We start from the raw sequence: 81454 nt of genomic DNA, 5'->3' as shown, positions 1-81454 counted from the left end.
CCCATCACAGTCCATGGCCACCAGCCGCTCCATCACCACCTGGCGCAGCACGCGCATCGCGGCACCGGCTTCCAGGCCCCGGGCCAGCAAGGCGTCGAGCATGGCCTGCATGGAGGCGCGCACGGGTGCGCCGTCTGCCAGCAGCGGCGTTTCGGCGGTGTAGCGGCGGCGGATGCGCTGGATGAAGCGGGAGTAGTCGGAGGCCAGCGCTGCGGGTGCCATGGCAGCGGGGGCCACAGAGGAGCCTGCGGTGTCAGGCGCGGGCGGGTTCAGAAGGCTGTCGGCGGAAGCGGCGGTCATCACAATGATTCACAAAACTTCATCGGGGCATGCAGGGCGCGATTGAGGCCGGCAGTCATAATTCCAGTGTCAATGCAGTCCGCACCCACCCGTCCGTCCGCCGTGTCCGCGAGCCGTCTCCGATGGCTGGGCGGACTCATGCGCCTGGCGCTGTGGCTGGTGGTTGCTGCCTGGGTGCTGTTCGGCATCGGCTTGGGGGTGCTGCATGGCTGGATTGTGCCGCGAATCGAGGAATTCCGTCCGAGGCTGGAACTCGAGGCCAGCAAGGCGGTGGGTGTGCCGGTGCGTATCGGCGCCATCCGCGCCGAATCGGTGGGCATGATCCCCACCTTTGAGCTGAGCGATGTGACCTTTCTGGATGCACAGGGCCGCGAGGCTCTGCGGCTGCCGCGCCTGCTGGGGGCGGTGTCACCCGCCTCATTGCTGGGTCTGGGGTTTGAGCAGATTCATCTGGACCGGCCGGAGCTGGACATCCGCCGCGGTGCGGACGGGAAAATCCATGTCGGCGGGTTGGACGTGTCCGAGGATGCAGACAGCGGCCGCAGCGCCGCAGCCGACTGGCTGCTGTCCCAGAACGAGCTGGTCATTCGCGGCGGCACCGTGCGCTGGACCGACGAGCTCAAGAAGGCGCCGACGCTGGCGTTGACCGGCGTGGACGGCGTCGCACGCAATGGCCGCAAGCGCCATTTGCTGCGCCTTGATGCCACGCCACCGGCCGAATGGGGTGACCGGTTTTCGGTGCGCGGCATCTTCCGGCAGTCCCTGCTCAATACCCGTGCCAGCGACTTCTCCGGCTGGAGCGGCCAGATCTTCGGTGACTTTCAGCGGCTGGATTTCTCACAGGCCCGGCCCTACGCCAACATGGAAACGCTGGGCGTGGACCTGTCCCGCGGCACCGGCGCCCTGCGTGCGTGGATCGATGTGGCGCACGGCCAATGGGTGGGCGGCACCGCCGACGTGGCCCTGCGCGATGTGGACGCCCTGATGGGTGTGCGCCTGCAGCCACTGGCTTTTGATTTCGTGGCCGGGCGCGTGGGCGGGGGCCAGCGCGCGGACGGCTTTGACTTCAACACCGAGGCGCTCAGTTTCCGCACCCGGGACGGCCTGCAGTGGCCCGGCGGCAATGTGCAGCTCAGCCACACCGAGGCACAGGGCAGTGTGGCGGCGCGCACCGAGCTGAAAGCCGACCGACTGGACTTGGCCGCACTGGCGCAGATCGCCGACCGCCTGCCGCTGGACGCGCAGACGCGTACCTGGATTGCCTCGTTCGCACCGGCCGGGCTGGTGGAGAGCATTGATGCCCGCTGGCAGGGCGCGCTTCAGGCGCCCATTTCCTATACCGCCAAGGGGCGCGTTTCCGGCCTGAGCCTCGCGGCCCTGCCGGCGCCGGCCGGACCAGCGACAGTCGCAAGCCCGGTGACGGGCCGGCCCGGCCTCAGCGGTGCCAGCATGGATTTTGATGTGACGCAGCAAGGCGGCCAGGCGCGCATCAGCATGGCCAGCGGCAAGCTGGAGCTTCCGGGCATTTTTGAAGACCCGGTGATTGCCATGGAGCGTCTCTCGGTGAATGCGCAATGGAAGCGCGCCAACGGAAAAACCGAAGTGCAATTGCGCGACCTGAAGTTCGCCAACGCCGATGCGCAAGGCGAGGCGCAGGTGAGCTGGTCGTCGAGCGGCGCGGCAGCCGGACCGGACGCGATGGGCGTGCTGGACCTGCAGGGCTCGCTCAGCCGCGGCGCGGGTGACCGGGTGCACCGCTACCTGCCGCTGGTGATGGCCGACACGGTGCGCCACTATGTGCGCGACGCGGTCAGCCAGGGCGACCTCAGCGATGTGAAGTTCCGGGTCAAGGGGCCGGTGGACCAGATTCCCTTCAGTAACCCGCAGCAGGGCGAATTCAAGGTCAGCGCAAAAATCCGCAATGGCCAGCTGGCGTATGTGCCTCGCGCCATCCAGCCGGCTGGCGCCGCACCGTGGCCCGCGCTGAGCGACCTGCAGGGGGAACTGGTGTTCCAGCGCGCGGCGCTCAACATCAATGGCGTGACGGGCAAGGTGGTGGGCTTGCCGGGCCTGCAGCTGGTCAAGGCCGATGCGCGCATTCCCGACCTGATGCGCAACGCCACGGTCGAGGTGAATGCCGACATCAAGGGCCCGCTCGCGGAAGCCTTCGGGTTCGTCAACACCTCCCCGCTGGCGGGACTGACCGGCGAGGTGCTGGCCCAGGCTACCGGCACCGGCACCGGGGACTACCGCTTCAAGCTCACGCTGCCCATCAACAACATCGACAGCACGCAGGTGGAAGGCACCGTCAAACTGCCTGGCAACGATGTGCAGTTCTCCGACGCTTTCCCGCCGCTGCAGCGGCTCAAAGCCAGCATCGCGATCACCGAAAAAGGGTTCTCGGTGGCTGGCGCTCAGGCCCGGCTGCTGGGCGGTGATGTGCGCATCGACGGTGGCATGCGGGCGCCGCCGCTGCCGCTCAGGCCGGGTGTGGCGGCCACGCCGACCCTGAGCTTCAGGGCGCAGGGCACTGCCACCGCCGACGGCCTGCGGCAGGCGCCCGATCTGGGCGCGCTGTCACGCATGGCCCGCAGTGCGACGGGCAGCACCCCGTACACGGCCACGCTGGCCTTCCGCCGCGGGCGGCCGGAGGTGATGGTGTCGTCCACCTTGCAGGGCCTGGCGCTGGACCTGCCCGCGCCGCTGGGCAAGACGGCGGAGGCCGCGCTGCCGCTGCGGTTTGAAAGCGCGCTGGTGCCGGCCTCGATGGCTGCGGGACAAGCCTTGCAGGATCAAGTGTCCGTCACGCTCGGGCGTGTGGCGGCCGTCAACTACATCCGTACGCTGGGCACCGACGAGCCACGGGTGGCGCGCGGCAGCATTGGCGTGGGCCTGGAGGCGGGCGAATCAGTGCCGATGCCCGAGGCGGGCGTGGCGGCCAGCGTCAATCTGGCGCGGGTTGATCTGGATGTGTGGCAGAAGCTGCTGGCAGAGCCCGTTGCCGCGACCCCGACAACAGGCACTACAACGGGCTCCACAGCAGCCACCACGGCGGCGGTGAACCGTGTCGCTGCCGGTCCTGCGCTGGGTTATCTGCCCACCACCATGGCCATCCGCGCGAAGGAGCTGGTCGTCGAGGGCCGCACACTGAACAACGTGGTGGTCGGCGGTTCGCGCGAGGGTCTGACCTGGCGCGCCAACGTCGATGCCAGCGAGCTCAACGGCTACCTCGAATACCGCCAGCCTGGCGGCATCGGGGCTGGTCGGCTTTATGCGCGCCTGTCGCGCCTCAGCCTCGCGCCGACCACGGCGAGCGACGTGGAGGCCCTGCTCAACGAGCAACCCACCAGCATCCCGGCACTGGACATCGTGGTGGAAGACCTGGAACTGCGTGGCAAGAAACTCGGCCGCGTGGAGATCGATGCGGTCAACCGTGGCGCCTCGTCTGCTGCGCGCGACGGTGTGCGTGAATGGCGGCTCAACAAGTTCAACATCATCCTGCCGGAAGCGGTGCTCACGGCCACCGGCAACTGGGTGGCGATCAATGCACAGATACCGACGACTGCCGTGCGCGGTGCCCGGTCGCCGGCAGATCGCCGCCGCACGGTGATGAGTTTCCGGCTCGAAGTCGCTGACTCGGGCGAACTGCTCAAGCGCTTCGGCATGGCCGACGTGATTCGCCGGGGCAAGGGGCAGCTTGAAGGCCAGATCGCGTGGATTGGCTCGCCGCTGAACCTCGACTACCCCACGCTGAACGGGCAGTTCAATGTGAACATGGAGTCCGGCCAGTTCGTCAAGGCCGAACCGGGCATCGCCAAGCTGTTGGGCGTGCTCAGCCTGCAATCGCTGCCCAGGCGGCTGACGCTTGATTTCCGTGATGTGTTCTCCGAAGGCTTCGCCTTTGACTTCGTCCGCGGCGATGTCTCCATCCAGCAGGGACTCGCCTACACCAACAACCTGCAGATGCGCGGCGTGAACGCCGCCGTGCTGATGGAGGGCAGCGCCGACATCGCCAAGGAAACGCAGAGCCTCAAGGTGGTGGTGGTGCCCGAGATCAACGCCGGCACCGCCTCGCTGATTGCCACCGCCATCAACCCGGCGATCGGCCTGGGCAGCTTTCTGGCGCAGATGTTCCTGCGCCGCCCGTTGATGCAGGCGGCAACGCAGGAGTTCCAGGTCGATGGCACCTGGTCGGACCCGCGGGTGACCAAGGTGGAGCGCACCGCGGCCAGCGACAAGACCGACTCGCCTTCCGGGGAGACACGCTGACCATGAAAGTCGCCGCCATCCAGATGGTTTCCGGCACCGACGTTGCGCGCAATCTGGCCGCAGCCCAGGGGCTGCTTGAGCAGGCCGTTGCAGCCGGCGCCGAACTGGCGGTGCTGCCCGAGTACTTCTGCATCATGGGCATGAAAGACACCGACAAGCTCCAGTGGCAGGAGGGTCGCGAGGCGGGGGCGGGCAAGCGGCCGATCCAGGAGTTCCTCAGCGAATCGGCGCGGCGTCTGGGCCTGTGGATTGTGGGCGGTACCTTGCCCACGGCCACTGCCGACCCGCAGCGCGCACGCAACACCTCGCTGGCCTTCAATCCGGCTGGCGAGTGCGTCGCACACTACGACAAGATTCACCTGTTCCGTTTTGCGCAGGGCCGCGAAGACTACGACGAGACGCGCGTGCTGGACGCAGGCGCCAGCCCGGTTTGCTTCAATCTGCCCTCGCGTGACGGCCATGTGTACCGGGTCGGCATGAGCATCTGCTACGACCTGCGTTTTCCGGAGCTCTACCGTGCGCTGGCCAGCGACCTGCTGCTGGTGCCCAGCGCTTTCACCCACACCACCGGCCAGGCGCACTGGGAGGTGCTGCTGCGGGCCCGCGCCATCGAGAACATGGCCTATGTGTTGGCCGCCGCGCAGGGTGGTACCCACGAGAACGGCCGCACCACCTGGGGCCACAGCATGGTGGTCGACCCATGGGGCGAGGTGCTGGCGCAGCAGCCGACAGGCGCTGGCGTGGTGCTGGCCGAGGTGTCACCGGCTCGCCTGCAGGACACGCGCCGGCGCCTGCCGGCGCTGAGCCACCGGGTGCTCTGAGGCCTGGCATGGGATTGGCCTGGATTCGCGGCATCAACTGGACCAGCCGGCGCTGGACGCTGTGGGCCTTGCTGGTCGCGCTGGTGGTGGCCCTGCTGGGGATTCTGGTGTGGCTGTCGGGCCGTTACGAGTCGAGCATGGTGCAGACCCGGCTGGAGCGCGATGCGGCCGACACGGTGACCGACATCCGGTCAGGCCTGACCCGCAACATCCAGTCGCTGCAGGCGCTGCAGGCGATCGAGCGCACACCGGAGACCTGGCGCATGGCCGCTGCAGAGCTGCTGCGGGAGCGCCGCGAGATCATGCGCGTGGAATGGCGCGACGAGCTGCTGCAGGAAGTTGCCGCCGCCGGCACCCCCTACCGCGCGCCGGTGTTCGAGCGGCTGGGTCGCCGGAGTGTGCTGGCCGACATCGGCCTGACCTGCACCACGGCGCGCCGGCTCAGCGGCGCGGCCTACTCCAGCAGTTACTTTCTGCCGCAGGCCGATGGTCTGGGTCTGGAGGTGCTGGACATGTGCCTACCGGTCATGGCGGCCGGGCGGCTGGCTGGCTTCACGGTGGCGACCTATTCGCTGCAGGACATGCTGAGCGAGCTGGTCGGGCGGCAGCTGGCGCGCGGTGTCGCGCTGTCGTTCACCGAGGCTGACGGCACACGCCTGGCGCTGCACGGTGTCCCGCTGCGCGGCAGCGAAATCTATCTGGCCCAGCAACTGCTGGACCTGCCTGGCAACACGCTGATCCTGCGCATGGAAAGCCGGCGCACGCGGCCGGCGCTGTTTCCCAATGTGCTGACGGCGCTGGTCATGGCCATGTCGCTGGCGCTGCTGGCCGTGCTGTTCCTGCTGGCCCGCGACATGCGGCGGCGCCAAAAGGTGGAGCACGACCTTGGTGAGGCGCTGGCCTTCCGCAAGGCGATGGAGGATTCTGTGCTTACCGGCTTGCGGGCGCGCGACCTGCAGGGGCGCATCACCTATGTCAACCCGGCCTTCTGCAAGATGGTCGGCGTGGAAGCTAGGGAACTGCTCAACCAGCGCTTTCCGGCCCCCTACTGGCCCCCCGAGCTGGCGGCGGTGTACCAGCAGCGGCAGGAGATTCGTCTGTCGGGTATTGGTCCGCCGAACCCGACGCCCATGCAGGGCCATGAGTCGGTGTTCATGCGGCGCGACGGCACACGCTTTCCGGTGCTCATCATGGAAGCGCCACTGATCAACGCGGTGGGCAAGCACACCGGCTGGATGAGCGCCATCCTCGATGTGAGTGAGCAGCGGCGCATTGAGGAGTTGTCGCGTGCCAGTCAGGACCGGCTGCAGGCCACGGCGCGTCTGGCCATGGTCGGCGAGATGGCCTCGCTGCTCAGCCATGAACTCAACCAGCCCCTGGCCGCGATTTCAAGCTATGCCACCGGCTCGCTCAATCTGCTGAAGGGCGAGATGGAAGAGGGTAAGGAAGGCAAAGAGGGCAGCGGGTTCGCAAACAGCGCCAACCACGGACAGGGCGGCACGGCGGCGGGCACCCAGTTGTCGCCGCTGTCCGAGGACCTGCAGCTCGCCATGCGGCGCATTGCCGAGCAGGCCGAGCGTGCCGGCAAGGTCATCAAGAGCGTGCATGACTTTGTACGCCGCCGCGAGCAGGTGCGCGAGGCGGTGGAGCCAGCGGCGCTGATCGACGCCATCATGCCGCTGGTGACGCTGCAGGCGCGCAAGCTCGGCGTGCGCGTGGTCACCGAGATCGACAATGCCTGCGAGCCGGTGCTGTGTGATCGCACCATGGTCGAGCAGGTGCTGCTCAACCTGTCACGCAACGGCATGCAGGCGATGCAGGGCATGGACGACTTTGCCGACACCGGCCCGGGCGTGGGCAGCGGGTGCGAGAAAATCCTGACGCTGCGCATCCGGCCTGCGGCGTCCAATGCACAGAGCCGCTGGGTTGATTTTGCGGTGATCGACAGCGGTCAGGGCATTCCGGAGGCGGTGGCTGACCAGTTGTTCACGCCCTTCTTCACCACCAAGGAAGAGGGCATGGGCCTGGGCCTGAGCCTCTGCCGCACGGTCATTGAGCAGCATGGCGGCTTCCTCGGTTTCGAGCCGGCGCAGCCGCAGGGCACGGTGTTCAGTTTCACGCTGCCGGTGGCCATCCACGCCGAGGCGGAGCAGATCGAGCATCACTGAGACACCATCGCGATTGGGAAAGCAGGACAGCACCATGGAACCGATCCACAACGCCACGGTTTATATCGTTGATGACGACGCCAGCGTGCGCGACGCCCTCGCATGGCTGTTGCGCTCACGGCGGCTGCTGAGCGAGAGCTTTGACAGCGCCGAGGCCTTCGATGCGGTGGTCTCGCGGCAATTCCAGGTGCGGGCGCCGTCCTGCGTGTTGCTCGACGTCCGCATGGCAGGGCTGAGTGGTTTGGCCATGTTTGAAAAGCTCATCGGCTATGGCCTGCTGCCGACGCTGCCGGTGATCTTCCTGACCGGCCACGCCGATGTGCCGACGGCGGTCGATGCAGTCAAACGCGGCGCATTTGATTTTTGTGAGAAGCCGTTCTCTGACAACGCGCTGGTGGACCGCATCGAGCAGGCACTGGCCCAATCGGCATCCGCGCTGGCGCAGCACACCGAATCAACCAGCCTACAGACGCGGCTGGCCGGGCTGACTGACCGGGAGCGCGACGTGATGCGGCTGGTGGTCGAAGGCCTGCCCAACAAGCTGGTGGCCGACCAGCTCGACATCAGCGTGCGGACGGTGGAAGTCCACCGCGCCCGGGTGTTTGAGAAAATGGGTGTGCGGTCTGCCGTCGAGCTGGCCAACCTGTTACGCAATCTTTGAAGCGCTGGCGCCGTGCTGCGGCCGCGCGATGTCTCACGGCTTGCGGTCGGTCCCTTCATCCCGCGAGTTGCTGGCGGCAGGGTCGTTCGGCGCATCAATGTTTTTCAGCTCGCCATTTTTTCGACCGGAGAACATGGTCCACCAGACAATGAACACCAGCAGCAGCAACGCCCCCAGGGCTTCGAGCAAAAGCAAGACCATGACATTGTTCCCGATAGCAAACCACAACAGACAGCCGGTGATGCGCGCAGCATCGCTCCGGACTGCCTTGATTATCGCCACCGGCGTGCTGCTGGCCTCGTGTGCGATGCCGCCCGCCCCGCCGACCAGCGCCCCCACGTCCGATCCGGGCCTCAGCACCGTCCGGCCCGACGATGGCGCAGCGCTGCCGGCGCCGCTGGTGCGCAGCAAAAGCCGCTGGGTGCCAGTGCGCTGGGCCGAGTTGCCGGGCTTCGAGGAAGACGCGCTGTTTGAAGCGTGGAACGCGTGGCTGAAAAGCTGCGAGCGACCGGGCGTCACCTTCGCCTCGCTGTGTGCCGAAGTGCGGCGCCTGAGCATTGCGAGCGGCGAGGAACAGCGCCGCTGGATGCTGTCGCGCCTGCAGCCCTACCGCGTTGAAGCGCTGGCGGGTGGGGCCGACGGCCTGCTCACCAGCTATTACGAACCGCTGCTCAAGGCCAGCCGCCAGCAGGCACCCGGCTTTGAGGTGCCGCTGTACCAGCCCCCCGCGTCGCTGGGCAGCCGCAAGCCCTGGTACACGCGCCAGGAGATCGACACCTCGGCCGAAGCGCGCGCTGCGTTGAAGGGTCGCGAGATCGCCTGGCTGGCCGACCCGGTGGAGGTCATGTCGCTGCACATCCAGGGCTCAGGGCGCTTGTCGGTGACCGAGCCGGATGGCTCGCAGCGGCTGATCCGCGTGGCCTACGCTGGCACCAACGACCAGCCGTTTCGCAGCGTCGTGCAGTGGCTGCAGGAGCAGGGTGAGGGGCGCATGGCCACCCCGTGGGTCGAGTCGACCCGCGCGTGGGCGGCACGAAACCCGCAGCGCGTGCAGCAGATGCTGTGGAGCAATCCGCGCTACACCTTCTTTCAGGAGCAGCCGCTCAGCGACCTGGACGCGACGTTTGGCCCCCGGGGCGCGCAGGGTGTGGCGCTGACCCCGGGTCGCTCGATTGCCGTGGACCCGGGCAGCATTCCCTACGGCACGCCGGTGTGGCTGGCCTCGCGTGGCCCGGCGGGCACTCTGCAGAAACTGGTGTTTGCGCAGGACACTGGCAGCGCCATCGTTGGTGCGGTGCGTGCCGATTATTTTGCCGGCACTGGTGCCGAGGCAGGGCTGTTTGCGTCACGCATGAACCAGCCGCTGCGCCTCTGGGTGCTGTGGCCCAAATAGGCCCCGCCTGCCTTTACCCGAGGAGCCCGTGATGACGACACTGCGCATCTGCCACTCAAATCCCTCGCGAACCCGGCCTTGGGTGGCGGCGGCCATGGTGGCGGGTGTGGCTGCTGTGGCTGGATGTGCGGGTACCAGCCAGTCTTCGGCCGGGCCGCTCTACCGCTGTGAGCATGGCATTGAATTCACGGCGCGTTTCATCGACGACTCGGCGGTGCTCGAAGGCACACGCGGCTACGACGTGCTGTACCGCGATGCTGGTGGTCAGGGGCCGCAGCAATCGGTCTACAGCAATCCACGCATGCGTGCCGAATTCGGTCTTGGTGCGAGCGGCCGTGAGGCGGTGCTCAGGTACCCGTCGCTGCCGCTGGTGGCGCGCTGTGTTCGTGAGTGACAGCAGTTGGAGGAAGTCCGTTAGCGGACCGACAACCGCACTTCCACCCGCAGGGCCTCGCGTGCGCTGCTTTGCGCCGAGCCGCCCAGCTGGTTGCTGCTGCCACTGAGCGCATCGTCAGACTGGGCCACCGTCACCCATTCGCCCAGCGGCAACGAGAGCACGGTGTCGGTCGATGAGGAACTGATTGCGCCCGGTGGGTAAGCGCCGGGGCCGCCCCGCGCGCTTTGCCCGGCCGCGAGTTCCAGCTCGGCACTGTTGCCACCACGCCAGACTGGGCGTGCCGAAAAGCCGCTGTTTGCATCGACCAGCACACTGCCGGAAATGACGCGCAGCACCCCGCCCTGCACAATTGTTTGCACCAGCCGCAGCGGGACGGAATTGCCCAGGCGAATCGCCGCCTGGCGGCCGTTGAGCACCAGCACCCGTTGGACGAGGTCGCGGTTGGTGTCGCGCTGGCTGTCCTGCGCGTTGATCTGCACATTGGCGCCAGACTGGCCGGGGCTCAGGGTGACACCGCCCTGCGCCTGCAACTGACTGCCGCTCTGGCTGCTTCCCCGCACCTGCCGCACCTCGATCTGCAGGTTGCGCAGCGGCAGTGACTCGGCGCCAGGCGGGGCGGTGGCGTAGCCCTGTGCACTGGCTGCACTGGCCATCAGCATCAGGGTGGCTAGCGCGGCGAGAGCCACCGAAGGCAGGGCCAGCGGGCGGTGTGTCATGGCGTGTTCTCCAGTGGTCAGAGGATGGTGCGGGCCAGATGCCCCAGCGGCAAGGCGCTGCTGGCCTTGACCTCGCCCAGCGAAAAGCTGGTGTGCAGGTCTTTCACATTCGGCAGGTTGATCAGGTTCTGCAGCGCAAACTTGCTGAAGGCCTCGAGGTCCTGCGCGACCACCTGCAGCTCAAAGGTGCCGGTGCCGCTGATGTAGTGACAGGAGACGATTTCCGGCAGTTTCTTGATGGCCTCTTCCAGCTGGCGCGTGGCGTCGCCGCTGTTGCGGTCGGCGTCCAGCCGCACAAAGGCCAGCACGCCCAGGCCGATCTTGTGGCGGTTGATTTCCGCGCGGTAGCCGGTGATGAAGCCGGCCTCCTCCAGCGCCCGCACGCGGCGCCAGCACGGCGCGGCCGACAGCCCCACACGCGAGGCCAGCTCGGTGTTGGTGAGCCGGGCTTCGGTTTGCAGCTCATTCAGGATGGCGATGTCAAACTTGTCTAATGTTTCCATTAAGTCAATTTTCCAGCAAGATTCTTTCTTTGTACAGCTGGAAACGGGCATGGAAAGCAAAGACATATCTGGCGCGGCGGCATACACTTTGCATAGTTCTAGAGGCTGTCCCCTACCCGGCGACAGTCTCGATTTGCGCTGCCCACAAGGCAGCTTTACCCACGCAGGAGACACAGACCATGAACGCGCCACTTCCCGAGCACATTCGCAAGGCACTCGAAACCGTCACGCTTGATGACAAATACAGCCTTGAGCATGGCCGTGCTTTCATGAGCGGTGTGCAGGCCCTCGTGCGCTTGCCGATGCTGCAGCGCACGCGCGATGCGATGGCCGGGTTGAACACCGGCGGCTTCATCAGCGGCTACCGCGGTTCGCCCCTCGGTGGGTATGACCAGGCGTTGTGGGCCGCCAAAAAACACCTTGCTGCGCAGAACATCGTGTTCCAGCCCGGCGTCAATGAAGAACTTGGCGCCACAGCCGTGTGGGGTACGCAGCAGCTCGATTTGTACCCACAGACCAAGAAGTTCGATGGTGTCTTCGGCATCTGGTACGGCAAGGGCCCAGGCGTGGACCGCTGTTCCGATGTGTTCAAGCACGCCAACATGGCGGGCACGGCCAAACATGGCGGCGTGATCGCGATTGCCGGTGATGACCATGTCTCCAAAAGCTCGACGGCGGCGCACCAGAGTGACCACATCTTCAAGGCCTGCGGCCTGCCGGTGTTCTTTCCGTCGAATGTGCAGGACATCCTCGACATGGGGCTGCACGCCTTTGCGATGAGCCGCTTTTCCGGCGTCTGGTCGGGCATGAAAACGATTCAGGAGGTGGTGGAGTCGTCCAGCTCGGTGCTGGTGGACCCGGACCGCGTGAAGATCGTCATCCCCGAAGATTTCCAGATGCCGCCCGGCGGTCTGCACATCCGCTGGCCCGACCCGCCACTGGAGCAGGAGGCGCGCCTGATGGATTTCAAGTGGTACGCGGCTCTGGCCTACATCCGCGCCAACAAGCTCAACTACAACGTCATCGCCGGGCCGAAAGACCGCTTTGGTCTGATCGCCAGCGGCAAGGCCTTCAACGACACGCGCCAGGCGCTGGCCGATCTCGGGCTCGACGAAGACACCTGCCATCAGCTCGGCATCCGCCTGCACAAGGTCAATGTGGTGTGGCCGCTGGAGGCCACCATCACCCGCGAATTCGCCGAAGGCCTGCAGGAAATTCTGGTGGTCGAGGAAAAGCGCCAGGTCATTGAATACCAGATCAAGGAAGAGCTCTACAACTGGCGCGCCGATGTGCGGCCCAATGTGCTGGGCAAGTTCGACGAGCCCGAGGGCGATCAGTCCGGCGGTGAGTGGGGCCGCTCCAACCCGAGCGACCACTGGCTGCTGCGCGCCAAGGCCGACCTCACGCCGGCCATCATCGCCAAAGCGATTGCCAAGCGGCTGAAAAAACTGGGCGTGCCGGCCGATGTGGTGGCGCGCATGGACGAGCGCCTGGCCATCATTGAAGGCCGCGAACGCGCGCTGGCTGAAGCCAAGGCCGACACCGGCGAGCGCGCGCCGTGGTTCTGCAGTGGCTGCCCGCACAACACCAGCACCCGCGTGCCCGAAGGCTCGCGCGCCGTGGCCGGCATCGGCTGCCACTACATGGCCACCTGGATGGACCGCAGCACCTCGACCTTCAGCCAGATGGGCGGCGAGGGCGTGAGCTGGGTCGGGCAGGCGCCGTTTACCACCGACTTCCATGTGTTTGCCAATCTGGGTGATGGCACCTACTTCCACAGCGGCCTGCTGGCGATCCGCCAGGCGATTGCCTCCGGCGTGAACATCACCTACAAGATTCTCTACAACGACGCGGTGGCCATGACGGGTGGCCAGCAGGTGGGCGAGCGGCCTGAAGGCCATTCGGTGCTGCAGATCATGCAAAGCGTGCTGGCCGAAGGCGCGGTCAGGTTGGTGATCGTGACCGACGAGCCGGGCAAGTACGACGGGGTGGCGCTGCTCCCAGGCGTGACGGTGCACCACCGCGACGAATTGGACCGCATCCAGCGCGAGTTCCGCGAGATCAAGGGCACCAGCGCCATCATTTACGACCAGACGTGCGCGACCGAAAAGCGCCGGCGCCGCAAGCGCGGCACGATGGTGGACCCGGAAAAGCGGGTCGTCATCAATGAGCTGGTGTGCGAGGGCTGCGGGGATTGCTCCGTGCAGTCCAACTGCCTGTCGGTGGAGCCCCTGGAAACTGAATTCGGCCGCAAGCGCCGCATCAACCAGAACAGCTGCAACAAGGACTATTCCTGCGTCAAAGGCTTCTGCCCCAGCTTCGTCACCGTCGAGGGTGGCCAGCTGAAGAAACCGAAGAAAGAAGCCAAAGGCGGCGCGCTGATGCCGCCGGTGCCCGAGCCGGCGCTGCCAGTAGCCGAAAGCGCCTGGGGCATCGTCGTCGGTGGTGTCGGTGGCACCGGCGTCATCACCATCGGCCAGTTGCTGGGCATGGCGGCGCACATTGAAGGCAAGGGTGTGGTCACGCAGGATGCTGGTGGGCTGGCCCAGAAAGGCGGCGCGACCTGGAGCCATATCCAGATCGCCAACCGCCCCGAGGCGATTTACACCACCAAGGTCGACACCGCCAAGGCCGATCTGGTGATCGGCTGCGACCCCATCGTCACCGCCAGCAAGTACACACTGACTGTGATGCAGCCGGGCCGCACCTATGTGGCAATGAATTCGCATGGCACGCCGACGGCCGCTTTTGTGACCAACCCGGGCTGGCAGTTTCCGGGCGGCAACTGCGATACGGCAGTCTCTGCAACAGTGGGCGCTGACTTGCTGGGCAGCTTCGATGCCGAGCAGGTGGCGGTGCAGCTGATCGGTGACTCGATTTACACCAACCCGCTGATGCTGGGCTACGCCTGGCAGAAGGGCCGGGTGCCGCTGTCGCACGCGGCGTTGATGCGCGCCATCGAGCTCAATGCGGTACAGGTCGAGAACAACAAGGCCGCGTTCGAGTGGGGCCGGCGTTGCGCCCATGACCTCGCTGCGGTGCAGGCGCTCTTCAAGGCGGCCCAGGTGATCGAGTTCGTCAAACGCCCGGCGCTCGCCGACATGCTGGCCAAGCGAGTGGAGTTCCTCACGGCCTACCAGAATGCCGCATACGCCCAGATCTATCAGGTCTTCGTCGAGAAGGTGCGGCTGGCCGAAGCCCCGCTGGGCAAAACCGCGCTGACCGAGGCGGTGGCCCGCTACCTCTTCAAACTGATGGCCTACAAGGACGAGTACGAAGTCGCCCGCCTGCACACCGATGCCAGCTTCCTGAACAAAGTGGGCGCCCTGTTTGAGGGCGACTTCAAGCTCAACTACCACCTCGCGCCGCCGCTGATCGCCGCCAAAAACGACAGGGGCGAGCTGCAGAAACAGCAATTCGGTCCGTGGATGCTGACCGCATTCCGCGCGTTGGCCCGCCTCAAGGGCTTGCGCGGCACGGCGCTGGACGTCTTCGGCCGCACCGAAGAGCGCCGCATGGAGCGCGCGTTGATTGACGAGTACCGGGCCAGCGTGGAGGAAGTGATGGCGGGCCTGAACGCCGACAACCACGCGGTGGCGCTGGACATTGCCCGGATTCCGGAGATCATCAAGGGCTATGGTCATGTCAAGGCACGGCATCTGGCGCTGGCGCGCCCGCAATGGGCGGCGCTGATGGACGGCTGGCGCCAGGGCGCCGCTGTGACCCCGCGGTGAGCCATCGGCGCGCGGCTTGCCATTACCGCGCAGCCTGACCCGGCCCGGGAGGCCCCGCAGTCCGGCACCGGCCGATGGCCCGCGAAGCCTCGGGGTTACAAGTTCTTGCAAGTAACCCGACGCTTACAATCGCGGGTTGCCCTGCCCCTGCATCCGCCGGGGCGCTTGTGACCGTTTCCAATTGTTGTGGAGCTTTGCCGTGTTCATTTCTTCTGCTTTTGCCCAAACCGCCCCTGCTGCAGCCGGTGGCGGCGACATGATGTCCTCGCTGACAGGCATGCTGCCCCTGGTGCTGATGTTTGTGGTGCTGTACTTCGTGATGATTCGTCCCCAGATGAAGAAACAGAAAGAGCACCGCGCCATGATCGATGCACTCGCCAAGGGCGATGAAGTCGCCACGGCCGGCGGCCTGCTCGGCAAGGTCACCAAGCTCAGCGACGCCTACCTGTCAATCGAGCTGTCCCCCGGCGTGGAAGTCCAGCTGCAGCGCAGCGCCGTCATCCAGGTGCTGCCCAAAGGCGCCATCGGCTCCATCAAGTAATCAGGACGCCCGCCCGATGCGGATACCGCCGGTGCGCGGTGTCCGCGTCGGTCCTTCCCCGCCACCTGCCACCAGGAACTGTCCCCCATGAATCGCTATCCGGTCTGGAAGTACATCGTCATCGTGGTGGCGCTGCTTGTCGCCGCGCTCTACACCTTGCCCAACTTTTTCGGTGAAGCGCCTGCGGTGCAGGTCTCCAGCGGCAAATCCACGGTCAAGATTGACACCACCACCATGGCGCGGGTGGAGCAGGCGCTCAAGGAGGCGGGTCTGACGGCCGAGGCCATCACTTTGGACGGCGCCTCGGTCAAGGCCCGCTTTGACAACACCGATACGCAGCTCAAGGCCAAAGACGCGGTTCAAAAGGCGCTGTCTCCAGACCCGGCGGACCCCAACTACGTGGTGGCGCTCAACCTGCTGTCGCGTTCACCGGCGTGGCTGACCTCGCTCAATGCCTTCCCGATGTACCTGGGGCTGGATCTGCGTGGCGGTGTGCACTTCATGCTGCAGGTGGACATGCAGGCCGCGCTGACCAAGCGGGCCGAGTCCCAAGCGGGCGATCTGCGGCTGGCGCTGCGCGAGAAAAATGTCCGCCACGGCGGCATCACCCGCAACGGTCAGGCGATTGAAATCCGGGTGCGCGATTCCGAAACACTGGCCGCCGCCAAGGCGGTGATCCAGGACCAGTTTGCCGACCTGCAGGCGGCCGAAGCCGCCGAAGGCACCGAGTACAAACTGACCGCCACCATCAAGCCCGAAGCGGCACGCCGCGTGCAGGACCAGGCGCTCAAGCAGAACATGGTGACGCTGAACAACCGGATCAACGAGCTCGGCGTGGCCGAGCCGGTGATCCAGCAGCAGGGCCTGGACCGCATCGTGGTGCAGTTGCCCGGCGTGCAGGACACCGCCAAGGCCAAGGACATCCTGGGGCGCACCGCCACGCTGGAGATGCGTCTGGTGGACGACGGCGCCGAAGCGCGTGCCGCCATCACCAACACCGGCCCGGTGCCCTTTGGTACCGAGCGCTACTTTGAGCGCAATGGCCAGGCCGTCATCGTCAAGAAACAGGTGATCCTGACCGGTGAAAACCTGACCGATGCGCAGCCCGGCTTTGACTCCCAGAACCAGCAGCCCAAGGTTGACCTGACGGTGGACGCCAAGGGCGGGCGCATCATGCGCGACACCAGCCGCGAGAACATCAAAAAGCGCATGGCCATCCTGCTCTTTGAAAAGGGCAAGGGTGAGGTGCTGACCGCGCCGGTGATCCAGAGCGAGCTCGGCAACCGCTTCCAGATTTCCGGCTCGATGAGCGTGGTGGAGGCCAATGACCTCGCCCTGCTGCTGCGCGCCGGCTCGCTCGCCGCACCCATGGAAATCATTGAAGAGCGCACCATTGGCCCGACGCTCGGCGCCGAGAACATTGCCAAAGGCTTTAACAGCGTGACCTGGGGCTTTCTCGTGATCGTCGCATTCATGGCTGCCTATTACATGCTGTTCGGTTTGTTCTCCGGTCTGGCGCTCGGGGTGAACCTGCTGCTGCTGGTGGCTGCGCTGTCGATGTTGCAGGCCACGCTGACGCTGCCCGGCATGGCCGCCATGGCGCTGGCGCTGGGCATGGCGATTGATTCCAACGTGCTGATCAACGAGCGCGTGCGCGAGGAGTTGCGCAACGGGGCCTCGCCGCAGGCGGCCATCAACGCTGGCTACGACCGTGCCTGGGCGACCATCCTGGACTCGAATATTTCCACCCTGATTGCCGGTCTGGCCTTGCTGGCCTTCGGTTCTGGTCCGGTGCGCGGCTTTGCCGTGGTGCATTGCATCGGCATCCTGACCAGCATGTTCTCGGCCGTGTTTTTCTCGCGCGGCCTGGTCAACCTCTGGTATGGCCGACAGAAAAAACTCAAGAGCGTGTCCATCGGGACCATCTGGCGGCCCGCCACTTCTGGCGCTGTCAGCAAGTAGGCGCGCAGGCGCCTGACCGGTTTATTTCGAGTTTCCCGAGCCTCCTCAAGGACTTCACATGGAATTTTTCAAGATCCGCCGCGACATCCCGTTCATGCGGCATGCGCTGATCTTCAACGTGGTCAGCTTTGCGACCTTCGCCCTGGCGGTGTTCTTCCTGTTCTCGCGCGGCCTGCACCTGTCGGTGGAGTTCACCGGCGGCACGCTGATGGAGGTCAACTACACGCAGGCCGCCGACGTCGAAAAAATCCGTACCACGGTGGCCGGACTGGGGCTGACCGATGTGCAGGTGCAGAACTTCGGAACGTCCCGCGATGTCATGATCCGCCTGCCTGTGCAGAAAGGGGTCACCACAGCACAGCAGAGCGACCGGGTGCTGGCCGCGCTGAAAGCGGTGGATCCGGCGGTCACGTTGCGACGCACCGAGTTTGTCGGGCCGCAGGTGGGTGAGGAACTGGCGCAGGACGGCCTGAAGGCATTGGCGATGGTGGTCGTGGGCATCATGGTGTATCTCGCGTTCCGCTTCGAATGGAAATATGCGGTGGCCGCCATCATCGCCAACTTGCATGACGTGGTGATCATTCTGGGCTTCTTCGCCTTCTTCCAGTGGGAGTTCTCGCTGGCCGTGCTTGCCGCGGTGCTGGCGGTACTGGGTTACTCGGTGAACGAGTCGGTCGTGATTTTTGACCGGATACGTGAAAATTTCCGCCGCTACCGGAAGATGGACACCACGGAGATCATCGACAACGCGATCACGTCCACCATCAGCCGCACCATCATCACCCATGGCTCGACCCAGATCATGGTGCTGTCGATGCTGCTGTTCGGTGGTCCCACGCTGTTCTACTTCGCCCTGGCGCTGACGATTGGCATTTTGTTCGGCATTTATTCCTCGGTTTTCGTGGCTGCCGCTATCGCCATGTGGCTGGGCATCCGCCGCGAAGACCTGATCAAGAGCCCTGCCAAAAAAGACGAAGACCCCAACGACCCGAACGCAGGGGCAACGGTGTAAGCTTGAGGCAAACCAATCCTCACGGTCGTGGCGCCCAGAACAAACAATAACCGTCGTCTTGCCGATCAAGCCCGTGCGCTGTTTGTCGAGCGGGCGGTCCGGCTGCTCCCCGAGATGTCGGGCGAGATCCAGGAGCTCCTGCGGACGCTGGGGGACCAGTTGGGCAGCGCTCGCGAGATGCAGGAGCGCCGCGACGCGTGGATGGCCTTCGAGAGTCTGGGCGAGGGGTGGATACGCGGCACCATGACCGCGTGGACACAGGCGCAGACCCTGCCAGTGGCCACCGCCACACCGAAATTCCTCGACAGCGGCAAGTTCGAGTTGATGGGCGACGAGGTCATGGAGGGCAAGATCCTCGCCTCGCGACTAGCCCTTCGCCTGCTCGACGTCATCAGCTGGGAGCTCAACGACCTGCGTCTGCGCATCCAGAACATCGAGGGCGTCTCCGACCTGCACAAGCAGGATATCCTGCGGCCCGAAACCCTGGCCCACCACCTGATTGAGCAGTGGAACAAGGCCGGACTGTCGCGCGAGGTCTGGCTCTCGGTGCAGGACCTGATCCAGAAGCGGCTGAGCGAGCATCTGCTGGAAACCTATCACGCGGCCAACGAGTTTCTCATTCAGCAGGGCGTGATGGCCGACATCGACCTGCGGCCGCTGGTCAAGCGCACGCCCTCGGGCGCAGAGGCGCCGCGAAAAGCCGTGCCCCCCGTGTCATCCAAGCCCTCTGTGTCGGGCGGTGATACGGCCAGCCAGGGGTATTCCGGAGGCAACAATGTTGGCGGCGGCGGTGGCGGCCGAACCGGCGGCGGCAGCGCCGGGGGCCCAGCCAGCGACTACGGTCAAGGCGCTGGGCAGGGCTCGTCTTTTGCCGGGTCCGATACCGGCCAGATCGCGCGCAGTGGCCGCAGCCCTTCCGGCGGCAATGCGGTTTTTGATGAAACCCGCATGCAGACTGCGACCACGCCGCTGTCCCGCGCGCGGATGCGGGCGCAGGGCGTCATGGGGCATCTCAAGCGCCTCCTGACCCAGCAGGTGGCTGGTTTTGACGACACCCGTCCGAACCGGGCATCACCCCAGCTGGCCGAGGCCATGGCCAGCATGATGCAGGTGGAAGACACCCGCACTGACAAGACAGTGGCGGCCGAGTCGTCAGGTGGTCTGGACGATGTGGTGTACGGCCAGAACCATGTCGAGCAGGCGGTCGGTGCATTGCGCGAGCGTACCAGCACACTCAAGAAGGCGGCATCGACCTCTGCCGAGAAAGCCACTATCGAGATCGTGGCGCTGATGTTCCAGAGCATTCTGGCCGAGGAGCGGATTCCGGCCGTGGTGCGCGTCTGGTTCGCTCGACTGCAGATGCCGGTGCTGCGCGTGGCGATTGCCGAGCCGGAGTTTTTCGGCTCGCTCCAGCACCCGGCCCGGCGGCTGATTGACCGCATGGGGTCCTGTGTGCTCGGCTTTGATGTGACGGTCTCGGGCGGCGCGATGGAAGCCGAGATCAAGCGGGTCGTGCAGGTCATCGAGCAGTACCCTGAGACCGGGCGCCGGGTGTTCCAGCTGGTCTACGACGAATTCGAGAAATTCCTCTCCAAGTTCCTCTCCCAGAGCGGCAGCGCAGCGCGGGTCGTCAGTGTGGCCCAGCAGGTCGAGCAGAAAGAGACCATGGCCATCCAGTACACCATTGAGATGCGCAAGATGCTCAATGACATGCCGGTCCGCGAGGAGATCCGCGAGTTTCTCTTCAAGGTGTGGGCTGAGGCACTGGCCATCGCCTCAATGAAAAACGGGGCGCAGCATGAGGAAACCCTGCAGCTCAAGCGCGCCGCCACCGATCTGGTCTGGGCTGCGAGCGCCAAGCCCAACCGCAACGACCGCGCCCGCGTGATCGCCGACCTGCCCAAGCTGCTGCAATTGCTGCGGCTGGGCATGTCATTGCTGGGTCTGGACATTCCTGCGCAGGACGCGCATTTGCGCATCATCAGTGACACGCTGGCCGATGCCTTCATGTCCAAGACCGATGCCATCCCGCCCGAGCGGGTGGATGCCATGGCCAAGCGCCTGAGCAATCTGGAAGACTACCTGTCCGACGAAGACCTGGGCGATTTGCCGCTGGACACCGACACCCTGGTCACGATGATCGGCATCGATGCCGCAGAGATCGAGATCATCACCGACGGTGGCAGCCAGCCGACAGAAGCCATGCGCGCCTGGGCCAAGGAGCTCCAGCTCGGCTCATGGTTCAGTTTGGACCACAACGCCAAGGTCAGCGAAGTCCAGTTCGCCTGGTGCAGCGAGCGCAAGCAGTTGCATTTGTTCGCGTCGGCCAACGGACGCAATTTCCTGATCCAGGGGCGCCGCCTGGCGGCTTACCTGCAGGCGGGCCTTTTGGTGCCGATCGAGGAAGAAACGCTCACCGTGCGTGCCACTCGCGACGCACTGGCCAAGCTGGACGCCAATCCCGAGCGTCTGCTCGGCTGAACATCCTCGGCATCTGCAGACAAGGTTTGGTGACCACGGATCTGGGCGCGCGCCACTGCCTTCATCGCAGCAGATTCAGGGTGGCTAAATAACGAATTAATGCGCGAGCCGAAATTCGGTGTCGTCACACAGCTCGTCGAGCACCAGCGCATCGGGCTCCTCCCCGAAGCTCCAGTACACCATCAGCACGATGATTTTCAGGTCGTCGAGTGTGACCGGGTCACCCGGTGCGGCCATGGCACGGTCAATCACGATCTCGCGCATGTGAGGGGGCAATACGCCGGAAGATTCAAGAAAGCTGACGAAGCCCAGGCTTTGCGCACCCAGATGGGTTTGTTCGGCCACCGAGTAAATGCGCAGGCTGTCAGGGGCCTGCGCACGGATGCTGGCCGATGGGTTGATCGTGTCGGTGGTGGTGCCGGAAGCGGGCAGACTGATCTGCGTGCCCTGGGCGGCAACGTTCAGGCCTTCCAGCCAGATGAGTGCGGCCTGTATCTCTTCGGGTTCGAAGCCCGCCGCAGTGAGCTTGCGGCTGAGCTGGCTGGCGGCGGGGCAAGCGTCACCTTGCCAGTAGTTTTCGTAGACGTACACCAGTACTTCGAACATGTACCCAATATATCGCAGATGGACGCCCTGTCAACCGGCGGCGAGACGCTGGAAAAGACCGCCGGGCAATCGCGCCACCAGCCCTTCGAGTTCCAGTTCAAGAAGCCGCGCCTGCAACTGCGGCGTGTCCATGCCGGTGCGGGCCTGCAGTGCGTCGAGACTGGTGACGTCAAAGCCAAGCGCCTGAATCAGCGGATCGCCTGAGGTCTCTGCTTCTTCAAAGCCATCTTCACGGCCAGCGGGCACAGCCCCTGTGGCGGGCGCCAACTGCAACTCTTCGAGCACATCCTGCGCCAGCTCGACCAGCTTGGCGCCCTGCTTGATCAGCGCATGGCAGCCCCGCGACTGGGGCGAGTGGATGGAGCCCGGAATCGCGAAAACGTCCTTGCCCTGCTCTGCGGCAAGCCGCGCCGTGATCAGCGAGCCCGACTGCAGCGCCGCCTCAACCACCAGCGTGCCGCGTGAGAGCCCGGAGATGATGCGGTTACGCCTCGGAAAATTCGCGGCCAGTGGGGGTGTACCAAGGTGGAATTCGCTGACGATCATGCCCTGCTCCACGATGCGGTGGGCCAGTGCGAGGTGCTTTTTCGGATACACCCGGTCCAGACCCGTGCCGACGACTGCAATGGTGTCGCCACCACCCAGCATCGCGCCGTCGTGTGCGGCACCATCAATGCCGCGCGCCAGGCCAGACACCACGCACAGGCCGGCGCGTCCGAAGGCGCGTGCAAACTCGCGGGCGTTGCCCTCGCCCTGCGGTGTCGGGTTGCGGCTGCCCACCATGGCGATGCGCGCCGCTTCGGCGCGGGCCGGGTCCACTATGGCGGCGGCCAAGCTGCCCGTCATGTACAGCATCAGCGGCGGGTCTTCGATCTGCAGCAGGCTGGGCGGGTAAGCGCTGTCGCCCAGCGTGACCACGCGGCGATGGGTGCCGCTTTCCAGCCATTGCAGTGTGGTGTCCAGCTGGGCTGCCAGCGTTGTGGGTTCACGCAGCAGGGCGCGTGCAAGCTTCTCGTTGCCGAGCTGGCTTAACGCCGCCATCTCCTGGTGAAAAATCGCCTGGGGTGAGCCAAACGCCGCCAGCAGGCGACGTGCGGCTTCGTTGCCGATGCCCGGTGTCAGGCCAAGGCGCAGCCATGCGGAAAGTTCCAGCGCTTCCATGGAGTGGTCAGCCACCGATGGTCCGGCGGCACACGGCGAGCGTCACGCTCAGTTGGGGTTGATGACGCGGTCGCCGACCTTCACGCCGTCGGTGATGCTGAGCACCAGTGCGTAGGACAGGTGGTCGTAGGTGCGGAACACCATCAGCAGGCCGTTGCGTTCGTTCGGCAGCTTGATCGCGGTACGACCGCTGTCGGTCTTGTCAATGAGGCGCGCGCCGTCTTTGATGATGGCCAGCACGTGACCGCGCTCCATGCCGTCGAGCGCGCCGCGATTGATCACCACCACCTGGTTCTCCGACGCCATGGCCACTGCGTTGCCATGCACCGACACCACCTGGCCCGTGACCGGGGTGGACGGTGCGCGCGGCGTGTACGTCAGCAGCTCGCGGGGCGGCTCTGCTACCAGCCGGTCGCCAGCGCGCATTTCTTCCTTGCCGGAAACAATATCGATGGTTGCCGGAATGATTTCAGGCTGGATTTTCCCGTCCTTGCCTTCCACCTGCGCGACAGACTCCCCGCGCACCAGCTCTGCTTTGCCGAGGTAACGGGCCTCGTAGCCCAGGATTTTCTGGGTGGTCGGGTCTTTCAGGGGGGTTGCGTTGCGGAACACGCGGAAATCACGCGGCTGACCCTTGGCATCGCTGAGCGCCACGCCGGTGCCTGCGCCGCTGCCGTTCAGTCCCCGTGCATAAGCGCGGTCACCGCGGCTGAGCAGGACGCGACCTTCCTGTGCGGCGACGATGCGCGGCGCACTGGCCAAGGTGGTTTCATCCACGATCAGTGTTTCGGTCAGAAACGGCTCGATCACATTCGGTGGCAGGGTTGGAATCGCCACATCGGCCAGACCTTCATAGCGAGTGCGTGGCGATACCCGCACGGTGTCAGTCGGTGGGCCCTCGGTGCTGGCCCGGCGCGTGCGCAGCGTTGCGCGACCGTTGGATTTCTCCAGATACAGCTGCTGGCCCGGGTAAATCCGGTGCGGGTTGCGGACGTCCTGCAGGTTCATGCCCCACAGTTCCGGCCAGCGCCAGGGGCTCTTGAGGAACATGCCGGAGATGGCCCACAGCGTATCGCCACGCCTGACGGTGTAGTTGTCCGGTGCATTGGGCGCGAGATCCGACAGCGGAACGCCGGTTTCCGCCACCTGCGTGGCCGTGGCCTTCTGGTCCGCGGTGATCGGAAAGTTCTGGGCGTGCAGGCCGGGCACTGCTGCCGCGAGTGCAAGGCCCAGCAGCGATGCCGCTATTGAAATGTGACTCAGACGACCAGAAATAGTGTGCATAGAAAAAGCCTTGGGCGCGACAGCGGGGCTGGCGCGGTCAGGAAAAAGGACAGAAGAAGGCGAAGAGAACCCCGCAAGGCTGGGGAAAAGACCGCGCTTCTTCTTCATAATTTACTGGCAATTCTGTACCTAAGCCCTTGATTAGGCAACGATTAGTGGGTTTCGTGAGAACCCGGGCACACAAAAAGTCATGAAAAGTGGCGAAAATAGCGACAACCTCCGAACTTGCAGCATGACCACCCTGACCATCCTCCGATACCCCGACCCCCGCCTGCATACTGTCGCCAAGCCTGTGGTGGCGGTTGATGCACGCCTGCGCCAGCTGGTGGGCGACATGCTTGACACCATGTACGCAGCCGAGGGCATCGGTCTGGCCGCCACGCAGGTGGACGTGCATGAGCGAGTGATCGTCATCGACGTCAGTGAAGGGCATGACCAGCCACTGGTGCTGATCAACCCTGAGATCACCTGGGCGAGCGACGAAAAGCGCGTGGGCGATGAGGGCTGCCTCTCGGTGCCCGGCATTTATGACGGTGTGGAGCGCTCCACCTCGATCCGCGTGCGCGCCCTCGACCGCGACGGCAAGCTGCAGGAGCATGCAGCCGAAGGCTTGTTGGCGGTGTGCATCCAGCACGAGATGGACCACCTGATGGGCAAGGTGTTTGTCGAGTACCTGTCGCCACTCAAGCGCAACCGCATCAAGACCAAGATGATCAAGCAGAAAAAGGAAGACGAGCGCGACGCCGTGCGTTGAGCATTTACCGGGTCGGCCGCAGACCTTGCCGCACGCGTCCTTACAATCCCGTGAATGCGCGTTGTCTTTGCCGGAACCCCTGAATTTGCCCGAGTCGCGCTGGAAAAACTCCATGCAGCCGGCTTTGAAATCCCCCTTGTTCTGACCCAGCCCGACCGGCCCGCTGGCCGCGGCATGCACCTGCAGGCTTCCCCAGTCAAACAGTGGGCCATCGCGCATGGTGTGCCGGTGGCCCAGCCGCGCAGCCTGCGGCTGGACGGCAAATACCCCGACGATGCGGCCGCCGCGCGAGCGGCGATCGAGGCGGCGTGCGCCGATGTCATGGTGGTCGCAGCCTACGGCCTGATCCTTCCGCAATGGGTGCTGGATGCGCCCGCGAAGGGGTGTGTCAACATTCATGCGTCCCTGCTGCCGCGCTGGCGCGGCGCGGCACCGATTCACCGGGCCATCGAGGCCGGCGATCCAGAGACTGGCGTCACCATCATGCAGATGGATGCAGGGCTGGACACCGGCGACATGCTGCTGGTGGAAAAAATCGCGATCAGCTCGCAAGACACCACCGCCTCGCTGCACGACAGGCTGGCGGTGCTCGGCGGGCGGCTGGTCGTCGAGGCGCTGGAACTGGCGGCCTGCGGCGGGTTTCATCCCGTGCCTCAACCGCCCGAGGGGCCTGCCAGCGGCATCACCTACGCCCACAAGATCGAGAAGGCCGAGTCGGTGCTCGACTGGTCCCTGCCCGCGGCAGTGCTGGAGCGGCGCATCCGCGCGTTCAACCCCTTCCCCGGTGCGTCGTCTGAATTGAACGGGGTCGTCATCAAATGCTGGCGCGCCGAGGTGTTGCCCGGACGGCCACCAACTGCAAAGGCCGGCGAGGTGCTGGCCGTGGGCGATGCCGGTGTGGATGTCTGCGCGGCAGATGCCGTGCTGCGCCTCGGCCGTCTACAAAAGCCCGGCGGAAAGCCGCTGGAGGTGGCCGAATTCCTGCGCGGATTTGCCATCGCGCCGGGCATGGTGTTTGGCCATGCGGTGTCTGAAAGGTGAGCGATCTGTGACGGCATTGCACAAGCACCCCGAGTTTCGCATCGGTATCCAGGACATGATTCCGGTGGCGCCGGGCATTGCCGCCTGGGGCCTGATGACCGGCGTGGCCATGGTCAAGTCGGGCATGAGCCTGTTCGAGGCCATCCTGATGGGCGTCATTGTTTTTGCCGGCAGCTCGCAGCTGGCGGCCGTGCCGCTGATTGCGGCGGGTGCGCCGATGTGGGTGATTCTGGCCACCTCGTTTTGCGTGAACCTGCGCTTTGTGGTGTTCAGCGCGCACCTGAGGCCTTATGTGATGCACCAGAGCTTCTGGCGCCGCATGCTCAGTGGCTACCTGACGGCGGACCTCAGCTATGTGCTGTTCACGCGGCGCTTTCCACACCCATCTGAGGACCCTGAGGTGCGGCGCGCGCAGGAGGCCTATCTGGCTGGCAATTGCGCGCTGAACTGGCTCAGTTGGGTTGGCGCCGGCCTGCTGGGCATTGCGCTGTCCAATGCCATTCCGCTGTCGTGGGGGCTTGGTTTTGCAGGCATTCTGGCGTTGCTGGGCATCATGTGCTCGCTGGCCACCACCCGCTTGCGCGTGGTGTCTGCGGGCGTGGCGGGGGCCGCCGCCGTGGCGGCCTTTGCCTTGCCGCTCAAGCTGAACATCCTGGTGGCGATTGCGGCGGCGGTGGCCGTCTGCCTGCTGCTCGAAAAGCCGCCCGCCCCGCCGCCTGCGGCTGCCGCGCCGAAAGGAGACGCCGCATGAGCAGCACGGATCTCTGGACTGTGGGCACCATCGTCGGGATGGCGGTGGTGACGGTGATCACGCGTTCCTTCTTTTTTCTCTCCAGCAAGCCCTGGTCGCTGCCGGACTGGGCCCAGCGCGGGCTGCACTACGCGCCGATTGCCGCGCTGGCGGCGGTGATCATTCCGGAGATGGTGATGACGCAGGGCCACCTGATCGACACCTGGAAAGACGCGCGCCTGTTTGCTGTTGCCGCGGGCGTAGCGTGGCACCAATGGCGCCAGGGGGTACTGGGCACCATCGTGGCGGGCATGGCGGTGTATTTGCCGCTGCATGTGGGGCTGGGGTGGTGAACGTGGCCCCCACGGTCCCTCACTGCGTGTAGCTCCTTGGACATGCCCACGCCTGCGGCCCAGCGCTTCAACAAGCTCAGGACCGGCTAAACCGGTTCTACCGCTAATGTTCGGTTGAAGAAGTCCTCACTTGAGCCATCGCCCGATCACGCGCCAGCGGGGGCCGCGGGACTGGCTTTGCCAGACCGCAGGCGCCGCCCCCTGAGGGGGGAACAGGCTACACGAAGTGAGGCTGGACGGGGGCGGGTCTATGCACCCACCTACAATTTAAGGCTTTGGGCGCGTTGCCCCGAGCCATTCATCTTCTTGTGAGCCCTCCATGAACTTCATCCGTTTTTCCGACCTGTGTGCCAGTGGCCAAGTTGCTGGCAAGCGGGTGTTCATCCGTGCCGACCTGAATGTGCCGCAGGACGACCAGGGCCATATCACGGAAGACACGCGCATCCGCGCGTCGATTCCTTGCCTGCAGATGGCCCTGGATGCGGGCGCGGCGGTGATGGTCACTTCGCACCTTGGCCGGCCGGTGGAAGGCGAATTCAAGCCCGAAGATTCGCTGGCACCGGTGGCCGCGCGCATGGGTGAATTGATGAAACGTGAGGTGCCGGTGATCGCTGACTGGGTCGGTGGCGTGGATGTGAAGCCCGGCCAGCTCGTCATGCTGGAAAACTGCCGCCTGAACAAGGGTGAGAAGAAGAACAACGAAGCGCTGGCGCGGCAGATGGCTGCCCTCTGCGACATCTTTGTGCACGACGCTTTCGGTACCGCGCACCGGGCGGAAGCCTCGACCTACGGCATCGCGCAATACGCACCCACGGCCAGCGCCGGCCCTTTGCTGGCCGCCGAGATGGATGCGATCTCCAAGGCGCTTTCCAACCCGCGCCGTCCGCTGGTGGCGATTGTCGCGGGCAGCAAGGTGTCGACCAAGCTCACCATCCTGAAGGCGCTGGCCGGCAAGGTGGACCAGTTGATCGTCGGCGGCGGCATCGCCAACACCTTCATGCTGGCCATGGGCCTGAAGATTGGCAAGAGCCTGGCCGAGCCGGATTTGCTGGCCGAAGCCAAGGCCGTGATTGACGCCATGAAGGCGCGCGGCGCCGAAGTGCCGATCCCGACCGATGTGGTCACCGCCAAAACCTTTGCCGCTGACGCGCCGGCCACCATCAAGGCGGCCGACCAGGTGGCAGACGATGACCTGATCCTGGACATCGGCCCCGAGACCACGGCGCGCCTGGCCGCACAACTCAAGGCGGCTGGCACCATCGTCTGGAACGGGCCGGTCGGCGTGTTTGAGTTTGACGCGTTCTCCAAAGGCACCGAAGGCATCGCCCATGCGATTGCTGACAGCAGTGCTTTCTCGCTCGCAGGCGGCGGCGACACGCTGGCCGCGATTGCCAAGTACGGCATCGAGAAACAGGTGGACTACATCTCCACCGGCGGCGGCGCTTTCCTGGAAGTGCTTGAAGGCAAGACGCTGCCGGCTTTTGAAATTTTGCAGAAGAGGGCGGCCGGCTGATCCCTGTCGCACCGGCAACAGACACCATGAGGCACCACGCGGAAATTCGTAACGGGTTGGTAACTGGTTCCGTGTGAAAATGGAAACTAAATTACACGGAGACTGATTCATGGCTAGTCGCGCTACCAAAATTGTTGCCACCCTCGGACCCGCGTCCAGCGACCCCGTTCTGCTGGAGAAAATGATCCGCGCAGGCGTCAACGTGGTGCGTCTGAATTTCAGCCACGGTACGGCGCAGGACCATGTGGACCGCGCCCAGCTGGTGCGTGAAGCGGCCCAGCGCGCCGGTCGCGAAGTGGCGATCATGGCCGACCTGCAGGGCCCGAAAATCCGCGTCGGCAAGTTCGCCGAAGGCAAGATCCAGCTGGAGCCGGGCCAGAAGTTTGTACTGGATGCGTCCCGCACTGAGCCGGGTGACATCAAGGGCGTGGGGCTGGACTACAAGGAACTACCGCGCGACGTGAAGTCGGGCGACCTGCTGCTGCTCAACGACGGTCTGATCGTGCTCACGGTGGATTCGGTGCGCGGCGAGGAGGTGCACACCACCGTCAAGCTCGGCGGTGAGCTGTCCAACAACAAGGGCATCAACAAGCAGGGTGGGGGTCTGACTGCTCCGGCCCTGACCGCCAAGGACATGGAAGACATCAAGACCGCGATGAGCTTTCAGGCCGACTATGTGGCGGTGAGCTTTCCCAAGAACGCGACCGACATGGAAATGGCGCGCCAGCTCTGCAACGTGGCTGCGGCCCCTTACAAGCACAAACCCGGCCTGATCGCCAAAATCGAGCGCGCGGAAGCCATCCCCAAGCTGGAGGAAATCCTGCGCGTGAGCGACGGCATCATGGTCGCGCGTGGGGACCTCGCCGTCGAGGTGGGCAACGCGGCCGTGCCCGCCCTGCAAAAACGCATGATCAAGCTGGCCCGGGCCCACGACAAGGTGGTGATCACCGCCACACAGATGATGGAGAGCATGATCCTCGCGCCGGTGCCCACCCGCGCCGAAGTGAGCGACGTGGCCAATGCGGTGCTGGACGGCACCGACGCAGTGATGCTCAGCGCCGAAACCGCTGCCGGCAAGTACCCGCTGGAGACGGTCGAGGAAATGGCCAAGATCTGCGAGGAAGCCGAGAAAGCCGAATACAAGGAACTGGACGCCGACTTCACCGGCAAGACCTTCGCCCGCATTGACCAATCCATTGCCATGGGTGCCTTGTTCACGGCCAACCACCTGGGCGCCAAGGCCATCGTGGCGCTGACGGACAGCGGCTCCACCCCCTTGTGGATGAGCCGCCATGACATCCGTGTGCCGATTTACGCGCTGACGCCCCGCCTGGCCACGCAGCGCAAGATGGCGATTTACCGCAACGTGCGTCCGTTGCTGATGGACACCAGCGCCGACCGTGACACCGCACTGGAACAGGCCGAGGGCCACCTGCTGCGCCGGAATATCGTGCAAAGCGGGGATGTTTATGCCATCACCTGCGGTGAGCCGATGGGGGCGCCGGGGGGGACCAACATGCTCAAGATCTGTAGAGTCGCTTGAACACCCCTATCGGGGCTCACTTCGTGTAGCCCCTTTTCCCCTTGCAGGGGACGGGTGCGTCGGGCCGGCAAAGCCGGACCCTTGCGCCCACTGGCTTGGGAAGACGTGGGGTCCGATAGGATGTCACGCCCCTCGCTGAATCCGGTTGGTCATGGATTGCGTATACAAACAAGTGCCATGAACATCTCGACCCAATTGCCAAGACGCTCCCTCTTCGCCATGCTGCCCGCGCTGCTGACGGCCTGCTCGGCGGTGGACCTGCTCAACGCGACCGTGCCGAAAGACACCTACCGGCTGGTGGACGGGGTGCCCTACGGACCCCATGGCCGGCAGCGGCTGGATGTGTACCAGCCGCCCGGTGACACCAAGGGCGCCCCCTTGGTGGTGTTTTTCTATGGTGGCACCTGGTCCTCCGGCAACCGAGCCGATTACCGTTTTGTGGGGGAGGCGCTGGCCTCGGAAGGCATCGTCACGGTGGTGGCTGATTACCGCCTGAGCCCCGAATTCCGCTACCCGGCGTTCGTGGAAGACAGTGCCCGCGCGGTGCGCTGGGCACTGGAGAAAGCGCCGGCGTATGGGGCTGACCCCGGCCGGGTGTTTGTGATGGGCCACAGCGCGGGTGCCTACAACGCCGCCATGGTCGCGCTGGATCCGCGCTGGTTGCGGGCCGAGGGCCTGGCGCCGTCGCGGCTGGCGGGCTGGATCGGGCTGGCCGGCCCCTACGACTTCTTGCCGATTGGCGACCGCCAGACGCGCGTGGCCTTCAACTGGCCCGACACGCCCACCGACAGCCAGCCCATGGTGCACGTCTCACCGGGCGCGCCCGACACCTTGCTGCTGGCCCCCGCGGTGGATCACCTGGTCAACACCCAGCGCAGCACGGTGACGCTGGCGCAACGCCTCAAAAGTGCGGGCGTCAAGGTCGAGTCAGACCTGTTCTCCACCGTCAACCATGTCACCCTGGTCGCTTCCATGGCGGCCGTGATGCGGGAGAAAGCTCCGGTGCTGGAACGGGTAACGGCTTTCGTCAAATCGAAAACCTGATTCCCTGCAGGCCCGACCCGCTACCGCACAGAGTCTCTAGGTGCAGCCGGTAGAATCCGGGGGTCGGTTACCCGGCAGTTACAGGCAACCATCCGGAACCCGTGTCCGGGCGCTGCCAGCCCCTCGCAATGTCGGGGCGCAAGGCTGCTGGCACACCTTTCAGCGGCGATTCACGTTTCAACTTTCTGGGGACTTTCACCATGGCACTCGTATCCATGCGCGAACTGCTGGACCATGCAGCAGTCAACGGCTACGGCATTCCGGCGTTCAACGTCAACAACCTCGAGCAGGTGCAGGCCGTCATGGAAGCCGCCAAAGAAACCGGTGCGCCGGTCATCCTGCAGGCCAGCGCCGGTGCGCGCAAGTACGCCGGTGAGCCCTTCATCAAGCACCTGATCCAGGCCGCCATCGAGATGTACCCGCAGATCCCGTTGGTGATGCACCAGGACCATGGCCAGAACCCGGACGTGTGCCAGGGCGCCATCGACCTCGGCTTTTCCTCGGTGATGATGGATGGCTCCCTTGAAGCCGACGGCAAGACCATTGCCAGCTACGAATACAACGTCGAGGTGACCAAAAAGGTCTCCCAGCTGGCGCACAAATACGGCGTCACGGTTGAAGGCGAGCTCGGCTGCCTGGGTTCGCTCGAAACCATGAAGGGCGACAAGGAAGACGGCCACGGCACCGATGCCACGATGACGCGCGAGCAGCTGTTGACCGACCCCGAGCAGGCCGCCGACTTCGTCAAGCAGACCCAGATCGACGCGCTGGCGATTGCCATTGGCACCAGCCACGGCGCCTACAAGTTCACGCGCAAGCCCACCGGCGACATCCTGGCGATTGACCGCATCAAGGAAATCCACAAACGCATTCCCAGCACCCACCTGGTGATGCACGGCTCCTCGTCGGTGCCGCAGGACCTGCTGGCCATCATCCGCCAGTACGGCGGCAACATGAAGGAAACCTACGGCGTGCCGGTCGAGGAAATCCAGGAAGCCATCAAGCACGGCGTGCGCAAGATCAACATCGACACCGACATCCGCCTCGCCATGACGGCCGCGGTGCGCAAGTTCCTGGCCGAGAACCCCGAGAAGTTCGATGCCCGCGAATGGCTCAAGCCCGCACGCGAGGCGGCCAAGCAGATCTGCAAGCAGCGCTACATCCAGTTCGGTTGCGAGGGCCAGGGCGCCAAGATCAAGGGCGACACCCTGCAGGTGGTTGCCGCCAAATACGCCAAGGGCGAGCTGGCGCAGGTCGTTCACTGACAGGCTCCCGGGAGCCTGCCGCCGCCCGGCTGGCAAGGAACCTTGCGATAATTGAAAGCCCGTGGACTCCCACCGAGTCCCACGGGCTTTTTACTTTGATGACCTCACCATGACCCAAGCGCTTCACACCTCCGCCCTCACTTCCCTGCCCCTGCTGGCCCGCGGCAAGGTTCGCGACAACTACGCGGTGGGCAAAGACCGCTTGCTGATGGTGGCCAGTGACCGGCTGAGTGCGTTCGATGTGATTCTGGGTGAGCCGATTCCCGGCAAGGGCGCGCTGCTGACGCAGATGGCGCTGTTCTGGTTCGACAAGCTCGGCCACCTCTGTCCCAACCACCTCACTGGCGAATCGCCCGAGAGCGCGGTGACGCCTGCAGAGCTGCCGCAGGTGGTGGGCCGCTCCATGCTGGTCAAGCGGCTCAAGCCGATTCCGGTCGAGGCAGTGGTGCGGGGTTATCTGGCCGGCAGCGGCTGGAAGGAATACCAAGAGAGCCAGGCAGTGTGCGGCGTCCCGCTGCCACCCGGCCTGAAGAATGCCGGCAGGCTGCCCGAGCCGATCTTCACGCCGGCCGCCAAGGCGGAAGTGGGCGAGCACGACGAGAACATCAGCTACGAACAGGTGGTCAAGGTGGTCGGCCCCGAAATGGCCGCGAAGATCCGGGACATCAGCATCGCCATCTACAAGGCGGCAGCCGCCTTTGCGCTGACCAAGGGCATCATCATTGCCGACACCAAGTTCGAGTTCGGCCTGGATGAGAACGGCACGCTCACGCTGATGGACGAGGTGCTGACGCCCGACTCGTCACGCTACTGGCCAGTCGAGGGCTACGAAGCCGCCTACGCTGCAGGCGAAAACCCGCCCAGCTACGACAAGCAGTTTGTGCGCGACTGGCTGGAGTCGGTTCGCATCAACGGCAAGCCCTGGGACAAGACACCACCGGCGCCGCATCTGCCGAGCGACGTGGTCACCAAGACGGCTGCCAAGTACCAGGAAGCCTTGACCCGATTGATTAGTTGAATACCCCTGTCTCGGCTCACTTCGTGTAGCCGGAACCCCCTCAAGGGGGCAACATCTGCGGCCCGGCTGAGCCGGTTCCGCGATGTTTTGGCACGGGAACTTCTTCTCTTAGCTCAGGATGACGCTACTGAGGCGCCGGCGGTAGGTCGCTACCGTCGGGTCTTCCGGCGGAATCTGGCCGTCGGCGACTTTGGGTTTCGGGGCTTCCATGACGTCGAGCACGGCGATGTAGGTTTTCCGGGCCAGGTCTTCGGACCAGGTCTTGTCGCGCATCAGGATGTCGAGCAACTCGTCCAGCGCGTCGGTCCATCGTCCTGCGGCGGTCAGGTATTTCGCCTTGTCAAAGCGGGCCTCAAAGTCGCGCTTGTTGCCGGCAATCCGCGCGTCTAGTGCGGCAACGGCCGCTGCCGCGTCGGGGCTGGCGGCCGCGAAGTCGATGGCGTTCATCCAGCGCTGCAGTGAATCAAAGCGACGCACCACGCCGGTCTGCGCAATCACTGGCGCAAATGCCACCTTGGCATCGTCCAGCCTGCCCAGCTGGATCAACAGCTTGATGTAATCGAAACGGGCGTTGTCGTCGGCCGGGTTGGTGGCGACGGTGTGCTGCAGTTTTTCCAGCGCGGCTTCCGGGTCGGCGGCAGGGTCGGGCAGCGCTTCTTCGGCTTCGGGTGGTGCCTCTGGCGCGGGGGGCAGGTGCTTGTCGAGAAACTCCTTGACCTTGCCTTCGGGCAGCGCGCCAGCAAAGCCGTCGACCGGCTGGCCGTTCATCATCAGGATGCAGGTCGGAATGCTGCGGATGCCGAAGGCCGCGCCCAGCTGCTGCTCCTGGTCGGAGTCGATCTTCACCAGCTTGAAGCGACCGCCATACGCCACCTCGACCTTCTCCAGAATCGGCCCGAGCGACTTGCAGGGCCCGCACCAGGGCGCCCAGAAGTCGATCAGCACGGGGGTGGTCATGGAAGCGGCAACCACTTCCTGTTCAAAATTGGCGAGGGTAACGTCGATCATGGTGGGTCAGAGCTGAGGCTGTTCAGGGTATTTTCAAGCGCGGCGCGGTGCCGCAGCCTGCGGGGCAGACGATAGCATGGGCCCAGCCCTTAAAATCAGGCGTCTCGCCGCATGGCGCGCCACCCCGGCCTTATCGGCCTTATCGACCTTATCTCTGGTTCGGGCTTCATCGGGCACAAGGCATTTATGACCACAAACAACAATCCGGCTGCACCTCTCGTGGGTGTGGTGATGGGCTCCAGCAGCGACTGGGACACCATGCAGCACGCGGTTCAGATCCTCACCCACTTCGGTGTGGCGCACGAGGCCCGCGTGGTCTCGGCGCACCGCATGCCCGACGCGCTGTTCGCCTATGCCGAGGAAGCCTCTGGCCGTGGTCTGCAGGTCATCATTGCCGGTGCGGGCGGCGCAGCTCATCTGCCCGGCATGCTGGCCGCCAAAACCGCCGTGCCGGTGCTGGGTGTGCCGGTGGCCAGCAAGCATCTGCAGGGCGTCGATTCACTGCACAGCATTGTCCAGATGCCCAAAGGCATTCCGGTGGCCACCTTCGCCATCGGCAATGCCGGTGCGGCCAACGCGGCGCTGTTCGCGGTGGCCCAGCTGGCCCTGCACGACAAGGCGCTGGCCGCCAAGCTCGACGCCTATCGCGCCGAACAGACCGCCGCAGCCAGCGCCATGACGCTGCCGCCGGCATGAGTCTTCCCGAGGGCTTGCCGATGTTCCCCGGCACCGCGTCGGCCACAGGCCAGGGCGCCACCTTGGGTGTCATGGGCGGCGGCCAGCTCGGCCGCATGTTTGTGCATGCGGCGCAGCGGCTCGGCTACTTCACGGCGGTGCTGGACCCGGACCCGCAAAGCCCGGCCGGCCAGGTCAGCCACCACCACATCCAGACCGGCTACAGCGACGCGGCAGGGCTGGCGCAGCTGGCCACGCTGTGCGGGGCAGTGACCACTGAATTTGAGAACGTGCCTGCCGATGCGCTGAAGGCCCTGGCCGCACGCATTCCGGTGGCGCCGGGTGCGGCTGCCGTGGCGATTGCGCAGGACCGCGTGCAGGAGAAATCGCATTTCACCGCTACTGCCGATGAAGCGGGCAGCCAGCCCGGCGCGCTGGCCGGTGTGACCTGTGCGCCCTATGCGGTGATTGAAACCACGGCCCAGTTGCAGGCCGTGCCAGCGCAGTTGTTGCCCGGCATCCTGAAAACCGCCCGCATGGGTTACGACGGCAAGGGCCAGGTGCGGGTGAAAGACGCCGCCGCGCTGGCAGCGGCCTGGGCCGACCTGAAGCAGGTGCCCTGCGTGCTCGAAAAAATGCTGCCACTCAAAGCCGAGTGCTCGGTGATCGTGGCGCGCGGCTGGGACGGGCAGATGGTGAGCTTCGCGCCGCAGTTCAATGTGCATGTCGATGGCATCCTGGCGGTGACGGCCGCGTACGCCGGCAACATGCCGCCAGCCCTGGCCGAGCGCGCAAGCGCCGCGACCCGGGCGATTGCCGAGCATGTCGGCTATGTCGGCGTGCTGTGCGTGGAGTTCTTCCTCATCGACGACGGCAGCGCCGACGGTGCGCTGGTCGTCAACGAAATGGCGCCGCGCCCGCACAACAGTGGCCACTACACCATCGACGCCTGCGATGTGTCGCAGTTCGATCTGCAGGTGCATGCGATGGCCGGTCTGCCTCTGCCCCAGCCGCGCCAGCATTCACCGGCCATCATGCTCAACCTGCTGGGCGATGTCTGGTTCGACGCGCAGGGTCGTGCCCGCACGCCAGACTGGCAGGCCGTCCTGGCCTTGCCCGGCGCCCATCTGCACCTCTACGGCAAGACCGAGGCGCGGCGTGGCCGCAAGATGGGCCACCTCAACATCACGGCGGCGGACGTGGCCACGGTGAAAGCCACCGCCCGTCGCGCGGCGCAGATTCTGGGCCTGCCCGGACTCGAGGCGCTGTAGGCCCACCATGGTTCTCCCCGGCAGCGACCCGAGCGCCATTGCAGAGGCCGCGCGCTGCATCCAGTCCGGCGGCCTGGTCGGCTTTCCGACCGAAACCGTCTACGGCCTGGGCGCAGACGCCGCCAGCGATGCGGCGGTGGCCGGCATCTTTGCCGCCAAGGGGCGGCCGGCCGATCACCCGCTGATCGTGCATGTCGCCAGCGCAGAGCAGGTGGCGGCTTACGCCAGTGCCATTCCGCCCTTTGCGGCGCGCCTGATGCAGGCTTTCTGGCCCGGCCCGCTCACCGTGATCCTGCCGCGTCGCGCTGGCGTCGCGACAGCCACCGCCGGCGGGCAGGACTCGATTGGCCTGCGTTGCCCGAACCATCCGGTGGCGCTGGCGTTTCTGTGGGCCTGCCTCGAACGCGGCGTGACGGGTGTGGCCGGCCCCAGCGCCAACCGATTTGGCCGCGTCAGCCCGACCACCGCGCAGCATGTGCAGCAGGAGTTCGGTGACGGCCTGCTGGTGCTGGACGGTGGCCCGTGCGATGTCGGCATCGAATCGAGTATTGTTGATTGCACCCGTGGCCGACCAGTACTGCTACGCCCCGGTGTATTGACCCGCAACCAACTCGCGGCGGCCTGCGGCGAGGCGGTGCTGGACAAGGACGAACTGGTGGCAGAGGCGGGCGCCACACCGCGTGCTGCACCGAGGGCATCGGGCACCCTGGAGGCGCACTACGCACCGGACGCCAAGGTGCGTCTGATGAATGCCGCCGGCATCCAGACCGCGCTGGATTTGCTGGGCCCCGATGCAGCGCACCTGGCCGTGTATGCCCGCAGCGTGGTGCGCATCCAATCCGACAAGGTGCTGTACCGCCGCATGCCCGACGACGCGCTGGCCACCGCGCAGCAATTGTTTGCGGTGCTGCGCGAGTTCGATGCCAAAGGCGTCAAGCTGATCTGGATCGAGCCGCCACCGCCTGATGTGGCATGGGACGGCGTCCGTGACCGGCTCGCCCGGGCGGCCGCGAGCTGATTTTTCCCGCAAAGGAGGGCGTCCATGTCAACAACCGTCTGCCGTACAGCCGCCACTGCAGCGCTGTCCCTGCTTCTGGGCTGGCCTGTGGTCTCGTGGTCCCAGGCGCTCGCCGCTGCGGGCTTCAACTCATCGTCAGTCAGTTACCTTTGTGCCGGCGGCAAGCGCCTGCAGGTGGTCTATCTCAACATCAACGACGGACCCTCGTTTGCGACCTTGCAGTACCGCGGGCGCATGGTGCTGATGAAGACCCTGCCCACCGGTTCCGGTGCCACCTATGGCTCGGTTGACGAGGCGCTGGGTTACCTGTGGCGTACCAAGAGCGCGGAGGGCCACCTGTATCAGCGCATGTCTGGTGGCTCGGGTGAAGAGAAAGTGCTGCTGCGGGATTGCCGCGAACGCTGAACCGGTTGCGGCTCAGCGCCGGCTGCCGTACACCAGCTTCATGCCGAGGATTGCCATCGCCAGCAGCAGCGTGATGCCGTTGGCCACCACGATGGGCCAGGCGCCCACCATCCAGCCATAGGCCAGCCACAGGGCCACACCCAGCGTGAAGGCGCTGTACATGCCCAGCGAGATACCGCTCACATCGCGGGTGCGAAAGGTCAGCCAGGCCTGCGGGGCAAAGCTCAGCGTGGTCAGCGTGGCGGCGATGTAGCCAACCGTGTCGGTCCAGTTCATGGGTTGCCTTCTTTCACGGCCCAGTCGACCAGGGCTTCCAGCGCCGGGCGCGCCGCCGGTGCGTTCGGGTGGTTGATGATGGCCACCACCACCAGGCGCCTGCCGCTGGGGGTGTGCACATAACCGGCCAGCGCGGTGCTGTCGCGCAGCGTGCCGCTTTTCAGGTGGGCCCAGCCCTGCGCGGTGCGTGATCTGCTGCGCCTCAAGGTGCCGTCCACGCCGACGATGGGCAGAGAAGCCATCAACTCCGGCATGGCGCCGGACAGATAGGCCGTCTGCAGCATGCGCGCCAGGCTTTGCGGCGTGGCCCGCTCGCTGCGCGACAGGCCCGATCCGTTGTCGAGCAGCGGCGGCTCCGCGTCACCAAAACGCTCGCGCCACCAGACGCGAACCACCTCGCGCGAGGCGGCGTAACTTGCGGCCGTGTCCGGGCTGCCGTTACGCGGGCGCAGGCTGAGCGTGAGGAACAGCTGCTGCGCCATCACGTTGTTGCTGAACTTGTTGATGTCGCGGATCACCTCGGTCAGCGTGGGCGAGACGACTTCAAACGCCGGCTTCAGGCCAGGCGCAGCGCGTCCTTCGCGGGCACGGCCGCCGAGTTTGCCGCCCATTTCGGCCCACATGCCGGCGATGGCGCGCTCGGCGTAGCTGGCCGGATCGGCATAGGCCAAGGGCCAGACTTTCTCGCCACAGCCGACCGGGTAGCTGCCGTTAAAGACGATGCGGAACGGGTCCGAAAAATCGGCCTTGAGCATTCCCCGGTAGTCGCCGCAGTCGCTGGCAGCGCCGTTCTGACTGGCAGTCAATGGCACGCTGGAGGGCGTTTGCACATTGGCCAGTGGCGGCTCGAAGTTCACGCTGGCGGTGCCGTTGCCGGGGTTGGGCACAAAGGTCATCACCACCGACTTGTAGTTCAGCAGCAGCGCGTCGGGCGAGGCGTTGTAGGGCCGCAGCGGTTCGCCGTCAAAGTCACCCGGATTCGGCGCGCTGACGGCAAAGGCACTGCGGTCCAGCAGGATGTCGCCAGTGATGGTCTTGATGCCCAGCCCCTGCACCCGGCGCAGCAGCAGCCACAGGCGCTCCTGCACCAGCTTCGGGTCGCCCCGGCCCTGGATGATGAGGTTGCCCTGCAGCACGCCGTTGCTGATCGGCCCGTCCACATACACCGGGGTGTTCCAGGTGTAGGCCGGGCCCAGCAGCTCCAGCCCGGCGTAAGTGGTCACCAGCTTCATCACCGATGCGGGATTCACCGCAACGCTGGCGCGGTGGCTCAGCAGGGGAGTTGATTTGCCGGCCAGTGCGGGCGCGGCGTCGACCACGATGGCGGCGAGCGCCTCACGCGGCACCTTGGCGCGGGCCAGTTGGGCCTCGACTTCCGGCGGCAGGGCCTGCGCTGTCGCCCAACCGCTCGCCAGCCACAGGGCCAGCGGGATGAACAGGCCAGCAGAGGGCCGTGTGCGGCTCAGGGGAATCGTCATGGGCGGATTATCCGTGCAGCGCCAGCCGGGAAGTTCCGACACGGGATAATCGTGCGAATGCCCGCCGCTCCGAAACTGCTCGCCTTTGACACCAGCACCGACCGCCTGTCGATTGCCGTGAGCGATGGCGTGCGCACGTGGTCGCACAGCGGCCCGGGCGGAGCTCAGGCCTCGACCTCGCTGATTCCGGCCATCCTGTCGCTGCTGGCCGAGGCGGGGCTGTCCATCGACGGGCTTGATGCCATTGTGTTCGGCCGCGGGCCGGGTTCCTTCACCGGGTTGCGCACGGCGTGTGCGGTGGCGCAGGGCCTGGCCTTTGGTGCCCGGCAAGGGGCCGGTGTGCCAGTGCTGCCGGTCGACACGCTGATGGCGGTGGCCGAAGAAGCCCGCTGGCTTGAAAGCGCTTCTGATGCCAATTCCTTGAAGCTGCCGTGGCGCGTGACCGCCCTGCTCGACGCCCGCATGGACGAGATGTATATGCAAGGCTTTGAATTTGTGGGTGACGTGTGCCGCTCGCTGGGCAATGGCGAACTGGTCTGCCCGGAATCGCTGCAGCCTGACCCCGCCAGCGACTGCTGGGCCGGCAATGTGTTCACGGTATATGCAGACCGCCTGCCCTCTGCATTGGCGGCCGCGCGGCAGCGCGAGGCACTGCCGACGGCCACTGCGCTGCTGCGCCTGGCGCCGGCGCTGATGGCGGCGGGCCAGTGCGTCGATGCAGCGCTTGCCCTGCCGTTGTATGTTCGGGATAAAGTGGCCCAGACGACCGAAGAGCGCGAGCAGCTCAAAGCTGCGAAGCTTGCCAGCGTTTCCTGACCTCACCATGCCCATGAACGCCGTCCTCCAACCGCTTGAAGCGCAGTTCGAACCCATGACGCCCGCGTCGCTGGAGGCGGTGCTGCGGGTGGAGAACAGCGCCTACGCGCATCCATGGTCGCACGGCAATTTCACCGACTCGCTGAATGCGGGCTACCACGCGCAGCTGCTGTGCGGCGGCGCCATGCCCGAAGGCGAACTGCTCGGTTACTTTGTCGCCATGAAGGGCGTGGACGAGGTGCATTTGCTCAACATCACCGTGGCGCCGGCACACCAGCGCCAGGGCTGGGCCCGCGTGATGCTGGACGCGCTGGCCCTGTGGTCGCGCGGGCAGGGCGCGCAGTGGCTGTGGCTGGAAGTGCGCGTGAGCAACGCCCGCGCCAAGGCCGTGTATGAGCAGTACGGTTTTCGCCATGTTGGCACGCGCCGCCATTACTACCCTGCCCAGGGCGGGCAGCGCGAAGACGCCATCGTCATGAGCTTGGCGCTGTGAACGACACCAGCCCTCCATCGAAAAGCACCACTCCATGAGCCTGCAACTCGACAAACGCCACCGCGCCATGCTGCGCGAGATGGGCGTGCGCGTGTGGTTGCCCATGGCACCCCCGGCGGCTGACTTGCCAGCGGAGCCCTCCATTGCGACGGCGCCCGAGACAGTGGCCACGCCGGTTCGTTCTGCGCCGACAGCACCGGTGCGACCCGTGGTGGCCGCACCGGCAGCCGTGCCCGCATCGGCAAGCGCGCCGCTCCCCAGTTCAAGCACCGACACCGCCAGCGCTACCGCAGCGTGGGCCCTGGGCGCGCCCACCGCGCTGTATGCCGCAGCCGCACCCTCCACCGGCCCGCGCTGGCTGGTGCTGGTGGAGGCGCCGCAGGCGGTGCTGGCGCGCAAACCCTTCCAGCCCTTTGAGGGCGATGCCGGCAAGCTGCTCGACAACATGCTGCGCGCCGCGCGTCTGCATCAGGGTGCCACGGTGCATCTGGCGCCGCTGGCGCGTCTTGGTTCGGCGGCTGAACCGTCAGCTGCATTGGGCTCCGCCTTGCCGGAATTGATGGCGTCATTTCAGCCCGATGTGCTGCTCGTGATGGGCCGGCTGGCCGGTCAGGCGGTGGTCGGTTCGGGCGAGCCCTTTGGCAGGCTGCGTGGGCAGGTGCACACGGTGCAGGGCGTGCGTACCGTGCTCACCTACGACGCCACCTACCTGCTGCGCAGTCCGGCTGACAAGGCCCGTGCGTGGGACGATTTGTGTCTGGTGCTCACCGTCGCCGCGGGGCGTTGACGGGCTTTACGGGTTTGATGGTCAATTCTTTCCGCTGCGGCTGGGCGCCAGCACCGAGGCGATAGCCACCACCATCAGCGCCACGGCTGCCCAGTCCTGCCAGTGCAGCACTTCGCCGAGCCAGAGCGCGCCCGAAAACACACCGAGTACCGGAATCATCATCACGCTCAACGTCGAAGCCACCGGTGGCAGGTCACGCGCCAGCGAGAACCATGCAGCGTGGGCAAAGCCGAAGATCAGCACGGCGTTGTAGACGATGGCGCCCCAGGTGGCGGCAGACGGCGCTTTCCATTGCGACGATTCAAATACGGCGCCGAGCACCGTGAGCATCACCGCCGTCATGGCGGTCATCCAGAACGACAGCGTGAGGGTGGCCGCTGGAATGGTGGTGCGCCGCAGCAGCTGGGTGCCCAGCGCCCAGGTCGCTGCAGCCACCAGCGCCAGCAGTACGGCAACCGGCTTGCCCGACAGGTCGGTCAACTCGAACCACAGCAGCAGCGTCACGCCGACTGCAGCTGCCAGCACGCCGAGCCAGCTGCGGCGCTGCAGCTGCGTACCGAACACCCACGCGCCCAGCAGCGCCGAGAAAATCGGCATGGTGTAACCGAGGATGGCCGCGCGTCCGCTGCTGAGCTGCTTGATGGCAATGATGATCAGCGCATGCCACACCAGCATATTGGCCGCCGCCAGCCAGAACAGCTCGCGGTAGCGTTCACGCGGAACAGTAAACGGCACCTTCATCAGCACCAGCGCCACACCGAGCACCGGCAAGCCGATCCAGATCGAGATGGCGCGGAAGGTCAGTGGCGGGTAGTCGGTGATGCCGAGCTTCATCACCGGCCAGTTGAAACCCCACACCAGCGTGAGAAGAATCAGCAGGGTCAGTTGGCGGCGTGTGAGTTGCATGAAGTTATTGTGCCCCCACGCTCCCCCACTTCGTGTGGGTCGCTGCCCCGCCGAGGGGGCCGTCCGCCTGTGTCCCGGCTAAGCCGGTTCCACGGCTCCGCTGGGTTAAGGGGGAGCCCTGACTTACTACAATGAGGAATGACTTTTCTTGACATGCTGGCAGCGGCGGAGCGCCAGAACCAATCGATGCTGTGCGTGGGCCTGGACCCGGAGCCCACGAAGTTTCCCGGTGCGTTCAAGGGCGACGCCAACAAGATTTACGACTTCTGCGCGGCCATTGTCGATGCCACGGCTGACCTCGTGATTGCGTTCAAGCCGCAGATTGCCTACTTCGCCGCCCACCGCGCCGAAGGCCAGCTGGAGCGCCTGATGGAACACATGCGCCGCGTGGCGCCACAGGTGCCCATCATTCTTGACGCCAAGCGCGGCGACATCGGCAGCACGGCCGAGCAGTACGCGAAGGAAGCGTTTGAGCGCTATGGCGCTGACGCGGTCACGCTGTCGCCCTTCATGGGCTTTGATTCGGTGGCGCCATATTTGAAGTACGAAGGCAAAGGCGCGTTCCTGCTGTGCCGCACCTCCAACCCCGGCGGTGACGACCTGCAGAACCAGCGCTTCGCTTCGGTGGAAGGTCAGCCCCTGTTGTATGAGCATGTGGCCCGCCTCGCGCAGGGGCCGTGGAACCTCAATGGCCAGCTCGGTCTGGTGGTGGGCGCCACCTACCCCGCCGAAATCGAGCGGGTGCGCGCAGTGGCGCCCACGCTGCCGCTGCTGATTCCCGGCGTGGGTGCGCAAGGCGGCGACGCGGTGGCGACGGTGCGCGCGGGCTGGAAGCCTGGCGCGCCCATCATCGTCAATTCCTCGCGTGCCGTGTTGTATGCATCGTCTGGCGACGATTTTGCGGCGGCAGCGCGGCGCGAAGCGGTCAAGACGCGCGACATGCTGCAGGCGGCTCGCCCCACCGCGTAACTTTCCGCCGCATCAGCGCGCGTAGGCTGAAAAGCGTGCGCGGTGGGTGTTGCCTGCACGAATGATCCAGTGGTCGCCGCCGTCGGCGATGGTGACGCTGCCATCGTCGGTGCGGGGCAAGTCCGCATAGCGCGCCTTCGGGAGTCGCCAGACCATCTCGCTGAGGCTGCCCGGGTGGCTGGCCTCAAACTGCGACAAACCACCGGCCACACGCTGCTCCCGCCACTGCACCGCCATGCGCGTGGTCATGAAGTCGGCCAGTCGCGGCATGGTGTACCACTGGAAGCGGCTCGGTCCCTGCGCCCTGGCATGTGTCAGCAGATCCTGCAGAACCGTGGGCCACACATTGGCGCCGTTGGGGTGCACGTACACCATGCGCGTGGTGTGGTGGCTCACGGCGAAATCCACCAGATCGCGGTACCAGTCTTCCACCGCCTGCTGGGGCACCTTGTTGACCTGGAACTCCTCAAAGGTCGCGTAGTAGCCGGCCGGCGTGACCGGGAACACCCACAGCGCTGGATTGCGCAGCCGGCCGTCGCGGTATTGCCGGGTGGGGCCGAGGCCGGTGTGCCCGGCGAAGTAGGCCGCCACCACGCCTTGCTGCTCCAGCCAGTCCATGGCCCAGGTCGGGTTGTTGCCGACCGGTGGCGAGTACTGGCGAACCAGCGGGCCCAGCAGCTTGTCGGCGGCGGTTTTGAGTGAGCGCACCACCGGCAGGAAGAAAGCCGGCGTGCCGTCGGGGGTCGGGCTTCTGAGGCCCAGCCATTCGCGCAGCGGGTTGCCCACAGTCTGCTGGATGACCTGCATATTGGCCTGCAGATAGGGCAGATACAGCGCGCTGTTGGCTTCGGTGGCGTTCAGTCCGTAGTCGTCGTGGTTCCAGCCGCCGTGGCTGCCGATGGCATGACCACGCGCAGAAAAGCGCCGCAGCATGTTCTGTGCAATCGGGTTCTGCGGCAGGTTCCAGCCTTTGCCGTCGCCAGTGGTCACCGCGTCGGGGCCGGCGGTCATGTCGATGGAGAAAGGGCCATCGTCGAAGATGCCCAGCTTCTCCAGCTGCAGCGAGGGCTGCTGCGCGGCGAAAGAGTCGAGGTGCCAGTTCAGCGTCAGGCCAGCCACGCCATTGGGCACCGCCGAAAGCTGGGCCATGTTCAGCACCCGGGTGGCGAAATAGTGCAGAAAGCCGTGCATCGGCAGCGCATCGGTGCGTGCCACTTTCAGGTAAGTCAGCGGCAGGTTCACGAACAGCACCTTGCCGCGCCCCAGCGTGTGAAGGCCAGCCACCAGCCCGGCTTCACGCGAGGCCGCCAGCGTGGTGCCATTGAATGCGCCCTGCGTGACAAAGCTGGAGTACACCAGCCCGCCAGTCAGGTAGCCGCTGTAGACCTCCAGGGCATCAGACGCACTCTGCGGTGCGCTGCTGCGGGGCGGGTAGGTTGCGAGCAAGCCCATGCTGTCAGTGCCCGCGTTCACTGCTGATGCCGGTGATGTATCCGCCGGGTTGACGTCGGCCATGGATTTGCCAGGCGGCACCTGCAGGGCGCGCAGCGTGCTGCGCATGGCCACCACCTTGCCGATGGCGGTGCTTTTTTCGCGCAGGGCATCGTAGAGGCCGTAATCGACGCCGGCTAGGTCGCTCAGGCGTGACCGGGGGATCGAGTAGGTGGGTTTCTGGTTGCCATCGAGTTTGAAAATGCCGAAGTCATAGGTGAGCAGCGTGTGGCCGCCTGCCTGGGTGTAGCGGCGCACGGCTTGCAGCAGCGCGTCGGTCGCCACGGTGTGCATCTGGTCGGGCAGCACCAGCCCGGCGTACTGGAGTGCGGCGGGGCCGAGTGCGAGGAAGTCGGCATCGGTCACGGGCAGCATGCGCACACCGGTTTCCGAGGCGGCATCCAGCCATGCGGTGACACTGGGCGCATCGAGCAGCTGGCCGTCCGGCACGAGCAGCAGCAGCACGCCGGGGTCGTGCGGCGCCGAGGCGATACCCGACGGCTTGGGCGCTGCCGCGGTGTCGGCCACTCTTGCGGGCGGGTCCTGGCAAGCGCTCAGACCGATCACCAGAAACAGGCTGCAGCAGGCCGTGCGCCAGGTCGCTGGAATCATCATGCCGGAGGCTTTGGAGGGATGGAAAAAAAGAGCATCCCGCAATGTAGGTGCCTGCAGTGCCTGCGCGCGCCAGCGCGGCGAGGGTACGGCTGTAGTCCGATGCGCCTAGAGCAGATCGTGTGCGTTTGTGGGTGCAGTTACTGTGCGCCAGCGTACGGTGCTGCCGCTTGGCATGCGGCAAGTTTCTGGCAAATCCTCGGCAGACAGACTGTTCAGGTGCGTCCGAGTCGCCCGCCCAGCATCACACACACCAGCGCCGCGACCACCAGCGCGATGCCGGCCCATTGCCAGGGGGTGATCACCTCGCCCAGCACCAGCATGCCGGTGGCCAGCCCCACCACCGGCACGCCGAGGCTGAACGGGGCCACGCGATTGGCCGGATGCCGCTTGAGCAGGCCGGTCCACAGGCTGTAGCCGATGATGGTGGCGACCCAGCCGAGGTAAGCCACGGCCAGCCAGCTGGAGGTGCGCGCCTCCAGCCATTGCCAGCGTGTGGCCTCTGGATCAAACGCGTACGACAGCGCCACAAAAGGCAGCACCGCAACCGAGCTGCTCCACACCACAAATGAGATCGGCGAGTAGGTCACCGCCTCCTGCTGTGCGCGACGCGCGACGATGTTGGACATTGCCCACATGGCAGCAGCGCCCAGCGTCAGCACAAAACCCAGCGCAGTGGTGCCCCCCGCGTGGCCAGCGCCGAGGTAGTTGGCGGCAAAGCAGGCGAGCCCCAGCGCAGCCAGCACCAGTCCGGCCTGCAGCGGGCGACTGGCGCGCTCACGCAGCAGCACAAAGCCGAACAGTGCCGTGAAAAACACCTGGGTTTGCAGGAGCACCGAGGCCAGCGCCGCCGTCATGCCGACCTGCAGTGCGATGAACAGGATGCCGAATTGCCCCACACCCTGCAACAGGCCATAAAGCAGCAGCCACTTCACCGGAACCTTGGGCGGCCGGATGATCAGCACCAGCGGCAGCACCGCAAACACATAGCGCGCGGCGCCGAGCTGGAAGGGCGTGAAGTCGCGCAGGGCGTACTTCATCACGACGAAATTCACGCCCCACAGCACCACCACAGTCAGGGCGGCCGCGAAGTCGCGCCCGGTCAAGGCGGCAGGTGGCATGGACAAGCGATCGGGTGGCAGGGGGAACTGCGGAAATGGGGCTGGGTCAGGCTGCGGGCTGCTGGGCCCGGGCCAGGTCCAGATGCGCCTTGACCTGCTGGGCCAGCGCCATGTCGCCCGGTGTTTCAGGCAGCCACGGCTCGACAGCAATGGTGTTGCCGGCCGGGTCCACCGCGACAAACACCACCACGCATTCGGTGATGACCTGCATCTGGCCGGTCTTCATGTCGCCGGCGCGCACTTCCACTGCGATGTTCATGCTGGTGCGGCCGGTGTAGGCGAGCCGTGCCTCGACCTCGACCAGGTCGCCGATCATGATGGGGCGCTGAAAGCGGATGGTGCCCACCGAGACGGTGACGCAATAGCGCTTGGCCCAGCGGGTGGCGCAGGCATAGCCGGCCTCATCAATCCACTTCATCACGGTGCCGCCGTGCACCTTGCCACCAAAGTTGACGGTGTTGGGTTCGGCCAGAAAGCGCAGGGTGATGGAGGACATGGCAGGAGGGGGTGAATCAGTCAGGGAGGGCTATTTTCACCCAGATGGCGCGCTGCCGGTCACTGGGACGACGGCGGCACGCTCTGCAAATCGAGCGTGAAGATGTTTTTGCGGTAGTCGGGTGCCGCTTCCATCAGCAGCCGGTTGAGCTGCGCCATCGCGTCTTCCGGGGTCTGGGCCTGCAGTGGCACCACGATCACGGCGATCTTGGGTTTGAGCACCAGACCAACCGGCATGCCGGGAAAAGGCGCAATGCAGCGGGCCAGAATCTTGGTGGCCATGCCGGTGATGCGGTCTGCAGGCACCGGCCCCTCCACCAGCAGGCCAAAGCGGGCGTCGCCCAGCCGCGCGACGGTGTCCACGTCACGCATGATGTTGGTCAGGCGGCCGGCCAGACGCAGGATCACTTTCAGTGTGTTGCGCCGGCCGAAGTCGTCGAAGATTTCGGCGCGGTTAGCCACATCCATCACCACCACGGCGCTTTGCTGGTTGAGGCGGATCGAGCGCTCGATCATGCTGCGCATGCGGTGCATGAACACCAGATCGTTGATCAGGCCGGTGGCCGGGTCGACCCGGTCAATCTGCGAAATGCGCCGCTGGTAGTCGCGCCGTTCCTGGCCCCGCAGCATCAGCACAAAGAAGACGAAAGGAATCGCGATGCCAGCCGAGAGCGGCGCGGCGTACTCGGTCACCAGGCTGGCGCCCACCCAGCCGGCGGCGTGGACCATGCTCACCGTCAGTGCGGCCAGCAGCGGCGCAAAGCCGACCAGCAGCCAGCCGGCAAACCGGTCGCCGCTGGCCAGCGCCCACACCGTGGCCGCGGTGCACAGCAGGGCCGCCACCACACAGGCCGACGCGGCAATCAGCATGCGGGCCGGATTGTCTGCGGCATACACGCTGGCGCCAATGCCCAGCGCCACCAGCGCCAGCGACCAGAAGGCAGCGTACAGCCACGGCTTGCGGGCCCGCAGCGAGATCGACTGCGCGGTGAAGACCAGCAGCGGCGCCAGACTGAGTACCGGCATCACGTAGCGCGATGCATCGTTCCACTGCGCCAGCTGCGGCCACAGATGCATGCCGCCCACCCCCTGGTCACTGGCAATCGCCACGGTCAGCATCACCGTCCAGAGGCCAAAGGCCGCATGGGCCAGATCGCGCAGCGCCAGCGAGGTGAACAGCGCGAAGCCGGCCACCATCATCAGCAGGCCGAAATAGAAGCCATACACCATCGAGCGGCCCTGCAGGCTGGTGCTCAGGCCGCTTTCGTTTTCAAAGGCAATTGGTACATAAAAGCGCTGCCGGTTCTCGATGCGCAGCGCATACACCGACAGGTCTTCTGCCGACACACTGAGTGGAAACACCGGGTAGATGTTGGGCAGCGGCCAGTCGGCCACCGGCATCAGGTCGCCGGCCTTCTGCACGCCCCAGTTGTCGTCGTTTCCACGCGTGTAGAGCGTCACGCTGTCGAGCCCGGGGGTGGTGAGCTTGAGGTACCAGCGCTCTGCATCTGGCGCGGCTGGAATGCTGAACCGCACCCACAGCACCGCGCCCGGCGGCAGGTCGTACTGGCGCCAGGGCCCGGTCGGGGTGAACTGGGTCAGCGGCATGCCAACGATGTCAGCGATGGTTTTTTTACCCGTTTCGTCGATCAGCGCGTCGCCCCAGTCGAGCATGGTCACAGGCTGGCGAAGCTCGTCGAGGTCAAGAATCTGGCGTGCCTGGGCCGTCTGAAAGAACAGCCCCAGCGCGAGCGCGAGCAGCCAGTGCCACAGCACTCCGGCGCGGCGTGACCGCGCTGAGCTTGCTCGGGCCTTTTCGGCCCCCTGGGTGTTGGATTGGTTTACGTTTGTCACGATTGGTTACTACATTACCGCCGGACAACAAAACTATCAACTGATATGCATCAAACCAACGCGAAACCAACCTAATCCGCATAGGTGACCGGTAAAGGTGCACAGGCATCGGTCACGGCCTGCCCCGGCGCCTGCCTTGTGCAGGGACCTGGATGGAAGGGGATTGAATGACCGCCGGGCCGGACGACGACTGCGACGCAATTCGCGTGCCCGGTCGCGAGCCGGGTCGGCGGATCAGAGGTCGAGCATCCGGCGCAGGTAGCGCCCGGTGTGGCTGGCCGGGTTGGCGGCGATGTCTTCGGGCGTTCCCACGCCGACCACGGTGCCGCCGCCAGCGCCGCCTTCCGGACCCATGTCGATCAGCCAGTCGGCGGTCTTGATGACGTCCAGGTTGTGCTCGATGACGACGATGGTGTTGCCCGCATCGCGCAGCTGGTGCAGCACCTTGAGCAGCAGGTCGATGTCGGCAAAGTGCAGCCCGGTGGTGGGCTCATCGAGGATGTAGAGCGTGCGGCCGGTGTCGCGCTTGCTCAGTTCCAGCGCCAACTTGACGCGCTGCGCCTCGCCGCCCGAGAGCGTCGTCGCGGCCTGGCCCAGCTTGATGTAAGACAGGCCCACATCCAGCAGCGTGTGCAGCTTGCGCGCAATCGTCGGCACCGCCTTGAAGAACTCGGCCGCCGCTTCCACCGTGAGGTCGAGAATCTGCGCGATGTTCTTGCCCTTGTACTGCACTTCCAGCGTTTCGCGGTTGTAGCGCATGCCCTTGCAGACGTCGCAGGGCACGTACACGTCAGGCAGGAAGTGCATTTCGACCTTCACCACGCCATCGCCCTGGCAGGCCTCGCAGCGGCCACCGGCGACGTTGAAGGAAAAGCGCCCGGCGCCGTAACCGCGTTCGCGTGCGGTGTTCATCTCGGCCATCAGCTCGCGGATCGGCGTGAAGAGGCCGGTGTAGGTGGCCGGGTTGCTGCGCGGCGTGCGGCCAATCGGGCTCTGGTCGACGTTGATGACCTTGTCGAAGTGCTCGATGCCCTCAATGCTGTCGTGCGCGGCGGGTTCTTCATGTGCGCGGTACAACGTGCGGGCGACGGCGGTGTACAGCGTGTCGTTGACCAGCGTGGACTTGCCGGAGCCCGAAACACCGGTCACACAGGTCAGCAGGCCGACCGGGAACTCCACGCTCACGCCTTTGAGGTTGTGGCCGGTGGCGTTGATGACGCGTAGCGCCTGCATGTCGCCCAGCGTGGCCTGGTGCACCGCCTCGCGCGCGGCACGCCGCTCGGCAGCTGGGCTTTGCGGAAAGCGCGAAGCCTTTTTCTTCTCGGCCGCCTGCTGGGCCTTCACGGTGGGCAGCCAGGGTGTGCGACGACTGGGCACCGCAATCTTCAGCACCTGGGCCAGGTACTTGCCGGTCAGCGAGTCGGGGTGGGCCTGCACTTCTTCAAAGGTGCCCTGTGCCATCACACGTCCGCCGTGGATGCCGGCGCCCGGCCCCATGTCGATCACATGGTCAGCGGCGCGGATCATGTCCTCGTCGTGTTCCACCACCAGCACGCTGTTGCCGATATCGCGCAGGTGTTTGAGCGTACCGATCAGGCGGTCGTTGTCGCGCTGGTGCAGGCCGATGCTGGGCTCGTCCAGCACATACATCACGCCGGTCAGGCCCGAGCCGATCTGCGACGCCAGCCGGATGCGCTGTGACTCGCCACCCGAAAGCGTTTCGGCGCTGCGGTCCAGGCTCAGGTAATTCAGGCCTACGTCGTTCAGGAACTTCAGGCGCAGGCCAATCTCGCGCACCACCTTGGCGGCAATCTCGGCCTTGGCACCCTGCATGGTCAGGGTGTTGAAGTAGTCAAAGCACTCGCGCAGGGTGATGCGGCTGATTTCAAAAATCGCCTTGCGGTGTGGAGTCGCCGTTCCGTCGCTGTTCGGTGACGGGGCGCCGACCAGGTACACATGGCGTGCCTCGCGCCGCAGCCTTGTGCCCTGGCAGTCAGGGCAAGGCTGCACGCCGCGGTAGCGGGCCAGTTCTTCGCGTACGGCGGACGAGTCAGTCTCGCGGTAGCGGCGCTCGAAGTTGGTGATCACGCCCTCAAACGCATGTTTCTTGGTGACCCGCTTGCCGGCCGAGTTACCCGAATCCATCACGTAGCTGAACTTGATTTCCTCATCGCCGGAGCCGTACAGCACCACCTGCCGCACGCTGTCAGGCAGGTCTTCAAACGCGCCTTCAATGTCGAACTGGTAGTGCTTGGCCAGGCTCTCCAGCATCGAGAAGTAGTAGCCGTTGCGCCGGTCCCAGCCCTTCACGGCGCCGCTCGCCAGACTCAGCGACGGAAACGCCACCACGCGTGACGGGTCAAAAAACTCCCGGTGGCCGAGGCCGTCGCAGCTCGGGCAGGCGCCGACTGGCGAGTTGAAGGAAAAGAGCCGTGGCTCCATCTCGCTCAGGCTGTAGCTGCAGACCGGGCACGAAAACTTGGCGCTGAACAGGTGTTCCTTGCCGGTGTCCATCTCCAGCGCAATCGCTTTGCCGTCGGCCAGCCGCAGGGCAGCCTCGAAGCTCTCGGCCAGGCGCTGCTGCATGTCGGCACGCACCTTGATGCGGTCAATCACCACGTCGATGTCGTGCTTCTCGTTCTTCTTGAGCTTGGGCAGCTCGTCAAACTCGTACGCCGTGCCATTGATGCGAAAGCGCACATAGCCATGGGCCTGCATTTCGGTAAACACATCGGCAAACTCGCCCTTGCGGTCGCGCGCCACCGGCGCGAGGATCATCAGCTTGGTGTCTTCGGGCAGTGCCAGCACATGGTCCACCATCTCACTGACGCTTTGCGCCTGCAGCGGCAGATCGTGGTCCGGGCAATAGGGCGTGCCAGCGCGGGCGAACAGCAGGCGCAGGTAATCGTGGATTTCGGTGACCGTGCCCACGGTGGACCGCGGGTTGTGCGAGGTGGCTTTCTGCTCAATCGAAATCGCGGGCGACAGGCCTTCGATCATGTCGACGTCGGGCTTGTCCATCAGCTGCAGAAACTGCCGCGCATAGGTCGACAGGCTCTCGACATAGCGCCGCTGCCCCTCGGCATACAGCGTGTCAAAGGCGAGGGACGATTTGCCCGAACCGCTCAGGCCGGTGATGACCACCAGCTGGTTGCGCGGAATGTCGAGGTCGATGTTCTTGAGGTTGTGCGTGCGTGCCCCTCTGATGCTGATTCTCTGCATGGGGAATACGCCCGCTCCTGCGGGGGGTGCAGGACGGTCTTTCGCCGCGCCGGCAGCGCGAGCTGCCTCGCGGGCCTCAAGGTATTTGCTGTCGTTGGGAGAGTTCACTGGAAAGGGTGCGCCGCAAAACCTTCCATCATAGAGCGTTGCGGTGTTTCAAGCACAATAGCCGCTGGGGCCCGTCGGGGAGCCGGGGCATTGGGCCTCGCCTTCCTGGGGGTGCTTGCCCACCCTGTTTTTCTCATCGCGTCGATCCACCGCCTTGGCTGCCATTCCCGTTCCGCCTGTTCCAGCGTCCGCCATGACCGCCACCGAGCGCCGTGCGAGCGTCTGGCTGTCGTCGATTTTTGCGCTGCGCATGCTGGGCCTGTTTCTGGTGCTACCGGTGTTCGTGCTGGAAGCGGCGCGTTACCCCGGCGGGCAGGACCCGGCGCTGGTGGGCCTGACCATGGGCCTGTTTGGCCTCACACAGGCCCTGCTGCAGATTCCCTTCGGCATGGCGTCCGATGCCTGGGGTCGCAAGCGGGTCATCGTGGTTGGCTTGCTGGTGTTTGCTGCGGGCAGCTTTGTAGCCGCAGCGGCACAGGACATCCACGGGCTGATGATTGGCCGCGCCTTGCAGGGCGCTGGTGCCATGTCGGCGGCGGTCACGGCCCTGCTGGCTGACCTGACCCGCGACGAGGTGCGCACCAAGGGTCTGGCGCTGCTGGGCGGCAGCATCGGCCTGATGTTTGCGCTGTCATTGGTGCTGGCGCCGCTGCTCAACACCCACATCGGGCTGTCGGGCCTGTTTGCCACCACCGGGCTGATGGCGCTGGCGGGCATCTTCATCACGCTGCGGCTGGTGCCGGCCGAGCCGCCCCAGCACAAGGACCTGCAGGGAGGCCGCTTCTGGGACGTGCTGCGCAACCGCGAACTGCTGGGCCTGAATTTCGGCGTGTTTGCGCTCAATGCCGTGCAGCTCGCGATGTGGGTTGCGGTGCCGGCGATGCTGGTGCAGGCCGGGCTGGACAAATCCCTGCACTGGCATGTGTACCTGCCGGCGGTGCTGGCGTCGTTTGTGGTGATGGGCGGCACGCTGTTTCCGATGGAGCGCCGTGGCCACTTGCGCGCCGTCTTGCTGGCGGCTATTGCCCTGCTGGCGCTGGTTCAACTGGGCTTTCTGGAAATCGCCGGTGCGCCAACGCTGTGGGGGCTGGCCACGCTGATCCTGCTGTTTTTCTGCAGTTTCAACATTCTCGAAGCCAGCCTGCCCAGTCTGGTGTCGCGCCTGATTCCTGCTTCGAGCCGCGGCTCGGCACTGGGCGTCTTCAACACAGCGCAATCGCTGGGCCTTTTCGCCGGTGGCGCGCTGGGCGGCCTGCTGCTCAAGAGCGGCGGCACCGGCGTGCTGTTCGGTGCCATGGCCGGGCTCTCGCTGCTGTGGTTGTTGCTGGCCTGGTGGTTGCTGCCAGCCCTGAAGCGCAAGCAAGCCTCGCACTGAACTTGCGCTGAGCGCCAGTCAATTGGGCGCAGGCCGTTCTGCCGCAGGCTGCGGCTCAGGTGCTGCGGCGCTTGTGGGAAGGCTGTTCACCAGATGCTGCGCCAGCGTTTCATACAGCGGCCGGCTCAGCAGCCGCGATACCAGGCTGGCCAACATGGCCGCCAGCATCAGGCTGAAGACCATGGCGCGGCCGTCGACCATTTCCATCACGATGATGAAGGCCGTCAACGGCGCCTGCGTCACCGCAGCCAGAAAAGCCGTCATGCCCATGGCAATCAACGCAGCGCCCAATTCAGGGCTGACCAGTTCTGCGACGTTGTGGCCCACGCCGGCGCCAATCGACAGCGAGGGCGCAAAAATACCGCCCGGCACACCGCACCACGCAGCGAGCCAGGTGGCGATGAACTTGAGCAGCACGTAGAGCGAAGGCACTTCTGTCTCGCCGGCCAGCATCTGCATCACCGCGCCAGAGCCGGCGCCAAAGGTGGCCCCCTGGCTCGCCAGGCCAATGACGGCAATCACCAGCCCGCCCGCCGCCGCAAAGCGCACCGGGTGGCGCTGGCGCCACTGGCTGATGCGGTCGGGCGAGCCGGTGAGCGAGGCCGCAAGCAGCCGCGAAAACACACCGCCCAGCAGCCCGCACAGCAGCGCCACCGCCAGACCGGGCAGCACCGCCGCCCAGCCCAGTGGCGGCACCTTGATGACGCCGAAATAGCTCACGTTGCCGAACACCGACACCCCGATCAGACCGGCCAGCACGATGGCCACGATGATCAGGCCGCTGCCGCGCATCGCCAGCTTGCGCGACAGCTCCTCGATGGCAAACACCACCCCGGCCAGCGGCGCGTTGAAGGCCGCCGCAATGCCAGCCGCACCACCCGCCACCAGCAGTGCGTGGGCGTTCATGCCCGACTCGGGCCGTATCCAGCGGCGTGCATGGTGCATCACGCCGGCTGCCACCTGCACCGATGGCCCTTCGCGGCCAATCGAGAGTCCGGCCAGCATGCCACCGGCCGCCAGCCCCATCTTGGCCAGCGCCAGCCGCAAGGACACAAAACGGCTGCGCGATTCTGGTGGCGTGGCCGGGTCCAGTGCCGCCATCACCTGCGGAATGCCCGAGCCCGCCGCGCCCGGAAAGTCGCGTCGTGTCAGCCAGACGATGGCTGCGGTCAGCGCAGGTGTCCAGAGCAGGACCAGCCATGGGTTGTAGCCGTAGAGCGCCTCGAACAGGCTGAAGCTCCAGTCGCTGAGCAGCGTGAAGGCCACCACCAGCAGACCGGCGGCCACTGCGTACATCAGCACCACGGCGCGGTCGAACCACAGGCGCCCGTTGGACAGCTCGGTCTGGAGGTTTTGCAGGAAATCCGGTTCGCGGTTCATGGCAGCCTGTTATTTTCACCGGGGGTGTGCAATAGCTGTGCCAGCGCCCTGCCGGCGTGCTGGCGAATGCGGCACAATCGTCGTTTTGGGCGGTGTCCGGGCCGGGTCTGGCGACCCCACCGGTCGGCGACAGCCCCGCAAGTCCCCACCCATCAGTCCCCACCCCATCAGAGCAAGAGGCGGTACCCCATGGCATCAGTGAACAAAGTCATCATCGTCGGCAACCTGGGCCGCGACCCTGAAATGCGCAGCTTCCCCAGCGGCGACCAGATCGCCAACGTCACCATCGCCACCACCGACAAGTGGAAAGACAAGCAGTCTGGCGAGATGAAGGAAGCAACAGAGTGGCACCGCGTGGTGTTCAACGGCCGCCTGGCCGAGATCGTCGGCCAGTACTTGCGCAAGGGTTCCCAGGTGTATGTCGAAGGCAGCCTGCGCACCCGCAAGTGGACCGACAAGGACGGCGCTGAAAAGTACACCACCGAAATCCGCGCCGATCAGATGCAGATGCTGGGCAGTCGTCAGGGCATGGGCGGCCCGTCCGACGACGGCGGTGGTTACGACGCACCGCGCGCGGCACCGGCCGCCCGCGCCCCTGCGGCGGCACCCCGCCCGGCGCCAGCCGCCAAGGCCGCCAGCGGGTTTGACGACATGGACGACGATATTCCTTTTTGAACTGACGCACGTCCGCCCCACCAGCCCGCCTTGTGCGGGCTTTTTTGTGTCCGGCGACAAAGTCGCGCCTTCGTCTGGCAACAGATGTAAGTTTTTACTTACAGGTTTGGCCCCGTGAAAAGCGCGCAGATGGTTAGGATCAAAAGGTTTTATCGCCACATCACCACACCATGCCACCTTCCGCCTCATCCAACATCCCTGTTGCCGCTCCCGGCTTCCGCAATTCCGGCCCGGTGCGGCCTGCGACCTGGCGGGCGGTGGTGGCAGCGCTCGGTCTGCTGGCCGGCGCCGGCGCACAGGCGGCGGGCAACACCGAGCCGCTGACCGACATCCTTTCAACGCCCGGCAGTGCCGGACTGGGTCTGGTCACGCGGATTGAAGCCTCGCCCTACCGCGACGCCGGCACGCGCTACGACCTGCTGCCGCTCTATCTGTATGAAGGCGAGCGGCTGTTTCTGCATGCCAACCGGGGCGGCGTGAAGCTGCTCAACGGCAACGAGAACCGCTTTGACCTCTTCATCGAGCAGCGCCTCGAGGGCTATCCGGCCGACCGCCTGCCGGCCAGCCTGTCGGGCATGGCGCAGCGCGATTCGGGCATCGATCTGGGTGTGGCCTACCGCTACCGTCAGCCGTGGGGCACGGTGCAGGCCGAGCTGGTGCAGGACGTGGGCGGCGCCTCCAAGGGCAGTGAGTTTCGCCTGGGCTACACCTACGACTGGCGCTCCGGCCCGTGGCTGCTGCGGCCCAGCATCACGCTGGGCATGCGCAGTGCACAGCTGAACAATTACTACTACGGTGTGTCGGCAGGCGAGGCAAGGGCTGGTCGGCCTGCGTATTCACCGGGCTCGGGCATCAACACCTCGGTGGGTCTGTATGGCTCGTACGACCTCACCGAGCGCTGGCGCCTGCTGGGTGGCGTATCGGTCACCATGCTGCCCAAGAGCGTGGCCGACAGCCCCATCGTCGGCAAGCGGGTGCTGCCTGCCGTGTATGTGGGCGCGGCCTATGACTTTGGCGGCCACAAGCGCGAGTGGGCCGAGAACGACACGCCCACTTACTTCAAGCTGATGTACGGCAAGTCGACCGACGACGGCTGCCACCTGCTGAAGATCGTCACCGCGCAGTGCCTGTCGACCGCCAAGGTCAACGGCACCAGCATCGCTGGCGTGCAGATCGGCAAACCCTTCCTGCAGAACGTCAACGGCTGGCCGCTGGACTTCATCGGCTATGTGGGCCTGCTCCACCACAACGAGCGCGGCCTGCAGCGCAACGGCGCGCAGCTCGACCTGTTCATGAAGGCGGTGTACTCGGGCTTCCCGTGGAGCCACCGCGTCAAGACCCGGCTGGGCTTGGGCGTCGGCGTGTCGATGGCGCAGCGCGTGCCCTACATCGAGGCGACCAGCGCAGCAGCCAGCGGCAAGACCGGCTCCAAGGTGCTCAACTACCTCGACCCGACGCTGGACGTCAGTCTGGGCGACCTGATTGGTTACCGGCCGTTGAAGGACACCTATATCGGCTTCGGTGTTTCGCACCGCTCCGGCATTTTTGGTGCCTCGCGCGTGCTCGGCAACGTCAATGGCGGCTCGAACTACATCTACACCTATATCGAATCGGCCTTGTAATCGGCCCTGTGATTCGGGGGCGGGCTTACTCCAGCAGGCCCGCCAGCTCCAGGCCTTTCAATCCTTCGGGGTGGCGGCAGTCGATGTCCTCGAACTCGTTGATCTTGTCTATCTCGGTGCCCATCGCGATGTTGGTCACCTTCTCAAGGATCACCTCCACCACCACCGGCACGCGCAGCGCGTGCGTCATGGCCTTGGCCTGCACCAGTGCGGACTCGATCTTGTCGGGGTCGGTCACGCGCAGCGCTTTGCAGCCCATGCCTTCGACCACCTTGGCGTGGTCCATGCCGTAGCCCTTCAGCGCCGGGTCATTGACGTTGATGTTGTCAAAGGCCAGTTGCACGCAGTAGTCCATCTCAAAGCCCCGCTGTGCCTGGCGAATCAGGCCGAGGTAGCTGTTGTTGACCAGCACCACGACGAGTGGCAGGTTGAACTGTGCGCCGACCGACAGCTCCTCGATCAGGAACTGGAAGTCGTAGTCGCCGCACAGGCCGACGACGGTCTTGGTGGTGTCGCTCGCTGCGACGCCGAGCGCGGCCGGCAATGTCCAGCCGAGCGGGCCCGCCTGGCCGCAGTTGATCCACTGGCGCGGCTCATAGACGTGCAGGAATTGCGCGCCGGCGATCTGCGACAGGCCGATGGTGGTCACATAGACCGTGTCGCGGCCGAAGGCCCGGTTCATTTCTTCATAGACGCGCTGCGGCTTGATTGGCGTCTGCTCGAAGTGGGTCTTGCGGTGCATCAGGCGCTTGCGCTCCTGGCAGCGGAAGGCCCAGTGGGAACGGTCTTTCAGCGCGCCGGCTGCCTTGCGCTCGCGCGCCACTTCGACGAAGAGCTCCAGCGCGACCCGGGCGTCGGAGACGATGCCCAGGTCGGGCGTGAAGACGCGGCCAATCTGCGTCGGCTCGATGTCGACGTGCACAAAGGTGCGGCCCTTGCAGTAGACCTCGGTGGAGCCGGTGTGGCGGTTGGCCCAGCGGTTGCCGATGCCGAGCACAAAGTCGCTGGCGAGCATCGTGGCATTGCCGTAGCGGTGGCTGGTCTGAAGCCCGCACATGCCGGCCATCAGCGGGTGGTCGTCGGGGATGGCGCCCCAGCCCATCAGGGTCGGGATCACCGGCACGCCCGTCAGTTCGGCCAGTTCAACCAGCAGTCTGGATGCGTCGGCGTTGATGATGCCGCCACCGGCAACGATCAGCGGTTTTTCTGATGTCTGCAGCATGTCGAGTGCCTTCTCGATCTGCTTGCGCGTGGCGGCCGGGCGGTAAACCGGCAGCGGCTCGTAGGTGTCGATGTCGAATTCAATCTCGGCCATCTGCACGTCGAATGGCAGGTCAATCAGCACGGGGCCCGGGCGGCCGCTGCGCATCTCGTGGAAGGCCTGCTGGAACACACGCGGGACCAGGCCCGGCTCGCGCACGGTGACGCTCATTTTTGTCACTGGCTTGGCGATGCTCTCGATATCCACCGCCTGAAAGTCTTCCTTGTACAGACGGGCGCGTGGCGCCTGTCCGGTGATGCAAAGAATCGGAATGCTGTCGGCGCTGGCCGAGTACATGCCGGTGATCATGTCGGTGCCGGCCGGGCCGCTGGTGCCAATGCAGACGCCAATGTTGCCGGCCTTCGCCCGTGTGTAGCCCTCGGCCATGTGCGAGGCGGCTTCCACATGGCGCGCCAGGATGTGGGTGATCGACTGGCGATCCCGCAGCGCGGCATAAAGCGGGTTGATCGCGGCGCCCGGCACACCAAAAGCCTGGGTGATGCCTTCTTTCTCCATCACCAGCACGGCCGCCATGGCGGCTTTCATCTTTGCCATTGAGTGTCTCCTTGAGGTTGTGGTTAGCTGCCGCGAATGGTGGCGGCAGGCGGCGGAATCTGGAATCCGCTGTCAGTGCATTACGGTTATTCCCGCATGGAATAAATGGCGGTTTCGTGCTTCACTGCAGCCATGGACCGCCTTCAAGCCATCCGCCTGTTCGTCCGCGTGGTCGATCTCGGCTCCTTCAGCAAGGCGGCGGCCGATATCGGCATTGGCCAACCGTCGGCGACCAAGCTGGTGGCGGCGCTGGAGAAACAGCTCGGCTCGCGCCTGCTGCACCGCTCCACCCACGGCGTGACGCCGACCGAGATCGGCCTGCTGTACTACGAGAAATGCAAGGTCATCACCCACCACATCGACGAGGCCCAGTCCGTCGCGGCCCTGTTGCAGTCGCAGGTGCACGGCAGTTTGCGCATCAGCACCTCGGTGGCGTTTGGCCGGCGCGTGCTGGCGCCGCTGGTGATGCGCTTCATGGCGCTGCATCCGCAACTGCAGGTCGAGCTCAACTTTGAAGATCGCTATGTCGATCTGGTGGAGCAGGGCATTGATGTGGCGGTGCGCATGGGCCGGCTGGCTGATTCCACCCTGGGTGCGCGTTACCTCGGCGTCAATCCCTGGGTGGTGGTGGCCTCGGCCGACTACCTCAAGCGCTGCGGTGTGCCGCAGAGCCCCGACGATCTGTCCGGTCACGCGGCGCTGGTCTACAGCTCGGTGCAGGGCGATGCGCGCTGGCAGTTCACCGGCGCCGATGGGCAATCACGGTCGGCGGTGGTCAAAGGGCCATTGCGGTCCAATAATCTGTCGGCACTGCTGGTGGCGGCGCGCAGCGGCATGGGGCTGGCCGCGCTGCCACGCTATGTGGCGCAGGAGTCCATCAAGAGCGGCGTGCTGCAGCCGCTGCTGGCCGGCTGGAACCTGCCCGGCCAGGAAATCAACGCGGTGTACCCGTCGCCGCACATGGTGCCGGCCAAGGTCAACCAGTTTGTCGGCTGGCTGCAGGAACAGTTTGCAGAGAACTGGTGGACTGGACCTGTCTGAACCAGCGCCTCAGCGCCCCATCGTCACGTGACGCTTTGCGGTATTGGTGCGGCGTAGGGTCAGAACCGCCAAACGGCCTGTGCCCAGAAACGTGGGGACTTATCGACGTCTGAAGTGGGGCTCTCGCTTGGACCCCGCCAGGCCAGCGTGGCGCTCAGACTGAGGTTGTCGATGGTGGTTGCCAAGCCCAAACCGTAACCCGAAAGGTGGCGATGATTGCGTGCGGTGTTGAAGGGATTCCGGTTCACGCGGACGCTGCCCGCGTCATAAAACACGGAACCCGTCAGGCCAGGGATTGCGGCATAGCGCAATTCAATATTCGCCAGCCAGCCTTCGTCGCCAGCGGCTTCGCCCTGCGGGTACGCGCGAATGCCATAGCTGCCACCCAGGACAAATTTTTCGGAGGAGTCGAGGTTGCGGGAGGCCCACTGACGGGAAACTGATGCGTAGAAGCTCAGCTGGTTTGTCATGCGCTGCTCGCGTGACAGACTCGCCACCCACTTCAGATAGCGGCCCTCGGTACGTGCAGATGACTGATCAGTGGCTCTGGCTGCTGGCGATGCAATCGACAGCTGACCCAAGGTGGGGTTGATGCGCCAGGTAGTTACACCACCGCCCGCTATAGCGTCAGCGGCGTCTCCCGACAGTTCGGCCACCAATACGTTGGCGGTCTTTTTTACCGAGGAGTTGGTGGAGTCGATGTTGTCCGTGATCTCGCGTCGCTCCAGTGTGGCGCCTGTACGCACGCGAAACTCCGGAGTCAGTAACAGTGGATAGGTGGCGTAGAGACCGGCAGTGCGAACGCTGCCGTTGGCTTGCAGCGCTGCAAAATCCTTCCCTAATTCATAGCGCGAGGCACTGGCCGCGACACCCAGGCGCAGGCCTTGGGCGCCCAAGGCCGTATCCCAGGCGGCTCGCCCGTACAGCAAGTGCGCTTCGCTCACGGTTCCGCGCAGGCTCAGCCGGTCGGCCAGCCCTGCGGGGTTGTTGATGTTGAGTTGGGCGGTGAGTCGATTGGCGCCTGTGAACCGGTTGCCGAAGTTGTCCAGACTCACGCCACCCTCGATGGTTTTACCGGGCGTCATGGTGATCAGCAAGTCCGAGCTGCCCACCCGGTCTCCCGGGCGCAGTCTGCCATCGACCTTGCCAGCGCCTGGCAGATCGCCCAGCAACAGCAGGGCGCGGTTCGTGCTGTCTGTTTTCACTGGCTCGCCGGTGGCGATGCTGCCCAAGATGGCCTGCACCTGTTTTGTGGATGTGAGAGACTCGTTCTGATTGGTGATCAGGCGGGCGCCGAGTACACCTTCTACCACCACGATCTGCACCACACCATCCCTGATGTCCTGGGCTGGAATCATGGCGCGGGCGACGGCATAGCCATGGCTCCGGTAGTAGGCGCTGATGGTGCGGGCTGCAGCCTCGAGGTCAGCCAGACTCCTCTGTTTGCCCGTGGTGCTTGCTACCAGCGTAGCAAGCGCATCTGCACTGAATGCCACATTTCCGGTGACCCTTATGGAAGTGACATCAAAGCGGGCCGAGGATGATGACGCGCGCTCGACCGCTTCTTCGGCTCGTAGCGCAGGCGAGGCAGTGGGGGTACCTGCTGCAGGTGCTGGCCTGTTCTCCCTGAGAACCTGTCCGGCATCCGGTGCAGTTTGGGCTTGCGTCGTCAGTGCAATACAGCAGCCCAGCAAGATGAGGGCTACCGCCTCTGAATTCATTTTTCTAGGGGGCATGGTGTGGCGTTGAATTCAGTCATCAACATCATTCGTCCTTGTCAGCGGCGTCGGTGGAATTCGCGCGAGGGCTATCGGCGCCAAAAACCAGACCCAGGGTATTGCCCTCCTGCGTGAAGTCGGGACCGCCGCTTGTTGACGCAGAACGACTGCTGCCAGTACCCAGCCATGTATTGCCCGGGATCAGATCGTTACTCAGTGCGAACTGCCGGAACTGGATTGCACCCGAGAAGCTGCTGATCGCGCTCGCATAGCCGGGGCTGCTTGACGAGGGAGATGCAGAAATTCCAGAGGAACCGGATGATGTCGACGTGCTGGTTGTTGAGGTGGGCGCAGCGGTGATGACTGCATCCGCGCCGGCGTAGGTCAGCGGCGCGTATCCCGTTGGGCCCATCAGTGTGCCTTGCGTGATGGCATAGCTTCCCGGGTTGCTGCCGGAAGCTGTAGCCAGCGCACCCGACAGCGTGTCTTGAGTGAATACCGTGCCGTAAGTGGCCGCGTTGATCAGCCCAGTTGTTGTATAGCTGGCTGTACCAAAACCGGTGCCGTCGTATTCCTTGCTTTGCGCGGTGGCCGTGACAGTCACGGTGGGTTGCTGCGCAAACACATAGCGGTTGCCACTGGCAATCGTCGCAGGGGCATTGCCGGCATGTGTGGCGTTCCATACGGCATGGTTGCCCGATGCCAGGCCGCCAAAAGTGTTGCCTGCTGGCGCATTGGAATAAACCAGCCAGCGACCATTGGTTGCGGTCAGTGCGGTGCTGCCCGCGTTATTGATGAAGGTGTTGCCCGACAGCACGATGGCGTCACCTGTCGCTGTCGAGGTGATGGTACCGCCGGAATTGAGCGTCATGGCATTGCCGGCCAGCAGGTTCAGCTTGCCAGCAATGTTGACGGCAGAGTTGACAGTGATGTTGTTCGTCGCCTGCAGAGTGACCGAGGCACCGCTTCCCGCAGCACTGGCCAGTATCAGCGGGTTGACGAGTGCGCTGGTCCCAGCGCTTGCGTTGATGGTTGCTGCAGCATTTGATGGATCAACGACCACCCACGCGCTGCCGCGCTGGCTGTTGAAGGCAGGACTCAGCGCGATGTAATTGCCGTTGCTCAGCGCCGTGATGCCTCCGCTGCCGACCTGGTCACTGGCGGTGCTGCCGACCAGAGAGTTGGATGCCGAGACCACGTCGCTGACGCCGGCCGTGCCGCTGCCCCAGGTCACCGCGCCTGCATTGGTGGTTATGCCGTTGTCCCAGTTGGTGCTGCGCACCACATAGTTGCCGTTGCTCAGCGCTGTGATGCCGGAGTTACCCACAGAATCGTTGGCGGTGCTGCCGACCAGGGAGTTGGATGCCGAGACCGCACCGCTGACGCCAGTCGTCCCGTTGCCCCAAGTTACCGCCCCCACATTGATGGCCGTGCTGCTGTCCCAGTTGGTGCTGCGCACCACATAGTTGCCGTTGCTCAGCGCTGTGATGCCGGAGTTACCCACAGAATCGTTGGCGGTGCTGCCGACCAGGGAGTTGGATGCCGAGACCACGCCGCTGACGCCAGTCGTCCCGTTGCCCCAGGTCACCGCCCCCGCATTGGTGGTTGTGCCGTTGTCCCAGCTTTGGCTGCTCACCACATAGTTGCCGTTACTCAGCGCCGTGATGCCGGAGTTACCCACAAAATCACTGGCGGTGCTGCCGACCAGGGAGTTGGATGCCGAGACCACGCCGCTGACGCCAGTCGTCCCGTTGCCCCAGGTCACCGCCCCCACGTTGATGGCGGTACTGCTGTCCCAATTGTTGCTGCTCACTACATAGTTGCCGTTGGTCAATGCCGTGATACCTGCGCTGCCGACCTGGTCAAGGGCCGTGCTACCGATCAGTGAGTTGGATGCCGAGACCAAGCCGCTGACGCCAGTCGTCCCGTTGCCCCAGGTCACCGCCCCCACATTGGTGGCCGTGCCGTTGTCCCAGTTGTAACTGCTCACGGCATAGTTGCCGTTGGTCAGCGCCGTGACGCCGCCGAGACCCACCTGGTTATTGGCCGTGCTGCCGACCAGGGAGTTGGATGCCGAGACCAGGCCGCTGACGCCAGTCGTCCCGTTGCCCCAGGTCACCGCCCCTACGTTGATGGCTGTGCTGCTGTCCCAGCTGTGGCTGCTCACCACATAGCTGCCGTTGCTCAGCGCCGTGACGCCTCCGCTGCCGACCTGGTCACTGGCGGTGCTGCCGACCAGGGAGTTGGATGCCGAGACCACGCCGCTGACGCCGGCCGTGCCGCTGCCCCAGGTCACCGCTCCTGCGTCTGCGGCTGTGCCGTTGTCCCAGGTGTTGCTGCGCACCACATAGTTGCCGTTGCTCAGCGCCGTCACGCCGTAGAGGCCAACCCAATCATTGGCCACAGTACCGACCAGGGAGTTGGATGCCGAGATCAGGCCGCTGACGCCAGTCGTCCCGTTGCCCCAGGTCACCGCCCCTACGTTGATGGCTGTGCTGCTGTCCCAGTAGGCACTGTTCACCACATAATTGCCGTTGTTCAACGCCGTGACGCCGCTGACCCCGACCTGATGATTGGTGCCGCTACCGACCAGCGAGTTGGCCTGGGAGATCACACCGCTGACGCCTGCCGTGCCGCTGCCCCAGGTCACCGCCCCCGCTTCTGTGGCCGTGCTGTTGTCCCAGTTGTAGCTGGTCACCACATAGTTACCGTTGTTCAGCGTCGTGATGCCGCCTAGCCCCACCTGATCATTGGTGGTGCTGCCGATCAGCGAATTGGCCTGGGACACTGCGCCGCTGACGCCAGTCGTGCCATTGCCCCAGGTTACCGCGCCGACGTTGAGGGTCGAACCGCTGTCCCAATTGGTACTGACCGCCACATAGTTGCCGTTGGTTAGCGCCGTGACGCCGCCGATACCCACCTGATGATTGGTGGCGCTACCGACCAGCGAGTTGGTCTGGGAGATCACGCCGCTGACGCCGGCCGTGCCGCTGCCCCAGGTCACCGCCCCCGCGTCTGCGGCTGTGCCGTTGTCCCAGTTGTGGCTGCGCACCACGTAGTTGCCATTGGTCAGTGCCGTGATGCCTCCGCTGCCGACCTGGTCACTGGCGGTGCTGCCGACCAGGGAGTTGGATGCCGAGACCACGCCGCTGACGCCAGTCGTTCCATTGCCCCAGGTCACCGCGCCGGCATTGGTGCTTGTGCCGTTGTCCCAGTTCGGGCTGGGCACCACATAGTTACCGTTGCTCAGCGCCGTGATACCGGAGCTGCCCACCTGGTCGTTGGTCGTGCTGCCGTAAAGCGCCGAAATCATGGCGCCAGTGCTGCCGTTGTACAGATAGACGGCGCCCGCAGCGCTCGCGCCTGAGCTGTCGCTGGGGGATCTCACCACGATGTGACCGTTCGTCAGCACGGTGGCACCGGTTCCATGGCTGTCACCGGCAGTCGGAGTGGGGTCGGCCAGGTCAAGATAAAAGGACGCGGGTGCCGTTGCATCGATGACGATATTGGTGGGGTCATACAAAATCTGACCGCCCGCGCCCACCACGGTGGTTCCGCCCAGGTTCAATGTGCCCTTGGACGAGATCTCAACAAAGCCACGCTCGCCGGCCTCGGCCCTGCCTGAATAGTGGGTGGTGTCGTCTGACCAGACCACGATACTTCCGTCTTTGCCATTGGCCTTCAGGGTGGTGGCGCCGTTGACTGCCACCGTGCTGGCGTGACGAATATCCGTGGCAAGGCCGTATGCACCGCCACCTGCGCGGATGCTGCCAGCGGTGTCCCCAGTTGCAGCGCCAGAGACATCAAGAGTCGCTGCCGCCAATGTGATGGCATCACCGGCCACCGTGATGTGACCACCGGCGGCGTGCTGGGTTGACCCGCTTGCATTGACGCTGCCTGACAGGAAGGTGTGCTGACCACCGTCGAGGCGAATGTTGCCGCCCTCGGCGCGTATGGCTGCATCTTGCGTCTGAATCAGTGCATGGCTGGCGGACAAGTCGACAGAAGCCGCGTTGATCTGGCCCGCTTGCAGCACAGTGCGCGCGGATGACTCGACAGTGCCGCCGCTCAAGGTGCCGGTTTGCGTGACGATGCCGGCGAGGGTGTCGCCCAGCAGACTGATGACACCGTCCCGCGTCTGCACGCCTCGCGCTTCAATGACGCCGCTGTTGTTGACCACAGCACTCACCAGTGCATCGGCCGCCTTGGCAGTCATCAGCACCTTGCCGCCCTCGGCCTGAATGAGTTGGCGGTTTTGCGCCAACGCACCAATCGCGCCCTGGTTCACTGTCAGGCCCAGCAGGCTGCCGTTGCTCAGGTTGAGCGTGACGTCGCTGCCCGCCGCCAGCGACACATTGCCCAGGCGTGCCTGAACAATGCCTTCGTTACTGGCTTGCGCTCCGAGCAGCGCGACATAGCCGCCATCTGCGGCGGTCAGCCGGCCCTGATTGGCGACCGTTGCCGAACTGCTGCCAGCAAGCCGATAGTTGCCGGCCATGAAGTCGTCGTTAGACAGCCCGAGCGTGGATGCCACGAGACCGCCCACATTAACCTGGGCCGTGGCACCAAACAGCATGCCGTTCGGATTGATCAGGAAAACCTGTCCGTTGGCGCTGAGGTTGCCCATGATCTGCGAGGCATCCTGCCCAACCACCCGATTCAGAACCACTGACCCCACACTGGGTTGGATGAACAGCACGGTTGCCTGGCTGCCAATGTTGAAACTCTGCCAGTCGATGGCAGCTTTGGTGCTGCCTTGCTGGATGGTGACGTTGGCGCCGGCTGTCTGAATGCTGGCCTGACCAGCGGTGATCTGCCCACCGGTCGGTATGGCTCCCGGGTCCAGGGCCCATGCCTGGAGTGACATCAACAGAACGGCTGACAGGGTTGCCCGCTTCAGGGTGTTGCCTCCCTTGCCCCTTCCGCAAACCGTCTCTGCCACCGCGACCCAAGCGTCGCAACGTGTGTCCCAAATAAGCCGGTAAGCGTGATTCATGATGGCACCTTGGCTTGTTTGTTTGACAAATTGATACGTGCTATTCACGTAACAATGTGTATTCATTCTTGCATCGGGTGCGAGCAAACAGTGGCAACTTTTCCTTCTGAATTTGACTATTTCGGTGCTGTGATCCGAGATTAGTACAGGCGTACTACGCTCCGTGATGCGAAGGTGGTCGGGGTGTAGTACGGACGGGGTGGGTGCGTGATGCGTGCAAGCAACGCATGACGATCACTTAGGTCGTTCTGACGGTTAACTGGGTCATTGACAGAGGCATTAACAGAGGTAATAACCCAGTCAATTGGCCGTGTTCCTGTCTGGTATTGAGCCGCGAGCTGTCTCTCGATGCGACTCGAAGTCTCCTTCGGCACGCTAACGTGTATGAGGACATGGCGCGGCGCGCACCGTGCATCACGTCAGGGCGTCTGCGGTAAATCGCCCAGGCCGTCCGGTAGTTCAGAGAATGATTCGCAGCCCACTGATTTCAGTGCAAGAGAGCATCTGGATAGCGCTTCGTACAAGACCGAGACGCTCAGGGGCTAATGCCCGCCTGCTGCTGGGCCGACGCTGTCACGGGCTCGCGGTTGGCCACGTTGCTGCTGGCAATCACTCCGCCCCCCAGACACACATCACCCTGATACAGCACTGCCGATTGTCCGGGTGTGACTGCCCACTGCGCGTCGTCAAATACCAGCTCGCAGCCATCGGCAGTGGGGCGGCGCACGGTGCAGGGCGCATCGGCCTGGCGGTAGCGCGTCTTGGCGGCGAGTGGCCCGGCAGCAGGCGGTGTGCCAGCGACCCAGCTGCAGTCCTGCGCCGTGAGTTCGGTGGAGAGCAGCCACGGGTGGTCATGGCCCTGCACCACCCACAGCGTGTTGCTGGCCATGTCCTTGCGCGCTACAAACCAGGGCTCGTGCTCGCCCACGCCGCGCTGGCCAAGGGCCTGCACGGCTTTCAGTTCCGCGCCGCGCGCCTTCACGCCACCGATGCCCAGGCCCTGGCGCTGGCCCAGGGTGTAGAAAGACAGGCCCACATGCTCGCCCAGCACCCGGCCCTTGTCGTTCTTGATGGGGCCCGGCTCCTTGGCGATGTAGCGGTTCAGGAACTCGCGGAACGGTCGCTCGCCGATGAAGCAGATGCCGGTGGAGTCCTTCTTTTTCGCGTTCGGCAGGCCGATCTCGTCGGCAATGCGGCGCACCTCGGTCTTTTTCAGCTCACCGACCGGGAACAGTGTTTTCGACAGCTGCGCCTGGTTCAGGCGGTGCAGGAAGTAGCTCTGGTCCTTGGCCGGGTCCAGGCCCTTGAGCAGCTCGTGCAGGCCGGTGCTTTCGTTGTGCCGCACACGCGCATAGTGACCGGTGGCGATTTTCTCGGCGCCCAGGCGCATCGCGTGGTCAAGAAAGGCCTTGAACTTGATCTCGGCGTTGCACAGGATGTCGGGGTTGGGCGTGCGGCCTGCCTGGTATTCGCGCAGGAACTCGGCGAACACGCGGTCCTTGTAGTTGGCCGCAAAGTTGACGTGCTCGATCTCGATACCGATCACGTCGGCCACGGCCGCGGCGTCCACAAAGTCGATGTTGGACGAGCAGTACTCGCTGTCGTCGTCATCTTCCCAGTTCTTCATGAAGATGCCGATGACCTCATGGCCCTGCTGTTTGAGCAGCCACGCCGTCACCGCCGAGTCGACCCCGCCGCTCAGGCCCACCACGACCCGCTGCCTTCCCTGTTGCCCCTGTTGCTTTTGCATGGGCCTATTTTAGTTTTGAGGGCCTGTCCCCTGCGCAGCAGGGACAAGCGGGCGATCAGGCCGGGCTGGCCTTCAGTTTTTGCGGGCGTAGACGCTGGGGTCGGTGGTCAGCAATTCCACCGGATAGCGTTTGCCGGCGAGATAGTCTTCCATGCAGGTCAGCAGCAGGGGGCTGCGGTGCATGGCGGTGCTGGCGCGGATCTCGTCGGCTGTCAGCCACACCGCGCGGACGATGCCTTCGTCCAGCGCCTGGCCCGCCACATGTGCGCCCAGCTCGCCGCAGAAGGCAAAGCGCAGGTAGGTGATGTCGAGCGGCTCGTCCTGCCCCGGCACAGCCCGCTCAAAGCGCGACATGTAGACGCCGACCAGCGCGGTCGGGGTGAAATGCCAGGCGGTTTCTTCCAGCGTTTCGCGAGCGCAGCCCTGGACCGGGCTTTCGCCGGGGTCGAGGTGGCCGGCCGGGTTGTTCAGCTTGAGGCCGTCGCGGGTTTCTTCTTCCACCAGCAGGAATTTCTGCACGCCGTCAAAGTCTTTGGCAATCACGGCTGCCACGGTGACGCTGGGTTTCCATCGGTTCATCATGCGGGCGATTATGCGTGGGCGGCGTGAAATCCGGTCGAGAAGTGCTCCCGCAGGTGGCTGACCAGGCACTCCACCGCCTTGGGCACCTGCGGCGACCAGGGCCGCAGCGCGTAAATGCGCTCGCCGAAGAAGCCCTGCACCTGCCAGTCGGGCAGCACCGGGACCAGAGCCGGGGTCTTGCCTGTCGCAGTTGCAGGCAGGCTGAAGTCAGGCAGCAGGCCGATACCCAGCCCGGCCAGCAGCGCATCGCGCAGCACCTCGCTGTTGTTGGCCTTGAGCTTGCCGTCAATCGTCACGCCCACGCGCTCGCCGGCCTTGCGCCGGCTTTTCTTCACAAAGGTCCAGTTCGCTGAATGGCTGCCGCCCAGATACAGCAGGCAGTCGTGCGCGGTCAGCTCAGAGGGGTGCTGCGGCGCGCCGCGCTCGGCCAGGTACTGCGGGCTGGCGACCAGTGCCGAGGCGGTTTCGCACAGTACCCAGGCCACATGGGTTTCGGGCGGCGTGTTGGTGTGCCGGATGGCGAGGTCGAAACCCTCCTGGGTCAGGTTCACGAAGCGGTCCGTCAGCTCCAGCTCGACATGGATGTCTGGGTAGCGCTTGAGAAACGCCGCGATGCAGGGCGCCAGATGCTGCCGGCCCAGCGCCACCGGTGCTGTCACCCGCACCAGGCCACGCGGTGTACCCACCAGGTCGCGCACCGCGGTGTAGCTGTCGCTGATGCGGTTGAAGGCCGGCTGCATTTCGTTGACCAGCTGCTGCCCGGCTTCGGTGAGCCCCACCGAACGGGTGGTGCGGCGCACGAGGGTCACGCCAGCGGCGCGCTCCAGCTCGCTGATGCGCATGCTGGCCGAGGCCTTGGAGACGCCCAGCCGCCGCGCGGTTTCGGTGAAGCTGCGGGTGGTGGCCAGGATGGTCAGCAGGTGCAGATCGGCCACCAGCGGGGAGAGTTGGTCAGAGGACATGGAGTGGTCTTTTGCGGGTGGTTTGTCGCAGGGCAGGTAAGGGTAAGCCCGCGATAAATCCACGCTATTGTTCAAATATATGAACAATGTAATCAGATTTAGCCCCATTATCAAATCGGGTGGGCAGGCCTAGACTGCAGCCATCTGCAAAAGAATCAAAGGAAACTCCATGTCATCCATTCCCGTCATCGCCCATTACGTCCACGGCAAGGTCACCCAGCCCACTTCCGGCCGGCAGCAGGACGTGTTCAACCCGGCCACCGGCGCCGTCACCGGCCATGTGGCACTGGCCAGCGCGGCCGAGGTCGATGCGGCCGTGGCCTCGGCCCAGGCGGCTTTCCCGGCCTGGTCGGACACGCCGCCGCTGCGCCGTGCCCGCGTGATGTTCAAGTTCCTCGAACTGCTCAACGCCCACAAGGACGACCTGGCCCGCATGATCACCGCCGAGCACGGCAAGGTGTTCACTGATGCGCAGGGCGAGGTCTCGCGCGGCATCGACATCGTTGAATTCGCCTGCGGCATTCCGCAACTGCTCAAGGGTGACTTCACCGACCAGGTCTCCACCGGCATGGACAACTGGACGCTGCGCCAGCCGCTGGGCGTGGTGGCCGGCATCACGCCGTTCAACTTCCCGGTGATGGTGCCGATGTGGATGTTCCCGGTGGCGATTGCGGCCGGCAACACCTTTGTGCTCAAGCCCAGCCCGATCGATCCGTCGCCGTCGCTGTTCATGGCCGACCTGCTGAAAAAAGCCGGCCTGCCCGACGGCGTGTTCAACGTGGTGCAGGGCGACAAGGAGGCGGTGGATGCGCTGCTGGTCCACCCTGACGTGCGTGCGGTGAGCTTCGTCGGCTCCACGCCGATTGCCAACTACATCTACGAGACTGGCGCCCACCACGGCAAGCGCGTGCAAGCCCTGGGCGGCGCGAAGAACCATATGGTGGTCATGCCCGACGCCGACATCGACCAATCGGTGGATGCGCTGATCGGTGCCGCCTATGGCTCGGCCGGCGAGCGTTGCATGGCGATCTCGGTGGCGGTGCTGGTCGGTGACGCGGCCGACAAGGTCATGCCCAAGCTGCTGGAGCGCACCAAGACGCTGAAGGTGCTCAACGGCACCAACCTGGCCGCTGAAATGGGCCCCATCGTGACCCGCGCCGCGCACGACCGCATCACCAATTACATCGACATCGGCATCAAAGAAGGTGCCACGCTGCTGGCCGATGGTCGTCAGTTCAACGGTGCGGCCGCCGGTGCGGGCTGCGAGGCCGGCTTCTGGATGGGTGGCACGCTGTTTGACCACGTGACCACTGACATGCGCATCTACAAGGAAGAAATATTCGGCCCGGTGCTGGCCTGCGTGCGCGTGCCTGATTTCGCCACGGCGCTGAAGATCATCAACGACCACGAGTTCGGCAACGGCGTGTCGTGCTTCACCCGCGACGGCAACGTGGCGCGCGAGTTCGGCCGCCGGGTGCAGGTCGGCATGGTGGGCATCAACGTGCCGATCCCCGTGCCCATGGCCTGGCATGGCTTCGGCGGCTGGAAGCGCAGCCTGTTTGGCGACATGCATGCCTATGGCGAAGAGGGCGTGCGTTTCTATACCAAACAGAAGTCCATCATGCAGCGCTGGCCGGAGAGCATTGGCAAGGGGGCTGAATTCGTGATGCCAACAGCAAAATAACGGCCCCCACGCTTGTCGCTTCGCGTACTGCGCTGCCCCCCGAGGGGGCGCATTTTTCCTTGGGGCGGCCCTGCGGAAAAACCATGGCCCCCACGGTCGCTCACTGCGTGTAGCTCCCCGGACGTGCCCACGCCAGAGGCGTAGGCCCTTGCTCCCGTCCAAACCTGCGCAGGCAGGTTTGGAGCCGCAGTCGTCAGCCCCTCGGGGGCCGTCCGCCTGCGGCCCGGCTAAGCCGGTTCCGCGGCTCCGCTGGTGAAGACATGCCTCCACGGTGGCAGACTTCTCTCCGTTCGTCCTGAGCCTGTCGAAGGACCTTCCTGGCGCGGGGCTCCGTTTCACCTGCCCTAGGGTTGGGTGCCTATTTGACGGAAAAGGATGGCGTACCCCGTCATGGGACTTAAAAAAGTCATGTAAGCTCCACGACAGCTGAAAACCGTCCCGGTGCCATGCCGGGCTGATACACAACAATTGCATTGAGGAGAGACCCATGCTGATTGGGGTACCCGCCGAAATCACGGCCGGAGAAACGCGCGTCGCCGTCACACCGGAGACGGCCAAAAAGCTGAAAAGCCAGGGCCACACGGTCCGTGTGCAGGCCGGCGCAGGTGTCGCTGCCAGCGTGACTGACGAGGCCTATGTGGCTGTCGGTGCCGAGATCACCGACGCCGCCGGCGCCTACGCCACCGACATCGTGCTCAAGGTGCGCTGCCCGCTCGACGCGGAAGTGCCGCACCTGAAGGCCGGCAGTGTGCTGGTCGGCATGCTCAACCCCTTCGATGCCACTGGCCTGCAGCGTCTGGCGGGTGCGCAGGTCACCTCTTTCGCACTGGAAGCCGCGCCCCGCACGAGCCGCGCGCAAAGTATGGACGTGCTCTCGTCACAAGCCAACATCGCCGGCTACAAGGCCGTGATGATGGCCGCCGAGCAGTACCAGCGTTTCTTCCCGATGCTGATGACGGCCGCCGGCACCGTGAAGGCGGCGCGCGTTGTGATCCTCGGCGTCGGTGTCGCTGGCCTGCAGGCGATTGCCACGGCCAAGCGGCTGGGTGCCGTGATTGAGGCGTCGGACGTGCGACCGAGCGTGAAAGAGCAGGTCGAGTCGCTGGGCGCCAAGTTCATCGATGTGCCCTATGAAACCGACGAAGAGCGCGAAGCCGCCGTGGGCGTGGGTGGTTATGCCAAGCCCATGCCGCAGAGCTGGCTGGATCGCCAGAAGGCCGAAGTGGCCAAGCGCGTGGCGCAGGCCGATGTGGTCATCACCACCGCACTGATCCCCGGCCGCCCGGCCCCGGTGCTGGTCACCGAAGACATGGTCAAGGCCATGAAGCCCGGCAGCGTGATTGTGGACCTGGCCGCACCGCAAGGCGGCAACTGCCCGCTCACCGAGCCCGGCAAGAATGTCGTCAAGCATGGCGTCACGCTGATTGGCCAGACCAATGTGCCGGCGCTGGTGGCAGCCGATGCCAGCGCGCTGTATGCCCGCAACCTGCTGGACTTCCTCAAGCTGATCATCAGCAAGGAAGGCGCGCTCACGCTCGACATGGCCGACGACATCGTGGCAGCCTGCCTGATGACGCAGGGCGGCGAGGTCAAGCGCAAATAAACAGTCCGGGGCCGCGAGAGTCCCGATTGCCCCCACTGAATACCAGGAACAAGACCATGGATGCAGTCTCCCCCACCATCATCAACCTGATCATTTTCGTGCTGGCCATCTACGTGGGTTACCACGTGGTGTGGACCGTCACACCCGCGCTGCACACGCCGCTGATGGCGGTGACCAACGCGATCTCGGCCATCGTCATCGTCGGTGCCATGCTGGCAGCGGCGCTGACTGAAACGCCGCTCGGAAAAACCATGGGCTGGCTGGCCGTGGCGCTGGCGGCGGTGAATGTGTTCGGCGGCTTCCTCGTCACGCGCCGCATGCTTGAGATGTTCCGCAAGAAAGAGAAGAAAGCAGCAGCTCCCGCTGAAGGAGTTTCGAAATGAGCATGAATCTCGTCACGCTGCTGTATCTGGTGGCTTCCGTCTGCTTCATCCAGGCGCTCAAGGGCCTGTCGCACCCCACCACCTCCATCCGTGGCAACCTGTTCGGCATGGTCGGCATGGCGATTGCCGTGCTCACCACCGGCGCGCTGATTGTCGAGACCGCCGGCGGCAAGGCCAGCGGCATGGTTTATGTGCTCACCGCCCTGCTGGTCGGTGGTGCTGCCGGCACCCTGATGGCCAAGCGGGTCGAGATGACCAAGATGCCCGAGCTGGTCGCTTTCATGCACAGCATGATCGGTCTGGCTGCGGTGTTCATCGCGGTGGCCGCCGTGGCCGAACCGCATGCCTTCGGCATCGCACTGAAGGGTGAGCCGATTCCTGCCGGCAACCGGCTGGAGCTGTTCCTGGGTGCGGCCATTGGCGCCATCACGTTCAGCGGCTCTGTGATTGCCTTCGGCAAGCTCAGCGGCAAATACAAGTTCCGCCTGTTCCAGGGCGCCCCGGTGACCTTCTCCGGCCAGCACATGCTGAACCTGGTGCTTGGCCTGCTGATGCTGGGTCTGGGTCTGGTGTTTATGTTCACCGGCAACTGGACAGCCTTCTTCGTCATGCTGGCGCTGGCCTTCGTGATGGGCGTGCTGATCATCATTCCCATCGGCGGTGCCGATATGCCAGTGGTGGTGTCCATGCTCAACAGCTACTCGGGCTGGGCGGCAGCAGGCATCGGCTTCTCGCTGAACAACTCCATGCTCATCATCGCGGGCTCGCTGGTGGGCTCTTCGGGTGCCATCCTCTCGTACATCATGTGCAAGGCGATGAACCGCTCGTTCTTCAATGTGATTTTGGGTGGTTTCGGTGGCGAGGCCGGTGCCGCCGCTGCAGGCGCCGCTGTGCAGCGCAATGTCAAGTCCGGCTCTGCAGACGATGCCGCCTTCATTCTGGGCAATGCCGAAACCGTCATCATCGTGCCAGGCTATGGTCTGGCCGTCGCGCGTGCGCAGCACTCGGTGAAGGAACTCGCCGCCAAGCTGACTGAAAAAGGCGTGACCGTGAAATATGCGATTCACCCGGTGGCGGGCCGCATGCCCGGCCACATGAACGTGCTGCTGGCAGAGGCCGAGGTGCCTTATGACCAGGTCTTCGAGATGGAAGACATCAACGCCGAGTTCGGTCAGGCCGACGTGGCCATCATCCTGGGGGCCAACGATGTGGTCAACCCGGCGGCCCATGTCAAGGGCAGCGCGATCTACGGCATGCCCATCCTCGAGGCCTACAAGGCCAAAACCGTCATCGTCAACAAACGCTCAATGGCCGCTGGTTACGCCGGCCTGGACAACGAGTTGTTCTACATGGACAAGACCATGATGGTGTTTGGCGATGCGAAAAAAGTGATCGAGGACATGGGCAAGGCGATTGAGTAATTGGCGCTTCGAGCGAAGTTTTTTCGCGCCAAAGACATGAATCAGAGGGGGCGCCCCTCCACTTCGGCCGTTTCCTAGGGAAAACGCAATAGCCCCGCAGAGGGTCGCGCCACGACAATCCGTGGCAGTTGTTCAACCGTCATCTGGAGTAGACAAGCATGAATGCAGCCACCCTAGCCCGTCCCTGGCTGAGCGCCTATCCGCCGGGTGTGCCGACCGATATCGATGCGTCCCAATACGCATCGCTGGTGGCCCTGATGGAGGAGAGTTTTGCGAAAAACGCCAGCGCCGTCGCCTACAGCTTCATGGGCCGGGAGGTCACCTTCGGCCAGACCGACAGCCTGTCGCAGGCGTTCGCGGCTTACCTGCAGGGGCTGGGGCTGGTCAAGGGCGACCGTGTGGCCATCATGATGCCCAATGTGCCGCAATACCCGGTGACGGTGGCCGCCATCTTGCGGGCCGGTTTTGTCGTGGTCAATGTCAATCCGCTTTACACCCCGCGCGAACTCGAGCACCAGCTCAAGGACTCGGGCTCCAAGGCGATCGTCATCATCGAAAACTTCGCCAACACGCTGGAACAATGCATTGCGAATACGCCGGTCAAGCATGTGGTGCTTGCGGCCATGGGCGACCAGCTCGGCGTGCTCAAGGGGGCGCTGGTCAACTACGTGGTTCGCAACGTCAAGAAAATGGTGCCGGCCTTCAATCTGCCAGGGGCAGTGCGTTTCAATGACGCGGTGGCCCAGGGGACGCGCGGCAGCCTCAAGCGGCCCGACATCACGCCTGACGACGTGGCGGTGCTGCAGTACACCGGCGGCACCACCGGTGTTTCCAAGGGCGCCGTGCTGTTGCACCGCAATGTGATTGCCAACGTGCTGCAGTCCGAAGCCTGGAACGGTCCGGCCATGGCCGGCATGGAAGCCGGCGTGCAGCCGACCTATGTCTGCGCGCTGCCGCTGTACCACATCTTCGCATTCACGGTGAACATGATGCTGGGCATGCGCACCGGCGGCAAAAACATCCTGATCCCGAACCCGCGCGACCTGCCGGCCGTGCTCAAGGAGCTGTCCAGACACAAGGTACACAGCTTCCCGGCGGTCAACACCCTGTTCAACGGCCTGGCCAACCACCCCGACTTCAACACCGTGGACTGGTCGCACCTGAAGGTCTCGCTGGGCGGCGGCATGGCGGTGCAAAGCGCGGTTGCCAAACTCTGGCTGGAAAAAACCGGCTGCCCGAGCTGTGAAGGTTACGGCCTCTCGGAAACCTCGCCGTCGGCCAGCTGCAACCCGACCAACAGCAAAACTTTCACCGGCACCATCGGCGTGCCGATCCCCAGCACCTGGTTCAAGCTGCTCGACGACGACGGCAACGAAGTGCCGCCCGGCCAGCCTGGCGAGATCGCCATCAAGGGGCCGCAGGTGATGGCCGGTTACTGGCAGCGACCCGATGAAACCGCCAAGGTGATGACGCCGGACGGTTATTTCAAATCCGGCGACATCGGTACCGTCGACGAGCGCGGCTTCTTCAAGATCGTGGACCGCAAGAAGGACATGATTCTGGTCAGCGGCTTCAACGTCTATCCGAACGAGGTCGAGGACGTGGTCTCCGGCATGGAAGGCGTGATGGAGTGCGCCTGCGTCGGGGTGGCGGACGACAAGTCGGGTGAAGCCGTCAAGCTGGTCATCGTCAAGAAAAATCCGGACCTGACCGAAGCGCAGGTGCGCGAGTTCTGCAAGGCCAACCTGACCGGCTACAAGCAGCCCAAGGTTGTTGAGTTCCGCACCGAGCTGCCGAAAACACCGGTCGGCAAAATTCTGCGCCGGGAATTGCGCGACAAAAAGTAGGCGCAGGCCCGGCAGGTGATAGATAAAGAGATAAAGGCGGCTTCGGCTGCCTTTTTGCCTGGTGCGGCCGTATGGACGGGCGCCAGTTCGGGCAAACTTGCGGCCATGAACCCTACCGCCATCCTGAGCGCCCTTGCCGAAGAGCAGCAGGGCCTGCTGGAGCTGCTGCAGCGCCCGCAGATAACCCGCCATGCCGGCCGCGACTTCTGGCAGGGTGAGCTGCATGGCCAGCCCGTGGTGCTGGCGCTGTCAAAGATTGGCAAGGTGGCCGCTGCCACCACGGCGACGGCGCTGATCGAGCGTTTCGGGGTGGCGCGTATGGTGTTCACCGGGGTGGCCGGCGGGCTGGGCGAGGGCGTGCAGGTCGGGGATGTGGTGGTGGCGGCTGATTTCCTGCAGCACGACCTGGATGTCTCGCCGCTGTTTCCCCGCTACGAGGTGCCGTTTTACGGCAGGGCCCGCTTTCCCGGCGACGCGGACCTGACCGCGCTGCTCTACGCGGCAGCCTGTGCCGCGCTGGCCCCGGTGGACGCGGGCCGGTCCTCCGCGCTGCGCTGTCCGCGGGCCCGCGTTCACCGGGGCCTGCTGGCCAGCGGCGACCGGTTTGTCTCGGGTTCCGGTGAATCGCAGGCCCTGCAGGCGGCACTGGCCGGCGCCGGGCACGCGGTGCTGGCCGTCGAGATGGAGGGCGCCGCCGTGGCCCAGGTCTGCCTGGATTACGGCGTGCCGTTTGCCGCCATGCGCACGATTTCAGACCGCGCCGATGACAGCGCGCATGTTGATTTCACAAGCTTTGTCGAGCAGGTGGCCAGCCATTATGCGCAAGCCATCATTGAGCGGTTTTTACGTTCGCTATCAATAAAGTAGCTTCCGGCGCCCGTTCCGCCAGGGCAGGGAGTTACGCGAAGCGAACGACCGTGGGGGCTACTTCAACCAGCCGCGCCGCCGGAAGTACCACATCGGCACCACCGCGCTCGCCGCCATCAGGACCAGCGCATACGGGTAGCCCAGCGCCCAGTCGAGTTCGGGCATCAGCTTGAAGTTCATGCCGTACACGCTGGCGATCAGTGTGGGCGGCAGCAGCGCGACGCTGGCCACCGAGAAGATCTTGATGATCTTGTTCTGGTTGATGTTGATGAAACCGACCGTGGCGTCCATCAGGAAGTTGATCTTGTCGAAAAGAAAGGCGGTGTGCGAGTCCAGCGAGTCGATGTCGCGAAGAATCTGGCGCGCCTCCTCGAACTGTTCGGCGTTGAGCATCTTGCTGCGCATCATGAAGCTGACGGCGCGGCGCGTGTCCATCACATTGCGGCGGATGCGTCCACTCAGGTCCTCGTGGCGGGCAATGGCGCCCAGCACCTCGCCGGCCATCACGTCGGTCACATCGCCGGACAGCACCTTGGTGCTGACTTTTTCCAGGTCGATGTAAATGCCTTCCAGGGTATCGGCCGAGTATTCGGCATCGGCGTCGAACAGCTTGAGCAGCACTTCCTTGGCGTCCTCAATCAGCCCCGGGGCGCGGCGCGCGCGCATGCGCAACAGGCGGAACACCGGCACATCCTCGTCGTGGATCGAAAACAGCACGCCCTTGCTCTTGAGGTCGTCGTTGACCAGGTTCAGGATGAAGGCCACCCGCACCGTGCGGGGCTCCTCGTCATCGGCAATCAGGAAGTCCGAGCGGATGTGCAGTTCGCCGTTGTCTTCTTCGTAAAAGCGCGCGGACTCCTCGATGTCCTCGTCCATCACGTCTTCGGGAATCGACAGGCCGTAATACTGCTTGATCCAGCGTTTTTCTTCCAGCGTCGGTGATTCCAGGTCCACCCAGATCGGCTGAAACCGGGACAGCTCCTCCAGCGATTCGATCTCTTCCTGGAACAGGCGCCCGTTGGCGAGCGTGAAAATATTGAGCATGACTGGCTCCCAATCGGTTTGGGGGCGCCGGCACCGGGCAGGCGTCTGCCCGGCGTTGGCGGGGTTGTGGATGGTGGCATCGCTTTCAACCCCGGGATGACGCTGGCGTCAGTCTGCGGTGCTGAAAGCTAGCGACTGGGGCTGCTTTCCAAGGATTTCTCCGTGATGACTACGCGGCGATTATGACACTTCAACCCCGAACGGGCCATCGCCGGACCTACATGAAAAAGTCGATCAGTTCGCTTTTCTTGGCATAGGCGTCCTGCTCGCCCAGGGCCATCAGCGCCTTGATAAAGCCTGATTCAAACAAGATGTAGCTTGCCAGCGCTGCCCCGCCCGGGCTGCCCTTGGCCCCCAGCGCGCCCAGACCCGCCAGCGCGTTGTAGGTTGCGCTGGGCAGCTCTGCGGCGTGGGCCTGGGCCAGGGCGTCGAGTGACTGGGACGGGGCGATCGCCAGCACATCGACGGGCCTGTAGGGCATGGCGGCAGCGATCTCGCGCGGCATTTGCCGCAAGGTCTTGCTGACGCGCTGGGCTTGCTCGACATCGGCCTGCAGCGTGTCCTGAAAAACGCTGGCCAGGGCGTGACCTGCAATCGCGCCCAGGGTGGGGCGGCCATTGAAGGTGGGGTCGGCATTGCCCGTCAGGCCGGCGCGCTCGGGCTGCCCGACGCCGATGACCAGGATTTTTCCGGCGCCCAGATGCAGAGCAGGTGACAGCGGGGAGCTCTGGCGCATGGAGCCGTCACCAAAAAACTCCCGGTGCCCGTCAACCCACAGAGGGGTGGCCGGAAACAGAAATGGAATGGCGCTGGACGCCACGAGATGCTCGATGGTGATGGGCTGGAGTTCGGCACGCCGGCCCGGCCGGCTCCATAAACCGGCCCCGACACCGCGTGCTGTCTGACAGAAAGTCCAGTGCACGCCGCTGGTGTAGCTTGAGGCGGTCACGGCCAGCGCCAGCAGGGTTTTCTCGTGCAGGGCTTCGTCGATGTTGGCCAGCGAGATGACGCGGTGCAGGGTGTCTACCAGCGGCGTATTGTCAAGAAAGGCCTGCTGCCTGCGCACTTGCTGGGACAAAAACAGGGCAGCGGCGATGCGACTGGAACGGATCCAGGCGGGCACCTTGAGCTGATAGACCTGCGCCGAACGAAGCGTGGCCCAGAAGCTGGCCAGTTGCCCGAACGCGGCCAGGCCCTCGTTGGCCCGGCTGGCCAGGAAACAGGCGTTGAGCGCGCCGGCCGACGTGCCAGCCAGAATCTTGAACGGGAAGCGCTGGCTGGCGGGGTCGCCCTGCAGCGTGAGAATGCGGGCCAGCGCCTGCAGCACACCGGCCTGGTAAGCCGTGCGGGCGCCGCCGCCCATCAATACCAGCGCCTTGAGGTCTTCCTCGGGCCGGGTCAGGGCGTTGGAAATAATCGTTTCAAGCGACATGAAGCTGGGCCAATGCCGCCCTGGTGACCTGCAAACAAACGGCATCGGCCATGGTGGTGTTCCTGATCTCGGTAAGGCGGGACGACGTCTGGATCGCCGCGATGGATGATTGATTCTAGGGCGGCGCCTTGGGTTTGCGGCGGCAGCGTCAAGTGCCTTTTCAGACCGTTTCATTTTTTGTTGCGATGCACGGTTGCGTTTACCCGGATTCCGGCGCATAGTGAAAACGAGAGAGTTGTCCGTCCGCCGCCCGGCAGGCCTGCCAAAGCGGTGTTTTTAACCCCCCTCCAGCCATGGAAAAGGAGTCTCTTTATGAATTTGACGATCAGCGGTCACCACCTTGAAGTTACCCCCGCCTTGCGCGGTTACGTAACCAGCAAGCTGGATCGGATTACGCGGCATTTTGATCAGGTGGTGGATGTCAAGGTTCTGTTAACGGTGGATAACATGAAGGAAAAGGAGTTGCGCCAGAGAGCCGAGTGCAATGTGCATGTCAAGGGACGTGACCTGTTCGCCGAAAGTTCGCATGCAGACCTGTATGCAGCGGTGGACGAACTCGCTGACAAGCTGGACCGCCAGGTCGGCCGCTACAAGACCAAAAGCCAGGATCACCATCACGTGACCGCCAAGCGGGAGATGTAAGCGACGCCGCAGGCAGCAACTGGCGAAAAGCGCCACCCCGTGCTGCCTGCAGAGTCCTCCCGGAAAGCCGCCTGTGCCGTCAGGCGGCTTTTTTATGGCCCGGATGGCCGCCATGTGTGTGAAAGTGCATAATTCGGCGACCCAACCTTGTTATGAACCGTCTTTCGCAAATATTGCCCCCTACCCAGGTTCTGGTCAGTGTCGAGGCCACCAGCAAGAAGCGTGCTTTTGAAGAAGCCGGCCTGCTGTTTGAAAACCTGCATGGCCTGAACCGGGCGCTGATCACCGACAGCCTCTTCGCGCGTGAGCGTCTGGGCTCGACCGGGCTGGGTCATGGCG

General features: G+C 64.8%; 63 protein-coding genes and 1 pseudogene. 40 read left to right on the top strand and 24 right to left on the bottom strand.

Going from position 1 to position 81454, the window contains the following annotated elements; translation table 11 throughout:
* Nucleotides 1-300, bottom strand: a 300-nt coding sequence (locus tag AAG793_RS15040) for a hypothetical protein (RefSeq protein ID WP_341909610.1), incomplete at its 3' end; no start/stop codon positions are given.
* A gap of 102 nt (nt 301-402) precedes the next feature.
* Here AAG793_RS15040 and AAG793_RS15035 point away from each other — a divergent pair.
* The 6 genes from AAG793_RS15035 (at nt 403) to AAG793_RS15010 (ending at nt 10006) form a co-directional block, all read left to right on the top strand.
* The gene (locus AAG793_RS15035; RefSeq protein ID WP_341909608.1) at nt 403-4569 is read left to right on the top strand and encodes a YhdP family protein; all 4167 of its coding nucleotides are present in this window, start codon (nt 403-405) and stop codon (nt 4567-4569) included.
* Between the two features lie 2 nt (nt 4570-4571).
* Nucleotides 4572-5390 carry a carbon-nitrogen hydrolase family protein gene (locus AAG793_RS15030; protein ID WP_341909606.1) on the top strand — a complete coding sequence of 273 codons (819 nt, stop codon included), beginning with the start codon at nt 4572-4574 and terminating at the stop codon, nt 5388-5390.
* 8 nt (nt 5391-5398) lie between these two features.
* Nucleotides 5399-7558 carry an ATP-binding protein gene (locus AAG793_RS15025; RefSeq protein ID WP_341909604.1) on the top strand — a complete coding sequence of 720 codons (2160 nt, stop codon included), beginning with the start codon at nt 5399-5401 and terminating at the stop codon, nt 7556-7558.
* 34 nt (nt 7559-7592) lie between these two features.
* On the top strand, nt 7593-8219 hold the full coding sequence (locus AAG793_RS15020) for a response regulator (protein WP_341909602.1): 627 nt from the start codon (nt 7593-7595) through the stop codon (nt 8217-8219).
* 133 nt (nt 8220-8352) lie between these two features.
* A complete protein-coding gene (locus AAG793_RS15015) occupies nt 8353-9612 on the top strand; it encodes an MltA domain-containing protein (protein WP_341909599.1) in 1260 nt (419 codons plus the stop codon).
* Between the two features lie 31 nt (nt 9613-9643).
* On the top strand, nt 9644-10006 hold the full coding sequence (locus AAG793_RS15010; RefSeq protein ID WP_341909597.1) for a hypothetical protein: 363 nt from the start codon (nt 9644-9646) through the stop codon (nt 10004-10006).
* A gap of 20 nt (nt 10007-10026) precedes the next feature.
* Here the strand turns inward: AAG793_RS15010 and AAG793_RS15005 are convergent, their stop codons facing one another.
* Complete coding sequence (locus AAG793_RS15005) at nt 10027-10725, bottom strand: hypothetical protein (protein WP_341909595.1); 699 nt, start codon at nt 10723-10725, stop codon at nt 10027-10029.
* 17 nt (nt 10726-10742) lie between these two features.
* Nucleotides 10743-11228 (bottom strand): Lrp/AsnC family transcriptional regulator, encoded by a 486-nt coding sequence (locus tag AAG793_RS15000; RefSeq protein WP_341909594.1) that lies wholly within the window; start codon nt 11226-11228, stop codon nt 10743-10745.
* Between the two features lie 179 nt (nt 11229-11407).
* Here AAG793_RS15000 and AAG793_RS14995 point away from each other — a divergent pair, with 179 nt between their 5' ends.
* The 5 genes from AAG793_RS14995 (at nt 11408) to AAG793_RS14975 (ending at nt 20958) form a co-directional block, all read left to right on the top strand.
* Nucleotides 11408-14962 carry an indolepyruvate ferredoxin oxidoreductase family protein gene (locus tag AAG793_RS14995; RefSeq protein ID WP_341909592.1) on the top strand — a complete coding sequence of 1185 codons (3555 nt, stop codon included), beginning with the start codon at nt 11408-11410 and terminating at the stop codon, nt 14960-14962.
* 199 nt (nt 14963-15161) lie between these two features.
* Entirely contained in the window at nt 15162-15503 is a 342-nt protein-coding gene (gene yajC, locus AAG793_RS14990) for a preprotein translocase subunit YajC (RefSeq protein WP_341909590.1), read from the top strand.
* An 87-nt stretch (nt 15504-15590) separates the two neighbouring features.
* Nucleotides 15591-17465: a protein translocase subunit SecD gene (gene secD, locus AAG793_RS14985; RefSeq protein WP_341909588.1), complete on the top strand. Its 1875-nt coding sequence runs from the start codon at nt 15591-15593 to the stop codon at nt 17463-17465.
* A gap of 58 nt (nt 17466-17523) precedes the next feature.
* Entirely contained in the window at nt 17524-18477 is a 954-nt protein-coding gene (gene secF, locus AAG793_RS14980) for a protein translocase subunit SecF (protein ID WP_341909586.1), read from the top strand.
* Between the two features lie 27 nt (nt 18478-18504).
* Nucleotides 18505-20958, top strand: a complete 2454-nt coding sequence (locus AAG793_RS14975) for a DUF1631 family protein (RefSeq protein WP_341909583.1) — start codon at nt 18505-18507, stop codon at nt 20956-20958.
* 96 nt (nt 20959-21054) lie between these two features.
* Here the strand turns inward: AAG793_RS14975 and AAG793_RS14970 are convergent, their stop codons facing one another.
* Genes AAG793_RS14970 through AAG793_RS14960 form a run of 3 tightly spaced genes read right to left on the bottom strand, consistent with a single transcriptional unit; the run spans nt 21055 to nt 24009 of the window.
* Nucleotides 21055-21564, bottom strand: a complete 510-nt coding sequence (locus tag AAG793_RS14970) for a DUF494 domain-containing protein (protein ID WP_341909581.1) — start codon at nt 21562-21564, stop codon at nt 21055-21057.
* 30 nt (nt 21565-21594) lie between these two features.
* Nucleotides 21595-22725: a DNA-processing protein DprA gene (dprA, locus tag AAG793_RS14965; protein WP_341909612.1), complete on the bottom strand. Its 1131-nt coding sequence runs from the start codon at nt 22723-22725 to the stop codon at nt 21595-21597.
* Nucleotides 22726-22773: 48 nt separating this feature from the next.
* Nucleotides 22774-24009: a LysM peptidoglycan-binding domain-containing protein gene (locus tag AAG793_RS14960; protein ID WP_341909578.1), complete on the bottom strand. Its 1236-nt coding sequence runs from the start codon at nt 24007-24009 to the stop codon at nt 22774-22776.
* Between the two features lie 232 nt (nt 24010-24241).
* On the opposite strand from AAG793_RS14960, the gene def reads away from it, so the two are divergent.
* The 9 genes from def (at nt 24242) to AAG793_RS14915 (ending at nt 33270) form a co-directional block, all read left to right on the top strand.
* Nucleotides 24242-24763, top strand: a complete 522-nt coding sequence (gene def, locus AAG793_RS14955; RefSeq protein ID WP_341909576.1) for a peptide deformylase — start codon at nt 24242-24244, stop codon at nt 24761-24763.
* A 54-nt stretch (nt 24764-24817) separates the two neighbouring features.
* Nucleotides 24818-25804, top strand: a complete 987-nt coding sequence (gene fmt, locus AAG793_RS14950) for a methionyl-tRNA formyltransferase (RefSeq protein WP_341909574.1) — start codon at nt 24818-24820, stop codon at nt 25802-25804.
* Nucleotides 25785-26555: an AzlC family ABC transporter permease gene (locus AAG793_RS14945; protein WP_341909571.1), complete on the top strand. Its 771-nt coding sequence runs from the start codon at nt 25785-25787 to the stop codon at nt 26553-26555. Before fmt ends, AAG793_RS14945 begins: the two co-directional genes overlap by 20 nt.
* Nucleotides 26552-26887, top strand: coding sequence for an AzlD domain-containing protein (locus AAG793_RS14940; protein ID WP_341909569.1), 336 nt, complete (start codon nt 26552-26554; stop codon nt 26885-26887). Before AAG793_RS14945 ends, AAG793_RS14940 begins: the two co-directional genes overlap by 4 nt.
* Before the next feature lie 319 nt (nt 26888-27206).
* A complete protein-coding gene (locus tag AAG793_RS14935; protein ID WP_341909568.1) occupies nt 27207-28400 on the top strand; it encodes a phosphoglycerate kinase in 1194 nt (397 codons plus the stop codon).
* Between the two features lie 109 nt (nt 28401-28509).
* Nucleotides 28510-29943, top strand: coding sequence for a pyruvate kinase (pyk, locus tag AAG793_RS14930; protein ID WP_341909565.1), 1434 nt, complete (start codon nt 28510-28512; stop codon nt 29941-29943).
* 177 nt (nt 29944-30120) lie between these two features.
* Nucleotides 30121-30987, top strand: a complete 867-nt coding sequence (locus AAG793_RS14925; protein ID WP_341909563.1) for an alpha/beta hydrolase — start codon at nt 30121-30123, stop codon at nt 30985-30987.
* A gap of 200 nt (nt 30988-31187) precedes the next feature.
* Nucleotides 31188-32252, top strand: a complete 1065-nt coding sequence (gene fba / locus AAG793_RS14920) for a class II fructose-bisphosphate aldolase (protein ID WP_341909561.1) — start codon at nt 31188-31190, stop codon at nt 32250-32252.
* Nucleotides 32253-32361: 109 nt separating this feature from the next.
* Nucleotides 32362-33270 carry a phosphoribosylaminoimidazolesuccinocarboxamide synthase gene (locus AAG793_RS14915; RefSeq protein WP_341909559.1) on the top strand — a complete coding sequence of 303 codons (909 nt, stop codon included), beginning with the start codon at nt 32362-32364 and terminating at the stop codon, nt 33268-33270.
* 108 nt (nt 33271-33378) lie between these two features.
* Here AAG793_RS14915 and trxA read toward each other — a convergent pair whose 3' ends face one another.
* Entirely contained in the window at nt 33379-34278 is a 900-nt protein-coding gene (trxA, locus tag AAG793_RS14910; protein ID WP_341909557.1) for a thioredoxin, read from the bottom strand.
* 186 nt (nt 34279-34464) lie between these two features.
* Between trxA and purE the strand changes: the two genes are divergently transcribed.
* The 4 genes from purE to AAG793_RS14890 are packed head-to-tail and all read left to right on the top strand — an operon-like array spanning nt 34465 to nt 37647.
* Nucleotides 34465-34974 (top strand): 5-(carboxyamino)imidazole ribonucleotide mutase, encoded by a 510-nt coding sequence (gene purE, locus AAG793_RS14905; RefSeq protein WP_341909555.1) that lies wholly within the window; start codon nt 34465-34467, stop codon nt 34972-34974.
* A complete protein-coding gene (locus AAG793_RS14900) occupies nt 34971-36224 on the top strand; it encodes a 5-(carboxyamino)imidazole ribonucleotide synthase (protein WP_341909553.1) in 1254 nt (417 codons plus the stop codon). The genes purE and AAG793_RS14900 overlap by 4 nt, the downstream gene beginning before the upstream one ends.
* 7 nt (nt 36225-36231) lie before the next feature.
* Nucleotides 36232-37242, top strand: a complete 1011-nt coding sequence (locus AAG793_RS14895; RefSeq protein ID WP_341909551.1) for an L-threonylcarbamoyladenylate synthase — start codon at nt 36232-36234, stop codon at nt 37240-37242.
* A gap of 24 nt (nt 37243-37266) precedes the next feature.
* Nucleotides 37267-37647: an MliC family protein gene (locus AAG793_RS14890; protein WP_341909549.1), complete on the top strand. Its 381-nt coding sequence runs from the start codon at nt 37267-37269 to the stop codon at nt 37645-37647.
* Between the two features lie 12 nt (nt 37648-37659).
* On the opposite strand, the gene AAG793_RS14885 is transcribed toward AAG793_RS14890, so the two are convergent.
* Both AAG793_RS14885 and dacB read right to left on the bottom strand, forming a co-directional pair.
* Nucleotides 37660-37923 (bottom strand): SemiSWEET transporter, encoded by a 264-nt coding sequence (locus tag AAG793_RS14885; RefSeq protein ID WP_341909546.1) that lies wholly within the window; start codon nt 37921-37923, stop codon nt 37660-37662.
* Nucleotides 37920-39401 carry a D-alanyl-D-alanine carboxypeptidase/D-alanyl-D-alanine-endopeptidase gene (dacB, locus tag AAG793_RS14880; protein ID WP_341909544.1) on the bottom strand — a complete coding sequence of 494 codons (1482 nt, stop codon included), beginning with the start codon at nt 39399-39401 and terminating at the stop codon, nt 37920-37922. Before dacB ends, AAG793_RS14885 begins: the two co-directional genes overlap by 4 nt.
* Nucleotides 39402-39458: 57 nt before the next feature.
* Between dacB and tsaB the strand changes: the two genes are divergently transcribed.
* Genes tsaB through AAG793_RS14865 form a run of 3 tightly spaced genes read left to right on the top strand, consistent with a single transcriptional unit; the run spans nt 39459 to nt 41497 of the window.
* Nucleotides 39459-40217 (top strand): tRNA (adenosine(37)-N6)-threonylcarbamoyltransferase complex dimerization subunit type 1 TsaB, encoded by a 759-nt coding sequence (gene tsaB, locus AAG793_RS14875; protein ID WP_341909541.1) that lies wholly within the window; start codon nt 39459-39461, stop codon nt 40215-40217.
* A gap of 13 nt (nt 40218-40230) precedes the next feature.
* Nucleotides 40231-40710: a ribosomal protein S18-alanine N-acetyltransferase gene (rimI, locus tag AAG793_RS14870; RefSeq protein WP_341909539.1), complete on the top strand. Its 480-nt coding sequence runs from the start codon at nt 40231-40233 to the stop codon at nt 40708-40710.
* A gap of 34 nt (nt 40711-40744) precedes the next feature.
* On the top strand, nt 40745-41497 hold the full coding sequence (locus AAG793_RS14865; protein WP_341909537.1) for a uracil-DNA glycosylase family protein: 753 nt from the start codon (nt 40745-40747) through the stop codon (nt 41495-41497).
* Nucleotides 41498-41518: 21 nt separating this feature from the next.
* Here AAG793_RS14865 and AAG793_RS14860 read toward each other — a convergent pair whose 3' ends face one another.
* Complete coding sequence (locus tag AAG793_RS14860) at nt 41519-42403, bottom strand: DMT family transporter (protein WP_341909535.1); 885 nt, start codon at nt 42401-42403, stop codon at nt 41519-41521.
* A 138-nt stretch (nt 42404-42541) separates the two neighbouring features.
* On the opposite strand from AAG793_RS14860, the gene pyrF reads away from it, so the two are divergent.
* Entirely contained in the window at nt 42542-43372 is an 831-nt protein-coding gene (gene pyrF / locus AAG793_RS14855) for an orotidine-5'-phosphate decarboxylase (protein ID WP_341909533.1), read from the top strand.
* Between the two features lie 12 nt (nt 43373-43384).
* Here pyrF and AAG793_RS14850 read toward each other — a convergent pair whose 3' ends face one another.
* From AAG793_RS14850 to uvrA, 5 genes are all read right to left on the bottom strand, one after another.
* Nucleotides 43385-45478: a hypothetical protein gene (locus AAG793_RS14850; RefSeq protein ID WP_341909531.1), complete on the bottom strand. Its 2094-nt coding sequence runs from the start codon at nt 45476-45478 to the stop codon at nt 43385-43387.
* 212 nt (nt 45479-45690) lie between these two features.
* The gene (locus tag AAG793_RS14845) at nt 45691-46596 is read right to left on the bottom strand and encodes an EamA family transporter (RefSeq protein ID WP_341909529.1); all 906 of its coding nucleotides are present in this window, start codon (nt 46594-46596) and stop codon (nt 45691-45693) included.
* A gap of 46 nt (nt 46597-46642) precedes the next feature.
* Nucleotides 46643-47092 (bottom strand): acyl-CoA thioesterase, encoded by a 450-nt coding sequence (locus tag AAG793_RS14840; protein WP_341909527.1) that lies wholly within the window; start codon nt 47090-47092, stop codon nt 46643-46645.
* Between the two features lie 59 nt (nt 47093-47151).
* The gene (locus tag AAG793_RS14835; RefSeq protein WP_341909524.1) at nt 47152-48867 is read right to left on the bottom strand and encodes a 7TM diverse intracellular signaling domain-containing protein; all 1716 of its coding nucleotides are present in this window, start codon (nt 48865-48867) and stop codon (nt 47152-47154) included.
* A 312-nt stretch (nt 48868-49179) separates the two neighbouring features.
* Entirely contained in the window at nt 49180-52167 is a 2988-nt protein-coding gene (gene uvrA, locus AAG793_RS14830) for an excinuclease ABC subunit UvrA (RefSeq protein ID WP_341909522.1), read from the bottom strand.
* A 301-nt stretch (nt 52168-52468) separates the two neighbouring features.
* Here uvrA and AAG793_RS14825 point away from each other — a divergent pair, with 301 nt between their 5' ends.
* Nucleotides 52469-53650, top strand: a complete 1182-nt coding sequence (locus AAG793_RS14825; protein ID WP_341909520.1) for an MFS transporter — start codon at nt 52469-52471, stop codon at nt 53648-53650.
* An 18-nt stretch (nt 53651-53668) separates the two neighbouring features.
* Here AAG793_RS14825 and AAG793_RS14820 read toward each other — a convergent pair whose 3' ends face one another.
* Complete coding sequence (locus AAG793_RS14820; RefSeq protein WP_341909517.1) at nt 53669-55030, bottom strand: chloride channel protein; 1362 nt, start codon at nt 55028-55030, stop codon at nt 53669-53671.
* 189 nt (nt 55031-55219) lie between these two features.
* Here AAG793_RS14820 and ssb point away from each other — a divergent pair, with 189 nt between their 5' ends.
* Both ssb and AAG793_RS14810 read left to right on the top strand, forming a co-directional pair.
* Nucleotides 55220-55705, top strand: coding sequence for a single-stranded DNA-binding protein (gene ssb / locus AAG793_RS14815; protein WP_341909515.1), 486 nt, complete (start codon nt 55220-55222; stop codon nt 55703-55705).
* A gap of 170 nt (nt 55706-55875) precedes the next feature.
* Entirely contained in the window at nt 55876-57327 is a 1452-nt protein-coding gene (locus tag AAG793_RS14810) for a MipA/OmpV family protein (RefSeq protein WP_341909513.1), read from the top strand.
* 25 nt (nt 57328-57352) lie between these two features.
* Here AAG793_RS14810 and gcl read toward each other — a convergent pair whose 3' ends face one another.
* Nucleotides 57353-59143 carry a glyoxylate carboligase gene (gene gcl / locus AAG793_RS14805; protein WP_341909511.1) on the bottom strand — a complete coding sequence of 597 codons (1791 nt, stop codon included), beginning with the start codon at nt 59141-59143 and terminating at the stop codon, nt 57353-57355.
* Nucleotides 59144-59275: 132 nt separating this feature from the next.
* On the opposite strand from gcl, the gene AAG793_RS14800 reads away from it, so the two are divergent.
* On the top strand, nt 59276-60184 hold the full coding sequence (locus AAG793_RS14800) for a LysR family transcriptional regulator (protein WP_341909509.1): 909 nt from the start codon (nt 59276-59278) through the stop codon (nt 60182-60184).
* Nucleotides 60185-60243: 59 nt separating this feature from the next.
* Here AAG793_RS14800 and AAG793_RS14795 read toward each other — a convergent pair whose 3' ends face one another.
* The 5 genes from AAG793_RS14795 to AAG793_RS14775 form a co-directional block, all read right to left on the bottom strand.
* Nucleotides 60244-61920 (bottom strand): ShlB/FhaC/HecB family hemolysin secretion/activation protein, encoded by a 1677-nt coding sequence (locus AAG793_RS14795; protein WP_341909506.1) that lies wholly within the window; start codon nt 61918-61920, stop codon nt 60244-60246.
* Between the two features lie 28 nt (nt 61921-61948).
* Nucleotides 61949-66769: a filamentous hemagglutinin N-terminal domain-containing protein gene (locus AAG793_RS14790; protein ID WP_341909504.1), complete on the bottom strand. Its 4821-nt coding sequence runs from the start codon at nt 66767-66769 to the stop codon at nt 61949-61951.
* A gap of 664 nt (nt 66770-67433) precedes the next feature.
* Nucleotides 67434-68648, bottom strand: a complete 1215-nt coding sequence (gene mnmA, locus AAG793_RS14785) for a tRNA 2-thiouridine(34) synthase MnmA (RefSeq protein ID WP_341909502.1) — start codon at nt 68646-68648, stop codon at nt 67434-67436.
* A gap of 72 nt (nt 68649-68720) precedes the next feature.
* Nucleotides 68721-69230, bottom strand: coding sequence for an NUDIX hydrolase (locus tag AAG793_RS14780; RefSeq protein ID WP_341909500.1), 510 nt, complete (start codon nt 69228-69230; stop codon nt 68721-68723).
* An 8-nt stretch (nt 69231-69238) separates the two neighbouring features.
* Complete coding sequence (locus AAG793_RS14775; RefSeq protein ID WP_341909498.1) at nt 69239-70192, bottom strand: LysR family transcriptional regulator; 954 nt, start codon at nt 70190-70192, stop codon at nt 69239-69241.
* 169 nt (nt 70193-70361) lie between these two features.
* Here AAG793_RS14775 and AAG793_RS14770 point away from each other — a divergent pair, with 169 nt between their 5' ends.
* From AAG793_RS14770 to AAG793_RS14745, 6 genes are all read left to right on the top strand, one after another.
* The gene (locus AAG793_RS14770; RefSeq protein ID WP_341909496.1) at nt 70362-71876 is read left to right on the top strand and encodes a CoA-acylating methylmalonate-semialdehyde dehydrogenase; all 1515 of its coding nucleotides are present in this window, start codon (nt 70362-70364) and stop codon (nt 71874-71876) included.
* A 487-nt stretch (nt 71877-72363) separates the two neighbouring features.
* Nucleotides 72364-73479 carry a Re/Si-specific NAD(P)(+) transhydrogenase subunit alpha gene (locus AAG793_RS14765; protein WP_341909494.1) on the top strand — a complete coding sequence of 372 codons (1116 nt, stop codon included), beginning with the start codon at nt 72364-72366 and terminating at the stop codon, nt 73477-73479.
* Between the two features lie 56 nt (nt 73480-73535).
* Nucleotides 73536-73862, top strand: coding sequence for an NAD(P) transhydrogenase subunit alpha (locus tag AAG793_RS14760; RefSeq protein WP_341909492.1), 327 nt, complete (start codon nt 73536-73538; stop codon nt 73860-73862).
* Nucleotides 73859-75283 carry an NAD(P)(+) transhydrogenase (Re/Si-specific) subunit beta gene (locus tag AAG793_RS14755; RefSeq protein WP_341909490.1) on the top strand — a complete coding sequence of 475 codons (1425 nt, stop codon included), beginning with the start codon at nt 73859-73861 and terminating at the stop codon, nt 75281-75283. The genes AAG793_RS14760 and AAG793_RS14755 overlap by 4 nt, the downstream gene beginning before the upstream one ends.
* A 158-nt stretch (nt 75284-75441) precedes the next feature.
* Nucleotides 75442-77130 (top strand): long-chain-fatty-acid--CoA ligase, encoded by a 1689-nt coding sequence (locus AAG793_RS14750; RefSeq protein ID WP_341909488.1) that lies wholly within the window; start codon nt 75442-75444, stop codon nt 77128-77130.
* 105 nt (nt 77131-77235) lie between these two features.
* Nucleotides 77236-77997, top strand: a complete 762-nt coding sequence (locus AAG793_RS14745) for a 5'-methylthioadenosine/adenosylhomocysteine nucleosidase (protein WP_341909486.1) — start codon at nt 77236-77238, stop codon at nt 77995-77997.
* Between the two features lie 57 nt (nt 77998-78054).
* On the opposite strand, the gene corA is transcribed toward AAG793_RS14745, so the two are convergent.
* Both corA and AAG793_RS14735 read right to left on the bottom strand, forming a co-directional pair.
* On the bottom strand, nt 78055-79041 hold the full coding sequence (corA, locus tag AAG793_RS14740) for a magnesium/cobalt transporter CorA (protein WP_341909484.1): 987 nt from the start codon (nt 79039-79041) through the stop codon (nt 78055-78057).
* A gap of 217 nt (nt 79042-79258) precedes the next feature.
* Entirely contained in the window at nt 79259-80473 is a 1215-nt protein-coding gene (locus AAG793_RS14735; RefSeq protein ID WP_341909481.1) for a patatin-like phospholipase family protein, read from the bottom strand.
* A 312-nt stretch (nt 80474-80785) separates the two neighbouring features.
* On the opposite strand from AAG793_RS14735, the gene raiA reads away from it, so the two are divergent.
* Nucleotides 80786-81115, top strand: a complete 330-nt coding sequence (gene raiA / locus AAG793_RS14730) for a ribosome-associated translation inhibitor RaiA (protein ID WP_341909479.1) — start codon at nt 80786-80788, stop codon at nt 81113-81115.
* A 152-nt stretch (nt 81116-81267) separates the two neighbouring features.
* A pseudogene (locus tag AAG793_RS14725) lies at nt 81268-81454 on the top strand (PTS sugar transporter subunit IIA); the annotation flags it as partial.

The organism is Polaromonas sp. YR568, assembly GCF_943372955.1.
Classification (GTDB): Bacteria; Pseudomonadota; Gammaproteobacteria; order Burkholderiales; family Burkholderiaceae_C; genus Polaromonas.
Note: the sequence above shows the minus strand (reverse complement) of the source record. Positions and strands in the feature narration are given on the sequence as shown.

Coding starts and splice junctions, on each gene's coding strand:
- AAG793_RS15030 (WP_341909606.1), top strand. CDS start 4,572: ATGAAAGTCGCCGCCATCCAGATGGTTTCCGGCACCGACGTTGCGCGC.
- AAG793_RS15025 (WP_341909604.1), top strand. CDS start 5,399: ATGGGATTGGCCTGGATTCGCGGCATCAACTGGACCAGCCGGCGCTGG.
- AAG793_RS15020 (WP_341909602.1), top strand. CDS start 7,593: ATGGAACCGATCCACAACGCCACGGTTTATATCGTTGATGACGACGCC.
- AAG793_RS15015 (WP_341909599.1), top strand. CDS start 8,353: ATGGTCCACCAGACAATGAACACCAGCAGCAGCAACGCCCCCAGGGCT.
- AAG793_RS15010 (WP_341909597.1), top strand. CDS start 9,644: ATGACGACACTGCGCATCTGCCACTCAAATCCCTCGCGAACCCGGCCT.
- AAG793_RS15005 (WP_341909595.1), bottom strand. CDS start 10,725: ATGACACACCGCCCGCTGGCCCTGCCTTCGGTGGCTCTCGCCGCGCTA.
- AAG793_RS15000 (WP_341909594.1), bottom strand. CDS start 11,228: ATGGAAACATTAGACAAGTTTGACATCGCCATCCTGAATGAGCTGCAA.
- AAG793_RS14995 (WP_341909592.1), top strand. CDS start 11,408: ATGAACGCGCCACTTCCCGAGCACATTCGCAAGGCACTCGAAACCGTC.
- secD (WP_341909588.1), top strand. CDS start 15,591: ATGAATCGCTATCCGGTCTGGAAGTACATCGTCATCGTGGTGGCGCTG.
- secF (WP_341909586.1), top strand. CDS start 17,524: ATGGAATTTTTCAAGATCCGCCGCGACATCCCGTTCATGCGGCATGCG.
- AAG793_RS14970 (WP_341909581.1), bottom strand. CDS start 21,564: ATGTTCGAAGTACTGGTGTACGTCTACGAAAACTACTGGCAAGGTGAC.
- dprA (WP_341909612.1), bottom strand. CDS start 22,725: ATGGAAGCGCTGGAACTTTCCGCATGGCTGCGCCTTGGCCTGACACCG.
- AAG793_RS14960 (WP_341909578.1), bottom strand. CDS start 24,009: ATGCACACTATTTCTGGTCGTCTGAGTCACATTTCAATAGCGGCATCG.
- def (WP_341909576.1), top strand. CDS start 24,242: ATGACCACCCTGACCATCCTCCGATACCCCGACCCCCGCCTGCATACT.
- fmt (WP_341909574.1), top strand. CDS start 24,818: ATGCGCGTTGTCTTTGCCGGAACCCCTGAATTTGCCCGAGTCGCGCTG.
- AAG793_RS14945 (WP_341909571.1), top strand. CDS start 25,785: ATGCGGTGTCTGAAAGGTGAGCGATCTGTGACGGCATTGCACAAGCAC.
- AAG793_RS14940 (WP_341909569.1), top strand. CDS start 26,552: ATGAGCAGCACGGATCTCTGGACTGTGGGCACCATCGTCGGGATGGCG.
- AAG793_RS14935 (WP_341909568.1), top strand. CDS start 27,207: ATGAACTTCATCCGTTTTTCCGACCTGTGTGCCAGTGGCCAAGTTGCT.
- pyk (WP_341909565.1), top strand. CDS start 28,510: ATGGCTAGTCGCGCTACCAAAATTGTTGCCACCCTCGGACCCGCGTCC.
- AAG793_RS14925 (WP_341909563.1), top strand. CDS start 30,121: ATGAACATCTCGACCCAATTGCCAAGACGCTCCCTCTTCGCCATGCTG.
- fba (WP_341909561.1), top strand. CDS start 31,188: ATGGCACTCGTATCCATGCGCGAACTGCTGGACCATGCAGCAGTCAAC.
- AAG793_RS14915 (WP_341909559.1), top strand. CDS start 32,362: ATGACCCAAGCGCTTCACACCTCCGCCCTCACTTCCCTGCCCCTGCTG.
- trxA (WP_341909557.1), bottom strand. CDS start 34,278: ATGATCGACGTTACCCTCGCCAATTTTGAACAGGAAGTGGTTGCCGCT.
- purE (WP_341909555.1), top strand. CDS start 34,465: ATGACCACAAACAACAATCCGGCTGCACCTCTCGTGGGTGTGGTGATG.
- AAG793_RS14900 (WP_341909553.1), top strand. CDS start 34,971: ATGAGTCTTCCCGAGGGCTTGCCGATGTTCCCCGGCACCGCGTCGGCC.
- AAG793_RS14895 (WP_341909551.1), top strand. CDS start 36,232: ATGGTTCTCCCCGGCAGCGACCCGAGCGCCATTGCAGAGGCCGCGCGC.
- AAG793_RS14890 (WP_341909549.1), top strand. CDS start 37,267: ATGTCAACAACCGTCTGCCGTACAGCCGCCACTGCAGCGCTGTCCCTG.
- AAG793_RS14885 (WP_341909546.1), bottom strand. CDS start 37,923: ATGAACTGGACCGACACGGTTGGCTACATCGCCGCCACGCTGACCACG.
- dacB (WP_341909544.1), bottom strand. CDS start 39,401: ATGACGATTCCCCTGAGCCGCACACGGCCCTCTGCTGGCCTGTTCATC.
- tsaB (WP_341909541.1), top strand. CDS start 39,459: ATGCCCGCCGCTCCGAAACTGCTCGCCTTTGACACCAGCACCGACCGC.
- rimI (WP_341909539.1), top strand. CDS start 40,231: ATGAACGCCGTCCTCCAACCGCTTGAAGCGCAGTTCGAACCCATGACG.
- AAG793_RS14865 (WP_341909537.1), top strand. CDS start 40,745: ATGAGCCTGCAACTCGACAAACGCCACCGCGCCATGCTGCGCGAGATG.
- AAG793_RS14860 (WP_341909535.1), bottom strand. CDS start 42,403: ATGCAACTCACACGCCGCCAACTGACCCTGCTGATTCTTCTCACGCTG.
- pyrF (WP_341909533.1), top strand. CDS start 42,542: ATGACTTTTCTTGACATGCTGGCAGCGGCGGAGCGCCAGAACCAATCG.
- AAG793_RS14850 (WP_341909531.1), bottom strand. CDS start 45,478: ATGATGATTCCAGCGACCTGGCGCACGGCCTGCTGCAGCCTGTTTCTG.
- AAG793_RS14845 (WP_341909529.1), bottom strand. CDS start 46,596: ATGCCACCTGCCGCCTTGACCGGGCGCGACTTCGCGGCCGCCCTGACT.
- AAG793_RS14840 (WP_341909527.1), bottom strand. CDS start 47,092: ATGTCCTCCATCACCCTGCGCTTTCTGGCCGAACCCAACACCGTCAAC.
- uvrA (WP_341909522.1), bottom strand. CDS start 52,167: ATGCAGAGAATCAGCATCAGAGGGGCACGCACGCACAACCTCAAGAAC.
- AAG793_RS14825 (WP_341909520.1), top strand. CDS start 52,469: ATGACCGCCACCGAGCGCCGTGCGAGCGTCTGGCTGTCGTCGATTTTT.
- AAG793_RS14820 (WP_341909517.1), bottom strand. CDS start 55,030: ATGAACCGCGAACCGGATTTCCTGCAAAACCTCCAGACCGAGCTGTCC.
- ssb (WP_341909515.1), top strand. CDS start 55,220: ATGGCATCAGTGAACAAAGTCATCATCGTCGGCAACCTGGGCCGCGAC.
- AAG793_RS14810 (WP_341909513.1), top strand. CDS start 55,876: ATGCCACCTTCCGCCTCATCCAACATCCCTGTTGCCGCTCCCGGCTTC.
- gcl (WP_341909511.1), bottom strand. CDS start 59,143: ATGGCAAAGATGAAAGCCGCCATGGCGGCCGTGCTGGTGATGGAGAAA.
- AAG793_RS14800 (WP_341909509.1), top strand. CDS start 59,276: ATGGACCGCCTTCAAGCCATCCGCCTGTTCGTCCGCGTGGTCGATCTC.
- AAG793_RS14795 (WP_341909506.1), bottom strand. CDS start 61,920: ATGCCCCCTAGAAAAATGAATTCAGAGGCGGTAGCCCTCATCTTGCTG.
- AAG793_RS14790 (WP_341909504.1), bottom strand. CDS start 66,769: ATGTCACTCCAGGCATGGGCCCTGGACCCGGGAGCCATACCGACCGGT.
- mnmA (WP_341909502.1), bottom strand. CDS start 68,648: ATGCAAAAGCAACAGGGGCAACAGGGAAGGCAGCGGGTCGTGGTGGGC.
- AAG793_RS14780 (WP_341909500.1), bottom strand. CDS start 69,230: ATGATGAACCGATGGAAACCCAGCGTCACCGTGGCAGCCGTGATTGCC.
- AAG793_RS14775 (WP_341909498.1), bottom strand. CDS start 70,192: ATGTCCTCTGACCAACTCTCCCCGCTGGTGGCCGATCTGCACCTGCTG.
- AAG793_RS14770 (WP_341909496.1), top strand. CDS start 70,362: ATGTCATCCATTCCCGTCATCGCCCATTACGTCCACGGCAAGGTCACC.
- AAG793_RS14765 (WP_341909494.1), top strand. CDS start 72,364: ATGCTGATTGGGGTACCCGCCGAAATCACGGCCGGAGAAACGCGCGTC.
- AAG793_RS14760 (WP_341909492.1), top strand. CDS start 73,536: ATGGATGCAGTCTCCCCCACCATCATCAACCTGATCATTTTCGTGCTG.
- AAG793_RS14755 (WP_341909490.1), top strand. CDS start 73,859: ATGAGCATGAATCTCGTCACGCTGCTGTATCTGGTGGCTTCCGTCTGC.
- AAG793_RS14750 (WP_341909488.1), top strand. CDS start 75,442: ATGAATGCAGCCACCCTAGCCCGTCCCTGGCTGAGCGCCTATCCGCCG.
- AAG793_RS14745 (WP_341909486.1), top strand. CDS start 77,236: ATGAACCCTACCGCCATCCTGAGCGCCCTTGCCGAAGAGCAGCAGGGC.
- corA (WP_341909484.1), bottom strand. CDS start 79,041: ATGCTCAATATTTTCACGCTCGCCAACGGGCGCCTGTTCCAGGAAGAG.
- AAG793_RS14735 (WP_341909481.1), bottom strand. CDS start 80,473: ATGTCGCTTGAAACGATTATTTCCAACGCCCTGACCCGGCCCGAGGAA.
- raiA (WP_341909479.1), top strand. CDS start 80,786: ATGAATTTGACGATCAGCGGTCACCACCTTGAAGTTACCCCCGCCTTG.